The organism is Isoptericola chiayiensis (genome assembly GCF_013149805.1).
GTDB lineage: Bacteria > Actinomycetota > Actinomycetes > Actinomycetales > Cellulomonadaceae > Isoptericola > Isoptericola chiayiensis.
In genome coordinates this window covers 403,701-519,043 of sequence record NZ_JABEZT010000001.1, presented here as the reverse complement: position 1 = coordinate 519,043, position 115,343 = coordinate 403,701, and the positions used below count along the sequence as shown (strand labels likewise).

Annotated in this window: 93 protein-coding genes, 2 tRNA genes and 2 riboswitches (2 of these 97 cut by a window edge); of the genes, 58 read left to right on the top strand and 37 right to left on the bottom strand. The window is 71.3% G+C overall.

Annotated features, from left to right (window positions below; all coding sequences use genetic code 11):
• The 4 genes from HDG68_RS02165 to HDG68_RS02150 form a co-directional block, all read right to left on the bottom strand.
• Positions 1-913, bottom strand: partial view of an AI-2E family transporter gene (locus tag HDG68_RS02165; RefSeq protein WP_246253426.1) — the 5' portion only. 332 nt of this gene lie to the left of the window's left edge; the window shows 913 of its 1,245 coding nt (coding positions 1-913); it begins with the start codon at positions 911-913; its stop codon lies beyond the left edge, outside the window.
• Between the two features lie 146 nt (positions 914-1,059).
• Complete coding sequence (locus tag HDG68_RS02160; RefSeq protein ID WP_172148790.1) at positions 1,060-2,739, bottom strand: DNA repair helicase XPB; 1,680 nt, start codon at positions 2,737-2,739, stop codon at positions 1,060-1,062.
• A gap of 188 nt (positions 2,740-2,927) precedes the next feature.
• Positions 2,928-5,204 (bottom strand): helicase-associated domain-containing protein, encoded by a 2,277-nt coding sequence (locus HDG68_RS02155; protein ID WP_172148789.1) that lies wholly within the window; start codon positions 5,202-5,204, stop codon positions 2,928-2,930.
• 36 nt (positions 5,205-5,240) lie between these two features.
• A complete protein-coding gene (locus tag HDG68_RS02150) occupies positions 5,241-6,158 on the bottom strand; it encodes an NAD-dependent epimerase/dehydratase family protein (protein ID WP_216647876.1) in 918 nt (305 codons plus the stop codon).
• Between the two features lie 287 nt (positions 6,159-6,445).
• On the opposite strand from HDG68_RS02150, the gene HDG68_RS02145 reads away from it, so the two are divergent.
• The 5 genes from HDG68_RS02145 (at position 6,446) to HDG68_RS02125 (ending at position 13,259) form a co-directional block, all read left to right on the top strand.
• The gene (locus HDG68_RS02145) at positions 6,446-7,945 is read left to right on the top strand and encodes a sugar transferase (protein ID WP_343037386.1); all 1,500 of its coding nucleotides are present in this window, start codon (positions 6,446-6,448) and stop codon (positions 7,943-7,945) included.
• Positions 7,946-8,049: 104 nt separating this feature from the next.
• Positions 8,050-8,748, top strand: a complete 699-nt coding sequence (locus HDG68_RS02140; RefSeq protein WP_172148788.1) for a TetR/AcrR family transcriptional regulator — start codon at positions 8,050-8,052, stop codon at positions 8,746-8,748.
• A gap of 106 nt (positions 8,749-8,854) precedes the next feature.
• The gene (locus HDG68_RS02135; RefSeq protein ID WP_172148787.1) at positions 8,855-9,238 is read left to right on the top strand and encodes a cold shock domain-containing protein; all 384 of its coding nucleotides are present in this window, start codon (positions 8,855-8,857) and stop codon (positions 9,236-9,238) included.
• Between the two features lie 14 nt (positions 9,239-9,252).
• On the top strand, positions 9,253-10,077 hold the full coding sequence (locus HDG68_RS02130; protein WP_172148786.1) for a DUF3027 domain-containing protein: 825 nt from the start codon (positions 9,253-9,255) through the stop codon (positions 10,075-10,077).
• Entirely contained in the window at positions 10,074-13,259 is a 3,186-nt protein-coding gene (locus HDG68_RS02125; protein ID WP_172148785.1) for a sacsin N-terminal ATP-binding-like domain-containing protein, read from the top strand. The genes HDG68_RS02130 and HDG68_RS02125 overlap by 4 nt, the downstream gene beginning before the upstream one ends.
• An 8-nt stretch (positions 13,260-13,267) precedes the next feature.
• Here the strand turns inward: HDG68_RS02125 and HDG68_RS17300 are convergent, their stop codons facing one another.
• Positions 13,268-13,510: a DUF2530 domain-containing protein gene (locus HDG68_RS17300; RefSeq protein ID WP_172148783.1), complete on the bottom strand. Its 243-nt coding sequence runs from the start codon at positions 13,508-13,510 to the stop codon at positions 13,268-13,270.
• A gap of 121 nt (positions 13,511-13,631) precedes the next feature.
• On the opposite strand from HDG68_RS17300, the gene HDG68_RS02115 reads away from it, so the two are divergent.
• The 6 genes from HDG68_RS02115 (at position 13,632) to HDG68_RS02090 (ending at position 24,628) form a co-directional block, all read left to right on the top strand.
• The gene (locus HDG68_RS02115; protein WP_216647875.1) at positions 13,632-14,396 is read left to right on the top strand and encodes a DUF3800 domain-containing protein; all 765 of its coding nucleotides are present in this window, start codon (positions 13,632-13,634) and stop codon (positions 14,394-14,396) included.
• 255 nt (positions 14,397-14,651) lie between these two features.
• Positions 14,652-16,112 carry an NCS2 family permease gene (locus HDG68_RS02110; RefSeq protein ID WP_172148779.1) on the top strand — a complete coding sequence of 487 codons (1,461 nt, stop codon included), beginning with the start codon at positions 14,652-14,654 and terminating at the stop codon, positions 16,110-16,112.
• A gap of 221 nt (positions 16,113-16,333) precedes the next feature.
• Complete coding sequence (locus HDG68_RS02105; RefSeq protein WP_343037385.1) at positions 16,334-18,145, top strand: glycosyltransferase family protein; 1,812 nt, start codon at positions 16,334-16,336, stop codon at positions 18,143-18,145.
• A gap of 13 nt (positions 18,146-18,158) precedes the next feature.
• Complete coding sequence (wecC, locus tag HDG68_RS02100; RefSeq protein ID WP_172148775.1) at positions 18,159-19,403, top strand: UDP-N-acetyl-D-mannosamine dehydrogenase; 1,245 nt, start codon at positions 18,159-18,161, stop codon at positions 19,401-19,403.
• Positions 19,404-20,239: 836 nt separating this feature from the next.
• On the top strand, positions 20,240-21,769 hold the full coding sequence (locus tag HDG68_RS02095; RefSeq protein ID WP_172148773.1) for a glycosyltransferase: 1,530 nt from the start codon (positions 20,240-20,242) through the stop codon (positions 21,767-21,769).
• Between the two features lie 96 nt (positions 21,770-21,865).
• Positions 21,866-24,628 carry a heparinase II/III domain-containing protein gene (locus tag HDG68_RS02090; protein ID WP_172148771.1) on the top strand — a complete coding sequence of 921 codons (2,763 nt, stop codon included), beginning with the start codon at positions 21,866-21,868 and terminating at the stop codon, positions 24,626-24,628.
• A gap of 109 nt (positions 24,629-24,737) precedes the next feature.
• Here HDG68_RS02090 and HDG68_RS02085 read toward each other — a convergent pair.
• Positions 24,738-26,026 (bottom strand): IS3 family transposase gene (locus tag HDG68_RS02085; RefSeq protein ID WP_172148769.1). Its coding sequence is split into 2 segments (ribosomal slippage): positions 24,738-25,753 and positions 25,753-26,026, totalling 1,290 coding nucleotides; the frame shifts between segments, so codons are not numbered across the junction.
• A gap of 411 nt (positions 26,027-26,437) precedes the next feature.
• On the opposite strand from HDG68_RS02085, the gene HDG68_RS02080 reads away from it, so the two are divergent.
• Entirely contained in the window at positions 26,438-27,757 is a 1,320-nt protein-coding gene (locus HDG68_RS02080) for an ISL3 family transposase (RefSeq protein ID WP_172148768.1), read from the top strand.
• Between the two features lie 1,190 nt (positions 27,758-28,947).
• Here HDG68_RS02080 and HDG68_RS02075 read toward each other — a convergent pair.
• Genes HDG68_RS02075 through HDG68_RS02060 form a run of 4 tightly spaced genes read right to left on the bottom strand, consistent with a single transcriptional unit; the run spans position 28,948 to position 33,643 of the window.
• Entirely contained in the window at positions 28,948-30,609 is a 1,662-nt protein-coding gene (locus HDG68_RS02075) for a DUF6270 domain-containing protein (RefSeq protein ID WP_172148766.1), read from the bottom strand.
• Positions 30,606-31,772 (bottom strand): non-hydrolyzing UDP-N-acetylglucosamine 2-epimerase, encoded by a 1,167-nt coding sequence (gene wecB, locus HDG68_RS02070; RefSeq protein ID WP_246253423.1) that lies wholly within the window; start codon positions 31,770-31,772, stop codon positions 30,606-30,608. Before wecB ends, HDG68_RS02075 begins: the two co-directional genes overlap by 4 nt.
• A gap of 4 nt (positions 31,773-31,776) precedes the next feature.
• Complete coding sequence (locus HDG68_RS02065) at positions 31,777-32,715, bottom strand: ABC transporter ATP-binding protein (RefSeq protein ID WP_172148764.1); 939 nt, start codon at positions 32,713-32,715, stop codon at positions 31,777-31,779.
• Positions 32,702-33,643 (bottom strand): ABC transporter permease, encoded by a 942-nt coding sequence (locus HDG68_RS02060; RefSeq protein WP_172148762.1) that lies wholly within the window; start codon positions 33,641-33,643, stop codon positions 32,702-32,704. The genes HDG68_RS02065 and HDG68_RS02060 overlap by 14 nt, the downstream gene beginning before the upstream one ends.
• A gap of 144 nt (positions 33,644-33,787) precedes the next feature.
• Here HDG68_RS02060 and rfbB point away from each other — a divergent pair, with 144 nt between their 5' ends.
• On the top strand, positions 33,788-34,783 hold the full coding sequence (gene rfbB / locus HDG68_RS02055) for a dTDP-glucose 4,6-dehydratase (RefSeq protein ID WP_172148760.1): 996 nt from the start codon (positions 33,788-33,790) through the stop codon (positions 34,781-34,783).
• 47 nt (positions 34,784-34,830) lie between these two features.
• Here rfbB and HDG68_RS02050 read toward each other — a convergent pair whose 3' ends face one another.
• Positions 34,831-35,448: a dTDP-4-dehydrorhamnose 3,5-epimerase family protein gene (locus HDG68_RS02050; RefSeq protein ID WP_172148758.1), complete on the bottom strand. Its 618-nt coding sequence runs from the start codon at positions 35,446-35,448 to the stop codon at positions 34,831-34,833.
• Positions 35,449-35,496: 48 nt separating this feature from the next.
• On the opposite strand from HDG68_RS02050, the gene rfbD reads away from it, so the two are divergent.
• Positions 35,497-36,369, top strand: coding sequence for a dTDP-4-dehydrorhamnose reductase (gene rfbD, locus HDG68_RS02045; RefSeq protein ID WP_343037384.1), 873 nt, complete (start codon positions 35,497-35,499; stop codon positions 36,367-36,369).
• 40 nt (positions 36,370-36,409) lie between these two features.
• On the opposite strand, the gene rfbA is transcribed toward rfbD, so the two are convergent.
• Both rfbA and HDG68_RS02035 read right to left on the bottom strand, forming a co-directional pair.
• A complete protein-coding gene (gene rfbA / locus HDG68_RS02040; RefSeq protein ID WP_172148756.1) occupies positions 36,410-37,273 on the bottom strand; it encodes a glucose-1-phosphate thymidylyltransferase RfbA in 864 nt (287 codons plus the stop codon).
• 50 nt (positions 37,274-37,323) lie between these two features.
• Entirely contained in the window at positions 37,324-37,950 is a 627-nt protein-coding gene (locus HDG68_RS02035; protein WP_172148754.1) for a sulfotransferase family 2 domain-containing protein, read from the bottom strand.
• 217 nt (positions 37,951-38,167) lie between these two features.
• Between HDG68_RS02035 and HDG68_RS02030 the strand changes: the two genes are divergently transcribed.
• Positions 38,168-38,848, top strand: a complete 681-nt coding sequence (locus HDG68_RS02030; protein WP_172148752.1) for a hypothetical protein — start codon at positions 38,168-38,170, stop codon at positions 38,846-38,848.
• Positions 38,849-39,024: 176 nt separating this feature from the next.
• Here HDG68_RS02030 and HDG68_RS02025 read toward each other — a convergent pair whose 3' ends face one another.
• Positions 39,025-40,350: a glycoside hydrolase family 27 protein gene (locus HDG68_RS02025; protein WP_216647874.1), complete on the bottom strand. Its 1,326-nt coding sequence runs from the start codon at positions 40,348-40,350 to the stop codon at positions 39,025-39,027.
• Between the two features lie 80 nt (positions 40,351-40,430).
• Here HDG68_RS02025 and HDG68_RS02020 point away from each other — a divergent pair, with 80 nt between their 5' ends.
• The 6 genes from HDG68_RS02020 (at position 40,431) to HDG68_RS01995 (ending at position 48,276) form a co-directional block, all read left to right on the top strand.
• Positions 40,431-42,059 carry a DUF2142 domain-containing protein gene (locus HDG68_RS02020; RefSeq protein WP_172148750.1) on the top strand — a complete coding sequence of 543 codons (1,629 nt, stop codon included), beginning with the start codon at positions 40,431-40,433 and terminating at the stop codon, positions 42,057-42,059.
• A gap of 63 nt (positions 42,060-42,122) precedes the next feature.
• Positions 42,123-43,382, top strand: coding sequence for a Fic family protein (locus HDG68_RS02015; protein ID WP_172148748.1), 1,260 nt, complete (start codon positions 42,123-42,125; stop codon positions 43,380-43,382).
• A gap of 94 nt (positions 43,383-43,476) precedes the next feature.
• A complete protein-coding gene (locus tag HDG68_RS02010) occupies positions 43,477-44,424 on the top strand; it encodes a glycosyltransferase family 2 protein (RefSeq protein ID WP_172148746.1) in 948 nt (315 codons plus the stop codon).
• Positions 44,421-45,683, top strand: a complete 1,263-nt coding sequence (locus tag HDG68_RS02005; RefSeq protein ID WP_343037383.1) for a glycosyltransferase — start codon at positions 44,421-44,423, stop codon at positions 45,681-45,683. Before HDG68_RS02010 ends, HDG68_RS02005 begins: the two co-directional genes overlap by 4 nt.
• Positions 45,680-47,533: a methyltransferase domain-containing protein gene (locus HDG68_RS16870; protein ID WP_343037382.1), complete on the top strand. Its 1,854-nt coding sequence runs from the start codon at positions 45,680-45,682 to the stop codon at positions 47,531-47,533. The genes HDG68_RS02005 and HDG68_RS16870 overlap by 4 nt, the downstream gene beginning before the upstream one ends.
• Positions 47,530-48,276 carry a class I SAM-dependent methyltransferase gene (locus tag HDG68_RS01995; RefSeq protein WP_343037381.1) on the top strand — a complete coding sequence of 249 codons (747 nt, stop codon included), beginning with the start codon at positions 47,530-47,532 and terminating at the stop codon, positions 48,274-48,276. The genes HDG68_RS16870 and HDG68_RS01995 overlap by 4 nt, the downstream gene beginning before the upstream one ends.
• Positions 48,277-48,525: 249 nt before the next feature.
• On the opposite strand, the gene HDG68_RS01990 is transcribed toward HDG68_RS01995, so the two are convergent.
• The 3 genes from HDG68_RS01990 to HDG68_RS01980 are packed head-to-tail and all read right to left on the bottom strand — an operon-like array spanning position 48,526 to position 52,549.
• Positions 48,526-49,524, bottom strand: a complete 999-nt coding sequence (locus tag HDG68_RS01990) for an LCP family protein (protein ID WP_172148744.1) — start codon at positions 49,522-49,524, stop codon at positions 48,526-48,528.
• The gene (locus HDG68_RS01985) at positions 49,521-51,158 is read right to left on the bottom strand and encodes a glycosyltransferase (RefSeq protein ID WP_172148742.1); all 1,638 of its coding nucleotides are present in this window, start codon (positions 51,156-51,158) and stop codon (positions 49,521-49,523) included. Before HDG68_RS01985 ends, HDG68_RS01990 begins: the two co-directional genes overlap by 4 nt.
• The gene (locus tag HDG68_RS01980; RefSeq protein ID WP_172148741.1) at positions 51,155-52,549 is read right to left on the bottom strand and encodes a glycosyltransferase family 4 protein; all 1,395 of its coding nucleotides are present in this window, start codon (positions 52,547-52,549) and stop codon (positions 51,155-51,157) included. Before HDG68_RS01980 ends, HDG68_RS01985 begins: the two co-directional genes overlap by 4 nt.
• Before the next feature lie 152 nt (positions 52,550-52,701).
• On the opposite strand from HDG68_RS01980, the gene HDG68_RS01975 reads away from it, so the two are divergent.
• Positions 52,702-53,805, top strand: a complete 1,104-nt coding sequence (locus tag HDG68_RS01975; protein WP_343037380.1) for an LCP family protein — start codon at positions 52,702-52,704, stop codon at positions 53,803-53,805.
• Positions 53,806-53,965: 160 nt separating this feature from the next.
• Here HDG68_RS01975 and HDG68_RS01970 read toward each other — a convergent pair whose 3' ends face one another.
• Complete coding sequence (locus HDG68_RS01970) at positions 53,966-54,433, bottom strand: hypothetical protein (RefSeq protein ID WP_172148739.1); 468 nt, start codon at positions 54,431-54,433, stop codon at positions 53,966-53,968.
• 128 nt (positions 54,434-54,561) lie between these two features.
• Between HDG68_RS01970 and HDG68_RS01965 the strand changes: the two genes are divergently transcribed.
• On the top strand, positions 54,562-55,851 hold the full coding sequence (locus HDG68_RS01965; RefSeq protein ID WP_172148737.1) for an MFS transporter: 1,290 nt from the start codon (positions 54,562-54,564) through the stop codon (positions 55,849-55,851).
• A 57-nt stretch (positions 55,852-55,908) separates the two neighbouring features.
• Here HDG68_RS01965 and serC read toward each other — a convergent pair whose 3' ends face one another.
• Positions 55,909-57,036, bottom strand: coding sequence for a phosphoserine transaminase (gene serC, locus HDG68_RS01960; protein ID WP_172148735.1), 1,128 nt, complete (start codon positions 57,034-57,036; stop codon positions 55,909-55,911).
• A gap of 115 nt (positions 57,037-57,151) precedes the next feature.
• Here serC and HDG68_RS01955 point away from each other — a divergent pair, with 115 nt between their 5' ends.
• The 5 genes from HDG68_RS01955 (at position 57,152) to HDG68_RS01935 (ending at position 62,584) form a co-directional block, all read left to right on the top strand.
• Positions 57,152-57,853, top strand: a complete 702-nt coding sequence (locus tag HDG68_RS01955; protein WP_172148733.1) for an iron-dependent transcriptional repressor DtxR — start codon at positions 57,152-57,154, stop codon at positions 57,851-57,853.
• Between the two features lie 174 nt (positions 57,854-58,027).
• A riboswitch (cyclic di-AMP (ydaO/yuaA leader) is annotated at positions 58,028-58,185 on the top strand.
• Positions 58,186-58,187: 2 nt separating this feature from the next.
• The gene (locus HDG68_RS01950) at positions 58,188-58,982 is read left to right on the top strand and encodes a C40 family peptidase (protein WP_343037379.1); all 795 of its coding nucleotides are present in this window, start codon (positions 58,188-58,190) and stop codon (positions 58,980-58,982) included.
• 230 nt (positions 58,983-59,212) lie between these two features.
• Positions 59,213-59,397: riboswitch (cyclic di-AMP (ydaO/yuaA leader) on the top strand.
• Positions 59,398-59,399: 2 nt separating this feature from the next.
• On the top strand, positions 59,400-60,236 hold the full coding sequence (locus tag HDG68_RS17295) for a C40 family peptidase (RefSeq protein WP_343037378.1): 837 nt from the start codon (positions 59,400-59,402) through the stop codon (positions 60,234-60,236).
• A 317-nt stretch (positions 60,237-60,553) separates the two neighbouring features.
• A complete protein-coding gene (locus tag HDG68_RS01940; protein ID WP_172148731.1) occupies positions 60,554-61,504 on the top strand; it encodes a universal stress protein in 951 nt (316 codons plus the stop codon).
• 201 nt (positions 61,505-61,705) lie between these two features.
• Positions 61,706-62,584, top strand: coding sequence for a DUF559 domain-containing protein (locus HDG68_RS01935; protein WP_172148729.1), 879 nt, complete (start codon positions 61,706-61,708; stop codon positions 62,582-62,584).
• 129 nt (positions 62,585-62,713) lie between these two features.
• Here the strand turns inward: HDG68_RS01935 and HDG68_RS01930 are convergent, their stop codons facing one another.
• Positions 62,714-63,538 carry an ABC transporter permease gene (locus HDG68_RS01930; protein WP_172148727.1) on the bottom strand — a complete coding sequence of 275 codons (825 nt, stop codon included), beginning with the start codon at positions 63,536-63,538 and terminating at the stop codon, positions 62,714-62,716.
• Positions 63,535-64,551, bottom strand: coding sequence for an ATP-binding cassette domain-containing protein (locus tag HDG68_RS01925; RefSeq protein WP_172148725.1), 1,017 nt, complete (start codon positions 64,549-64,551; stop codon positions 63,535-63,537). The genes HDG68_RS01930 and HDG68_RS01925 overlap by 4 nt, the downstream gene beginning before the upstream one ends.
• Positions 64,552-64,667: 116 nt before the next feature.
• Between HDG68_RS01925 and HDG68_RS01920 the strand changes: the two genes are divergently transcribed.
• Positions 64,668-66,176: a serine hydrolase domain-containing protein gene (locus tag HDG68_RS01920; protein WP_172148723.1), complete on the top strand. Its 1,509-nt coding sequence runs from the start codon at positions 64,668-64,670 to the stop codon at positions 66,174-66,176.
• Between the two features lie 164 nt (positions 66,177-66,340).
• Here HDG68_RS01920 and HDG68_RS01915 read toward each other — a convergent pair whose 3' ends face one another.
• On the bottom strand, positions 66,341-67,096 hold the full coding sequence (locus HDG68_RS01915) for a GntR family transcriptional regulator (RefSeq protein ID WP_172148721.1): 756 nt from the start codon (positions 67,094-67,096) through the stop codon (positions 66,341-66,343).
• A gap of 242 nt (positions 67,097-67,338) precedes the next feature.
• On the opposite strand from HDG68_RS01915, the gene ehuB reads away from it, so the two are divergent.
• From ehuB to ehuA, 4 genes are read left to right on the top strand one after another with little or no spacing between them, the layout of a single operon-like run.
• Positions 67,339-68,301 (top strand): ectoine/hydroxyectoine ABC transporter substrate-binding protein EhuB, encoded by a 963-nt coding sequence (gene ehuB / locus HDG68_RS01910; RefSeq protein WP_343037377.1) that lies wholly within the window; start codon positions 67,339-67,341, stop codon positions 68,299-68,301.
• Between the two features lie 4 nt (positions 68,302-68,305).
• Positions 68,306-69,064, top strand: a complete 759-nt coding sequence (locus tag HDG68_RS01905) for an amino acid ABC transporter permease (RefSeq protein WP_172148719.1) — start codon at positions 68,306-68,308, stop codon at positions 69,062-69,064.
• A complete protein-coding gene (gene ehuD, locus HDG68_RS01900; RefSeq protein WP_172148717.1) occupies positions 69,061-69,708 on the top strand; it encodes an ectoine/hydroxyectoine ABC transporter permease subunit EhuD in 648 nt (215 codons plus the stop codon). Before HDG68_RS01905 ends, ehuD begins: the two co-directional genes overlap by 4 nt.
• Positions 69,709-69,736: 28 nt before the next feature.
• Entirely contained in the window at positions 69,737-70,525 is a 789-nt protein-coding gene (gene ehuA, locus HDG68_RS01895; RefSeq protein WP_172148715.1) for an ectoine/hydroxyectoine ABC transporter ATP-binding protein EhuA, read from the top strand.
• 121 nt (positions 70,526-70,646) lie between these two features.
• Here ehuA and HDG68_RS01890 read toward each other — a convergent pair whose 3' ends face one another.
• The 5 genes from HDG68_RS01890 to HDG68_RS01870 form a co-directional block, all read right to left on the bottom strand.
• On the bottom strand, positions 70,647-71,696 hold the full coding sequence (locus HDG68_RS01890) for a hypothetical protein (RefSeq protein WP_172148713.1): 1,050 nt from the start codon (positions 71,694-71,696) through the stop codon (positions 70,647-70,649).
• Positions 71,697-71,954: 258 nt separating this feature from the next.
• Complete coding sequence (locus HDG68_RS01885; RefSeq protein ID WP_172148711.1) at positions 71,955-73,235, bottom strand: aspartate aminotransferase type Ic; 1,281 nt, start codon at positions 73,233-73,235, stop codon at positions 71,955-71,957.
• 10 nt (positions 73,236-73,245) lie between these two features.
• The gene (locus tag HDG68_RS01880; RefSeq protein ID WP_343037376.1) at positions 73,246-74,100 is read right to left on the bottom strand and encodes a hypothetical protein; all 855 of its coding nucleotides are present in this window, start codon (positions 74,098-74,100) and stop codon (positions 73,246-73,248) included.
• A 10-nt stretch (positions 74,101-74,110) separates the two neighbouring features.
• On the bottom strand, positions 74,111-74,587 hold the full coding sequence (locus HDG68_RS01875) for an SRPBCC family protein (protein ID WP_172148709.1): 477 nt from the start codon (positions 74,585-74,587) through the stop codon (positions 74,111-74,113).
• A 3-nt stretch (positions 74,588-74,590) separates the two neighbouring features.
• On the bottom strand, positions 74,591-75,061 hold the full coding sequence (locus HDG68_RS01870; RefSeq protein ID WP_172148707.1) for an OsmC family protein: 471 nt from the start codon (positions 75,059-75,061) through the stop codon (positions 74,591-74,593).
• Between the two features lie 136 nt (positions 75,062-75,197).
• Between HDG68_RS01870 and HDG68_RS01865 the strand changes: the two genes are divergently transcribed.
• Positions 75,198-75,512, top strand: a complete 315-nt coding sequence (locus HDG68_RS01865) for a hypothetical protein (protein WP_172148705.1) — start codon at positions 75,198-75,200, stop codon at positions 75,510-75,512.
• 4 nt (positions 75,513-75,516) lie between these two features.
• Here the strand turns inward: HDG68_RS01865 and HDG68_RS01860 are convergent, their stop codons facing one another.
• Complete coding sequence (locus tag HDG68_RS01860; RefSeq protein ID WP_172148703.1) at positions 75,517-76,119, bottom strand: hypothetical protein; 603 nt, start codon at positions 76,117-76,119, stop codon at positions 75,517-75,519.
• A 43-nt stretch (positions 76,120-76,162) separates the two neighbouring features.
• Between HDG68_RS01860 and HDG68_RS01855 the strand changes: the two genes are divergently transcribed.
• The 3 genes from HDG68_RS01855 to HDG68_RS01845 all read left to right on the top strand — a co-directional run bounded on the left by HDG68_RS01855 (position 76,163) and on the right by HDG68_RS01845 (position 79,099).
• Positions 76,163-76,978: a thymidylate synthase gene (locus HDG68_RS01855; RefSeq protein ID WP_172148701.1), complete on the top strand. Its 816-nt coding sequence runs from the start codon at positions 76,163-76,165 to the stop codon at positions 76,976-76,978.
• Positions 76,979-76,980: 2 nt separating this feature from the next.
• Positions 76,981-77,580 (top strand): dihydrofolate reductase, encoded by a 600-nt coding sequence (locus HDG68_RS01850; RefSeq protein ID WP_172148699.1) that lies wholly within the window; start codon positions 76,981-76,983, stop codon positions 77,578-77,580.
• A 214-nt stretch (positions 77,581-77,794) separates the two neighbouring features.
• Positions 77,795-79,099, top strand: a complete 1,305-nt coding sequence (locus HDG68_RS01845; protein ID WP_343037375.1) for a glycoside hydrolase family 28 protein — start codon at positions 77,795-77,797, stop codon at positions 79,097-79,099.
• An 11-nt stretch (positions 79,100-79,110) separates the two neighbouring features.
• Here the strand turns inward: HDG68_RS01845 and HDG68_RS01840 are convergent, their stop codons facing one another.
• Positions 79,111-80,601, bottom strand: coding sequence for a xylulokinase (locus tag HDG68_RS01840; protein WP_172148697.1), 1,491 nt, complete (start codon positions 80,599-80,601; stop codon positions 79,111-79,113).
• A 123-nt stretch (positions 80,602-80,724) separates the two neighbouring features.
• Positions 80,725-81,888: a xylose isomerase gene (gene xylA, locus HDG68_RS01835; RefSeq protein WP_172148695.1), complete on the bottom strand. Its 1,164-nt coding sequence runs from the start codon at positions 81,886-81,888 to the stop codon at positions 80,725-80,727.
• 91 nt (positions 81,889-81,979) lie between these two features.
• On the opposite strand from xylA, the gene HDG68_RS01830 reads away from it, so the two are divergent.
• The 3 genes from HDG68_RS01830 (at position 81,980) to HDG68_RS01820 (ending at position 84,011) form a co-directional block, all read left to right on the top strand.
• On the top strand, positions 81,980-83,305 hold the full coding sequence (locus HDG68_RS01830; protein ID WP_343037374.1) for an ROK family transcriptional regulator: 1,326 nt from the start codon (positions 81,980-81,982) through the stop codon (positions 83,303-83,305).
• 63 nt (positions 83,306-83,368) lie between these two features.
• Positions 83,369-83,441, top strand: a tRNA-Arg gene (locus tag HDG68_RS01825).
• A gap of 51 nt (positions 83,442-83,492) precedes the next feature.
• Positions 83,493-84,011 carry a DinB family protein gene (locus HDG68_RS01820; protein WP_172148691.1) on the top strand — a complete coding sequence of 173 codons (519 nt, stop codon included), beginning with the start codon at positions 83,493-83,495 and terminating at the stop codon, positions 84,009-84,011.
• A 49-nt stretch (positions 84,012-84,060) separates the two neighbouring features.
• Here HDG68_RS01820 and HDG68_RS01815 read toward each other — a convergent pair whose 3' ends face one another.
• Positions 84,061-85,275 carry an MFS transporter gene (locus HDG68_RS01815; RefSeq protein ID WP_246253508.1) on the bottom strand — a complete coding sequence of 405 codons (1,215 nt, stop codon included), beginning with the start codon at positions 85,273-85,275 and terminating at the stop codon, positions 84,061-84,063.
• A gap of 336 nt (positions 85,276-85,611) precedes the next feature.
• On the opposite strand from HDG68_RS01815, the gene HDG68_RS01810 reads away from it, so the two are divergent.
• Positions 85,612-89,871: a hypothetical protein gene (locus tag HDG68_RS01810; protein ID WP_343037373.1), complete on the top strand. Its 4,260-nt coding sequence runs from the start codon at positions 85,612-85,614 to the stop codon at positions 89,869-89,871.
• A 21-nt stretch (positions 89,872-89,892) separates the two neighbouring features.
• Positions 89,893-90,072, top strand: coding sequence for a hypothetical protein (locus tag HDG68_RS01805; protein WP_172148116.1), 180 nt, complete (start codon positions 89,893-89,895; stop codon positions 90,070-90,072).
• Positions 90,073-90,097: 25 nt separating this feature from the next.
• On the opposite strand, the gene mscL is transcribed toward HDG68_RS01805, so the two are convergent.
• The 3 genes from mscL to HDG68_RS01790 form a co-directional block, all read right to left on the bottom strand.
• Positions 90,098-90,502 carry a large conductance mechanosensitive channel protein MscL gene (gene mscL, locus HDG68_RS01800; protein WP_172148689.1) on the bottom strand — a complete coding sequence of 135 codons (405 nt, stop codon included), beginning with the start codon at positions 90,500-90,502 and terminating at the stop codon, positions 90,098-90,100.
• 125 nt (positions 90,503-90,627) lie between these two features.
• Positions 90,628-91,272 (bottom strand): SAF domain-containing protein, encoded by a 645-nt coding sequence (locus HDG68_RS01795; protein ID WP_172148687.1) that lies wholly within the window; start codon positions 91,270-91,272, stop codon positions 90,628-90,630.
• Positions 91,273-91,378: 106 nt separating this feature from the next.
• The gene (locus tag HDG68_RS01790; protein WP_172148685.1) at positions 91,379-91,717 is read right to left on the bottom strand and encodes an FmdB family zinc ribbon protein; all 339 of its coding nucleotides are present in this window, start codon (positions 91,715-91,717) and stop codon (positions 91,379-91,381) included.
• A 70-nt stretch (positions 91,718-91,787) separates the two neighbouring features.
• Here HDG68_RS01790 and HDG68_RS01785 point away from each other — a divergent pair, with 70 nt between their 5' ends.
• Positions 91,788-94,457 (top strand): penicillin acylase family protein, encoded by a 2,670-nt coding sequence (locus tag HDG68_RS01785; protein WP_172148683.1) that lies wholly within the window; start codon positions 91,788-91,790, stop codon positions 94,455-94,457.
• Between the two features lie 18 nt (positions 94,458-94,475).
• Here the strand turns inward: HDG68_RS01785 and HDG68_RS01780 are convergent, their stop codons facing one another.
• Positions 94,476-95,129, bottom strand: a complete 654-nt coding sequence (locus tag HDG68_RS01780; protein ID WP_172148681.1) for a 5-formyltetrahydrofolate cyclo-ligase — start codon at positions 95,127-95,129, stop codon at positions 94,476-94,478.
• Positions 95,130-95,193: 64 nt separating this feature from the next.
• Between HDG68_RS01780 and HDG68_RS01775 the strand changes: the two genes are divergently transcribed.
• The 7 genes from HDG68_RS01775 (at position 95,194) to HDG68_RS01745 (ending at position 102,773) form a co-directional block, all read left to right on the top strand.
• On the top strand, positions 95,194-95,829 hold the full coding sequence (locus HDG68_RS01775) for a GNAT family N-acetyltransferase (protein ID WP_172148679.1): 636 nt from the start codon (positions 95,194-95,196) through the stop codon (positions 95,827-95,829).
• A gap of 70 nt (positions 95,830-95,899) precedes the next feature.
• A complete protein-coding gene (locus HDG68_RS01770; protein ID WP_172148677.1) occupies positions 95,900-97,042 on the top strand; it encodes a hypothetical protein in 1,143 nt (380 codons plus the stop codon).
• A gap of 102 nt (positions 97,043-97,144) precedes the next feature.
• Positions 97,145-97,217: transfer RNA gene (locus HDG68_RS01765), tRNA-Ala, on the top strand.
• Positions 97,218-97,400: 183 nt separating this feature from the next.
• Positions 97,401-98,255, top strand: coding sequence for an aldo/keto reductase (locus HDG68_RS01760; RefSeq protein WP_216647870.1), 855 nt, complete (start codon positions 97,401-97,403; stop codon positions 98,253-98,255).
• A 282-nt stretch (positions 98,256-98,537) separates the two neighbouring features.
• Positions 98,538-99,512: a diguanylate cyclase domain-containing protein gene (locus HDG68_RS17510; RefSeq protein WP_343037372.1), complete on the top strand. Its 975-nt coding sequence runs from the start codon at positions 98,538-98,540 to the stop codon at positions 99,510-99,512.
• A gap of 79 nt (positions 99,513-99,591) precedes the next feature.
• Entirely contained in the window at positions 99,592-101,232 is a 1,641-nt protein-coding gene (locus HDG68_RS01750; protein ID WP_172148675.1) for a hypothetical protein, read from the top strand.
• An 11-nt stretch (positions 101,233-101,243) separates the two neighbouring features.
• Positions 101,244-102,773: a family 20 glycosylhydrolase gene (locus HDG68_RS01745; RefSeq protein WP_172148673.1), complete on the top strand. Its 1,530-nt coding sequence runs from the start codon at positions 101,244-101,246 to the stop codon at positions 102,771-102,773.
• Between the two features lie 93 nt (positions 102,774-102,866).
• Here the strand turns inward: HDG68_RS01745 and HDG68_RS01740 are convergent, their stop codons facing one another.
• Complete coding sequence (locus HDG68_RS01740) at positions 102,867-104,864, bottom strand: phospholipid carrier-dependent glycosyltransferase (protein WP_343037371.1); 1,998 nt, start codon at positions 104,862-104,864, stop codon at positions 102,867-102,869.
• Positions 104,865-104,911: 47 nt separating this feature from the next.
• Between HDG68_RS01740 and rsmI the strand changes: the two genes are divergently transcribed.
• Positions 104,912-105,793, top strand: a complete 882-nt coding sequence (gene rsmI, locus HDG68_RS01735) for a 16S rRNA (cytidine(1402)-2'-O)-methyltransferase (protein WP_172148671.1) — start codon at positions 104,912-104,914, stop codon at positions 105,791-105,793.
• A 177-nt stretch (positions 105,794-105,970) separates the two neighbouring features.
• Here rsmI and HDG68_RS01730 read toward each other — a convergent pair whose 3' ends face one another.
• Positions 105,971-106,546 carry an isochorismatase family protein gene (locus HDG68_RS01730; RefSeq protein WP_172148669.1) on the bottom strand — a complete coding sequence of 192 codons (576 nt, stop codon included), beginning with the start codon at positions 106,544-106,546 and terminating at the stop codon, positions 105,971-105,973.
• Positions 106,547-106,719: 173 nt separating this feature from the next.
• Here HDG68_RS01730 and metG point away from each other — a divergent pair, with 173 nt between their 5' ends.
• The 7 genes from metG to HDG68_RS01695 all read left to right on the top strand — a co-directional run.
• On the top strand, positions 106,720-108,516 hold the full coding sequence (gene metG, locus HDG68_RS01725; protein WP_172148667.1) for a methionine--tRNA ligase: 1,797 nt from the start codon (positions 106,720-106,722) through the stop codon (positions 108,514-108,516).
• The gene (locus HDG68_RS01720) at positions 108,516-109,451 is read left to right on the top strand and encodes a TatD family hydrolase (RefSeq protein WP_172148665.1); all 936 of its coding nucleotides are present in this window, start codon (positions 108,516-108,518) and stop codon (positions 109,449-109,451) included. Before metG ends, HDG68_RS01720 begins: the two co-directional genes overlap by 1 nt.
• Positions 109,452-109,494: 43 nt before the next feature.
• Positions 109,495-110,721, top strand: a complete 1,227-nt coding sequence (locus HDG68_RS01715; RefSeq protein ID WP_343037370.1) for a resuscitation-promoting factor — start codon at positions 109,495-109,497, stop codon at positions 110,719-110,721.
• A 214-nt stretch (positions 110,722-110,935) separates the two neighbouring features.
• Positions 110,936-112,246, top strand: coding sequence for a resuscitation-promoting factor (locus HDG68_RS17290; protein WP_343037369.1), 1,311 nt, complete (start codon positions 110,936-110,938; stop codon positions 112,244-112,246).
• 354 nt (positions 112,247-112,600) lie between these two features.
• Complete coding sequence (locus tag HDG68_RS01705; RefSeq protein ID WP_172148661.1) at positions 112,601-113,932, top strand: resuscitation-promoting factor; 1,332 nt, start codon at positions 112,601-112,603, stop codon at positions 113,930-113,932.
• Positions 113,933-113,999: 67 nt separating this feature from the next.
• Entirely contained in the window at positions 114,000-114,872 is an 873-nt protein-coding gene (gene rsmA, locus HDG68_RS01700; protein ID WP_172148659.1) for a 16S rRNA (adenine(1518)-N(6)/adenine(1519)-N(6))-dimethyltransferase RsmA, read from the top strand.
• Positions 114,869-115,343, top strand: the 5' portion of a protein-coding gene (locus HDG68_RS01695; RefSeq protein WP_172148657.1) for a 4-(cytidine 5'-diphospho)-2-C-methyl-D-erythritol kinase. Its footprint extends 461 nt past the window's final position; 475 of the gene's 936 nt are visible here — the first part of the coding sequence; the start codon lies at positions 114,869-114,871; its stop codon lies beyond the right edge, outside the window. Before rsmA ends, HDG68_RS01695 begins: the two co-directional genes overlap by 4 nt.

The window sequence follows — 115,343 nt, the reverse complement described above, 5'->3', positions numbered from 1 at the left end:
ACGCCAGCACGGCGACCGCCTGCGGCACCCCCTGGGACGTGAGCGCGACGGCGACGGGCAGGGCACCGCCGATGTAGGTGCCGATCGTGGGGATGAACTGCGAGACGATGCCGGTGAACAGCGCCAGCGGCAGCGCGTACGGCGTGCCCACGATCACCAGGAACACCGCCGTGAAGGCCGCGGACAGCGCCGCGAGCACCACGCGCGAGCTGATGAAGTCCGACACCTTCACCTGCGTGATCTCCCACAGGCGCAGCACCTCGGTCTGGCGGCTGGGGCTCAGCCACCGGCACACGGCGGCCCGGAACTGCGGGCCGGCAGCCATCAGGTAGTAGGTGACCAGCCCGATCGTCAGCGAGGCGAACACGGCGCCGACCACCGTGGTCCCGATCGCCAGGGTGCCCGTGGCGACGTCGGTGCCGTACTCGGCGAGGAGCTGTTCGAGCAGGTCGTCGGACGCCGGCAGGTCGACGTCGAAGCTCGCCTCGATGCTCTCGCTGATGCGCACGTACAGGCCGGGCAGGTTCCCCACGAGCTGCACGAGCTGCTGGACGAACAGGTTGCCGAACATCGCCAGCACCACGATCGCGACGATCACCGACCCGAAGAACGCCGTGCCCGCGGCGACGCCGCGGCGCCAGCCGTGCCGCACCAGCCAGACGACGATCGGTTCCAGGGCCAGCGCGATGAAGAACGCGATGAGCAGGTAGACGAAGACGGTGTTGAGCTGCTGGATCGCGCCCCACACCCAGGCGGCCGCGAAGACGGCGACAGCGCCCATGACGAGCACGCGCGGAACCCAGCGCGGGGGCCGCTTGGAGTCGTGCAGCACCGGGCGTCCGCCGTCGTCGCCGGCCGGGGGCGGGCTGGTCGCCGTGGCGCCGTCGTCGAGGTCGCCGTCGTGATCGGCCATGACCGCACCGTATTGCGCGGCCGTGCCACTGTCGCGTCGCCGCACCCCGGCGAGCCTCCCGCGGCGCTGTGGGCGCACTTCGCGCGCTCCGAGATCACCTCAAAAGGTGCACAGCGGGCCAAGAACTGCGCCCACAGCGGGGTGGGCTACGGCACGGCGTCCAGGTCCTCCGCGTCGACGATGCGGTAGGCGTACCCCTGTTCGGCCAGGAACCGCTGACGGTGCGCCGCGAAGTCCTGGTCCACGGTGTCCCGCGCGACGACGGCGTAGAAGTGCGCCGTCCGCCCGTCCTGCTTGGGGCGCATCACCCGACCCAGGCGCTGCGCCTCCTCCTGCCGGGACCCGAACGACCCCGAGACCTGCACCGCCACCGACGCCTCGGGCAGGTCGATCGAGAAGTTCGCGACCTTGGAGACCACGAGCCGCGAGATCTCCCCGGAACGGAACGCCGAGAACAGCCGCTGGCGCTCGCGGACCGTCGTCGACCCGGTGATCAGCGGCGCGTCGAGGTGCGCGGCGAGCTCCTCGAGCTGGTCGATGTACTGGCCGATCACCAGCACCTGGTCGTCGGTGTGGTCGGCGACGATCCGCTCCACGACCCGGTTCTTGCCCGGCGCGCAGGCGGCGAGCCGGTACTTGTCCTCCGGCTCGGCGGTCGCGTAGACCATGCGCTCGTGCTCGGGCAGGGTGAGGCGCACCTCGACGCAGTCGGCGGGCGCGATGTAGCCCTGCGCCTCGATGTCCTTCCACGGCGCGTCGTACCGCTTGGGCCCGATCAGCGAGAACACCTCGTCCTCGCGGCCGTCCTCGCGCACCAGCGTGGCCGTCAGGCCGAGCCGACGGCGCGCCTGCAGGTCCGCCGTCATGCGGAAGATCGGGGCGGGCAGCAGGTGGACCTCGTCGTAGACGATGAGGCCCCAGTCGCGGGCGTCGAGCAGCTCCAGGTGGGAGTAGACGCCCTTCCGCTTGGTGGTCAGCACCTGGTACGTCGCGATGGTGACGGGGCGGATCTCCTTGCGGGAACCCGAGTACTCGCCGATCTCGTCCTCCGTCAGGGAGGTGCGGCGCACCAGCTCGTCGCGCCACTGGCGGGCGCTGACCGTGTTGGTGACCAGGATGAGCGTGGTGGTCTTGGACTCGGCCATCGCGCCCGCACCGACGATCGTCTTGCCGGCACCGCAGGGCAGCACCACGACGCCGGATCCGCCGTGGAAGAACCCGTCCACGGCCTGCTGCTGGTAGGGCCGCGGCGTCCAGTCGGCGGCCTCCTCGCCCGGGTAGACGGGGTTCGTGGTGGGGCGCAGGTCGATGGCGTGCGCCTCGCCGTCGACGTACCCGGCGAGGTCCTCGGCCGGCCACCCCAGCTTGACCAGGGCCTGCTTGAGGTTGCCGCGCTCGGACGGGTGCACGACGACGGAGCTGTCGTCGATCCGGTCGCCCACCAGGCCCTTGGTCCGCTTGGACTTGAGCACCTCGGCCAGCACGGCGGCGTCGGTGGACTCCAGCACCAGCCCGTGGGTGGGGTGCGAGTGCAGGGTGAGTCGGCCGTAGCGGCCCATCGTCTCGGCGACGTCGACCAGCAGCGCGTGCGGCACCGGGTAGCGCGAGTGCTCGATGAGGGTGTCCACGACCTGCTCGGCGTCGTGCCCGGCCGCGCGGGCGTTCCACAGGCCGAGGTTCGTCAGCCGGTAGGTGTGGATGTGCTCGGGGGCGCGCTCGAGCTCGGCGAACGACGCGATCGCGCGCCGCGCCTCCTCGGCACGGGGGTGGTCGACCTCCAGCAGGATCGACTTGTCGCTCTGGACGATGAGGGAGCCGTCGGGCATGCGTGTCCTTCCGCGGGGCGGACGCCGGGCAGACGTCCAGGATGCCAACGCCGCGGACCCCTGTCGTGTTCCGCGCGGACGCGCATGCCCTCCCTCGACCGTTGTGGGCGCACGTCGTGTGGTCCTCGACCAGGAGGAAAGCCGCATATCGGGCCACGAAGTGCGCCCACAACGGTCGAGGGAGGGGGTCAGTCGGTGGGTTCCACCGCCGCGATGCGGTGCACCGCGATGGTCAGCTCCGCCTCCCGGTCGGCGTCCAGCGCGCGCAGCCGCCCGCCGTCGAGCTTGAGCGGCTTGAGCTCGCGCCGCTCCAGCGCCCCGGCGCCGCCGACCATCTCCACCCAGACCGATCTCCCGTCGCGCAGCGCCTCGGTCAGCTCGGCCAGCGCGTCGCCGGGCTCCGGCCGCACGACGGCGGCACCCGCCGTGCCCGGCCCCGAGCGTCCCGCAGCGCCCCGGCCGTCCGGGGTGCCGTCGTCGGACGCGCCGCCCCCCGAGCCCCCCGTGCCGCCCCGCATTCGGGCGACCAGCTCGGCGCGCGCCTCGTCCGTCGTCGTCCGCACGGCACCGGACCCGCTGCGCCGCGACCACCGGCCGCGGTCCAACCGGTCCGGCCGCCGCAACCGACCGAGCGCCCGCCCGTCCGGACCCTCGAGCGCGGACAGCAGACCCCGTTCACGCAGCAGCTGGTGGAGCTCCGACGCCGGCACGGCCGCCGCCAGGACCGTCGGGGTCAGCCGCACCAGCCCCCACGACGCCAGCGCCGGGTCCTCGGCCAGTCCCGCCAGCACCGTCGGGTCGGCCGCCCGCACGTACGACTGCGCGGCCCCCACTCGCAGTGCCTCGTGCCGGCGCGCGGTGTCCTTGACCAGGTACTCCAGCGGCTGCGGCACGGGCACGGGGGAGCGGGACGCCAGCTCGGACAGCAGGTCCTCGCCGGCGCGGCCGTGGTCCAGCGCACGGGTGACCGAGGCGGTCGTGAACCGCACCGTCGTCGCCGCACCCCGCGACTCCACGTCCGCGGCCTGGTCGATGAGTCGCGCCAGCTCCCGCGACGGCCGGCCCGGGACGATCCCCGTCAGGTCGCCCTGGAGCAGGATCTCCGGCACCTCGGCGGGCAGCACCTGCCGCAGGGCGTCTGCGAGCGCCTCCGGGTCGGGGTCCGCGGTGAGCGCCCGTCCCGGCGCCGACAGCGCCCCCGCACCGGTGACCCCGAGCAGCGCCGCCTCGCGCAGCAGCCCGGCGACGGCGGCGTCCGGGGGCACCGCGCGCGGTGAGTGCCAGCGCAGCACCGTGGCCACGTCGTCGACCCCGAGCGCGGCGCCCGGCTGCGCGGCCAGGGTCTCGAGCACCTGGTCGCGCAGCCGCGGCACCCACGGCTTGTTGAGGTCGGGCGCCAGCGGTGCGCGCACGGCGCCCTTCTCGTCGCGGGACCCCACCTGCCAGGCGGTCCGCCGCGACGTCGACCACGCGAGGGCCAGGGCGGCCCAGCGGTCTGCGTCGTCCGAACCCTCCCAGACGTCCGCCGCGACCGTGGGCCGGTAGGTGGCGGGGCTGTCGCCGTCGTCGGCGACGAGGCCGGCGCTCGCGGCGATCTCGAGGACGACGGCCGCGGTGGGTTCGTCGCACTCGAGGAGCTGGGCGGTGCGTCGCAGGTCGCGCACCCCGAGGCCGCCGGCGCGCAGCACGGCCGGCGGGGTGTCGTCCCAGGCGGTGATCAGGCGGGCGACGCGGCGGACCAGGTCGAGCGCGGCGGCCGCGGCCTCGGCGTCGGTGCTGGGGTCGGGGACCTCGCGGGCGTCGGGCCGCGGTGGGTCGAGGTCGGGTGCCTGGTGGGTGCGGCCTTCGCGCAGCGCGAGGCCGACGGGGCGGGGGAGCAGCACGTGCCGTGATCCGGAGCGGTGCAGGAGCCCGTCGTCGACGAGCGCGTCGACGGCGCGGCGGGCGTCCGTGCCGGCGGCGGGGACGACGCCGACGGGCGGGCCCCAGGTGAGCGCGTCGAGGACGTGGCGTGCGGCGGGTCCGAGGTGGTCGAGACGGGTGAGGTCCGGGCCGTCGGCGACCGCCGGTCCGAGCCCGGCGGGGTAGGGCCCGAGCACCTCGTCGAGCCCGGGGGCGGGGTGGATGCCGGTCTCGTCGTCCCACACGAGCGCTGCGGCGCGCAGCCGGTCCAGGACTTGCGCGATGGCGGACCCCGACTCGGGCGCGCCGATCGCGGCGGCGAGCCGTTCGAGCGTGACCGGGGGGCCGCCGTCGGACAGCGCGAGGAGCGACTCGAGGATCTGCAGCCGCCCGGCGTCGAGGTGGGCGACGGCCCGGTCGAGGCTGGTGCGGCTGCCGGCGCGCGCGGCGAAGGAGCGCAGGGTGGAGGGCGCGGGGGTGCCGAGGTCGGGGCGGGCGCGCAGCAGCGTCACGAGCTCGTCGTCGGAGCGCGAACGTACCCACTCGGTGAACGTGGCGGCCATCGGATCGATGCTACGCCCCGGCGCTGACCCGGGGGCTCAGCCGGCGGCGGTGGCGCGGCAGACCTCCGCCCACGGCGTCGGCGTGATGCCGAAGCGCTCCCGCGCTGCGGCGTCGTCGAGCACGTAGGGCCGCTTGAACTGGTAGATGAGCTGACGCAGCTCGCGCAGCAGCGGGGAGAAGGCCGCGACGGCGGCCAGGGCGGGTCCGCGCAGCCCGACGGTGCGCACGGGTGGGTGTCCGATGGCGGCGAGCACGTCCGCGAGGCCGCGTGCCTGGGTGACCGGCGGGTTCGACGGCACGTGCCAGGTGCGGCCGTGCGCGCCCGGGTCGGCGGCGGCCGCGACGAGGGTGCGGGCGACGTCGCGCACGTCGGTGAACGTGTGCGGCTGGTCGGTGCGGCCCATCATCACGGCGGTTCGGCCCCGCAGCGCGGCCGGGATTACGCGGGACAGGTGCCCGTTCTGCCCGACGCCGGGGCCGACGTAGTCCGAGCCGCGCACCTCGACGGCCCGCACCCGGCCCTCGCGGTGCGCGGCGAGCGCGTCGGCCCACATCCGGGCGCGCAGCCTCCCCTTGTGGTCGGTGGCGGCGTCGGGCAGGTCCTCGGTCATGGGCCGGTCGACGGGGCCGTAGGGGTAGAGGTTGCCGGTGATGGCGTAGACGGCGCCGAGGCGTTCGGCGGTGGTGAGCAGCGAGGCGGCGAGCGGCGGCCAGACGGTGTCCCAGCGGGTGTAGTCGGTGGGGTTGGCGCAGTTGTAGAGCACGTCGGCGGGAGGGACGACGGCGCTCAGCACGTCGGGGTCGGAGGCGTCGGCGGCGACGTGGCGGACGCCGGGGACGCCGGTGTCGCGGCCGGAGCGGGTCACGACGGTGACGTCGTGGCCGTCGGCGGCGAGGAGGTCTGTGACGGCACGCCCGACGGGTCCGGCGCCGACGACGAGGTGATGGGCCATGATCGATGCTCCTTTCAGAGAGCGGTGCTCTCAGTATCGGTGTGCCCACTCTGGCACCAGACGCGGTGCAGCACAAGAGCGGTGCTCTCGAAACATCGGCGCGAGCCATGCACAGCGCGACGTCGCACGCAACGATCCCCGGGGTGAATCAGGGGGTGAAAACCGCGAGATCTCGCGGCTGAGAGCACGGGTGAAAGCGCGGGTGAAAGGCGTGCCGAAGGTACTGTCGAAGCGATTCGGCACTCCTAACATCGGGAAGGTCAACCGACTCACGAGGGAGTCCGAACGTGTCGATCGCCGAGGTGCGGGCCCAGACCCGCAGCGCGCTGGCAGCAGTACGTGCCCAGCGCCTGCGCGAGGTCCGCGACACCTTCGGAGCGGGTCGGTGGCAGACCTCCTACCGCCGTCGGCTCATGGCCACCGACGCCGCCGTCGCGCTCCTCGCCGTCCTCGTGGCCGCGGTGCTGCGGGACGGCCCCTACGTGCTGACGGCGTCCGGCGTCCAGGTCCACCAGCTCGCGATCCTCGTGCTCGTCGTCGCGGCATGGCCGGTCTCCGTCGCGCTCAGCCGCGGCTACGACCCCCGCGTGTTCGCCTCCGGCCCCCAGGAGTTCCAGCGCGTCTTCGACGCCACCTGGCGACTCTTCGCCGCCCTGGCCCTCGTCTCGTTCCTGTTCGCCTGGCCCGGCCTGCGCGAGATCCTCCTGATCGCGTTCCCCGTGGGACTCGTGCTGCTCCTGGTCGGGCGGTGGTCGTGGCGCCGGTTCCTCATCCGGCGGCGCGGGCAGGGCGACTGCACGACGTCGGTGCTCGCCATCGGGCTGCGCGACCAGGCCGAACGACTCATCCACGAGCTCAACGACCGCCCCTCCGGCTACCGCGTCGTCGGCGTCTGCGTGCCCACGGGCACCATCCACCCCGGCGAGACGATCCTGGGCGTGCCCGTCCTCGGCGACCTCGACGGCGCGGCCACGATCGCGAGCCAGACCCGCGCCCAGTGCGTGGCGGTCTCCGGGTCGGACTGCATCACCGCCGACGTCGTGCGCCGCCTGGGCTGGGAGCTCGAGCCCATCGGGGTGGACCTGATGCTGACGGCCGAGCTCGCCGACGTCGCCGGCCCCCGCATCACCATCACCCCCGAGCAGTCGGTGTCGCTGCTGCACGTCGACGCCCCGCGGTTCGCCGGCCCCAAGTACGTGGCCAAGACCGCCATGGACTGGACGCTGACGGTGCTGGTGACGCTCGCCGTGCTGCCGGTCATGGTGGTCACCGCCCTGCTGGTGGGTCTGACGAGCACCGGTCCGGTGTTCTACACCCAGCACCGGGTCGGCCGCGGCGGGCGCACGTTCCCCATGCTGAAGTTCCGCACCATGCGGGTCGGCGCGGACCGTGAGCAGGAGGTGCTGGCCGGCCAGAACGACGGCGACGGCGTCCTGTTCAAGCGCCGCGACGACCCGCGCGTCACGGCGGTCGGCAAGCACCTGCGCCGCTACTCCCTGGACGAGCTGCCCCAGCTGTTCAACGTGCTCGCCGGGCAGATGTCGCTCGTCGGTCCGCGCCCGCCGCTGCCGCAGGAGGTCTCCCGCTACGAGGCGCGGATGCGGCGCCGGCTCCTGGTCAAGCCCGGGATCACCGGGCTGTGGCAGGTGGGTGGCCGTTCCGACCTGCCGTGGGAGGAGGCCGTGCGGCTCGACGTGTACTACGCGGAGAACTGGACGCCGTTCGGCGACGTGCTGATCCTGGCCCGCACCGCCCAGGCGGTGCTCCGGGGCAGCGGCGCCTACTAGCGGGCGTCCGCCCAGCGGGCCCCGGGCTGACAGGTGTCCGGCGCTCACCGCGGCGAGCGCCGACCCGTTTCGCGATCACCGCTCTGCCGTGCAAGGGTGTCCGAATGACCGCCCGCACCGCCCGTGAACGCGCCCGCGAGAGCATCACCCGCGAGATCCTCGACGCCGCCCGCGCCCGGCTGGCCGCCGACGGTCCGGCCGCGTTGTCGCTGCGGGCGGTCGCCCGGGACGTGGGCATGGTCTCCTCGGCGGTCTACCGGTACTTCCCGAGCCGCGACGCGCTCCTGACCCGGCTGCTGGTGGAGTGCTACGACGAGCTGGGCGACGTCGTCGAGCACGCCGAGACCGAGGCGCCGCGTGCCGATCACGCCGCCCGCTGGCTCGCGACGTGCCGGGCGGCCCGGCAGTGGTGCGTCACGCATCCCGGGGAGTTCGCCCTGCTGTACGGCACGCCGGTGCCGGGGTACGCGGCCCCGCAGGACACGATCGAGCCGGCGATCCGCGTGGTGCTGCTGCTGGCCCGCATCGCCGCCGAGGCGCAGGGGGAGGCCGCACCGGTGGTCTCGGAGGTGGCGCCGCTCGTCGCCGGGGCGCGGGACGTCGTCGTGCAGCGCGGGTGGCCCGAACCGCCGCCGGAGGTGGTGGCGCGGGTGCTGATGGCGTGGACGGGGCTGTTCGGCACGGTCTCGTTCGAGCTGTTCGGGCACCTGAACAACGCGGTGAGCGACCCCGCGGACTGGTTCGACGCCGTCGTCGCCCGTCTCGGCGCCGACGCCGGCATCCGGCCCGCCGCCACCCCCTGACGGCGAGACGGATGCGACGCCGGGGCCCGCGCCCCGGTACTCTGGGTCACTGCCCCGATCACCCCGATCGAGCGGCCGAGAGAACGACGAGCACGAAGAGGTTCAGGTGCCCACCGGCAAGGTCAAGTGGTACGACGCCGATCGCGGCTTCGGATTCATCGCCGACGACGACGGCGGTGAGGTCTTCCTGCACGCCTCCGCGCTGCCGACCGACGAGCAGGCCCCCAAGCCGGGCGCGCGCGTCGAGTTCGGTGTGGCCGACGGACGGCGTGGCCCGTCGGCGCTCTCGGTGCGGCTGCTCGACCCCAAGCCGTCGGTCGTCCGTGCCAAGCGGAAGGCGCCGTCGGAGATGGCGGGGATCGTCGAGGACCTGATCCGTGTCCTCGACCGCACGGGCGACCAGCTCAAGCGCGGCAAGTATCCGGAGGGCGACGCCGGCCGGCGGATCGCCACGATGCTGCGCGCGGTCGCCGACAACCTCGATTCCTGATTGCGAGAGTGCACATGGCTTCGGCACCTGCCAAGGCGCGCCGCGTGAGCTCGCGCGCCCGCAACGACGCCGTCCTGCTGGGCGCCGTCGAGCTGGCGCGCGCCGCGGCGCAGGACGTCGCCGGGTCGCCGGACGACGTCGGTGAGCACCTGGGCACGCTGGCGGAGGGTGAGCGGCTGATGTCGCACCGCTTCGCCGCGGCGATGAAGGGCTATCACGGCTGGCACTGGACGGTGACGCTGGCCCGGGTGCCGCGCGGCCGGACGGCGACGGTGTGCGAGGTCGAGCTGCTGCCCGGGGACGACGCGATCCTGGCGCCGGAGTGGGTGCCGTGGTCGGAGCGGCTGCGTCCGGGGGACGTGCGCCCGGGGGACACGTTGCCGTTCCGCCCGGACGACCCGCGCCTGGAGCCGGGCTGGACGCCGTCGGGCGACGAGGAGCAGGACGAGGTCGCGATCGACGAGCTGGCGCTGGCCCGCCAGCGGGTGCTGTCCCCGCAGGGCCGCGACGAGGCCGCCGAGCGCTGGTACCGCGGCTCGCAGGGGCCGACGTCGCGCGGGGCGGTCGCCTCGGACTCCGAGTGCTCGACGTGCGGGTTCCTGGTGCCGTTGCAGGGGCCGCTGGGTCAGCTGTTCGCGGTGTGCGCCAACGAGTGGTCGCCCGACGACGGCAAGGTGGTGTCGCTGGACCACGGCTGCGGGGCGCACTCGGAGACGGACGTGCGCCGTCGGCGCAGCGAGTGGCCGGCGAACGACCCGCTGATCGACGAGTCGACGATCGAGCCGGTGGATCTGCCGGCGGGTCGTCCTGAGCAGACGGACGGTGACCCGGACGAGTGACGGACGACGTCTTCGGGACCGCCGCGCTGCGGCAGGGGGTTGCGGAGGCGTGGCTCGGGTCCGCCACACGCTTCCGTGAGGATGCGAACTCCGAGGAGGATCACGCCCGCGGCCACTACCGCGACCGCGTGGTGGTCGAGCTGTTGCAGAACGCCTCGGACGCCGCGGTGCGCGCCGCCGCCCCGGGTTCCGCTCCTGAGGGGCGCGTGCACCTGACGCTCGATGCCGCGCGGCGGGTGCTGCGCGTGTCGAACACGGGCGCGTCGCTGGACGCGGACGGGGTGGCGTCGTTGGCGTCGTTGCGCGCCTCGGCGAAGGACGACGAGGGCCAGGTGGGCCGGTTCGGCGTGGGGTTCGCGGCGGTGCGCGCGGTGTCCGACGACGTCACGGTGCGTTCGCGCACGGGTGGCGTGCGGTTCTCGCTGGACCAGACGCGCGACCTGGTGGACGGGTTGACGGCGCGGCCGGACGCGGTGCGGCTGGCGGGTGACGTCGTCGGGCGCGGCGACGACCTGCCGGTGCTGCGGCTGCCGTTCGCGGTGCCGCCGCTGGACGCCGAGGGCCCGTGGGACACGGTGGTGGAGCTGGTGCTGCGCGACGACGCGGCGGTGCGGGCGGTGGACGCGCAGGTGGCGCAGGTGGACGAGGTGCTGCTGCTGGCGTTCCCGGGGATCGCGGACCTGTCGTTGTCCGTGGCCCCGTCCGACGCCCTCCCTGACGCTGTGGGCGCAGAACGTGGGGTCGAGAACCGGGACGAAAGGCTCATCTCGGGCCAGAAGTCGCGCCCGCAACGGACGGTGGGGGGCCGGTTCACGGACGCCGAGCTCGCCGACCTGCCGCGGGAGCACCGCCGCGCCGGGTGGTCGCTCACGTGGGCGTTGGTGCCCGACGGCGGCACCCCGGAGGGCGCGCCCCGCCTGCGCCGGGTGCTGCACGCCCCGACCCCGACCGACATCCGCGTCGACCTGCCCGCGGCGCTGATCGCGACGTTCCCGGTGGAGGCCGGTCGTCGGCACGTGCTGCCCGGCCCGGCGACCGACCGGCTCGCCGCCGAGGCCGGCCGCGCGTACGCCGAGCTCGTGGGTGATGTCGCCGCGCAGCGCTACCGCTCGGGCGGCACCACCGGCACCACCGGCTCCACCGGCGCCAGCGACACCACCGGCGCCACCAGCACCACCGACCGAGCCCCCGGGCACGCCACCGGGATCGAACCGCTGGACCTGGTCCCGACCGGGCTGCCGGCGTCGGACCTGGACGCCGCGATCCGCGGGGCCGCCGTCGAGGCCCTGCGCGCCACGCCGGTGCTCCCGGCCCCCGGCGAGTCCGACACCCACCTGACGGCTCCGGCGGACGCGCTGGTGATCGCCGGGTCGGCGGGGGAGGACCGCGAGCTGGTCGCCGCGCTGGCCACGGTGCTCCCGGGGCTGGTCGCGGTGCCGGTCCGCCACCAGGCCACGGTCCGGACGCTGGGTGCCACCGTGGCGCCGCTCGCGGACCTGGTCGACGACCTGCCGGCCGGTGTGCCCACCGACCGCTGGCACGGCGTCCTGAGCGCCCTGGCACCGCACGCCGACGAGCCGGGGGTGCTCGAGGCGCTCTCGGGCGTCCGGGTGCCGCTGGCCGACGGTCGGATGGCCGGGGTGCGGGGCGCCGTCGTGCTGCCGGAGGGGTCGGTGGACGACGGCGACGAGGCGTCCCTGGCGGCCACGGCCCGCGTGCTGGGGCTGCGGGTGGTGCACCCGGACGTGGCGCACCCGCTGCTGGTGCGCGCGGGTGCCGTGGTCACCGACGCCCAGCGCATGCTGCACGACCCGGAGGTCCGGCGCGCCGCCCTCGAGGCCGCCGAGGCGGTGCTGGACGGCGACGCGGACGACGGCGAGCAGGAGATCGTGGACTCGGCGCTCGCGCTGGTGCGCCTCACCGGGGGTGTGGACGCCCCGTTCTGGACGGGCGAGCTGCCGGTGCCGACGGCGTCGGGGGAGATGGCGGCGCTGCGCGAGGCGACGCTGCCCGGCACGTGGGCGGCGGAGGTGCTCGACGGCCTGGACCCTGTCGACGTGGAGTACGTGGCCCGGTACGGGGCGCCGGTGCTGGCCTCGGCGGGCGCCCGCACGGATCCGGACGTGTACACGGTGCGCGACGTCGTCACCCCGGAGGCGGACGAGTCGGACGCCGGTCTGGACGGCGGCGGCCCGGACGACCCGGCGGGCTGGCTCTCGGGCTGGTCGGACTACCTGCGGCTGCTGGCGGTCCGGTTCGGTGCGGGGGTCGCGCTCGGTGACCTGGAGGCCGTGGCCGACCTGGACGCGGTGGGTGACGCGGCATGGGACGATGTGCTCGCCCACCTCGCGGTGGACCCGGTGATCCGCCAGGCGCTGCTCACGCCGGTGCGGCGCGGACGCGTTAGCGCGCCGTCGTACACGGCGTGGTGGCTGCGCGAGCGGCTCGGCGCCCCCTTCGCCCTGCACGACGGCGTCCCCCTGCTGCCGCCGGCACCGCGTGCGGTGGCGGGGCTCGACGCCGCGACCCGGCGGGCGCTCGGCGGCGCGGACTCGCTCGGCGACCTGGACGCCACGGACTGGCCGGCGGCGCTGGACCGGCTGCCGGACGTGGGCTCGGCGCTGCCGCTGCGGGACGCGCTCGTGGTGTGGCGGGGACTGGCGAACCTGGCGAGCCGGCTCGACTCGGCGGACCGCTCGGCGGCGCTGGACCCGCTGCCCGACCGGTTGCCCGCGCTGGACGCGAGCTCCGTCGTCGTGCAGCGCGCCGACGACGTCGAGGTGGCCGGCACGGCACGCTGGGCGGCGCTCGGTGCGGTCATCCCGGCGCCCGCCGGGGATGCGGAGGCGCTGGCCGAGCTGCTGGATCTTCCTCTGGCCGGCCAGGACGGGCTGCCCGCCCCGGACCTGCTGGGTGACGAGCGCGAGCTCGAGCCGCGGGTGGCCGGGCTCGACCACCGGCTGCCGCGCGTCTGGTACTTCCACGAGCGGTTGTCCGTGGCCGGACGGCCGGTGCCGTGGTGGGTGGACTCGGCGGGGCGCGTGCACGCGACGTCTTCGGCGGGCCTGGCCTCCGGGTTGGCGGACCGTCTCGGGCGTCCGGACCGGGTGGCGCTGCTGGCGGCGGTGCTCGCGGAGCCGGAGCGGGCGGTCGCGCTGTGGGCGACGACGGCGTGGGGCTGAGCGGCTGATCAGTCGTCGCGGTGGCGCCGGGCCCAGGGGAGCCCCAGCAGCCCGAGGGCGATGCCGGCCCCGCAGGTCGCCACGAACTCCACGGACCCGCTCGCGAACAGCAGCAGCGAGGTCGCGACCAGCAGGGCGACGACCCAGACGGCGATCCCGAGCCAGATGACGCGCGTCAGGTCGGCGTGCGGCGGCGGAGGCGCCGGTCGGCGCTGCTCGGGGTGGAGCAGCAGCGTGAGCACGGAGGGCACAGGACGATCGTACGGTTCGTCGACCGCATCGGCTGACTGCTGCGAGTGGAGGACCGCAGCGTCGGCTAACTCTCCGAAGGCAACGGCTGGCCACCTACGTCCTGCTGCCATACTCCGTGACGTGCACCTTTGCTACGTCGATGACTCTGGGGACTCCAAGAACGGCACAACTCTCAGCGCGTTGATGGTGCCGGTGGAACGGTGGAGCGGTTTGCTGGAGTCGTGGTTGCAGGGACGCCGGGACATCCATCGCCAGTTCGGCGTCGGCAAGAACACGGAGCTGCACGCCAACCTGTTGTACAAGGGGCGGGGTCGCTTCTGCGAGTCGAGCACGGAGGAGCGACGCTTCGGCACGCGTCAGCGCGCCGCGACCGGGCGAATCATGCTGAACAGTCTCGCTCGCGTTCCAGGGTGGCAGGCCGTCACGATCGCGAGCCCGGAAGTCCGCAAGCCTCGTCTGTACGCCCAGTTCGTCGCCTGGCTCGAGGACTGGGCCGAGGCGTGTGACGACCACCTGTTGGTCTTCTACGACGGGAAGCAGGGTGCGCACGCGGGACAGGGGGAGCCGGATGCGACCGAGCTCTCAGAGATGTGGGAGTCCGCGGTGCGGAACGCGGCGCCGTTTCGGCGCGCTCACCGAGATCTGGACATCGCGACACGGCGGGTCGTCGAGGACGTCGTCATGCAGGACAGCAGGTACAGCCAGTTCATCCAGGCGGCCGACCTCATCGCATATGGCGCGTACCACCGTCACCGACAGGAGCGGCCCGACATCTGGGGCGAGGGAAAGGTCGTGGCCGACGCGATACGCGCGTACATGCGGCTGAAGAACCACTGGTACCGCGGTGACGACGCCCGGGACGGCATCGTCTGGCTGCCTGAGTAACGCAAGAACCCCCGGCCGTGGCCGGGGGTCCGCGAGGTGCAGGACCCCGTGGATGGACTCGCAGCCCATATGGGGCCCTGCCAATGCCAGATTAACACGATGCAGCCGCGTCGTACCGGGGTCGGCTGTACTCAGCAACGACGACGGCGGGACGTCCGGGCGTGGCCACCGTCACGGCCCCGCCGGGAGGACGAACTGGACCAAAACGTCCGCCCGTCTCCCGAGTTCCTTCACACCTCTGGCACGATTGCTGCCATGGCGAACCAGACCACCGTGCCCTCGTCCGGGCAGAGCGGCCTCGACCGCTTCTTCAAGATCACCGAACGAGGCTCGACCGTGGGGCGCGAGATCCGTGGCGGCATCGTCACGTTCTTCGCGATGAGCTACATCATCGTCCTGAACCCGCTGATCATCGGCACGGTGCCGGACGGCACCGGCCAGGTGCTGGGTGGTGGCGCGGAGGCGACGCCGGACTCGCTGGGCATGGTCGCTGCGGCGACGGCCCTGGTGGCGGGTGTGGTCACGATCCTCATGGGCGTGTTCGCGAACTTCCCGATCGCGTTGGCGGCGGGTCTGGGTCTGAACGCGGTGGTGGCGTACTCGATCGCGGGGCTGCCGGACGTGACGTGGGCCGACGCGATGGGTCTGGTGGTCATCGAGGGCCTGATCATCCTGGTGCTGGTGCTGACCGGGTTCCGCGAGGCGGTGTTCAACGCGGTGCCGCTGGAGCTGAAGACGGCGATCAGCGTGGGTATCGGCATGTTCATCGCGCTGATCGGGTTCGTGAACGCCGGGTTCGTGGTGCAGGGCGAGGGCACGGCGTTGGCTCTCGGCAACCTGGGCACGTGGCCGATCCTGGTGTTCGTCGTCGGGCTGCTGCTGGTGATCGCGTTGTTCGTGCGCAAGGTGCGCGGGGCGATGCTGATCGGCATCCTGACCGCGACGATCCTGGCGGTGGTCCTCGAGAACACGCTGAGCATCGGCAGCAAGGCGGGTGGCAACCCGAACGGCTTCAACCTGAACGCCCCCACGTGGGACGGCGTCGTGCAGATCCCGGACCTGGGCCTGCTGGGTCAGTTCTCGCTGCTGGGCTCGTTCGAGAGCATCGCGGCGGTCACAGTGCTGCTGCTGGTGTTCTCGCTGCTCATCGCGGACTTCTTCGACACGATGGGCACGATGGTGGCCGTGGGTGCCGAGGCGAACCTGCTGGACGAGAAGGGCAATCCGCCGAAGACGCGCGCGATCCTGGTGGTGGACTCGTTGGCCGCGATGTTCGGCGGCATGGGGTCGGTGTCCTCGAACACGGCGTTCGTGGAGTCGACGTCGGGTGTGGGCGACGGCGCGCGCACGGGTCTGGCGTCGGTGACGACGGGTGTGGCGTTCCTGCTGGCGACGTTCCTGTCCCCGCTGGTGGCGCTGGTGCCGTACGAGGCGGCCGCGCCGGCGCTGGTGTTCGTGGGCTACCTGATGATGATGCAGGTCGCGAACATCTCGTGGAAGAACGTGGAGATCGCGATCCCGGCGTTCCTGACGATCGTGATCATGCCGTTCACGTACTCGATCGCGGACGGCATCGGTGCGGGCTTCCTGGCGTTCGTGGTCATCAAGCTGGCCCTGGGCAAGGTGCGGCAGATCCACCCGCTGATGTGGATCGCGTCGCTGCTGTTCGTCGTCTACTTCCTCCTGGAGCCGATCGAGCAGGCGTTCGGCCTCTGAATCGCGCCAGCGGGTCGGGAATCTGTCCGGAAGGTCAACTTTTCACCCGGAATAGCCGTTCAACTGTTGGTCGGTGGGTGCTTCGGGCACCAAGGACGTCGTAGACTCCGCTGCGGCTGACGCGCCACTGGAAGGGGGATTCCATGGGCTCGCGACCGGACGGGTATGTCCGTACTGCCCGCACCGCGTTGTGGCACTTTCGCGACGGCGGAATCGCCCAGGTGCGCGAGTTCCTCCGGCGCCGTTCGGCACTGGGTCCGCAGCGGCGCGGTGGCGCCCGGCTCACCACGCAGGGTGGCCTGGTCTACGACGCGTGGACGACGGCGGAGCGCCCGCCCGCACGGGACCTGCGGGTCGGGGTGGTGCTGGACGACTTCTCCCGCATGGCGTTCGGGCCGGAGTGGCAGCAGGTGCTGCTGAAGCCGTCGTCGTGGGTGGAGCAGCTCGACGGCCTGGACCTGGTGTTCGTGGAGTCGGCGTGGGCCGGTAACGGCGGTGCCTGGCGGTACCACCTGACTGGTCCGACGGCGCCGCGCCCGGCCGTGACGGAGATGTTGGCCGCGTGCCATGAGCGGGGGATCCCGACGGTCTTCTGGAACAAGGAGGATCCGGTCCACTTCGACGACTTCGTGGACACCGCGCGGCTCTTCGACCGCGTGTACACCACGGACGTCAACCGGCTGCGCGCCTACCGCGAGGCTCTCGGCCACGACCGGGTGGGGGTGCTGGAGTTCGCCGCGCAGCCCGCGATCCACAACCCGGTGCGCGCCGACGGCGCCGGCCCGGAGCGTGACGTCGCGTTCGCGGGCACCTGGTTCGCCCACAAGTACCCCGAGCGCCGCGAACAGATGCACACGCTGCTCGGTGGCGCCCTGGACGCCTCGCCGAAGATGGCCCTGGGGCTGGAGATCTTCAGCCGGTTCGCCGGGCAGGACGAGCGGTACGAGTTCCCGGAGCCGTACGCCTCCCGTGTGGTGGGGTCGCTGCCGTACGAGCAGATGCTCACCGCGTACCGCGACTACAAGGTGTTCCTCAACGTGAACTCGGTGGTGGACTCGCCGAGCATGTGCGCGCGGCGCATCTTCGAGATCACCGCCTGTGGCACGCCCGTGGTCACCACGCCGAGCGCCGCGACCGGGGAGTTCTTCCCTGGTGACGAGGTCTTCTCCGTCTCGACGCGGGACGAGGCCACCAACACTGTCCGCGCGCTGGTGCGCTCACCCGAGCTGCGCGACCGTGCCGTGCACCTCGGCCAGCGCCGCATCTGGCGCGAGCACACGTACGGCGCCCGGGCGCAGCGCGTGCTGCACGACGCCGGACTGGCGAGTTCCGCCGTCGTCCCGCGGCCGAGCGTCACCACCCTGGTGTCCACGAACCGTCCGCACCAGCTCGACCACGTGCTGGCGTCCGTGGGCTCGCAGGAGGGCGTGGACGTCCAGCTCGCGCTGCTGACCCACGGGTTCACGGTGGACGACGAGGAGCTGCGGCTGCGGGCCAAGCGCGCCGGCATCGACGACGTGGTGCTGCTGACCGCAGACGCCGACGTGCCGCTGGGTGCCTGTCTGAACCGGCTGGTTGACGTCGCCGAGGGGGACGTGGTCGCCAAGATGGACGACGACGACCTGTACGGGGCGCAGTACCTCAGTGACCAGCTGGACGCGCTCGCCTTCTCGGGTGCCGACGTCGTGGGCAAGCAGGCCCACTACATGCATGTCGAGTCGCAGGACGCGACGCTGCTGCGGTTCGCCGACCGGGAGCACCGGTTCACGGACTTCGTCATGGGGCCCACGATCGTGGCGCGCCGCGACCTGGCGCACCGGGTGCGGTTCACCGCGACGTCGACGGGGGAGGACACCGGGTTCCTGCGTGCCGCCGTCGACGCGGGTGCCCGCGTGTACTCCGCCGACCGCTTCAACTTCATCCAGGTGCGCTCCGGACAGGGGCGGCACACCTGGACCATTTCCGATGCCGAGCTGCTCGCCACGGGCGACGTGGCGTTCTACGGGCGTGCCGAGTCGCACGCGATGATCTGAGAAGGAAGAACACATGGAGATCAGCACCGTCGGTGTGGTCGGCCTGGGCTACATCGGCCTGCCGACCGCTGCCATCCTCGCGTCCAAGGACGTCAAGGTGACGGGGGTCGACGTCAACCCCCTCACTGTCGAGGCGATCAACCGGGGCGACGTACCGTTCGTCGAGCCGGACCTGGCCACCTACGTCGGTGGAGCGGTCCAGCATGGAACGCTGCGTGCGACCGCGACCCCCGAGCCAGCGGACGCGTTCATCATCGCAGTGCCGACGCCGTTCCAGGATGGCTACGAGCCCGACCTGTCGTACATCCAGGCGGCTGCCGAAGCAGTCGCCCCTCAGCTCAGTGGTGGCGAGCTGCTGATTCTCGAGTCGACGTCGCCTCCCGGTGCGACGCAGAAGATGGCTGACTGGATTCTGGCGGCACGTCCGGACCTGAGCCTCGACGGATCGGAAGGCCGCCCTGTCATCCACGTGGCGCACTGCCCGGAGCGAGTGCTCCCGGGGCGCGTCATGATCGAACTGGTCACGAACGACCGTATCGTCGGTGGGCTCACGCCGGATGCTGCGCAGTACGCCAAGGACCTCTACGCCGTCTTCTGCCAGGGCGAGATCCTCCTGACCGACGCGGTCACGGCGGAGATGGCCAAGCTGGTCGAGAACTCGTTCCGTGACGTGAACATTGCCTTCGCCAACGAGCTGTCGCTGATCTCGGACAAGCTCGGGATCGACGTCTGGGAGCTCATCCGACTCGCGAACCACCACCCGCGAGTGAACATCCTGCAGCCCGGGCCGGGTGTGGGCGGCCACTGCATCGCCGTGGATCCGTGGTTCATCGTGAACGCCGACCCCGAGCAGGCGCGCCTCATCCGGACCGCGCGCGAGGTCAACGACAGCAAGCCCCAGCGGGTCATCGAGCAAGTCGAGAAGGCCGTGGATGGTATCGAGGCGCCAAAGATCGCCGCTCTCGGACTGGCGTTCAAGGCCGACATCGATGACCTGCGTGAGTCGCCTGCGCGGCGGATCGTCGCCGACCTCGCGAACCGGCTGTCGCACGCCGAAGTTGTCGTCGTCGAGCCGCACATTGACAAACTGCCATCCGAAATGGTTTCTGTTCCGAACTTGAGTCTCGGCAGCCTTGAATCCGCGATCGACGCGGCCGACGTTGTCGTAGTTCTAGTAGACCACAGCGATTTCAAGAAGGTGACGTTCAATCACCTGAAAGGGAAGGTCGTAGTCGACACGAAGGGTCTCTGGCAGTAATCCGCTGAAGAACGATGTCGCTTGAGGCGTGATCGTGTACGGGCGAAGTAGGGAGAACGGACCAAATGACTGGCTATCGGAAGCAAATAATACTAGCCCTGCTCGCCGCACTCATGTGCATAGTTCTGAACGTGGTGAGCGTTGTCGCGGGATACTCTGAGACGAACGCGGCCTTGGCCGCTAACCTGACGGTAGCGGGTACAACGCTCGTACTTCTAGTAGCAGGCTTATCCGCAATGTTGAAGTTCCGAAGTGACTCGAGAATCCGTGCAACCCGGATTTCGAACATAGAACGCCGAGTAGCGGCCCTGGCCGACGCTACCTCTGCCCACAAGGGCGCGCTGGACAAAGTCACCGGTGTAACGGCTGAACTGAAATCCCAGGAGAGCAGGATTGCACAGGGCGGACGAACCAATCGGACTCCTCAGGCGAGCCCGACAAGTGGTTCACATGAAATCACTGACTCGTTAGTCTTGTTGGGCCGCAGACAAGGGCTGGATATCCCTAGTTTCCTATCTATAAACCAGGCAGCCGAGCGCGTACAGGTAGCCGTCGATTCGGGCAAAGTTTTCGACGCGGTGCCGTTCTTGGAATCCTATCCAGGGCTAGCCAGGAAGCTGGGCCTCACTACGCAACGGAACCTATTAAAGGGCTTGCGGCGGTTGGGCTACCTCGAGCATTCCGTCTCAGTAATTAGGGAGATTGCAGCGAACTCTGGTAAGCCAAGCGACGAACGTGCGTTAGCAATATACACCTCAGAACTAGCCCTGTACCGTGGCGAGGTAGACCTCGATCTAGAACTACCCTCTCTGGACTACCAGCCTAGAGGTGGAGTGGTGCTTCACTTCGTCGGTAAGGCGCTGCCCGAGACTCAATCGGGATACACGCTACGTACGCAATACACTGTCGAAGCGCAGCGCCGCGTGGGTATGGAACCTGTTGTAGTTGCGCAAGCTGGAGCTAGTGACCGACCCCATCTACACACTGAAACGTATGAGCACAACGGGATTCGTCACTACCTCCTCGGAGGACCTCAACGAGGCGCGGGACCCTGGGATACATGGATACGTGAAAACGTGGAGCGCTTGGCAGAGGTAGTTCGACTTGTACAACCATCACTGATTCACGCACATTCTGACTTCATTAATGCCATGATCGCATTGCCTGTCGCGCGGGCCTACAATATCCCATTAGTAAACGAGACACGGGGATTCTGGGAAGAAAGCTGGCTATCGCGCGTTACCGCAGCGGAAAATTGGAACTCGGACGAGAGTGGCTGGAGGGGAACCACGTTGCCGGATATGTACCGGCTTCGTGTTGAGCGTGAAGCAAAGATGCGCAATGCTGCCGACGGAGTGGTAACTCTCGCTAGTGTAATGCGCGACCACATCGAGCGCGTTGGAGAGAATCTTGGTTATCCGGTACCCAAGATTTCTATCGCTCCCAACGCCGTTGAGGCAGAACAGTTCCCGGTGCTGGGCCCCAATGCCGATTTGCGTCAAGACCTGTCTATACCGCGCGACGCAACCGTAATTGGATACATTTCGTCTATAGTTGAGTATGAGGGGATCGACACGCTTATCCGCGCTATGCACGAACTAGAACTGGCGGTGGAAGCAGTAGCGCGAAGCTCAACACATGCGTACAAGGGTGCAGTGCTAGAAGGAACCGAGAGCCCGCTCCTGGAGACGTCGTCTTCGGATCGCGCCACCGGCGGAATCGAAGGCGCAGCGCGGCAGAGAGGCGATAGCACCGTTGACTCCAAGCAAATCGCGATAATGGATCTGCTTGATAAGCTATCGGAATTCAACGGCGATAGGGATATCGGCAGTCTGACTCAGCACTCGACGTCGCTCGTCAATTCCGTTTCCTCGCTCACCGGCCCAATAGTCCTAGTTATTGTAGGCGACGGGGCGCAACTTGCCAGTCTCAAGGCGCTCGCCACGCAGCTGGGAGTAAAAGGCGTAAAGTTTACGGGCCGCGTAGCTCACGATAGAGTACTTGAGTACTATGGACTGATTGATTTATTTGTGGTGCCGCGTAAGAAGGCGGCAGTCACGGAGCTAGTAACACCGCTGAAACCTTTTGAAGCGATGTCGACGGGACGCCCTTGTATATTCTCGGACGTGGGCGCTCTCGCAGAAATTGCGCGCGACTCCGGTGCAGTCCAGTTGTTTATGGCGGATGACCATTGCGACCTTTCGGCAACGATGGCGCAACTAATTGCGGATCCCGACCAGATGGCAATCATGGCGCGCAAGGGTGCGGACTGGGTGCGCCGGGAACGTAGATGGGATGGTAACGCGCTAACTTATCTAGAGTTCTATAGTTCTATAGGGGTGAATCTTGGCACGTCTGCTGCGTGAGGAATATGACGGCTCTTGACTTTTAGTCGGATCTAGGCAGTCGACTCCAGCCTTAGACCACAATATGTAGTTGCGCACTCGATAGATGGGGCACCGATGCAAAATCCCGACGAATCGATGGCAGGTTGTAAGAGGCGGCTGGCTGCGTATGTTCAGGAGCGACTCGACCAGCAACTGGCCGCTCCATTATTCGAGGAGATCCAGCAGTTCGAGCATATGGGACGAATCTCTTCGATCCATCTGAAAGAACTCTTCGCACTACTCTATGACCAGGGCTATGTGGAGCGAGCGTTGGTGGTGGCTGAAGAACTGGATGGGCGACCCGACATACCGCGCTCGAATTATGCTGCGCCACTTAGGTCGAAGTTGGCCCTCCTCAACGACGAGTCTGTCGATAGCACTAATATCGAATCGTCCGTTCTTCAGTCATCGCCCGCGCGATTGTTGATTGTAGCGCCGCCCTCGACATTCGTAGAGGACAAACGCAGTGCGGAGGCGTTGCTCCGTATCTCCGACCACCTCGGGCTCTACGCATCGGTCGCGTATAGGATGGGCTCCGTCGAAGCCGATGGTTACGATGTTCATGATGTTGATGGCGTGAAACACTACGCAATCCCAGGGCCTCCGTCCGAGGACATACCTACCGTCGAGTGGATGAAGCTCTACCAAAAGAGGTTGGATGCCGTTGTACGTAAGGTCCGTCCTTCAGCAATTCTGGCAATCTCGACCTATGTCGATGGGTTAGCAGCCGCGAGCGTTTGCCGAAGGCACGGGATCCCATTCCTATACAAGACCGATCACAGTTTCGATAGTCCGCGGCCGGCTTCAACCAGTTCAGCCGACGGTGCATATAGGTACCATGATCCCTTTGGGTCGGGAACTCCAGACCGCGATGTACTTGAATCGCGTTGCGAAGCGCGAGTTGCTGCCTCGGCAAGTGCAGCCTTGGTTCGCCGGGCACAGAAGGAAGCGTTATACAGGCATGGATTGTCGGGCGCACAGGTTGTTGGCTTCGCGAGTCGAGACGTGAGTACGCTCGAATGGTTGTCCCTCTTAGAGATAGGCGTGCAAATCTCAGACAGAGATGTCGCGCTCGCGCGCGCGATGTCACCCCCTTCTGTCTTGGCCGTCCGGTCCCGTGTCGTAGACTCACCACGGCTACCATTGGATCGAATTTCTGATGCGGGCGGAGCCGGCACTGTTGAGGATATTCGGCACATCGGCTGGAAGTTTGGGAACCTCGCACCGTTAAGGATTCTGCCAGACATCAATTGGTTCGAAGCAGGTGCTGATAACCGGTCCCAAGCCTATAGCCTTCACGCATGGGACTTTATGGTCCCGTTCTTGAGAAGTTGGAGTGCATCCGGAGATCGCGAATCCCTCGATTGGTGCATCGATCGTGCTCGTAGTTGGTGTGAGGCTCTTTCAGAAACGTCTGGCAGCGGCACCATGGCTTGGTACGATATGGCCATCGCTAAACGTGCGCCGAGACTTGCATATTTGCTGCAGGAGGCCATACACGAGGGTGAGCCTGATTCAGTTATTGATACTTTGTTGCGATCGACTGTGCGGCATCAGCGCGAAATCTGTAGACCCACTGCCTTCAACGCCGCGACAAACCATGGATTCTACACGGCCATCGGACAGTTGAGTTTCGCCCGTCGATTGGCGACGTTGCCAGCTATGGAGTATGTGCATCATCAGGGCGTGGACCGTCTTGAGGCGGTGGCTTCGAAGCAATTTGCTTACGATGGTGGACACCTGGAGCATTCACCTGACTATCATCGCTTGCTTCTTGGGTCGTTCCTCGATGCAATGGACGATGGCTTGCTCGATTCGGCGGACGCAAGGGAGCGGATCGTTCGTGCGGCCGAGGTCATGGGATGGTTCATTAGGCCCGACCGTAGAACGGTCGAGATTGGGGACTCCCCGGCGCGTCGGGTTCCACCGCGTGGGCGTACCTTCTCGACGCCTCATACGCAGTTCCTGGCGAGCTCGGGGCGGGCTGGGATTCCGAACCCTGAGGAGATGCTGATCCTCAAAGAGTCGGGGTATGGTTTTGTTCGTTCTCCGCAGCCAAAGGGAACTGATGACCACCTAGGTGCAGGTTACTTGTCTTTTATGGCGGGTTTTCACTCGCGCACCCACAAGCATTGCGATGACTTGTCGGTCACATGGTTTGATCGTGAGCAGGAGATTCTGATCGATAGTGGCCGTTTCGGATACCTGGATCCTCTGCCGCGTGACTCTCCCGACCGCTTGAAGGGCTTCTACTATGGTCGTCCGGAGCGGCAGTATGTCGAGAGCGTTGTGGCCCACAACACCGTTCAGTTCGACCGGCAGGACCATGACCGAAGAAATCGCGCACCGTATGGCTCAGCACTGTCATTTGGGCAGAAAAGAGATGGCCAGTTTCGGATTGTTGGTCGCGTCGATCATGGCGACTGGGTGCACCATCGTACTGTTACCCTGTGTCCAGGGGAATGGCTACTGGTAGATGATTTTGTCCAGGTCACCTCTTCGAGCAAACATTCATTTGTTGTTTGGTGGAACCTTGCGGAAGCGTTCGACCGGCCGACCATTTCGAACGATCGGGTTGAGTTTTCGATGGGGAGAAAGTCCGGCACCTTGTCTGTCATTTCGCTGTCGGGCGATGAATTGGTAGAACCAGTGAGGGGGCAGAGTGTTCCCCTGAGGGGCTGGCGGTCCGCTTCGGACTACGAGTTCACGCCGTCCTGGTCCATGGGGCATCGCGTGACTGCGTCGAGTGAGCATCGTTTCGAAACTCTTCTGGCGTTTGACGAGGATGCCTGGCGGAGGCCGTCGACAGCCTTTGACGATGATTCGCCCTCCGTTTGATGGTGGCGTTGGTCGTTTGATTCTGACCAGGGCTTCGTGGCCCTGCTGCGGAGCGTAGAGCCTCGCTCCCAACCCGACGGACCGCTGAACCGGCCCGGGTTCTCTGCCGCTACTTTGCGGGTTCGGGCTCTCGGGTGAGGGCCGCGTAGTGGAGCGTCTCGAACTCTATCGGGGTGAGCATCCCGAGAGAGCCGTGGAGACGGCGGTTGTTGTACCAGTCGACCCATCCGGCGGTCGCGTACTCGACGTCGGCGAGGGTGCGGTAGGGGCCGGGATGGAAGACGGTGGTGCGGATGCACTCGGTCTTGAACAGACCGTTGATCGTCTCCATGAGGGCGTTGTCGTAGGCATCGCCGACAGTCCCGATCGAAGGCGCGATGCCTTCGAGGGCGAGGTGCTCGGTCAGGCGAATCGCCGTGTACTGCGACCCGGCGTCGCTGTGGTGGATCAAATCCCCTGGTGAGACAGGGTTTCCGTCGCGCTCGCGTTGCCAGAGCGCGATCCGCAGTGGGGTCATGACCAGGTCGACCTTCTTGCTGGAGCTGGCGTGCCAGCCGATGATCCGCTGGGCGAAGACGTCCACGATGAACGCGACGTAGACGAACCCCGCCCAGGTGCGCACGTAGGTGAAGTCGGTGACCCACGTCAGGTTCGGGGCCGGTGCTGTGAAGTCACGGTTCAGCAGGTCACCGGCTCGTTTCCCGCTCGGGTCGGCAATGGTGGTGCGCAGATTCTTCGCCCGCCGCACACCCTCGAGCCCGAGGCTTCGCATCGCCCGGTCCACCGCGCCGCGAGACGTGCCGGCCAGGTCGTGCTGGCGGCGGAGCAGGGCGACCCACTTGCGCCGTCCGTACAGGCCCTCAGGCGTCATCTGCATCCGTCCGGTGACCTCGTTGAAAGTCCAGGCCAGGGCGCGGACCTTGTCCTCGACCAGGGCGTCGGTGACGGTGCGGGCCGCGATCGGGGCGGGGCGCTTCCACGCCCGGTAGGTCCGTGCAGCGATCTGCAGGCCCTGTTGACGCAGGACGCGAACGATCGACTCGACTGCATAGCCCTCGGCCCTCATCTCGTCGACGAACGCCAGGATCAGCGGTTTCGGGGGTCGAGCTCCCCCGCGAAGAAAATCGACGCCCGGCGCAGGATCTCGTTGTCCTCCCGCAGGCGCCTGTTCTCGGCCTTGAGGCGCTTGACCTCGGCAGACTCCTCGCTCGTCACGCCCGGCCGGGTGCCGTCGTCGACCTCGGCCTGGGCCAGCCAGCGCCGCACCGACTCGCGCGATACACCCTCCTGGCGCGCCACCGCCGTGACGGCCGCTGTCAGCGTGGGGTACTCCTGCAGGTGCTCGCGCACCAACCGCACGCACCTCGCGCGCAGCTCGGGATCGATCTTCTTCGGCATGCTGTCCATCCTTCCGGACTCAAACAGCAGCGGCATCAAACCTGGGACGCTTCACCGCAGGTCTCCGAGATCGGTGTGCAGCCGTTGGGAGTTGTGCCAGTCGACCCACCCGAGTGTCGCGAGCTCGGCGTCCACCACGGTTTGCCAGGCGGAGTTCGACCGCCGACACCGGAAGTGATCGCGTTCATCGACACGAACCACGGTGACGTCGCCAGCGACGTCACGCTCACAGTCGAGTTTATGTGTGCCGTGCCACGTGCGGCAGGGGTGCAGGTGTGTCTGTCTGATTCATGGGTCTTCGCCGATCTGGTGGGGAGTGGCCCTGGCGGGGTGACGGGCTGGGCGTGGGGGTCGAGGTCCCCGATGATCAGGAGCCACCAAGCAACCTGATCGATCTCGAGGACCTCGACGTTGTCCAACGCTACGGGGTGCGCTTGCGCGCCCACCACTACTGACCCCTGCTCGCGATGTGACGTCCTGCTGGGCCTGCCCGTAGTTCACGTCGAGACGGTCGAGCGGACCGAGACGACGATGACGGTCACGGTCTCGTCGTCGTGGCAGTTGCAGGGCTGTGCGGACTGTGGGGTCGTGGCCCCGAGCCGCGGTCGCCGGCGGCGGGTCCTGCACGACGTGTCCCACGGCGAGGTCCCGGTTCGGCTCGTGTGGCGCCAACGGATGTGGCGCTGCCCAGAGGCGGCGTGCCCTCGGGGGGCGTTCGTCGAGCAGATCCCAGTTCGCGTGGCGCCGCGTGGCTCGATCACCGGCCGCGCGATGGGGTGGGCGATCGGGCAGCTGCGCCGAGAACATGCCACGATCGCTGGCCTGGCGCGCCGCCTGGATGTCTCCTGGTGGGCGCTGTGGCGGGCCGTGAAGCCCGAGCTCGAACGCCGTGCCACCGACGAGTCCCGCTTCGCGGGCGTAACAAGCCTCGGCGTTGATGAGCACGTCTGGCACCATGCCAACCCGAAGACGCGTGGACCGAAGGAACTGACCGGGATGGTCGATCTCACCCGCGATGACCAGGGCAGAGTGCACGCACGACTGCTCGACCTGGTCCCGGGCCGGTCGAAGAAGGCCTACGCCGACTGGCTGACCGCCCGCGGCCAGGAGTTCCGCACAGGCGTGCAGGTCGCAGCGCTGGATCCGTTCGGCGGCTACAAGTCCGCCATCGTCGACCAGCTCGAAGACGCGACCGCGGTGCTCGACGCGTTCCACGTGGTCAAGCTCGGCACCCAGGTCGTGGACGAGGTCCGCCGCAGGGTCCAGCAGGACACCACCGGCCATCGTGGCCGTAAGGGTGATCCACTGCTGGGGATCCAGACCATCCTGCGGGCCGGAGCGGAGAACCTCGCCGACAAACAGCAGGCTCGTCTGGCCCGCGCGATCGAGGCCGACGAACGACACGAGGAAGTGTTCGTCGCCTGGCAGTGCGCCCAGCAGCTGCGAGCCGCCTACCGGCAACAAGACCTGACCGACGGCCGTCACCTGGCCGAGAAGATCCTGGCGTCGTTCCGCCGCTGCCCGATCCCGGAAGTCGCGCGCCTCGGGCGGACCCTGCGCCGCTGGCGCGAGGCGTTCCTGGCCTACTTCGCCACCGGCCGAGCGAACAACGGCCCTACCGAGGCCATGAACGGCATCATCGAGCTCCACCGCCGTCTCGCCCGCGACTACCGCAACCGCGAGAACTACCGACTACGGATGCTCCTCGCCGCAAGAGGACTCACACCCTGATCCCCACCAGATCGGCGAAGAGCCGGCAAACAACTGCAGCTCCACTCTGGATACGCACTCCGAAGCGTCGATCGACACGTCGCCGCTCTACTCAAGCAGTACCGCTAGGAGCTTTCGGTTCGCGCTCAACTCGATTCGGTACTCACGCCTGACGTAAACCGGTCGGCTCCTCGCCTCCGGAGAACTTACGCCCTCCACCGGATCGGCGAAGTGCCCGCGATGGCGGTACCGACTCGCGCTGGTTCTAGTACTCATAACCGAAACTTCGTGGCGAATCGTTCAGCTCAGACGCGACTTGTGATCGCACCCAATCTGGGATGTCAACCGTAGGGCCCGAATAGATGTTGGTTCTTGCGACCAGTGCCCCATCCTTTGCAAAATCACGGAGCACGCCCGCAAGATCGGAAACTTGCCGAGGGTCATTCAACACTCTCATGAGGAAGTCAAGCGCTCTGACTCCGTCGGCACGAACGTCCTCATACCTCACGAAGCCATCCAAACCTGTCTGGAGTGCTTGGGTGTAGAACCGGTTCACCAAATTGGTATTGCGACGAACATACTCTCGATCGCCCATCTCCGGGGCGATAAACCGCCTATACGAAGACTTGCGGAAACTACGAGATACGACAATATCGATCGGATTGCGGGCGATAAATACTGTTCTGGCGGGCGCATGGAAAAGCTGGGGTGTCTCCCAGTTGTGCGCGGTGTTAACGAATCGAGTATGTACGAGTTGCCTGGGATCGCGGCGCCCGTGAGCAATGTGAACTGCGTCTAGAAAACTTGTCCTCTGCGCAGGCGATAGGAGAGATATGCTCTCACGAATCCGATGGCTCAAATAGATTTCACCGCACGCTTGATAGCCGCCGAGCTCCTGGAGCATAGGCTCAATCCAGTGGGAGCCCGAACTGCCGCAGTTTGGCATAAAAACAGTCAAGGGGGTAGTGTCTGACCTAAATTGCGCTACGCCGACCACAGCGTCTATTAGATCATGCTGAGTATAGTTAAGTTTACGGCGAATGGCTGACATTCGATTAGTCATCTTATCAGCCTGACGCTGCGACTTCTCGGGCCACCACGCGCGAATATCACTCGCATAGTCCCGGAAAAGCGTTTTCCAGTCTCTCATCGGAGTTTGCTCACCCAATCGCTAAAACAAATTCGAAGCAGTGACGCCACGGTGCTATTCATCATACGTCCTGACGCCCTATGTTCGCACGGCCGAGGTTCATGCGCATTACCCTCGATCGAACTCGCCAATTATCGAGCTTTCGACCCGTTGCTTGTTCCACTGCCTTGACGTCTGGGCGATACAGTTGGAACAAAGCCGCTAGCTCTTGCTCGCTATACGACTGCCTGTCTTGAAACCTCTGCACCCAAGGCGGAGTAGCATCATCTGGTGCAGCAATCGGCTCAAACCAATTGTTGGTTGGGGGCTCCAGTGACAATATTTCAAGCGCCCGCCTTATCGACCCCTCGGGATTGGTCACTAGGTCGTCGTAGAGGAAAATATGAATGCGTGACTCATTGAAAACTGTCGACCAGTGATCATGATGCTTCTTGTAGAAGCCTTGGCCAATGATCCCGGCCTCACGGGGCAACCCGAACAGACTCTGAGGTAGGTCAAAGTGCGCCATCGAGAAATAGTGCCAATAGGCGGCGATCGCGCGAGTTACGGGCTCCCTTAGAACTACGAAGACTTGGGCTTCATCACCGGTATACTTGCTAATGCTGCTCGCAGCATCAGTTCTCTTCGGGGAGAATGGTGACCCGGTTGATTGCCAGAAGTACGTGGGCGTACAGTCTATTCGCCATTCATGGTCGGCGCCGGACATGAATGACTGGCGGTATGCTTCATCTCCCTTATCAGAGTTGAAGCGTATGGGATCATCGAAGTATCTCCGTCCAGCAGCTCCTGGTAAGTATACTTCTGGATGCCGCGCGATATTCTCTGAGAGCCATTCACATCCGCTTTGTTCAGCTCCAATGATGAACAGGTTTGGCTTGACAGAATCTCTGTTGCTAGAGTCTGCCGTGCGCGGGCCAGTCCTTCGCAGCTGATCAGGTCCTGAAGCTCGCTTGCTCGTGTCGTCCGCGTTTTGTTCGCGGATAGTCGTTTGCCCACTATCGCCGGTTATTAGACGCGAAGCCTTCATGTAGACCTCGCTGCTGTAGTGGAACGGCGCTTCTCCCCAAGGGTGGTTTGGGCTCGAAGAGACTTCATGCTCGTTAAGCCTGATTACCTTTGCATTCAATGCTTGTGCGGCAATGTCCGAGTAGAGCTCGAAGACTGGGTTTGCTTCCGAGGCGCTCACGCCGAAACTAGGCACAGCCGGGCCTCCAGATTCTGAGTAAGCAGCCCACGGGATGTCCAGCAGAATTATCGCCGCACGGGGCATATGTTGGCGAAAGAGGCTGCCTACCGCTGTGATTCCTTGGGTCCAGTACTCAAGGTGGCGGTCTGATCCGAACGCCAAGTGCTGTGTCCCAGGTGGAAGTAGAGACTCCACATCGGAGTCGATTAATTCGTGCGTGCGGGTAATGACAGATCCGTCCGGGAGTACGTATACTCCAAGCCTTTCGTCTGTTAGATCAATAAGAGCAAGATCGGTATGTTCGCCGTATTCGGGGATTAGCGACTGGATGTTGGAGGCGTAGTCGCCCGACACCATTCGCTGCTGGAACGGAGAGGCGAGGATGGGCGGCGCGACCATCGATACCGGCCGCGTGTATGCGCTGAGAGCGGATTGCCTGGCAACGTACTGAACGAGTTCGAACTGGCCAGGATCTAGGTGCTCAAATGTGTCTCGAGAGACGCATGAACCGTAGATGAAAACTCTGTGCCTGGTCATTGATCGGACTCCGCGTTCCAGTGGGCAACTTTACTCTGGACTCCGAGCAGGTGGCCGATCGATCCGGTAGAGCGTCGGGCGGCCGAGCCGTCGCCGTAGGGGTTTGTGGCCCGGGCCATCGCTTCGTAGGCGTCAGGGTCAGAGAGCAGGGTGGAGACGTCGTCGACTATCCGGTTCTCGTCGGTGCCGATGAGCTTGACCGTTCCTGCGTGGACGGCCTCCGGCCGCTCGGTGTTCTCGCGCATGACGAGTACCGGCTTGCCGAGGCTCGGCGCTTCTTCCTGCACGCCACCGGAGTCGGTGAGTACGACCGTGGCGAGCGAGAGCATCCGTGTGAACTCACCGTAGGCGAGCGGTTCTGTCACGGTGACGTTGCTTAGCCCCTCGAGCTGGGGGAGCACGGCCTCTCGCACTACCGGGTTGCGGTGGGCGGGCAGTACGATCTGAACGTCGGGGAATGACTGAGCGAGACGCGCAAGTGCCCGGCCGACGCCCTCCATCGCTCCTCCCCAGTTCTCGCGTCGATGCGTGGTCACGAGCAGCACCCGCCGCCCAGAGTCGGCGAGGTCCTCAAGCTCAGGGTCCGAGAAGGTGGTCTTCTTCTCCACCGTCATGAGTAGGGCATCAATCACCGTGTTGCCGGTGACGACGATGTCGTCTGGTGAGACGCCTTCGCTCAGGAGGTTCTCCTTGCTGGTGGCGGTGGGTGCGAGGTGGAGAGCAGCGATCTGCGAGGTGATCTTGCGATTAGCCTCCTCCGGGAACGGTGAGAGGATATTCCCCGACCGGAGGCCAGCCTCGACGTGCACCACGGGGATCTGACGGTGGAACGCTGCAAGCGCCGCCGCAGTCGAGGTGGACGTATCGCCTTGCACGACGACGGCGGCCGGGCGCTGTTCTTCGAGTACCGGATCCAGGCGCTCAAGTACCCGAGCCACGATGGTAGACAGCGTGGCGCCGTGCTGGAAGATGTCGAGGTCGTAGTCCGGCGTGATCCCGAAGATCTCGTTGACTTGATCGAGCATTTCTCGGTGCTGACCGGTCACGACAGTGATCGAATCGAGCTGGTCGCTTGCTTCGATAGCCTTGATGACGGGTGCCACCTTGATCGCCTCGGGACGGGTCCCGTAGACGGTCATGATGCGCGGTCGCGTCGCTTCCATGGAACTACTTCTTCCTATCGGTTGACCGCACACCTGATGGTCGTACGTGTCGAGCGTTGTACTGGCGGGGCGCCTGGGACTCTTCGACCTGGACGTGAGTCTGCTCTCGCTCGGCGAAGGCCTTCTCGATGATCGTTCGGGCCTCGTCCGGTTTGTCCTTGGCAACGGCCCACGCCCACTTCCGGTACCGGAGGGCTACGTCCTGTGCAGGGCCGTCGAGAACAAGGCGACCGTGATTGAGCCAGATCGCCCGCGTGCAGGTCTCTTCGATGGTCTGGGCGGCGTGACTGACGAGGAAGACGGTGCCCGCACCGTCTCTCAGCCCCTGCATCCGTGCCTCGCTCCGCTCACGGAACGCAGCGTCACCCGTGGCTAGCGCCTCATCGATCAGCAGAATGTGGGGGTTGGCGGCGGTAGCAATGGCGAACCGAAGCCGCGCACCCATGCCGGAGGAGTATGTCTTCATCGGTAGGTAGATCGACTTGCCGAGTCCTGCGAGCTGCTTGACCTCCGGCACCGCGGCGTCGGCCTGGTCCGGGGTCAGACCCATCGCGAGGCAACCGAGGCGAATATTCTGTTCACCCGAGAGATCGGGGACCAGGGCTGCGTTGACTCCGATCAGCACAGGAGTGCTCTCGGCGAGCACCCGTCCCTTCGCAGGGTTCTCCAGGCCCGCGATGATGCGGAGGAGCGTGCTCTTGCCGGAACCGTTCTGGCCAACTAGGCCGATCTGCTCCCCAGACTTGGCGACGAACGAGATGCCGGAGAGCGCGCGAACCAGCACCTTCGGGTCGTTGCCGAGCACCGTGCGCGCGGCTCGCTTGACGAAGTTTGCGCCACGACGACGTTCGGCTGCGTCGGTCGACGGCACGCGATAGCGCACGTGGACGTTCTGGACCGCGACGGTGGCTTGTGCGAAGGGATCGACGTCATGCTCGCCCATAGGACTCCTCCCCCTGCCAGAAGAAGAGGAAGCCCACGAGCAGGGCGCCGACCGACCAGGTAGACAGACCGATCCAAGTCGACGCGTCCGGCACCGTGGCATAGAGCAGGCAGTCGCGTGCGGCGTCGAGGACCATGTACATCGGGTTGGCCTCCATCAGCCCGACGATCGAGGGGTACTCGGCGAAGCGATCGATGGAGAAGAAGACAGCGGAGGCGTACAGCCAGATCCGCATGGCCACGCTGATCAGCTGCGTGAGGTCGGGCACGATCGTCGTCAAGCGCGCGAATAGCAGAGCGAGGCCTGTGGCCAGGAAGACTTGAAGGACGAGCACGACCGGGAAGAGCAGCGCCGCCATCGTCCAGGTCTCGTGGTCCGGGAGGAGGACGATGAGCAGGAACATCGCACCAATCGTGGGCACCAGATTCAGAATGCTGCGCAGTACCACGGAGATGGGCAGTGACGCGCGAGGGAACGTGAAAGCCCTGATGAGATTGCGGCCCGACTGGATGGACTTGGCTCCGCTGGAGACACACTGCGTGGTGAACTGGAAGAGGAACACGCCGATGATGAGGTAGCCCAGGAAGTTAGGGATGCCGTCACGGGTGTCGAGGATCAGCCCGAAGATCAGGTAGTAGGCCAGGCCGTTGAGGATCGGGTTGATGACCAGCCAGGCCTGTCCGAGCAGCGTCTCGCGGGTTCCGCTGGTCACCTTTGCGCGAGCCTCGGCCCACAGGAAGTAGCGGCGTCCCCAGAGCTGGCGAATGTAGTCGCGGATCGGGGGACGAGCTCCGACCTGCTTCAGCCGGCCGGTCGAGACGATCTCGAGCGAGGCCGGCTGCTTCTTGAAGACCTCCGCGTACAGGTCCGACACGTCGGCCGGCGTCGGTGAAGACGTCGGCTGCAACGGTGGGACCGGGGCACTCATCGCGTGCATCTTAGATGCTGTGGCGGGCGAACCGTTCGCCTCGTGTCACAGAACGGTCAAGTCGGGCGGCAGCATGCGGACATCGTTGCCCGGTACGCTCATCCCGTCAGCCACGCCAGGACACGGGAGCAAGGACGCACGAGCATGCGTGTACTCATCACCGGTGGCGCCGGATTCATCGGTGCGAACTTCACCCACCAGACCGTCCGGGAGCGTCCCGACGTCCGCGTCACCGTGTTGGACGCGCTGACCTATGCGGGGGACGTCAAGTCGCTGGTCCCGGTGGCCGATCACGTGACCCTGGTCCGTGGGTCGATCGCCGACGAGCCGCTGGTCGACCGCTTGGTGGGGGAGTCGGACGTCGTCGTCCACTTCGCCGCCGAGTCGCACAACGACAACTCGCTGAACGACCCGTCGCCGTTCGTGCAGACCAACTTGGTGGGCACGTTCACCCTTCTCGAGGCCGTGCGGAAGCACGGCGTGCGGTTCCACCACATCTCGACCGACGAGGTCTACGGGGACCTGGAGCTAAACGATCCGGCGAAGTTCACCCCCGAGACGCCGTACAACCCGTCGAGCCCCTACTCGTCGACGAAGGCCGGCTCGGACCTGCTGGTCCGGGCGTGGGTGCGCTCGTTCGGTGTGCAGGCCACCATCTCGAACTGCTCGAACAACTACGGGCCCTATCAGCACGTCGAGAAGTTCATTCCGCGCCAGATCACCAACCTCATCGACGGGGTGCGGCCCAAGTTGTACGGCGCCGGACTGAACGTGCGTGACTGGATTCACGTCGAGGACCACAACACGGCGGTCTGGGCGATCATCGACAAGGGCCGGATCGGCGAGACCTACCTGATCGGTGCCGACGGCGAGAAGAACAACCTCGAGGTCGTCCAGACCCTGCTCGAGGTCTTCGGCCGGGACGCCGACGATTTCGACCACGTGGCCGACCGCCCGGGGCACGACATGCGCTACGCCATCGATGCCTCGCGGCTGCGCGACGAGCTCGGCTGGGAGCCGCGGTTCACCGACTTCCGCAGCGGCCTCGAAGCGACGGTCGACTGGTACCGCGAGCACGAATCCTGGTGGCGGCCCCGCAAGGCAGCCGTCGAGGCCAAGTACGCCAAGACCGGCCAGTGACAGCACGAGGGCCGGGACCGCTCTACGGTCCCGGCCCTCGTCATCTCTCAGCCCTTCAGTGAAGCCACGTACGCCTCGACGCTTTCGAGCGTCGGCAGCAGACCCTGCTCCCGAGCATCCGCCAGGGTCGGTGCGGCAGCGTCCTTCTCGGAGAGCTGCGGAGTGATCGGGGAACCGTCCCGCGCTGCCGTCGGCCACTCGATGCCGACCGCCGGGTCCAGCGGGTGGACGCCGTGCTCGGCCGTCGGGTTGTAGCCCGTCGAGCAGAGATACATGACCGTCGAGTCGTCCTCGAGCGACATGAAGGCGTGCCCGAGGCCCTCGCCCAGGTAGATCGCGCGGCGGTCGACGTCGTCGAGGAGCACGGAGTCCCACTGCCCGAAAGTCGGCGACCCGACGCGGATGTCGACGACGACGTCCAGGACGGCACCCTTCGGGCACGTCACGTACTTGGCCTGCCCCGGGGGGACGTCGGCGAAGTGGATCCCACGCAGTACGCCGGCTGCGGACACCGAGAGGTTGGCCTGCTGCAGGTCCAGGTCGTGGCCCAGGTGCTCGGAGAACGTCGACGCCTTGAACCACTCCAGGAACACACCACGAGGGTCCCCGAACTGCTTGGGAGTGATCTCGTAGGCGCCAGGGACGGCCAGCTCGCGGAACTGCACGTGGTGCTCCTTCAGATTCGGTGGTGACGGCCCTTTAGGATCCTACGGGTGACGACACCGACTCCTCAGAACACCGCTCCTCGCTGGCTCGTCCTCGGAGCTCGCGGCATGCTCGGCCACGACCTCCTCGACGTCCTGACTGCCACGGGGCCCGACGTGACCGGCCTGGGCCGGGCCGACGTCGACGTGACCGATGCGCAGGCCGTCCGTGCCGCCGTCGTCGGCTACGACGTCGTCGTCAACGCCGCCGCCTGGACTGCCGTGGACGATGCGGAGGAGCGCGAAGCGCAGGCCTTCGATGTCAACGCCACCGCGGCTGCCCACGTCGCTCGTGCGGCGGCCGAGGCCGGAGCCCGACTGGTCCACGTGTCCACCGACTACGTGTTCGACGGCGCTGCCACCGAGCCGTACACCGAGGACGCGCCGATCGCCCCGCGATCCGCCTACGGCCGCACCAAGGGGGCGGGGGAGTGGGCCGTGCGCGCCGAGGCGCCGGACCACCTGATCGTCCGCACCGCCTGGCTCTACGGCGCCCACGGCGGCTGCTTCCCGAAGACCATGGCGCGCCTCGGTGCGGAGAAGGACCAGCTCGCCGTCGTCGACGACCAGGTCGGGCAGCCCACGTGGACGCGGGACCTCGCCGAGCTGATCGTGCGTCTCGTCGACGCCGAGGCGCCCACCGGGACGTACCACGGCACGTCGTCGGGCCAGACGTCCTGGTTCGGGTTCACGCAGCGCATCCTGGCCTCGGCCGGTCTGGCAACCCCGCTGGAGCCGACCACGAGCGCGGCGTTCGTGCGCCCGGCGCCGCGGCCCGCCTACTCGGTGCTGGGGCACGACGCCCTGCGAGCGGCCGGTGTGGAGCCGATCGGTGACTGGGCCGAGCGCTGGGAGGCCGCGGCACCGACCGTGCTCGCATGAGCGGAAGCGAGGACACGACGTCATGTCCCCGCCGCAGTGATCACTCGTCGAGCAGGCCCAGCAGGTAGCTGCCGTAGCCGGACTTGACCAGCTTCTCCGCGCGGACGCGCAGCTCGTCGTCGGTGAGGAACCCGCGCCGCCAGGCGACCTCCTCCGGCGAACCGATCTTGAGGCCCTGGCGCTGCTCGATCGTGCGCACGAAGTCGCTCGCCTCGATGAGCGAGTCGAACGTGCCGGTGTCCAGCCAGGCCGTGCCACGGGGGAGCACCTCGACCTGCAGCGAGCCGCGGCTCAGGTACTCGGCGTTGACGTCGGTGATCTCGTACTCGCCGCGCGCCGAGGGCTGGATGTTCTTGGCGATCTCGACCACGTCGTTGTCGTAGAAGTACAGGCCGGGCACCGCGTACTTCGACTTGGGCCGCGCCGGCTTCTCCTCCAGGGAGATCGCGCGGCCGGCATCGTCGAACTCCACCACGCCGTAGGCCGTCGGGTCCGCGACTCGGTAGGCGAACACCGCGCCACCGGTGATCGAGTCGAACCGTTGGAGCTGGTCGCCCAGGCCCTGGCCGTAGAAGATGTTGTCGCCCAGCACCAGTGCCGCGGCGTCGTCGCCGATGAACTCCTCACCCAGCACGAACGCCTGGGCCAGCCCGTTCGGCTGCTCCTGCACCGTGTACTCGATGTTCACGCCGAACTGCGAGCCGTCGCCCAGCAGGCGGTGGAACTGCTCGGCGTCGTGCGGGGTGGTGATCACCAGGATGTCCCGGATGCCCGCCAGCATCAGCGTCGAGAGCGGGTAGTAGATCATCGGCTTGTCGTACACCGGCACGAGCTGCTTGCTCACGCCCTGGGTGATCGGGTGCAGTCGGGTGCCGGAACCGCCGGCCAGGATGATGCCGCGCATACGGCGGATGATCTCACGGGGCCGTCGCGGGAATCACGCTGTCGGCCGGTTCAGTAGCCGAAGGCCTCGAAGTCCTCGCGGTAGAACTCCCGCAGCAGGGCCTCGGTGCCACGGGAGATCGGCACGTCGCTGCTGCTGAACCCGGGCCTGCGCTCGCCGGAGTTGAGGCGGTGCGGTACCTCGGTGTCGATGGCGAGGTCAAAGCGCTTGTCGAGGTCGGCGAGGGCTGCGGACAGCCCGTCCTCGTACCGGTAGACCTGCGCCTTGCGCAGCACGAACTCCGACTGCGGGCGCAGATGGTTGTCGAGCACGTACGGGTCCTTCTGGTACTTCGCGAACATGGTGCGCGTCCACGACTCGACGGACTCGTCGGTGAACCGGATCCTGTGCTTGCGGGCCCGGTGCGCCACCTCGGACCGGAACCGGGCGATCGGGTCCCGAACGACGAGGAACACCGCCGTGAACCGCTTGATGCGGTACGTCTCCCGGAGGCGCTCCGCGTGGATGTGCTGCGGTGAACACCGCCGGAACCAGTTGGGCTGGTCGGTACCGGTCGCGGAGTCCCGGTCGTACTGGTTGAAGTCCGACCGGCGAAGGGCGGTCTCGATCGACGAACCGCCCGTCTTGGGCACGTGGACGAACAGGACGCTCTTGTCGTCCCGCAGATAGATCGGCATCGACGGCTCCTTCGAGTGAGGGTCGGACCGAGCGAATCTACCGATGATGCGGTGCCTGCGCCTCGCGGACGGAGCCGTCGTCGCCGTTCGCGCCGACCCCCTTGCCGGACCACCGGCGTCGTGCGCTAGTGTGACCGCCACCACAACCGAAAACGGCCCGTGCCAGAGGCGGCAACCTCTGACCGGGCCTGACCAACGAGAGTCTGGAGCACTCCCGATGGCTACGCCTGACGATATCAGCGCGCCCCCACCACCCCCGGTGCGCCTCAACGCCCACGCGCCCCTGTGGCGCCTCGTCGACGCCCTCGCCGCCGCCGGCTGGGGCGACCTGCGCGACGCACCCCAGAGCGTGCGCAGCTACCTCCACGCGCTGGCCCGCCTCGCCGACCCGCGCACCGCCGTCGTCGAGACCACCGACGCCCAGGCCGCCGAACGCGCCGGCCTCTCCCCGCGCACCATCGCCCGAGCCCGCACCTGGCTGCAGCGCCACGGCGTCGTCACCATGCTCCGCCGAGGCGCCCGGCAGGGCCTGCGGGGCGTGCCGTCGCTGCTGCGCGTGACCAAACGTGCCCTCGTCTCGCTGCTGCCCGCCGCCCGTCGCGCCAAGGACGCCCGCGCCCGCCGTCGTGCCGCCCGGCCCGGCGGAGCCGCCCGCCTGCCCGATCCCAACCGGACACAACGGCAGCCCTTCCCCTCCTGGCGGAGGAAGACGGCGCCGCCCGCCGCGCCGCCGTCGTCGCGCCCCACAGAGGTACGACGACGGCCCTCACCCGTCCAGGAACGTCTGCGCGCCGAGGCCGCGGACGCCGCCGCGACACCTCCGCAGGCCGCCACCATCGCGGCGGTCCGGGCCGCGCTGCGCCCGCTGTCGGTGGGTGCCGGGAGGGTGGGCGCGTGACCAGGACCGCGCCGGCCGAGACCGAATTTGTGCACCAGGTGGGTGCACGATTGCCCGCAACATCGCCTCGATGCACGACAGCCCCCGCCGGACGGCGGGGGCTGAAGGCAGGGCGCTCAGGATCGTCTCCCTATCGCGCAGCCTCAGTCCACGACGCCACTGTTGACGCGCTCCGTTCAGCGAGCGGCCGCCGGCCCGCTCAGCAGCACCGCGCCGTGCGGGGCCAGCTCCAGGTCCAGCGCCGCGCTGCCCGGCGCCACACCGCGGGCCGCGTCGCTCTGCACTGTCACCTCCCGGCGCGGCACCCTCGCCCCGGTCCACAACTCGCGCACCTCGGGGCCGCCGCGGACGGCGAACCCGACCCGCGCCACGTCCTGGGCCAGCGACAGCGGCTCGTCGCCCAGGTTGAACAGCGCCGCGAACGCCGTGCCGTCCGGACTGTCGGCGGCCCACATCACCAGCGGACCCTCGCGGAACACCTCGCGCTGGGTCCGTCCGTCGCTGTGCACGGCCAGGGCGTCGGCGTTGCGGAACAGGGCCACGGTGTCCGGGTCCGACGACGGCAGGTCCCCGCCGATCATCAGCGGCGAGCGGGCGATCATCCACAGCGTCAGCAGGCTGACCCGCTCGTCGTGCGTCAGACCGTCGTCGCGCGGCTCACCCCGCTCCGCACGCAAGCCGATGCGCCCCAACGGCAGCATGTCGGCGTCGGCCCACCCGCCGTCACCCGAGAACGGCGCCCACCGCGCCAGCCGCGCGAAGTTCGCCTCGACGTCCTCCCACCGGTCCCACAGGTCGTCGCTGATGCGCCACATCGTGGCGTGCTCGCGCAGATGCGCGGCGTGCGTCGTCGACAGGTCCCGACCGGGGGAGAGGCTCAGCTCGATCGGCCGGCCCGTGCGCTCGATCGCCCGGGCGTACGCCTCGATGTCCGCGGCCTGGTACGGCCAGAGCATGTCGTCCGTCTTGAGGAAGTCGACGCCCCACTCCGCGTACAGCTCGAGCGTCGAGTCGTAGTAGGCCTGCGCCCCCGGGTGCGAGTGGTCCAGACCCACCATGTCCGGGTTCCACTCGCAGGCGTTGCCCGGATCCGCGACGTCCGCGGCCGTCGCGTCGCTGCCCAGGACCGGCGTCGCACGCTCCACCGCCCGCCGCGGGATCCCGCGCATCGTGTGGATGCCGAACCGCAGACCCAGCGCACGCACCTGCTCGGCCAGCGGACCGAACCCGCGCCCGCCCGCAGCGCTCGGGAACCGGCCCGGATCCGGCAGCAGCCGGCCGCGGGTGTCCATCGCCAGCGGGGCGTCCGCGTTGTAGCCGTGCGAGCGAGCCGTCGGATCCGACCAGTCGATGTCGACCACCACCGTGTCCCAGCCGAACGGCAGCAGGTGCTCGGCCAGGAACCGCGCGTTGGCCAGCACCTCCGCCTCCGTCACCGTGGTGCCGTAGCAGTCCCAGGAGTTCCAGCCCATCGGAGGGCGGGCCGTTCGCGTGCTGCGCATCGTGTCCTCGCTCGTCGGCGTGCGTCGTCACCGGTGACCGTACCGACACCGTGATCGCCGTCGCCTGCCACAATGGCCGGGTGACGCGAGACACGCCGTCGTGCGAGCGTGCCTACCGCCGCACCCTCGCCCTTCTCACCCTGGCCGTCGCCCTCTGGTCGGTGGCGTGGGCGGTGCTGACCCCGGGGTTCCGGGCGCCCGACGAGCAGAACCACCTCAACAGCGCCATCCGTCTCGCGTACGGGGGCGGGTGGCCGGCACCCGGCGACGCCCACTTCGCACCCGTCATCGACCAGGCCGTCGCGGAGTCCACCTACCCGAGCGACCTGCCCGGACGGTTCAACGACCGCCCGCAGTGGCCCCAGTTCGTCGAGCTCACGCCGGTGCCCACCGCGGACCGCATCCACATCGACGTCGGCAACGCGCTGCCCGCACCCGGCACCAGCGCCACCGTCGACCAGATGACCCAGCATCCGCCCGCCTATTACGCCCTCGGCGCCGCCGCCCTGCGCGCCACCGGCACCGCTGATGCGCAGTGGGACGTCGCCCTGCTCGCGTTGCGGCTGCTCGACGTGGCCCTTTTCGCCGCGACCGTCCCGCTCGCCGCCTCCACCACCCGACGTCTGACAGGGTCCCGGTCCGCCGCCCTGCTCGCCGCCCCCTTCCCGATGCTGATCCCGCAGGTCGGCCACATCATGGGCGCCGCCAACAACGACGCCCTCGTGGTCCTCACCGGCGCCGGCGTCACCTACCTCGCCGCGCGCGTCGTCACCGGCGACCTGCGCTGGCGGGTCGTGGTCGGCCTCGGGCTGGTGCTCGGCGTCGGGCTGCTGACCAAGGTGATGCTCGCGTTCGCCATCCCGGTGGTGGTCGCCGCCTACCTGCTGGCGCCTCCCGGTCCGACGGCGGTCCAGCGGGCCTGGCGTGCGTTCGTCGCGCTGGCCGTGGCGTTCGTCGTCGGCGGCTGGTGGTGGGCCCGCAACTGGCTCGTCGACGGTGCCGTGCAGCCCGTCGGCCTGCCGCGCGACTACGCCAGCATGGCCCAGGTGCCCGGCTCCGAGGTGCTGCCCGAGTCGATCGGCCGCACCGCCCAGGCGTTCTTCGGCAACCTCGGCTGGCTCGAGATCCGCATGCACGGCACGCTCGTCGCGCTCGCCTCGACGCTGCTCGTGGTCGCCGTGCTCGCCGCCGTCGTCCTGCCCGGTGCTCGTCGCGGCGCGTTCACGATCGCGCTGCTGCCGCTCGCGCTCGCCGCGGGAGTGGTCGCCAACGCCGTGAGCCGCTGGGCCGAGACCGGCGTGCTCGTCGCCCTGCAGGGCCGCTACATCTTCGGCGGTCTGACCGCGCTGGCCGCGCTGTTCGCGATCGCCCTGTGGCAGGCCGCACGACGGCGGGAGCACCGGACCGCCGTCGTCGTCCCGGTGCTCACGGCGCTGGCCGGGGCGGCCGCCGTCGCCGGGCTCGCATGGGGGTTCGCCGCCTTCTACCGGGCGCCGGGGGACTCGGCGGCGCAGGCGTGGGAGCGCTGGGTCGCGTGGAGCCCGCTCGACGAGGCCGTGATCGCCGCGGTGCTCGTGGTCGTGGCCCTGGGGCTGCTCGCCGGGGTCGTGGCCGCGTGGCGGTGGGCGGCGCTGACGCGCGGGTTGTCGCGGCCGTCGTCGCAGCGGACCTGGCGTGCGGAGCAGATCCCGCACGAAACCTCCTTCTGAGTTAAGGCTCTTTTGCTAGCCTTAACTCAAGAGCGGGGAGGGACGCCGATGTCGTCGCCGATGATGCCTGACGTCGAAGGCCTGTGGATGCGCGAGGAGCAGGCTCCCGACCTGACCGCCCACCGGGCGTCCGACCGGCGCGGGGGCAGCTTTCTGAGATATCACCCCAGGCGCCTCGCCGAACGTATGGTCCCTCTGATCGACGCCGACACGATGGAGAAGGTCGCCGACGCATCCGTCGCTGTCGCACGGACGGCCCACCAGCTCCGGCAGCGACCCGTGGCGATCCTGCACGCGACGCTGCTGCGGAGCGAGTCCATCTCGTCGAGCTGGGTCGAGGGACTGCGCGAGACCCCCCGAAACATCATGGTGGCGCAGCTGCGAGAGCGGGATCCGGGTCTCGCCGGGCACCAGTTCGACCGGCTGCGGACCGCGTCCTCGATCCTGGCGAACCTGAACTCGGTGCGCGACGGGGTCGAGCTGCTCCGTGCGCCCTGGACGCACGACGCGATCCACGCGATCCACCGCACGATCGCTCCCGCCGTCCACGACGACGGATACCGGGTGCAGGACGTGCAGATCGGCGGCTCGTCCAAGCTGACCGCCTCGTACGCCGCGCCGCCGGCGGCCGAGGTGCCCTGGTTGATGGACGACCTGCTCACCTATGCCAACGTCAGCCCCGACGCCCCGCTGGTCAAGTCGGCGATCATCCATGCGCAGTTCGAGACCGTCCACCCCTACGAGGACGGCAACGGTCGAGCCGGTCGCGTCCTCGTGCACGGATACCTGGCCCGTGCCGGCGTGCTCGATCACGGCGTGCTGCCGTTGTCCGTCGTGCTGCGGCGGGACGTCGACGAATACGTGCGCCGATTGATGGCGTACCGGCACGCCTCCGACGACGATCGACCCGGCGCCGTCGCCCAGTTCGTCGACTACTTCGCCGACTGCCTCGTGGACTCCTGCGAGGAGACCGACCGCGTGATGGCCGAGTCGGAGGAGGTGCGTGCCGACTGGGCCGATCGTGTCTCCGGGTACCGGTCCGACTCGGCCGTCCACCGTGCCCTCCCCGTCGTCGCCGACCAACCGGTCCTGACGGCGCGCTACCTCGCGTCCGCGCTGGGCGTGTCGACGGTGACCGGCCGGCGGGTCGTCGACCAGCTGCTCGACGCCGGGATCGTCGAACCTTCAGGCGGTCGATTCAATCGGTCGGAGGTGTACCAGGCCTCGGCGCTGCTGCGGATGATGGACCGGCTCGTTCCTGGCATCCAACCCACCGCACTGCCGAGGCCCCGACCTGTCCGCCCGGACGAGGCCGGCTCGTGACGGTCGGCCCGCCCGGACGGCCCGGCGTGGCTAGACTCGCGCCGGGCGCCCCCACGCCGCTCAGCAGCACCGTCGTCGGACCGGAGAGGGCTCGATGAAGCTCGTCGTGCAGATCCCGTGCCTCAACGAGGCCGAGACGCTCCCCCTCGTGCTCGCCACCCTGCCGCGCGAGGTTCCCGGGTTCGACGAGGTCGAGTGGCTCGTCATCGACGACGGCTCCACCGACGGCACCGGCGACGTCGCCCGCAACCTCGGCGTCGACCACGTGCTGCGGCACACCCGGACCATGGGGCTCGCCCGCTCGTTCCGCGACGGCGTCGACCACGCCCTCGCTCACGGCGCCGACGTCGTCGTCAACACCGACGGCGACAACCAGTACCCCTCCGAACGCGTCGGGGACCTGTGCGCGCCGATCCTCGCCGGCGAGGCCGACATCGTCGTCGCCGACCGCCAGACCGCCACCATCGAGCACTTCAGCCCGTTCAAGAAGCGCATGCAGCGCCTCGGCTCCCGCGTGGTCAGCGCCGCCGCCAACACGCCCCTGCCCGACGCCGCCAGCGGATTCCGCGCCTACTCGCGGTCCGCGCTGCTGCGGCTCAACGTCGTCACCCAGTTCAGCTACACCATGGAGACGATCATCCAGGCGGGCAACAAGCACCTGCGGATCGTGTCCGTGCCCGTGGTCACCAACCCCAAGACGCGCGAGTCGCGGCTGTTCCGCAACATCTGGCAGCACATGGGACGCTCCGGGCGGGCCATCGTGCGCTCGTGGATCATGTTCCGCCCCCACCTGGTGTTCCTGTCCCTCGCGGCACTGTTCTTCCTGGCCTCCGCGGTGCCCGCCGTGCGGTTCCTTGTGTTCTTCGCCCAGGGCGAGGGCGGCGGGCACGTGCAGTCGCTCGTGTTCGCCGCCGCCATGCTGGTGGGGTCGCTGCTGTGCCTCGCGCTGCTGGTCATCGCCGACCTGCAGCGCACCAACCGGACGCTGATCGAGGACACCCTCGAACGGGTCAAGCAGGTCCAGTACGGGCGGGACGAGTGATCGTCGCGTTCGGCACCTACGACGCCGCCCGGCATCCCCGCGTCGGCATCCTGGTCGCCGGGCTGCGCGCCCACGGCTACCGCGTCGACGAGCTGAACCGGCCCCTCGGGTTCTCCACCGCCGAGCGGGTGCAGATGCTGCGCCGGCCGTGGCGGCTCCCGCTGCTGGTGCTGCGGCTGCTGACCTGCTGGCTCGCCCTGATCCGGGACGACGTCGGACACCGCCGTGCGCACGGGGCTCCGGACGCGCTGCTGGTCGGCTACCTCGGTCACTTCGACGTGGTGCTCGCCCGGCTGCTGCACCCCCGCACCCCCGTGATCCTCGACCACCTCGTCTTCGCGGCCGACACCGCCACCGACCGGGGCGCCCGCGGGCTGCGGGTCCGGTTGCTGCACGGGCTGGACCGGCTCGCGCTCGCCAGTGCCGACGTCGTCGTGCTGGACACCGACGAGCACCGGGAGCTGCTGCCTCCGTCCTCCCGCCGTCGTCGAGCGTCTCTGAATGCATCCCGTCAGCCCCCGATCAGCGGCATCCAGAGACGCTCGACGGCCAGAAGGGCCGTGGTCGTGCCCGTCGGGGCCCCGGAAACCTGGTTCCCCCCTCCTCGCCGAGATACCGATCGGTCGGTGAGATACCGGGGCGTCGAGTCGACGGAGCGGTATCTCGGCGACGAGCCGGTATCTCGGCACGGGGGAGACCCCGAGCCGCTGCGCGTGGTGTTCTTCGGCCTCTTCACCCCGCTGCAGGGTGCGGTCACCATCGCCCGGGCGTTCGCCGACGCCCTGCCTCGGGCCGCCGCGCAGGGCCGGCCGATCACCGCGACCCTCGCCGGCACCGGCCAGGACCACGCCGCCGCCCGAGCCGCGCTCGCCGACACCCCCGGGATCACCTGGCACGACTGGGTCGAACCCGACGAGCTCCCCGGACTCGTCGCCGAGCACGACGTCTGCCTCGGCATCCTCGGCACCACCGCAAAGGCGCTGCGCGTGATCCCCAACAAGGTGTTCCAGGGGCTGGCCGCCGGCTGCGTCGTCGTCACCTCCGACACCCCGCCCCAGTGCCGGCTGCTCGGCGATCACCTCGAGCTCGTGCCACCCGGCGACGCCGCAGCCCTCGCCGACCGGCTCCTCACCCTCACCGACCCGGCAGCACTCGCCGCCGCCCGGACCCGAGCGCACGCCGGCCGCGACGCCGTCCGCCCGGCCGCCGTCGTCGGACCCCTGCTCGACGCCCTCGCCGCCCGCGGGATCCACCCGTGACCGGCACCCCACCCGTCAGCACCGCACCCCGGCCCGGCGCCACCGCCCGCGTCCTCACCGTGCTGCGCTCACCGTGGGTGCGCTGGGGGTTCCTCGTCCTCGCGCTGGCGCTCGCGGTCTACGCCGTCGTCGCCGTGCGCGAGGACCTCGCCGACGCCGCCGCAGCGCTCTCCGGCGTCCGCATCGCCGGAGCGGCACTCCTCGCCGTCGCGTTCGTCGGCTGCACGCTGCTGTCGTGGCGGGCCGTGCTCACCGACCTCGGCTCCCGGCTCGACCGCCGGGCCGCCGTCACCGTGTTCGGGATCAGCCAGCTCGGCAAGTACGTGCCCGGCGGGGTGTGGAACGTGGTGGCCGCCGCCGAGGTCGGCGCCGACCACGGCGTCCCGCGCCGCCGCACCGCCACCGCCACCGCCGTCGCGACCGGCGTCGGCGTCGTCTCCGGGGCCGTCGTCGGCGTCCTCGCGCTGCCGTTCGTCGCCGCCGGAGCACTCGACGACTGGGCCTGGGCGCTCTGGCTGCTGCCCGCCGTCGTCGTGCTGCTCCTGCCGCCCGTGCTCAACCGGCTGCTCGCCGCCGCGCTGCGCCTCGCCCGGCGACCCGCGCTCGAGCACCCCCTGTCGTGGGGCGGCCTCGGCGCCGCCGCCGGGTGGGCCGCCGCCGGCTGGATGCTCGCCGGCGTGCAGGTGTGGCTGCTCGCCACCGGTCTCGGCATGGCCGGCGACGTGCGCACCCTCGCGCTCGCCGTCGGCGGGTACGCGCTGGCCTGGATGGTCGGATTCCTCGTCGTCGTGGTCCCCGCCGGCGCCGGCGCCCGCGAGCTCGTGCTCCTCGCCGTCCTCACCGGCGCCCTGCCGCACGCCGAGGTGCTGCTCGTCGTGCTGGTCAGCCGGGTCCTCGTCACGCTCGCCGACCTGTTCCTCGCCGGGCTCGGGGCGCTGCTGCGGCGTCCGGCCGGCGTCCGGTTCGCGCCGCTCGCCCCCCGAGCCTGGCTGCGCTGGGACACGGTGCGCCGGACCCTGCCCGCCCGGCGCTCCACGGTGCTCGAGATCGGGTGCGGGCAGGGCGCCGTCGGCATGCGGATCGCCGCCCGGCACGACTACACGGCCGTCGAGCTCGACGTCGACTCCTGGGCGCTCGCCGCGCCGCGGGTGGCCATGGTGTCGGCCGAGGCCCGGGTGCTGCACGGCGACCTGTCGGCGCTCCCGGCCGCGGAACGGTTCGACGTCGTGTGCGCGTTCGAGGTCATCGAGCACCTGGACGACGACGCCGGCGCGCTGCGCTCGTGGGCTGCGCGGGTACGACCCGGCGGCGAGCTGGTGCTGTCCACGCCGGCCGACCCCGAGAGGTTCGGACCGTGGGACACCCTCGCCGGGCACTACCGGCGCTACGAGCCGGCGCGACTCGCCGCGCTCCTGGAGGACGCCGGCCTGGTCGATGTCCGGGTGCGCCGCTACGACGCACCCCTCGGGTTCCTGCTCGAAGCGGTCCGCGACCGGGTCGCCCGCCGGCAGGTGCCGGCGTCGGGCACCGTGCCGCCGTCGGGCCAGGTGCCGGCGTCGGACCCCGGGGCCGCTCTCTCGGGCGAGCGGACCGAGGTCGACGACGCGCTCGCCACCGCCACGGCCGGGTCGGGGCGGCGGCTGCAACCGCGCTCGCGGCTCGTCGGCAGCGCGATCGCCGTCGGCATCTGGCCGTTCCTGCTGCTGCAGCGGGCCCTGCCCCGGCACGGCACGGGACTCGTCGCGCGGGGACGACGGCCCGCGTCGGTGGACGCCGGTGACATGCCCGACGGCGCGCCCGGCGCGGGGTCTGGCGCCGCGCCGCCCGACCAGGGATCCTCGGGACCGTGAGCCTGCCACCGCTGACCCTGTTCGGTGCCCTGCGCTGGGACGTCGTGCGGCGACGCCTGGACGACCTGGCCCTCCCGCCCGGTGCGAGCGTGCTCGAGGTCGGGTGCGGGCAGGGGGCCGTCGGGGTGCGACTGGCCGCCGCCGGGTACGAGTACACGGGTGTCGAGCTCGACGCCGCCAGCGCCGAGGTGGCCTCCGACCGGCTCGCCGGCGCGGAGCTGCCGGGGCGGGTGGTCTGCGGGTCCGTCGAGTCCTCGAGGCTGGACGCCGGGTTCGACCTGCTGTGCGCGTTCGAGGTGCTCGAGCACCTCGAGGACGACGCCGGAGCGCTCGCCGCGTGGCTGCCGTTGCTGCGACCGGGTGGGTCGGTGCTCGTCTCGACCCCCGCGTGGCAGCGCCGGTTCGGTCCGATGGACTCCGCCGTCGGGCACCACCGCCGCTACGACCCGCCGCGGATGCGCGCCCTGCTGGACGGCGCCGGGCTGACCGACGTCGGGGGCCGGCTGTACGGGATGCCGCTCGGGTACGCGTTGGAGGCGGTGCGCAACCGGGTGGCGCGGCGGCGGCTGGACTCCGACGGGACGACGACGGCGGAGCGCACCGCGCGCTCGGGGCGGCTGTTCCAGCCGTCGTCGCGGGCCGTCGGCGCCGCCGTGGAGGTCGGGACGTGGCCGTTCCGGGTCGCGCAGCGGGCGTTCCCCGCGACCGGGCCGGCGCTGATCGCCTGGGGCACCTGGCCCTGACGTCCGGATCCCGGTCCTCGGCGCGCGCTCATCGCCCCGTCGGTCCGTTCCGGGGGCCTTCCGCGAGATACCGGTCCGTCGCCGAGATACCGATCCGTCGACGACTGTGAGCTCGATGAGCCGGTATCTCGGCGACCGACCGGTATCTCGGCGCGCGGGCGGGCGAGCGTGCGAGCGTGCGGGTGCGACGGACCGGTATCTCGGCGCGCGGGAGGGGGAGAGGAAAGCCCCGACAGCGCACCGGCCGGATCAGGGCGCGTAGTCGGTGCCGTACTCCGCGACGTAGTCGTCCATCGTGTCGGTCCGGATCGCCTCGCCGAGCGCCGCCGTCTGCGCCTCGTCGACGAGGTTCACCGACGCCCCGTTCACGGTCCCGAACCCGGTGATCGGCACCATGAGGCTCACCACGTCGTCGCGGGTCAGCTCCCCGGCCAGCGGCACCAGGTCGACGAAGTCCTCGACGTCCAGGTCCCCGGTGACCTTGACGTTGTTGTACAGCAGCCCGACCAGCTCGGCGAGGAACACCGGGTCGTCCGCCTGCTCCGCGATCCGGTCCATCATCCCGATCACCGCGGCGCGCTGCCGCTCGGTCCGGTCCAGGTCACCCAGGGGCAGCCGCTTGCGCTCGCGCACGTAGATCAGACCGTCGGTGTTCTCCAGGGTGATTCGGCCCTCGGGGAAGTCCACGACCCGCCCGGTGGAGATCACCTCGACCGTCGAGTGGTGCTTGTTGTCCACCTCGAACCCCTCGAGGGCCCGCGTCAGGTTGATGAACCCGTTGAAGTTCGACTGCATCGCGTAGTCGAACTCGATCCCGCCGCCCAGCAGCTCCGCGGCGGTGTCCATCAGCGTCTGCGTCCCCCCGCGGGCGAACGCCGAGTTCATCTTCCCCTCGCCGATGCCCGGGATGTCCACCCACATGTCCCGCGTGAACGACACCAGGTACAGCGCCGACCGGTCGGCCGGCACGTGCATCAGCATCATCGTGTCGGCGTTGCCGGACAGCGACGCGTCGTCGCGCGAGTCCGTGCCGATCAGCATCACGTTGCGCGCGCCCTCGCCCAGCGGGTCCGACGCCTCCGGCGACGGTGACGGCGACGGCACCGCCTGCTTCTCGGCCGGTTCCGCCGACTCCGAGACCGTCGTGGTCGGCGCCGCCTCCGGCTCCGGCGTCGGCGAGCAGCCCGCGAGCAGCAGCACGCCGCCCAGGACCGCAGCGGTCAGTCGCGCCCCGAGGGTGCGGGTCATCGTGCAACGTCCTTCCCGTTCGACGGCGCGGCGCAGGCCGCCGCGTAGGCCGACCCGTAGCGTGCCACGAGCCGGGTCCAGGTCCTCTCGGCGGCCACCGCGCGACCGGCAGCGACCTGCGCGGCCCGCGCTCCGCCGTCGTGCAGCAGCCGCCCGACGGCGGACGCCCACGCCGCGTCGTCGTCCGGCGCGACCAGCAGCGCGGCCGGGGCCCCGCCGTCGACCGGCGAGCACACCTCGCGCAGCGCGGGCAGGTCGCTGGCGACGACCGGACGGCCGAGCGCCATCGCCTCCACCGGCTTCAGCGGCGTCACCAGCCGCGTCACGCGGTCCGGGCGGCGCGGCACCAGCACGACGTCGAGGGCCGCGAGATACGTGCGGGCCACGTCCCGCGGCACCCGCCCCGGCATGACCACCTGCTCGGCGATCCCCAGGTCGGCCGCGAGCCGCAGCAGCCCCGGCCGGGCCACGCCGTCACCCACCACGAGCGCCCCGACGTCGACGCCCTCGCCGCGCAGCCGCGCCACCGTGCGCAGGATCGTGTCGATGCCCTCGTAGCCCACCACCGAGGTCACCGTGCCGAGCAGCGGCCGCGCGGGCAGCCCCAGGCGCTCGCGGGCCTCGGCCGGGTCCGGGACGTCGGTGTCGAGGAGGGCCGCGTCGACGGCGTTCGGCACCACGGTGATCCGGTCGGCGGGCACGCCGCGGTCGGTCAGCTCGTCGGCCATGGTGGCGCTGAGGGTGACCACGTGGTCCGCGGCCCGGGCCAGCTCGGTCTCCTTGGCGCGGATCAGGGCGTACCGCTCGGAGCGGGTCGCGGCCTCGCGGGCCTCGGCGGTCGCGTGCGAGGCGGCCCACGTCTCCTCGGGCAGGCCACGCACCTCGTACACCCACGGCAGCCCGAGCGTGCGCGCCGCGTGGCGGGCCGCGGCACCGGTGGTCCACGGCGTGGTCGCGTGCACGACGTCGGGGCGCGCGTCCCGCACGGCGTCGACCAGCAGCGCGTCGGCGTCGGCGGCGCGTCGGGCGTGGTCGGCGGGCAGCGAGCGCGGGATCAGCCGGGTGTACGGCACGCCGTCGACGACGTCGGTGCCGCGGGCGGTCACCGCGCCGATGGTCAGCGGGTAGCCCGCGCGCGTGGTCGCGGTGACATGGTGCCCGGTGGCGTGCTGGGCGGTGAGGATCGCGTGCGTGCGCAGCGTGTAGCCGCTCTGCGTGTGCGGCAGCGAGTTGGTCAGGTGGTGGTGCACGGTGACCGGCGCGGCGGGCGCCTCGCCGGTGCCGCGCGGCGGCGTACCGGTGCCGCCCGCCGGGGTGCCGCCGTCGGACGGCGCGAGCGAGGCCACCTGACCCAGCAGCGACGCCCGCACCCGGCGTCCCGTGCGGCCGGTCGGTGTCGCCGCGCGGATCGCGGCCACGTCCCCGGCGGCCCACGCCGCACGCAACCGACCGGCCGGCCCCGACGTGCCGTCCCCGAGCAGACGTTCCACCCGCGGGACGACGACGGCGCTCGCCCGGGCGGGCAGCCGGCGGCTCGCCTGCAGCACCAGCCACGCCGGGTCGGTCGCCAGGGCGCCGAGGGCGAACGAGGCCGTGAACCGCAGGTTGCGGGCCAGCTCGGCCGCACGGCTCACCGCCGGGCCCCGGAGTCGCCGAGCAGCGTGTCGACGAGCTGGACGTAGTGCTCGCCGAGCACGTCGTCCTCGGCGTTCTCCGCCACCCACGCGGCCGCCGCGGGGGAGACCTCGGGCACGGAGCCGTCGGTCACCCACCCGCTCCACAGCTCGGCCAGGGCGGCGGCGTCCCCCGGGAGCACGACGCTGCCCGCCCCGTTCTTCGCGACGATGTCCGCGGCCTCACCGGCCACGCAGGCGGTGACCGGGCGCCCTGTGGCCATCACCTCGTACAGCTTCGAGGGCACCGTCCACTCCAGCGGCTCCCAGTCGCGCAGGGAGACGATCACCGTGTCCGCCCAGTCGTACAGCAGGTGCACCTCGGCGTGGCCGACCGGACCGCCCAGCCGCACCGGGGCGTCGAGCTGGTCGATCAGGCGCTCCAGCCCCGGCGACTCCGAACCGCTGCCGACGATCCGGACCTCCACGTCGCGGCCGCGGCGGCGCAGCTCGGCGGCGGCACGCACCACCATGTCGAGGTCCTGGGCGCGGCCGATCGTGCCGGCGTACACGGCGCGCAGCGGGCGGTGGTGCAGGGGGTGGTCGTCGGTCTCGGTCGCACCGGGCTCGGTGGCCTCGGGTTCGGTGGCGGTTCCCGCGGGCTCGGTCGCACCGGGCTCGGTTCCCGCGGGCTCGGCCGCGGCCGCCTGCTCGTCCGGGGCGACGCCGTCGGACAGCGACGTACCGTTGCGCACGACGGCGACGCGGCGTACTCCGCGGCCGCGCAGCACGTCGGCGAACGTCTCGGTGGTGGTGACCACCAAGTCGGCGCGCGCCTGCAGGCGTGTGACGGCACGGTGGACCAGCGTGCGGGCCGTGCCGAGCACGCGGCCCTTCATGGTCCGCTGGGACAGGAAGAGGCCGGCGGGCTCGATGAGGTCGGGCCAGGCGTCGCGCATCTCGACGACGAACCGGGCGCCCAGCAGCCGGGCCAGGGCCCAGGCGGCGAACATCGACGGGATGCCGGGCACGGTGCCCACCACGACGCCGGGACGGCGCTTCGCGTGGCCGAACACGCGCAACCCCAGGCGGACAGCGCTTGCCGCCGCCACGGCCTGATCCACCGACCGGGAACGCAGCCGGGGCGTGTGCTCCCGGAACCGGGTGCGCACCACGTGCTCACCGTGCCGACCACGGCTCACGGCGCCCGGCCGGTACTCGGCGGAGTCCTCGGTCAACCGGCCCGACGGGTAGTGCGGCGGCGGCGCCAGCACCGAGACCTCCACGCCGGCGTCGATCAGGCGCGGCGCCAGCGCGTCCCAACGGCGCTGCGGTGCGCAGCGCTCCGGGGTGTAGTGGTGCGTGACCAGGAGGAGATGGCGCCGCGCCGCCCTCGGCGTGGTGCTGCGCATGGGGACCTCTCGGTCGGGGTCTGGCGTCGGAGGCGTGTCACGACGGAGCACGCACTGGCATAGATGGTAAGGGCAACTGACCACCGTTTCGCCACGTTCTCTTCGCAAATCGGCGGAACGGTGCCCGCGACCAGGGCCTAAGATCACCCCCTGTGAGTTCTTCCCACGGCGACGGGCCCCTGGTGACCGGCATCCCCGACGACCCGCCCCCGCAGCGCCACGCCCGACGGCGACGTCGGCTCGGCACCACCGCCACCGCACTCATCGTGGTGGCGTGCCTGGTGGCCGTCCTCGGCGGAGCGGCATTCGGCGGCATCTGGTGGTTCCAGCAGCGTCTGGACGACAACGTCGAGAAGCTCGGCGACCCGTTCGCCGAGCTCACCGACCGCCCCGAGCCCGCGCAGTCGCCCACCTCCGAGGACGAGCTCACCGACCTGAACTTCCTGGTGCTGGGGTCGGACTCGCGGGGCTCCGGGGACGGCACCGCGTCGCTGACCGACACCGGGCAGCGCCCTGACGCGATCATGCTGGTGCACCTGCCGGCCGACCGGGAGTCCGCCGTCGTGGTCTCCATCCCGCGCGACTCGTGGGTGGAGGTCCCCGGGCACGGGCACGCCAAGATCAACGCCGCCTACGCGTACGGCGGGCCCAGCCTGATGATCCAGACCGTCGAGAACCTCACCGACGTGCACATCGACCACTTCGTGGTCACCGGGTTCGACCAGTTCGTCGGGCTCACCGACGCCCTGGACGGCGTGCGCATCCGCGTGCCGCAGGACATCGGCGACGGCGACGACGTGTTCTTCGAGGCCGGCGAGCACATGATGAGCGGCGAGGAGGCGCTGGCCTACACCCGGCAGCGCTACGGCCTGTCCAACGGCGACTTCGGCCGCGTGCAGCGTCAGCAGAACTGGATGCGCGCCATCCTCGGCAAGATCAACAACAACCGCCGCGACCCGATCATGATGACCAACTTCTTCGAGGAGGTCAGCAAGGCGGTCGCCACCGACGACGGGCTGGACATCACCCGGATGCGGGAGATCTTCGACGAGGCGCGCGAGATCTCCACCAACGACGTCGCCTTCATGACCGCTCCGTACGAGGGGACCGGCCGGTCCGCCGACGGGCAGTCGATCGTGGTGCTCGACGAGGACCCGTTCGGTCAGCTCATGACCGCCATCGCCGACGGCGAGGCGGCCGAGTTCCTCGAGGAGCACGGCGAGGAGCTGGAGCTGCTCCCCGCGACCGTCCAGTAACCCGGTCGGCCGCCCCGCCCGTCGTCGCGATGGGCGCGAACCCTCGTCGCGAGCGCGAACCCCGTCGTTGTGGGCGCACGTCGTGGCCCGTTTCGCCCCTTTTATCGGGCAAAACGGGCCACGACGTGCGCCCACAACGACGAGGGGGCGACGGCGTCGGTCAGGCCGCGGTGTCGAAGGCGACCTTGCCGTCGGCGAACGCCATGTTCTGCACCACGGTGCCGGGGTGACGGGCCTCGACCAGCCGCTGCACGTCGAGCGCGATGCGGGCGTCGGGGCGGATCTGCACCGACCCGGCCGGCAGCCCCTTCGACTCCAGCACGGACTCGATGCGGCTCTTCGCCAGGCCCAGCAGCTTGTGGGCGGGCAGCCCGCCGGCGGAGGCGTCCACGCTCAGCACGGCCACGCCGCCGTCGAACTCCTCGACCCGCAGCTTCGACCGGACGGCCGGGACCAGGCGGGTGGCCATCTTGAGCGGTCCGGGCAGGCTCTTGACGGACCGGGCGTCGGCGACGACGTCCAGGACGTCGCCCTGGCCACCGACCTCGGTGACGAAACGGGGGAGGGTCGACCCGCCGAGCAGGCCGAGCGTGTTCAGGGTGTCTGCAAGTGTCATTTCGGTGCGCACGGCGGCCAGGGTAATAGAGGGACGAACCGGACTGAACCCCGCTCCCGTCGGGGCGACGCCGGTGACCGGGCCCACCGCCGTCGTCGCCCGGGAATACCAACCGCCCTCGAAACGTTACGAGACGACGTATGAGTGCGACCTTCACCTCCCTGCAGTACCCGAACTACCGGCTGTGGTTCGGCGCTGCCCTGGTCGCCAACGTCGGCACCTGGATGCAACGCATCGCCCAGGACTGGCTCGTGCTCACCGTCCTGACCGACGACTCCGGCGTCGCGGTCGGCATCACCACCGCGCTGCAGTTCCTCCCGTTCCTGCTCATCGGACCCTGGACCGGGCTGCTCGCCGACCGCCTGCCGCGCCGCCGGCTGCTCATGGCGACCCAGGGGGCGATGGGCCTCCTCGCGCTCGGCCTCGGCGCTCTCGTCCTGTCCGGGAACGCCGAGCTGTGGCACGTCTACGCGTTCGCCCTCGGCCTCGGGTTCGCCACCGCGTTCGACAACCCGGTGCGCCAGACGTTCGTCGCCGAACTCGTCCCGCCCGAGCGCCTCGCCAACGCCGTCGGTCTCAACAGCGCCTCCTTCAACGCCGCACGCCTCGTCGGACCGGGCGTCGCCGGGCTGCTGATCGCCGCCGTCGGGCCCGGCTGGGTGTTCGTCGTCAACGGGCTGACGTTCGCCGCCACCATCGCCGCCGTCGCACTGATGAAGCCCGCCGCGATGTGGGCCAAGGACCGCGCACCCCGGGCCAAGGGACAGATCCGCGAGGGCCTGCGCTACGTGCGGGGACGCTCCGACATCGTCGTGATCATGGTCGTGATGGCCGTCGTGTCCACGTTCGGGCTCAACTTCCAGCTGACGTCCGCGATGATGGCGCGCGTCGAGTTCGGGCGCGGCGCGAGCGAGTTCGGGCTGCTCGGCTCGGTCCTCGCGATCGGGTCGCTCACCGGCGCCCTGCTCGCCGCCCGGCGCGAACGCCCGCGCGTCCGGCTCGTCATCGGGGCGGCGTTCGCGTTCGCCGTCGCCACCGCCGTCGGCGCGCTGATGCCGACCTACTGGGGCTACGTGCTCATGTGCATCCCCGTCGGGCTGGCGTCGCTGACCATGCTGACCGCCGCGAACTCCGCGATCCAGACGTCCGTCGACCCCGTCATGCGCGGGCGCGTCATGGCGCTGTACATGATGGTGCTGCTCGGCTCGACGCCGATCGGCTCGCCGATCGTCGGCTGGATCGGGGAGGCGATCGGGCCGCGGTGGGCGATCCTGGTCGGCTCGATCACGACGCTCCTCGTCGCCGTGGCCGCCACGCTCTGGGCCCGCCGCTCCTGGAACGTCACCGTGCGCTACTCGATCCGTCGACGGCCGCACCTCGAGGTGGTCTACCTCGACGGCCCCGCGCCGGAGCACGTCCGCGCGGCCTGACGTTCGCCGTCCGACGGTGCGGCACCGGACGATCGCCGTCCGACGCCCCGCCTCCGGTCAGGCGATCCGCTCGACGACGTGGTCAACGCACGCCGTCAGCGCCGCGACGTCGTCCGGCTCCACCGCCGGGAACATCCCCACCCGGATCTGGTTGCGCCCGAGCTTGCGGTACGGGAACACGTCCAGCACCCCGTGGTCGCGCAGGTGCCCGACGACGGCGCTCGCGTCGATCGAGTCGTCCAGGTCGACGGTGCCCACCACGGTGGAGCGCTCCGCCACCTCGGCGACGAACGGTGTCGCCCACTCGCGGGACTCGGCCCAGCCGTACAGGTGGGCGGCCGAGGCGGCGCAGCGGCCCGCCGACCACTCCAGGCCGCCGTTCTCCAGCAGCCACTCGACCTGGTCGGCGAGCATCACCAGCGTGGCCACGGCGGGCGTGTTCAGCGTCTGGTCCTTGCGGGAGTTGTCCAGCGCCGTCGTCAGCGACAGGAACTCCGGCACCCACCGGTCGCCGCCCGAGGCCTCGACCTCCTGCGCACGGGCCACCGCCGCCGGGGAGCACAGCGCCAGCCACAGACCGCCGTCGGACGCGAACGCCTTCTGCGGCCCGAAGTAGTACACGTCGGTCTCGGCCACGTCCACGGGCAGCGCGCCGGCACCCGACGTCGCGTCCGTCAGCACGAGCTGGTCGCCGGATCCCACGCGGCGCACCGGCGCCATCGCGCCCGTCGAGGTCTCGTTGTGGGGCGTCGCATAGACGTCCACGGCGTCCGACGGCGTCACGTACGCCACGCCGCCCGGTGCGGCGTCGACCACCTCCGGTTCCGCGAGGAACGGTGCCCGCCGCGTGGCCGCCGCGAACTTCGCGCCGAACTCGCCGAACGTCGCGTGCTGCGCCCGCTCCCGCACGAGAGACGCGGTCGCCACCTCCCAGAACGCCGTCGACCCGCCGTTGCCGAGCGCCACCTCGTACCCGTCCGGCAGCGCGAAGAGCTCCGCGAGGCCCGAACGCACCCGGCGGACGAGGTCCTTCACGGGCGCCTGGCGGTGCGAGGTCCCCAGCACCGGCCGGGCCGGCGCGCCCGCCGCGACCACGGCGTCGACCTGCGCCGGCCGCACCTTGGACGGACCGGAGCCGAACCGGCCGTCGGCGGGCAGCAGCGAGGCGGGGATCTGCAAGGACATGGCGGCTCCGGTCTCGACGAGGGCTCGACGCGGTGGCGTGCGCCTCGCGGCGCCCGGCACGGTGAGCAGGGTGTGTGCGAATAGACTAGGCCCGGGCCTCAAGACGGGAGTGGACGTGACGGACCTGATCGACACCACAGAGATGTACCTCAAGACGATCTACGAGCTCGGGGAGGAAGGCATCACGCCCCTGCGCGCTCGGATCGCGGAGCGTCTGGGGCACTCGGGACCCACGGTGTCGCAGACCGTCGCACGCATGGAGCGCGACGGGCTCGTCGTCGTCACCGGCGACCGCCACCTCGAGCTCACCGACGCCGGCCAGGAGAAGGCCGTGCGCGTCATGCGCAAGCACCGGCTCGCCGAGCGGCTGCTCACCGACGTCATCAAGCTCGACTGGGAGCACGTGCACAACGAGGCGTGCCGCTGGGAGCACGTCATGAGCGACCTCGTGGAGCGTCGGCTCGTGACCCTGCTCGACCACCCGCACCAGGACCCGTACGGCAACCCCATCCCGGGTCTGTCCGAGCTGGGCGAGCAGTACGAGGAGGTGCCGTTCCTCGACGGCGTCCAGTCGCTGCCGCTCTACCTGCAGTCCAGGGCCGACGACGACGCCCCGCTGGTGCTGCAGCGCATCGCCGAGCCCGTCCAGGTCGACGACGAGTTCCTGGCGCGCCTGCAGTCCGTCGGGCTCACGCCCGGCGCCAGCATCGCCGCCGAGCGGATCGGCGGGGCGTTCGTGGTGCGTGCCGAGGGCGGCGACGACGCGCTCGAGCTGCCCGAGGACCTCGCCAAGCACCTCTTCGTCGCGGCGCGCTGAGGCGCGGCCGGCGGGCCGCGCTCGCGGCACGCCGAGCGGGCGTGCGCTGGCGGGGCGGCGTGGCGTCGTGACCGGAGCGTGACATCCCTGCGGCGTTCGGGTACGGTCGGACTCGCTCACCGGATTGACTCCGGCGAGTACCGGGACGGACGCCGAACCCTGCCACCGCCCCGGTCACCACGGACGACCGTACGGCAGGGGCGGGGGACCCATTTCTGGGCATCGCAGCTCGATGTCCTCGGGGTGAAGCCGCACGGCCTCCGGGCCGCGTGGCCGGGTGATTCTCCCACCCGAACCCGACAGCTGACCTCGTAGGCGACCGGAGAGGTTGAACGTGACTGCTCGCACCACGCGTGGCAAGCACCGTGCCGCACGCCGCCCGATGATCGCAGCGCCGTCCGCTGCCGCGGGTCGCCGTGCCGCCGTCGTCGCCACCGCCGGTGGCCTGCTGGTCTCCACCATCGGTGGCGCCACGGCCGCACACGCCGCCCCGGTGGACTCCGACGCCGCGAAGAAGCTCAGCACCGTCGACCTGGGCGCGCTGACCGACCAGGCCCGCCAGGCCCTGGAGTCCGCTCCGGTCGTGACCGTCGACGCGAAGTCGGAGATCACGGTCGAGAAGGTCACCTCGAAGGTCGTCAAGAAGGCCGACATCAAGGCCGCTCCTGAGCCCGAGCCGGAGCCCGTGCGTGAGGTCGCACCGTCGCGCTCCGGCGAGCGCGAGGCGATCTCGACCTCCTCGGAGTCGAGCACCTCGTCCTCGACCGAGGCCACGACGGCGGTGCCGGACTCCGCGGTCGGCTCCTCGGTGATCTCCGTCGCGTCGCGCTACGTCGGTGTGCCGTACGTCTCCGGCGGCAGCAGCCCGTCCGGGTTCGACTGCTCCGGGTTCACCCAGTACGTCTTCGCCCAGGTCGGCATCTCGCTCCCGCGCGCCTCGTCCGCGCAGCGGTACGCCGGCACCGTGGTCTCGCGGTCGGCCGCCCAGCCGGGCGACCTGATCTGGTCCCCGGGTCACATCGCGATCTACGCCGGCGGCAACACGCAGATCGACGCGCCGCGCCCCGGCAAGACGATCCAGTTCCGCAGCATCTGGCAGTCCAACCCGACGTTCATCCGGGTCGGCTGAGAACTTCCGCAGAGGGCCCCTGGACGCTGACGGCGTCCAGGGGCCCTCTGGCGTCTCCGGGGCCGTTCGCGGGCGTACGGTCCGACGGGTGCCGTGGGGCGTTCTGAAGGCCCTCCCGCGGGCTCTCGTCGGCCCCGCGGGACACGCCGTGACCGGCGTCGTGATCGAAACGTGACATGGACGCCGCGATCGGATACGGTTCACTCGTTCGTTGGAGCATTCCATCGAATCTCGACCGGACGCCGAGTCCCGCCACCGGTCGAGGATCCGAGACCTTGGCGGGAGCGGGGGACCCACTTCCGGGCATCGGACACGATGTCCTCGGGGTGAAGTCTCGTGGCCCTCGGGCCGCGCGGCCGGGTGATTCTCCCACCCGAACCCGACAGCTGACTTCGTAGGCGGATGGAGAGGAAAGACGTGAACGCACGCACCACGACGCGAGGACGGCACCGCGCCGCTCGTCGTCCCCTGATGGCGGCACCGTCCGCCGCTGCGGGTCGCCGCGCCGCCGTCGTCGCGACCGCCGGTGGCCTGCTGGTGTCGACCATCGGTGGCGCCACGGCGGCACAGGCGGCTCCGGTCGAGTCGGACGCCGCGAAGAAGCTCAGCACCGTCGACCTCGGTGCGCTGACCGACCAGGCCCGTCAGGCCCTGGAGTCGGCTCCGGTCGTCACCGTGGACGCCAAGTCCGAGGTCACGGTCGAGAAGGTCACCTCGAAGGTCGTCAAGAAGGCCGGCATCAAGGCCGCGCCGGAACCCGAGCCGGAGCCCGTGCGCGAGGTCGCACCGTCCCGCTCGTCCGAGCGGACCTCGCTCGAGTCGACCTCGACGTCGTCCTCGTCCTCGTCGAGCTCCGAGTCCAGCTCGAGCAGCAGCTCCGCGAGCACCACGACCGCGACCTCCAGTGGTTCCTACTCGTCGGCGGTGTCCATCGCGGCCCGGTACATCGGCACCCCCTACGTCGTGGGCGGCTCCTCGCCGTCCGGCTTCGACTGCTCGGGCCTGGTGACCTACGTCTACGCCCAGCTCGGCGTCTCGCTGCCGCACTCGTCCAGCGCGATCCGCAACGCGTCGAACACCACGGTGATCTCGAGCTCCGAAGCGCAGCCGGGCGACCTCATCTGGTCCCCGGGGCACATCTCGATCTACATCGGCAACGGCCAGCAGATCGAAGCGACCCGCCCGGGTGGCTGGACCGTGCGTCAGGCCAGCCTCTGGCAGTCCAGCCCGACGTTCCTGCGCGTCACGGGCTGACCGCACCCGTTCGACCGAAGGCCCCGGCACTCCTCGCGAGTGCCGGGGCCTTCGTCGTCCCGCCGCTCGGTCGTCCCCCCGGCGCCCCGCACCGCCCCGCCCTGTCGCCCCGCCCGTGCCGCTGTGGGCGCACTCCGTGGCCTGAAATGACCGTTGAGAACGGTTCACCTGCCCAGGTGGTGCGCCCACAGCGGGAGACGGGCGCGAATCGGGCTGGACGGGCCGACCGCTTTGCTGCACCTTGCGGCTGCCTTTCGCTAGGCTTGAACCACGAAGCCAGTCGGACGTCGAGGTCCGGTCAGAACGGGAGGCGCGAGATGACACGTCCAGAGGTTGTCCTGGTAGGGGTGGACGGATCCGCGGCCAGCCTGCACGCCCTGGACTGGGCCGCTGCGTACGCCGAGCGGGTCGGATGGTCGCTGCACATCGTGTGCAGCTACTCGCTGCCGTCGTTCACCGCCGCCTCGCTCGACGGCGGGTACGCCGCCCTGGACGACACGGCGATCGCCGAGGGCGCCAAGGCGGTCCTGTCCGAGGCGCGGGCTCGTGTCGCCGGCTTCTCGGGGCGGGTCGAGGGGTCGGTCGTCACCGGCGACGCCGCCGGGGTGCTCGTGGAGCTGTCCACGGAGCACAGCCTCGCCGTGGTCGGCACCCGTGGCCGCGGCGGGTTCACCGAGCGGCTGCTCGGTACCGTGTCCTCGGCGCTTCCGGCGCACGCCCACTGTCCTACCGTCGTCGTGCCCTACCGGGAGGCTGCCGTGGATGCCGCCGATCCCGAACGACGGGACGGGGACCGGGTCCACGAGGTCCGCCGGATCGTCGTCGGCGTCGACGGATCGCCGTCGGCCGAGGTCGCTCTGCGCCACGCCGTCGAGCAGGCTCTCGCCTGGGACGCCGAGCTCGTCGCGGTCGCCGGCGTGCCCCTCGGCAGCGGGGCCGGGGTGCTCGCCTGGTTGCCGTCGCAGATCGACCACGAGCAGGTGCTCGAGGATGTCCGGGCGGGCCTGGACGTGATCGTCGACCGTGTCCAGGCGGAGAACCCGGGCCTGGAGATCAAGCGGCACGTGCTCGACGGTTCGGGTGCCGAGCTGCTGACCGAGTTCTCGGGGGCGTCGGACCTCGTGGTCGTGGGATCGCGGGGCCGCGGCGGGTTCCGCGGGCTGCTGCTGGGGTCGACCAGCCAGGCTGTGCTGCACCACTCGAAGTGCCCGGTGCTCGTGGTGACGCGCAAGTGCGACGAGGAGATGCAGGCCGAGTCGGCCGCCTGACCCGCTCGAGAGCTCACGGGCTGTGGGCGCACTTCTTGGCCCGAAATTACCGGTTTAGCCTGTTGTGGGACCTCAAGATGTGCGCCCACAACAGGGGAGGGTGTGCTGCGGCACGGTGGTGGTGGTTCGCCACCCGGACGGTTTTCCACAGGCTGTTGATGTGAGTGCCTGCGAGTGTCGTCGGTCTGGCACGTTCGAGCCATGCGTCAGCGAATTCGCGCCTTCTCCGTCGGCGCCGCGCGAGCGCAGGGCGTCGGTGCCGAGGCCCTGCGGGCCGGCGGCCAGTACGCCGTGCCGTTCCGCGGGGTCCGGACGACCGGCGAGCCCCGCGACCTGTTCGAGCGCTGCGTCGCTTTGAGCACAGTGCTGCACGACGACGTCGTCTTCAGTCACGTGACCGCGCTGCGACTCCTCGGTGTCGACGTGCCCTGGACCGTCGAGGACGACCGGCGACTGCATGTCGTGACTCCCTCCGCGAGTCATAGGGTCCGTCGCCCCGGCGTCGTGGCCCACCGCAGTCGCCAGAACGCGATCTCGGCAGTCGATCTCGACGGGTTGCTCGTGACCGCACCGGCGCAGACCTTCGTCCAGGTCGGGGTGGGGTTGCGCCTTCCGGACGACGTCGTCGTCCTCGGCGACGCGTTCCTGCGCCGCAAGCGCATGCTGACGAGCATCTCGGAACTGCAGCGGACCGCTGCCGCGACGACGAAGGTGAAGGGGATCGCGCAGGTGCGGGACCAGCTCGCGCGAGTCCGGCCGGGGACGGACTCGCCGATGGAGACGCGGACACGCCTGTTGCTGACGAGCGCCGGACTGCCCTGTCCGCTGGTCAACGAGGTGGTGCGGCTCGACGACGGGACCTACGTGAAGCGCTGCGACATGTACTACCCGGGGGCGCGGGTGGCGATCGAGTACGACGGCGACCAGCACCGGACCGACAAGGCGCAATGGCGCGACGACGTCCGGCGTCGGCGCTGGCTGGAGGAGATCGGTGTCACCGTGATCGTGGTCGTGGCCGACGATGTCATCGGGGACGGGACCCGGCTCGTCGCTCGTGTCCGTCAGGCGCTCGCCCGATGAGGGATGAGGTCGCTGTGGGCGCACTGCTCGAGCCGAAAGTCCGTACATCACGTGCATATCGGGCCAGGAAGTGCGCCCACAGCGTGGGGGTGCGTAGCGAGGGAGGACAGGCCGGCGGCGCGAGCCCGGTCAGTGGCGGGTGCGGTACAGGTACATCGTGATCGGCGCGAACACGGCGGTCATGACCACCGCGGAGATCAGCACCGTCACGACGTCGCCGGTGTCCGCCACCCCGCCCATGAGCCCGCGAACGGCGGTCACCAGGTGGGACACCGGGTTGATGTCCACGAAGGCCTGCAGCCCGGACGGCATGGTCGACGGGTCGACGAAGATGTTCGACGCGAACGTCAGCGGCATCAGCACCATCATCGACACGCCCATCACGGCGTTCGGGGTGCGCAGCAGCAGCCCCAGGATGGTGAAGATCCAGCTCAGCGCGAACGCGAACACCAGCAGCAGCGCGACGCCTCCGACCACGCCGAGGACCCCGCCGTCGGGCCGGAACCCGATGAGCAGCCCCAGCCCGATGCACATGATCGACGCGATCGTGTAGCGCACGGTGTCGCCCAGCAGCGCGCCCACGATCGGCGCCGGACGCCAGATCGGCAGCGAGCGGAACCGGTCGAACACCCCCTTGGTGATGTCCGTGTTGAGGGTGTAGCCGGTGTAGACGGTCACGATGATGATCGTCTGCACCAGGATCCCCGGGAGCAGGAACTGGATATAGGCGTCCGTCGACCCGGCCAGCGCCCCGCCGAACAGGTACGTGAACATCAGCGTGAAGATCACGGGGGAGACCAGCACGTCGAACAGCTGCTCCGGGACGTGCTTGATCTTCAGCAGAGCCCGCCAGGCGAACGTCAAGGACGTGGACACGGCGGACGGTCGGGTGGGCCGCGTCTCGAGCGCGACGGCGTCGCGCAGGGTGGTCGTGCTGATGTCGACGGCGCTCATCGGGACACCTCCGGGGCAGGGGCGGGCTCCTCGGAGCCCTGCTCGTCCGGCAACGGCTGGCCGGTCAGCGTCAGGAAGACCTCGTCCAGGCTGGGCTGGCCGAGGGAGAACTCCGGCACGGCGATCCCGGCCTCGCCCAGCGCGGGCAGCACCTGCGCGACCAGGTGCGCTCCGTCGTCGGGCACCCGCGCGGACAGGGCGTACGGGTCGGTGGGCAGCGTCGGCTCCGTACCGAGCACCCGTTGCACGACGTCGGCCGCCTCGCCGCGCCGGGAGGCGTCGGCCAGGCGCAGGTCCACCGCACCCTGGCCGACCGACCGCTTCAGCTCGCTGGAGGTGCCCTCCGCGATGAGCCTGCCGTGGTCGATCACGGCGATGCGGTCGGCGAGCTGGTCCGCCTCCTCGAGGTACTGCGTGGTCAGCAGCACGGTGGCGCCGTCGTCGACGAGCACCCGCACGATGTCCCACACCTGGTTGCGCGAGCGAGGGTCCAAACCCGTGGTCGGCTCGTCGAGGAACAGCACCCGCGGGGACAGCACCAGCGAGGCGGCCAGGTCGATCCGCCGTCGCATACCGCCCGAGTACGTCTTGACCTGCCGTGACCCGGCGTCGGTCAGGCTGAACGCCTCCAGCAGGTCGCTCACGCGCGTCCTGGCCGCGGTGCCGCGGAACCCGTACAGCCGCGCGAGCATGAGGAGGTTCTCGGTGCCGGTGAGGTCCTCGTCCACGGACGCGTACTGGCCGGTGAGCCCGACGGCGCCGCGCACGGCGTCGGCGTCCTGCACGACGTCGTGCCCCAGCACCCGTGCCGTGCCCGCGTCGGGGCGCAACAGCGTGGCGAGCATCCGCACCACCGTGGTCTTGCCCGCACCGTTGGGCCCCAGCAGGCCGAACACGGTGCCGGCGGGGATCGACAGGTCGACGCCGTCGACCGCCTTGGTCGTCTTCTTGCCGGACGTGAAGTGCTTGACGAGGCCGGCTGCCTCGACAGCCGGACCGGACGCGTCGCGCATGGGGGTCTCCTCGATGGGTGTGCTTCCAACCTAGAACCTAGGACGGGCCACCGACAGCGAATTCATCGGATCCTGAGCACCGGTCCCGAACCGGACGCGCGGCTAGGGTTGGCGGCATGACCCTCCCCGGAACCGCGCCGGACCCTGCCCGCGCCACCGCACCGACGTCGGGTGGGCTGAACTACCTGCACGACTGGGTCGCGACCCAGGCCGGGCTGGCCCGCGTCCCCGGTGTGCAGTACGCGGTGCTGGTCGACGACGACGTCGTGGCCGACGGCGCCTGGGGCGTCACCGACATCACCTCCGGCACGCCACTGCGCGGCGACCACGTCTTCCGCGTCGCGTCGCACTCCAAGACGTTCACCGCCACGGCGATCGCCCGCCTGGTCGACGCCGGCCACCTGCGCTGGGACGACCCCCTCGGCGACCACGTGCTCGAGCTCGACGGCTCCGACGCCGGGCAGGTCACCGTCCGGGAGGCGCTCGGTCACACCGGCGGCCTGCTGCGCGACGGACGCGACGCCGACTTCTGGCAGCTCGCCACCCCGTTCCCCGACCGGGCGGTCCTCCTCGACTCCGTGCTGCACGGCGGCGACGTCTACGGCCGCGGCGAGCACTTCAAGTACTCCAACCTCGCCTACGGACTGCTCGGCCTGGTGATCGAGGCCGTCACCGGCCGCCCCTACGACGAGCACCTGCGCGCCGACCTGCTCGAGCCCCTCGGGCTGGCCGACACACTGCCCGAGCTGGACGACGACGTCGCCCGACGTGCCGTCGTCGGACACTCCGCACGCGCCCTGGCCACCCCCGGGCTGGCCACGACGTTCGCCGACGGTCGCCTGCCCGTCGCGGGCGTGACCACGGGGGCGCTCGCGGCGGCCACGGGGTTCTGCTCGACGGCGCGCGACCTGGTGCGCTGGGTGGCGGCGCACTTCGACGGCGCGGGTCTGGTGCGCCCCGAGACGCTGCGGCTGCTGCAGCGCGACGAGTCCGTCATCGACCGGCCGCACGCGCCGCGTCGGACCTACGGTCTGGGGTTCGAGTCGCGCACGGTGGCCGGGCGGCGGCTGCTGGGCCACTCGGGCGGGTTCCCGGGGCAGATCACGCGCACGTGGTTCGACCCGTCCGCGCGCATCGCGGTCTCGGTGCTGACCAACGCGGTCGACGGACCCGCGGACCAGATCGCGCAGGGCCTGTTCGCGCTGGTCACCACGGCTCTGGAGGGTTCCGGGACGTCGGTGCACGACGGCGGTGCGGACACAGGTGCGCCGGTGGCGGAGGGTGCGGCACCGGCGTCGGACCCGGTAACCACGGCGGGGCACCCGCTGGACCGGTGGACCGGGCGGTTCGCGAACCTGTGGGGCATGACGGATCTGGTGCGTCTGGGTGATGCGCTGTGGCTGGTGGACCCGCGGCGCGCCGACCCGTTGGAGGGCGCCGAGCGGTTGTCCGTGGACGGCGAGGTGCTGCGACCTGAGGCTCATGCCGGGTTCGGTCCGGTGGGGGAGTCGATCCACGTCCTGCGCGACGGGGCGGGCGAGCCGAGTGCCGTCGTCGTCGGCGGGATGACGTCCTGGCGGGCGGACGAGTTCGAGCGGGCGCGCCGGGAGCAGACCGCCCGCTGACCGCCCTGCTCTCGCTGTGGGCGCACTTTCTGTGCTGTGGAACGCCTACATACCGCGCGTTTCGGGCCACGAAGTGCGCCCACAACGGGACGCGTAGTGCGTCCGCAAGGGGACCCGGAGGGCGCCCGCAACGGGACGTGCAAGGCGCCCGCAGGGGCGGGGCATCAGAGGTCGAGCGGGTCCAGGCGCGGGGCCGGCAGCGGGCGCGGCTCCTCGAGCATGGGCACCCCGGTCGCCTCCGGCGCCAGGAGCCGCGCGACGGCGTCGTCCAGGTTGGCGCGGATCGCGGCGTCGAGGGCGTCGGCGTCCCGCGCCTCGAGCAGCTCGACGATCGGCGCGTGCGACGGCCCCGCGTCGCGTCGGACCGCGTACTCCTCGCTGACCGTGAAGCTGGCGATGCGCACCTCGACGATGAGGGTGCTCATCCAGCTCAGCAGCCAGGGATTGCCGCCCGCGGCGACGAGCTCCCAGTGCACGTTGAGGTCGGCGGCGCCGATCTGCAGGGCGTCGTGGGTCGCGTCGGCGCGGACGAGCGCGTCGTGCGCCCGCCGCACGACGGCGACCTGCTCGTCCGTGGCGTGCTCGACGGCGAGACGTGCCGCCGTCGTCTCCACCATCGTGCGCGCGGTGTACAGCGCCGGGATGCGATCGCGGTCGATGCGGCGCACCGAGAGGCCACGCCCCGGGGTGGCCACCACGAGGCCCTCGGCGACGAGGCGCTGGGCCGCCTCGCGGAACGGGCCCCGGCTGACCCCGAGCTGGCCGGCCATCTCGACCTCGCGGATCGGGGAGCCGACGCGCAGCGCCCCGGTGTAGATGGCGTTGCGCAGCTCGACGGTGATCAGGTCCACCGTGGAGGGGCGGGTCACCGGGGACAGGGTCGGGGCGGCACCGGGGGCCGGGCGGTGCGAGGGGGGCATCGAGGCTCCTTCCGAGGTCACGACCTGACAACGATCGCCGACGAGGAATGTTGCAGGCGCGTGTCGCGGGGTGAATTCTGCCGCGTCGAACTGCGGGTTCACGCCGATTCCTCGATTGTAGACAATCAGACACGACGACACGCCCATTGTCGGAGCGTCCGGAACACCGCTAACGTAACGGATCGTCCGCACATCCAGCCCCGCGGCCTCTCAGTCGTCCGGGGCGACGGAAGGGAGACCCCGTGCAGTCCATCCGGACCACGAATCGCCGCCGCGCACTGGCCGCGGCCGGCTCTGTACTTGCTCTGACCGCCCTGACCGCCTGCTCGAGCGTCGACGACGGCGGTTCGAGCGACGGCGACAGCGGCGACAGCGGCGACAGCGAGTCCATGTCGACCCTGGCCGACCTGCAGGACGCCGGCTCGATCAACGTCGGCTTCTTCGGTGAGGTGCCCTACTCCTACGAGGAGGACGGCGAGCTGACCGGTGCGACCATCGAGCTGGGCCGCGCCATCTACGGCGAGCTCGGCATCGGCGAGGTCACCGGTACCCAGGTCGAGTGGGGTGCTCTCATCCCCGGCGTCAACGCCGACCGGTTCGACGCCGTGAGCGCCGGCATGTCGATCCTGCCGGAGCGCTGCGAAGAGGTCGCCTTCGCCGACCCGACCATCATGTACACCACCGCCTTCCTCGTCCCCGAGGGCAACCCCGAGGGCCTGACCGACTGGCAGTCGGTCGAGGGCAGCGGCCTGACGCTGGCCGTCACCTCCGGTGCCATCGAGGCCGGCTACGCCGAGGAGACCGACGTCGACGCCATGGAGGTCCCGGACCGCCAGGCGGGCCTGGACGCCGTGGTGTCCGGCCGTGCCGACGCCTACGCGCTGACCGGCATCTCCCTGCGCGCCCTGGCCGAGGAGACCGACCAGCCCGTCGAGGCGACCGAGGCCTTCACCGCCACCATCAACGGTGAGCCGCAGATCGGTGCCGGCGCCGAGGTCTTCCGCCAGGACGACACCGAGCTGCTCGACGCCTACAACGAGCAGCTCGCCACCTACCTGGAGGACGAGGCCGCCTGGCTCGAGATCATGGAGCCGTTCGGCTTCAGCGCCGCCGAGTTCCCGCCCAGCGGCCTGACCGCCGAGCAGCTGTGCGACCCGGACCAGGACCTGTCCGACCTCGCCGACGAGCTGGGCATGGACTACTGAACGCATGACGGATGACATCCAGGAGCTCATCGACAGGCTTCCAGCCCTCGGCGATGCAGTTCTGGTCACCCTGGAGATGACACTCGGCGGGGCTCTCCTCGCCATCGTCATCGCCGTCGTGCTCGGGTTCGGCTCGCGCACCCAGTCCCTCTGGGTGCGCGGGCCGTCCCGCGTGATCGTGGAGTTCTTCCGCGGCACGTCGCTGGTGGTCCAGCTCTTCTGGCTCTTCTACGTGCTGCCGGTCTTCGGCTTCAAGATGGAAGCGCTCGCCGTGGCGATCGTGGCCCTCGGTCTCAACTACGGCGCCTACGCGTCCGAGGTGGTCCGCGGTTCGATCGCCTCCGTGCCGCAAGGCCAGTGGGAGGCCGCGACGGCGTTGAACATGACCTGGTTCCACAAGGTGCGCCGGGTCATCTTCCCGCAGGCCTGGGCACTGATGATCCCGATGCTGGCGAACCTGCTGATCCAGCTCGTCAAGGGTTCGGCGCTGGCCTACTACATCACCCTGCAGGACGTGAACTTCTGGACCGTCGAGCTGCGGCGGGCCACGGCGGACACGTTCTTCAGCTACACCGCCGGCCTGATCGTCTACTTCATCATCGCCTACCTGCTGACCTGGGGGATGAACATTCTCGAGGAGCGTGCCAAGCGGCGCCTGGGTCGCGGAACCCGGCCGACGTTGCGTGAGACGTTCAGCCTCAAGCCGCCGACCAACCCGCGGCTGGCGAACACGCAGATGCCCGCGGGGGGTGGTGCTGCGTGAACGACGACAGCATCTGGGACTGGGAACGCGCCTGGGAGGTGCTTCCCGACCTGCTCGCGGGTCTCTGGGTCACGATCCAGATCACCGTGCTCGGCATGATCATCGCCTCGGTCCTCGGTCTCTTCATCGCCCTGGCGATGCGGACGCCGAGCAAGTGGCTGACCACGCCCCTGAAGTTCCTCGTGGACTTCATCCGGATGACTCCGGTGCTGGTCCAGCTCGTGTTCGTCTACCTGCTGCTGACGGCCGTGCCCGGCTACGTGGTCGGGTTCGTCGTGCTCGGCGTGCACTACGCGACGTACATGTCCGAGGTGTACCGCGCCGGCATCGAGGCGGTCCCGAAGGGACAGTGGGAGGCCGCCACGGCCCTGAACATGTCGAAGGGCCGGACCTGGCGCGCGGTGATCCTGCCGCAGGCCATCCGCAACACGTTGCCCGGCCTGGGGAACTACGCGATCTCCATGTTCAAGGAGACGCCGTTCCTCTTCGCCATCTCCGTGACGGAGATGTACAAGGCGGGCCAGGACTACGGTGCCAACACGTTCTCGTACATCGAGGCGCTGACGATGGTCGGTCTGCTCTTCCTCGCGGTGAGCTACCCAACCTCGTTGCTGGTGCGCAGGATGGAGATCCGCCTTGCCTGACCCGACCCACTCCGCAGAGAGCCAGACCATGACCAACACCTCGGGCGACGTGCCCGCCATCGAGTTCCGGGACGTCACCAAGCGTTTCGGCGACAACGTCGTGCTGGACGGGCTGAACTTCTCCGTCCCGCAGGGCCAGCGGATCACGCTCATCGGTCCGTCGGGATCGGGCAAGACCACGATCCTCCGGCTGCTGATGACGCTCGAGGAGCTCAGCGGCGGTCTCATCCTCATCGACGGCGACCCGTACACCCACGAGTACAAGGGTGAGAAGTGGGTCGCCGTCCCGGAGAAGCGCCGCCGTGTGGTGCGCAACCGCGTGGGGATGGTCTTCCAGCAGTTCAACCTCTTCCCGAACATGACGGTGCTCGAGAACATCATCGAGTCGCCGGTGCACGTCCTGGGCAAGTCCAAGGCCGAAGCGATCGCGGACGCCGAACGGCTGCTCGAGAAGGTCGGCATGTCCGAGAAGCGGGACTTCAACACCAACCAGCTCTCCGGTGGTCAGCAGCAGCGCGTGGCGATCGCCCGCGCGCTGGCGATGGACCCGGAGATCCTGCTGCTGGACGAGGTCACCTCGGCGCTCGACCCCGAGATCGTCGCGGACGTCCTCGACGTGCTCCGCGAGATCGCCGAGACCACCGACATCACGATGCTCCTGGTCACGCACGAGATGCAGTTCGCCCGCGAGGTGTCGGACCGTGTGCTCATGTTCGACAAGGGGCAGATCGTCGAGGAGGCTGACCCCGAGACGATGTTCACCAACCCCTCCCACGAGCGGACCAAGGAGTTCCTCAAGGCCGTCCTCGGCGGCTGACGGACTCCGTCCTCGCCCGCCACGCCCCTGCAGGCGTGGAGGGCACGAAAAATGGCCCGTGACGTCCGGTCTTCCGGACGTCACGGGCCATCTTTCACACCCACATCGGGGAGGGGTGCGATCAGTCGGTGCTCGACGAGCTCTCGCCCGACGAGGACTCCGTGCCGCCGACCGTGCCGGTCGACCCGGATCCCGAGCCGGGGCTCGTGACGCCGCCGGACCCCTCCGTCGAACCGTCCGACCCGCCCGTCTCGGGAGTCTCGGGAGCGGTGGGCTCCGTGGGCTCCGTCGGTGACGTCGGCTCAGAAGGATCGGTGGGCTCGGTCGGCTCCGGCGTCGGGTCCGTCGTGGGCTCGGAGGTCTCGGAGTCGTCCGAGCTCTCGGAGCCGTCGGTCCCAGTCCCGGTGCTGCCGGCCTGCTCGCCGTCCGAGGCACCCTGGTCCTCGTCCGTGCCGGTGGAGCTCCGACCGGCCCGGTCGACCCCGTCGCCGTCGTCCGTGCTGCTGGACGATGCCGAACGGTCCGATCCGACGGTCCGGCTGATGCTGGTCCCCGAACCGTCCTGACCCTGGACCGCATCCGCCAGCGGCTTGCCGATCAGCAGCTCGACGGCCAGCACCACGCCCATCACGGCCACGAACACGACCGCCGCGGAGGCCGCCAGCACCCGCACCTTGCCGTGCCGGCGGATCATCCGCAGCCAGCGGTTGTGCGGCAGTGCCTCGGAATCGTCCACGCCGTCCGCCGCCGTGCCCGGGTCACCTGCGGCCTCGCCGGGGGAGTTCTCCCCGGCGCCCGCCTCGACGCGGGTGCCGCCGCGGGTGGTCTCGAGCGCCGCCGTCGCCCCGCCGTCGAGCGGCACCGACGTGCCGCCGTCGGGCCCCGCCTGTGCTGAGCGCGGTCGCTTGATCTGCCCGACGACGGGCTTGAGCTGGGCGTGCGTCTTCTCGATCGAGCGGGTGTAGAGGAAGTTCGCGACGACGGTCAGGACGCTGGCCACGCCGGCGCCGATGATCGTCCCGGCGATGCCGAAGAACGACAGCGCGACGGTGGTGGAGACAGCCGCGAGCGCGCTGGCGACGATCTGGGTGATCGAGAGCCGGGTGGGCTCGGGTTCCTGGGCGGGCGCGCCGTCGCGCTGCTCGGTCGGGGGAGGGCTGGTCGCGGTCACGGGCGCCTCCGTGGTGCGTAGGGTCAGGACGCGCCCGCGTCACCCGTCGGCTGTCGCTGCCGTGCTGCTGCGGTTCCGGCGTCGGCCGCGGGCGAAGCCTTCATCGTAGGAGGGCGACCGTGCAGCCCTGGGAGAGGCTCGGGGAAGGTTCTGTGCTGTGGCCGACGCCACCCCGGATGCTGTGGGCGCACTTCCTGGGGCTAGAAAAGCCGCAGAAACGACAAATCGGGCCACGAAGTGCGCCCACAGCGTTGGGAGTCAGGCGGACTCGGCGGCCGCCAGCAGGATGCAGGTCGCCACGGCGTCCATCGCGACCTCGACCTCGTCCAGCGGGGGCATCGACGGCGCCAGGCGGATGTTGGCGTTCCGCGGGTCCTCGCCGTACGGGAACGTCGCCCCGGCGGGCGTCAGCTTGATGCCCGCCTCACCGGCCAGCTCCACGACGCGCGAGGCGGTGCCCGGCACCACGTCGACGGACACGAAGTACCCGCCGTCCGGGTCGGTCCACGTCGCCACGCCGAGGTCGCCGAGCCGCTCCGCGAGGATCCGGGTCACCGCCGCGAACTTCGGTGCCAGGATCGCCCGGTGCTTCGCCATGTGGGCCCGCACCCCGGCGGCGTCGCCGAAGAACAGCGCGTGCCGGAGCTGGTTGACCTTGTCCGGCCCGATCGACCGGAACGACAGGTGCTCGGAGAACCAGGCGATGTTCGCCGGCGACGACGCCAGGAACGACACCCCGGCGCCGGCGAAGGTCACCTTGGACGTCGAGGCGAACATCAGCACCCGGTCGGGGTTGCCCGCCTCGTCGGCGAGGTCGATCGCGTTCGCCGACTTGGTCTCGTGCTCGGTCAGGTGGTGCACGGCGTAGGCGTTGTCCCAGAAGATCCGGAAGTCCGGCGCCGCCGTCGGCATCGACACCAGACGCCGCGCGACGGCCTCGGACACCACCGAGCCGTCCGGGTTGGCGTACGTCGGCACGCACCAGATGCCCTTGACCGACGGGTCCTCGGCGACGAGCTCGGCCACGGCCTCCGCGTCGGGACCGTCGGGCGTCATCGGCACCGTGACCATCCGGATGCCCAGCTCCTCGCAGATCGCGAAGTGCCGGTCGTACCCGGGCACCGGGCACAGGAACGTGATCGGCCCGTCCGTGGCGGACCACGGCTCACCGCCGGGCACGCCGAACAGCATCGCCTGGACCACGCAGTCGTACATCAGCCGCAGCGAGGCGTTGTCCTGGGCGAGGAGCTGCTCGACGGGCACACCGAGCAGCTCGGCGAAGATCTCGCGCAGCTCCGGCAGCCCGGTCAGCCCGCCGTAGTTGCGCACGTCCGTCCCGGCGGCGGAGGTATGGTTGCCCTCGCCGGGCAGCGACAGCAGCGGTTCGGACAGGTCGAGCTGCTCGGCCGACGGCTTGCCGCGGGTCAGATCGAGAGACAGTCCACGGGCCTGGAGCGCGGCGTACTGCTCGCGCAGCTCGGGCAGGCGGGTGGCGAGCTCGGGGTCGACGACGGTGGCTTGTTCCGGTGAGGTACTCACGGCTTAGAGACTACGCGTCCGCCGTACCGCCGTCGTCGTGCGGGACCGCAGAACCTCGGCGCCGGAACCGACCGACCCGCACAGAACGCTTCGCCGGTTCCTCGAGTGCCGCAGGCGGCTGCTCGATCACCCGCGGGAAGTGATCCGGGGGTGCCCCGAACGCCGACCGGGACTGCCCGACGACGCCGTGCCCCAGCGCCCGGCCGCCGGCGAAACCGACCACGGCACCGACGCCGAACGGGATCATCCGGCCGAGCGCGAGCGTGCCCTGCTTGGCGAGCTGCTTCTTCAGGAACTGGTGGGTCAACACCTTGTTGACCCGCTTGAGCGTGGTCTGCGGCATCGACGTCAGCAGCACCTTGCCCCAGGCGAGCTGCGACCCGGCGGCGGCCTTCTCGACGTCGCGCGCCCCGGACTCGCCGAGCACGGACGCCAGCAGCAGGGCGCGACGGCGCTGCACGTCGTCGATGGGGACGCCGTGCACGTCCGCGACGGCCAGCGAGAACGCGGCCGACGACGCGAAGAACGTCGCGATGTCGCTGGTGGTCAGCGCTGCGGCGGCACCCGTGCCCACGGCCGGAGCCGCGGCGGCCGCGCCGACCGCCCCGCCGGCCGTCGCCACGAGCGTCAGGTACTCCTTCTCCAGGATGCGGATGACGCCCGCCGGGTCGGCCTCGGGGTTGCGGCGGCGCACCGAGTCGACGTGCCGGTGGATCGCCGCCGACGGGATGGTCACGGCCTTCGTGAGCAGGGCGTCGAGCACGGGCGTGGGGCGGTAGCGGGTCCAGGACTCGAGCTCCTGCCTCGCGTCCGCAGGGCCGGCACCGGTGCGCCCGCCGGGCGGGCCGTCGTCGTGCAGCGTCACGTCCGCGACTCTACCGATGCCGCCGCAGGAGGCGAGCCAGACGGTGCAGCGACAGGTGCATCATGCCGCGCAGGAACAGCCCGACGGCGCGCTCGTTGAGGCGGCGCGGCCACGGACCGGCGAACCGGGCCTCCTCCCACCACACGACGCGCGAGCGGTGCTCGTCGACCGCGACGACGTCGAACCCCGCCTCCCCGACCAGGTACGGGCCCACCTTGCGCACCGCGCTGCGCCCGACCCGTCCGGCCGTCGGTGGCTCCTCGGTCGTGATCACCATGGTGTCCGCGAACCCGGGCAGCCCGCGGCGCACACCGGGGCCGCTGACCATGGTGAACTCGTCGCCCGGCCCGAGGGGCGCCGTCGGCTCCGGCACGAGGTGCGTCAGCGGGATGAACCGGGGATGCGTGCGCGGGTCGGCGACCCACGCGAAGGCGACGCTCGCCGGCACGGACACGACCCGTGCGACCTCGACCCGGTAGGCGGCCACCGGTCAGGACTCCGGCTGGTGGAACTCCGCGGGCGGCACCTCGGCGCCGGCCTTGAGCGTGCGTCCGACGGTGCAGGCGCGGTCGATCGACCGCTGGGCCAGCAGCAGCGTCTTCTCGCGGGTCTTGTCGTCCAGGCCGGACAGGTCGATCTCGAACTTCTCGGTGAGCACCGGGTACAGGTCCTCGGCCATGTCCTTGGGGTCCTCGACCCGGATGGTGGTCTCGTAGTCGTCGCCGAGCACGCGCGCGAACTTGGTGTCGCTGGACATGCCCGCGCACGCGGCCAGCGCGATCTTCAGCAGCTCGCCCGGGGTGAAGACGGCGCCCGCCGAGGCCGGCCCGATCTCGACGCTCGCGCCCCGGGCCGTGTACCCGCGGTAGGTGCGGGTGCCGGTGCGCTCCACCCACAGCGGGTCGGTGGGCGTCGGGGTGACGGCGGCGGGGGCTTCCTCGGTGAGGTTCTGGTCGGTCATGCCCCCGATCCTCCCACCGACCGGCCCGCACCATGAGCGCGAGGGGTGGCGGGCGGCGCGCGGCTGCAGGTCCGACGGCGGGCCCGCGGGCCGCGCACGCCGCGCGAGCGGGCCTCGACGGTGCCACGATCAGGGGATGAGCACACGGGACAAGTCCGACTTCGGCTCCGGCAAGATCCTGCCCGAGGAGCTGGACGACGGCGCCGTGCCGGCGGCCGAGGGCGACGGCGACCCGCACCCCGACCGCGACTGGGCCACCGGTCCGGACGTCGCGGCCGCCGAGGACGCTCCCGACAGCGGCTCGGACGACGACGGCGACGCTCCCGACAGCGGCACCGAGGCGGGCCACCGCCCCGTCGAGCAGGGCGCCCACTTCCGCGACGACCCGCTCACCCGGTCGGACGAGCCCGTCGAGCTCGACCATCGCCCCCGGCACGGCGCCGACGACTAGGGCCTCACCGCACCAGCAGCTCCTGCGCACGCACGACGGCGGCCTCCCGGTGCGCCGCCGACGGCCAGGCGCGCGCCTCGTGCGACGTCGGCACGAGCTGCAGCCGCGCCGCCGCGTCGCGGATGGTCAGGGCGGTCAGCTCCCGGCTCCCGGGGCGGGCGGTGCCCGTGGCGACCGGCGCCGGCAGCGTCACCCACCAGCGCGGAGAGTCGTCCCCGCGCACCCACAGCTCGACGCGGTCCGGGCCGAACGCGTACACCACGTGCTCCCGGTCGGGACAGTCCGGGGGCAGGCCGCGCGTCCCGGCACGCAACGACCGCGCCTCGGCCGTCAGTGCCGTCGTCGGACGCCCGACCACCAGCGGCACCCCCGGCCGGTACCGCTCGACGCGCCGGACCTGGCCGCGGACCCTGGCGCTGGTGAAGCCGAACCAGCCCAGCACCGCGAGGACCGCCACCGTCACCAGCACGGCGATCCCCACCCACACGCCCGGTTCGTCGAGCCGACGTCCGATCCGCGCCGCCACCAGCAGCACGACCAGCACCGAGACCAGCCCGGCCAGCCCACCCGTGGCGAACCCGCGTCCAGGCATCGCACGTCGCGGCACGGCGGCTCCTTCCGACGGGGACGAGGTCCGTAGACTCTCGCACATGAGCGCAGCAGCGGCGTCGATCCCCACCCCGTACGAGGACCTCCTGCGCGACGTCGTCGCCACCGGCACCCCCAAGGGTGACCGCACCGGGACCGGCACCCGCAGCGTGTTCGGGCGCCAGATCCGCTACGACCTGTCCGCCGGGTTCCCCCTGATCACGACCAAGCGGGTGCACCTGAAGTCCGTGCTCTACGAGCTGCTGTGGTTCCTGCGGGGCGAGAGCAACGTGCGCTGGCTGCAGGAACGCGGCGTGACCATCTGGGACGAGTGGGCCGACGACGACGGCGAGCTCGGTCCTGTCTACGGCGTCCAGTGGCGCTCCTGGCCGATGCCGGACGGCCGCCACCTCGACCAGATCGCGGCCGTCGTCGAGCAGATCCGCACCAACCCGGACTCGCGCCGGCACGTCGTCACCGCCTGGAACCCGGCGGAGGTCGACCAGATGGCGCTGCCGCCCTGCCACGTGATGTTCCAGTTCTACGTCGCCGACGGCAAGCTGAGCTGCCAGCTCTACCAGCGCTCCGCCGACCTGTTCCTCGGCGTGCCGTTCAACATCGCCTCCTACGCGCTGCTGACCCACATGGTCGCCGCGCAGACCGGACTCGAGGTCGGCGACTTCGTGTGGACCGGCGGCGACTGCCACATCTACGACAACCACGTCGAGCAGGTCGAACGCCAGCTCGCCCGCGACCCCTACCCCTACCCAACCCTGCGGCTCGCACCCCGGGACTCGATCTTCGACTACGAGTTCGACGACATCGAGGTCCTCGGCTACCAGCACCACCCCGGCATCAAGGCACCGGTCGCCGTCTGAGCATGATCGGACTCATCTGGGCCCAGGCCCGCGACGCCGCCGGCCGTGCCGTCATCGGGGTCGACGGCGGCATCCCCTGGCACGTCCCCGAGGACTTCGCGCACTTCCAACGCACGACGGCGGGACACCCCGTGGTCATGGGACGGCTCACCTGGGCCTCGCTCCCGGACCGGGCGCGACCCCTGCCGCGGCGGACCAACGTCGTCGTCACGCGCGGTGCTGCCGAGGACGTCCTGGCGCTCGCCGTGGCTGCCCGGCGCGACGACGTCCGGGTGGCGGCGTCGCTCGAGTCGGCGCTGGGGCTCGCCGCCGAAGCACCCGGCGGCGACGAGGTCTGGGTCATGGGCGGGTCGCGCGTCTACGCCGAGGCGCTGGCGCTCGCGGACCGGCTCGTCGTCACCGAGATCGACCTCGAGGTGGCCGGTGACGTGTACGCGCCCGACGTCGACCCCGCGGAGTGGTGGCTCGACGGTGCGGACACCGACGATGCGGTCGAGGCCGGCGCTGCCGGGGCCGACGACGGCGGGTGGGTGCCGTCGTCGGGCCCGGACGGCCTGCGCTACCGCATCCGCACGTACCGCCGTCGTCCCGCGGCGAGATAGGCAAACTCCCCGCCAGGTAGGCAATCGTCTCGCGAGGTAGGCAACTTCGCGCCCATGTAGGCAATTTTCTCGTGAGGTAGGCGATCCGCCCTACCTCGCGCCGCGCTCGCCTCCCTCGACGAGATGTTGCCTACCTCGCGGCAGGGCGGATAGCGTGCCAGAAACCGGTTCCCCAGACCGCGAGCCGGACGCGACACCACCGAGAGGCGAGTCAGTGCTGACCGACCCCACGACCGACCGCACGACCGACGGCCGCACCCCCGACGCCGGCGCGCTCGAGACCGACACCTGGCAGGCTGCGATCGACGCGGCGGCCGCTGCCGGCGGCGGGACCGTCGTCGTCCCCGCCGGTGTGCACCCCACCGGGTCGCTGCGCCTGCGCTCGCACGTCGAGCTGCACCTGGAGGCCGGCGCGGTCCTGCGGTTCGTGCCCGACCCGTCCCTCTACCCGCCGGTCGAGGGACGGTGGGAGGGTGCGCCCGAGACGATCCACCAGCCGTGCCTGTACGCGCGCGGCGAGACGAACGTGTCGATCACCGGCTTCGGCACCATCGACGGCCAGGGCGCCCCGTGGTGGGACACGTTCCGCCACCGCCGAGACGAGCTCGCCCACCCGCGTCCCACCCTGCTCGGCCTGCACGAGTGCCGGCGCGTCACCGTCCGCGACGTGACCCTGCGCGACTCGCCGTCGTGGACCGTCCACCCGCTGCTGTGCGACGGCGTGACGCTGACCAACCTGCAGATCGTCAACCCGCCCGACTCGCCCAACACCGACGGCATCGACCCGGAGTCGAGCCGCAACGTGCGTATCAGCGACTGCCACATCGACGTCGGCGACGACTGCATCGCGATCAAGGCCGGCACCGAGCGTTCCCCGGAACGGGTGCCCTGCGAGAACATCACGATCACGAACTGCACGATGGTGCACGGGCACGGCGGTGTCGTCCTCGGCTCGGAGATGTCCGGCGGCGTGCGGGGCGTCGTGATCAGCAACTGCGTGTTCGAGGGGACCGACCGGGGCATCCGCTTCAAGTCCCGGCGCGGGCGCGGCGGCGTGGTTGAGGACGTCCGCGTGGTCAACGTGATCATGCGCGGGGTGATGTGCCCGTTCGTGGTCAACCCGTTCTACTTCTGCGGTCCGGGCGGTGACGACCCGTCCGTCGCCGACCGCGCACAGCACCCGGTCGACGGCACGACGCCGGTCTTCCGCCGCATCCACGTCGCCCATGTCTCCGCCCGCGACGTCCACGCCGCCGCCGGGTACCTGTACGGGCTGCCGGAGCAGCCGCTCGACGACGTGACGTTCGACGACGTCTCGATCTCGTTCGCCGCGGACGCCGAGCCGGGTGTCCCCGCGATGGCCGACGGCGTCGACGCCGTGGTGCGCGCCGGCTTCCGGGTCGGGTTCCTGACTGGCGCGCACTTCTCCCGGGTGCGGGTCGCGGGCGTCGAGGGGCCGGCCGTGGTGGCCGAGCAGGCGCCCTACCTCCCGGTCGAGGTCACGAGCCCCGCGAGGTAGGGCGTGGCACGTCAGACCAGGTCGCGCACCGCCGCGTACTGCTCGCGCACCACGGGGCGGGGGTCGGCGTCGAGCGTCCGGGCGACGGCGGCGGACCACTCGGGCGCGCCGGCGCCCGGGGATCCGGCAGTCGCGAGGACCCACGCCGCCTGCCGGGCCGCGCCGTCGGCCACGTACTCGCCGGGCTCGGGGACGGAGATCGGCAGCCCGAACACCTGGGTGGCGACCTCCTGGACGGCGGGGGACTGGGCGGCCCCGCCGATGAGGAGCACCCGCTCGACGGGCACGTCCTGGGCGCGCAGGGCGTCGAGGCCGTCCGCCAGCCCGCACAGCATGCCCTCGACGTAGGCGCGGGCGAGGTGCTCCCGCGTGGACGTGGCCAGCCGGACGCCGTGCAGCGTGCCGGTGGCGTCCGGGCGGTTGGGGGTGCGCTCGCCCTCGAGGTAGGGCACGAGCACCAGCCCGTCCGACCCGGCCGGCGCGGCGAGGGCCAGGTCGGAGAGCTCGTCGAAGCTCGCGCCGAGCACGCTGCGGGCGGCGTCGAGCACGCGGGCTGCGTTGAGCGTGACGGCGAGCATGAGGGCGTTGCCGGTGGCGTCGGCGAACCCGTTGATCGCGCCGGAGCCGTCCGCGGTGCGGCGCGGGGCGACGGCGGAGACGACGCCGGAGGTGCCGAGGGAGATCGCGATGTCGCCCGGCTGCATGCCCAGGCCCAGGGCGGCGCCGGCGTTGTCGCCGGTGCCGGGCCCGATGAGCGCGCCGCCGTCGACGGCACCGCCGGCGATCGACGGGTGGGCGACGCCGCCCGGCTCCGACGGGGCGAGGACGCGGGGGAGCGCGACGTCGTCGCGGCCGAGCCCGAGGCGCAGCAGGTCGCGGCGGTACGCCCCGGTGGTCCCGCCGTCGGACGCCTGCGCGTCGTAGTACCCGGTGCCGGACGCGTCGGAGCGGTCGGTGCACAGCGCGTCGAGGTCGGGGCCGAGCGGGGAGGAGTCGGCCGGGCCGTAGCCGGCGATGCGCCAGCTCAGCCAGTCGTGGGGGAGCGCGACGGCGGCGACGCGGGCGGCGTTGTCGGGCTCGGCGTCGCGCAGCCAGCGCAGCTTGGTGATGGTCAGGGAGGCGACGAGGACGGAGCCGGTGACGTCGGCCCAGCGCTGGGCGCCGGTGGTCCGGTCGCCGTCGCCCAGCTCGTGAATCAGGTCCTCGGCGGCGGGTGCGGAGCGGGTGTCGTTCCACAGCAGGGCGTCGCGGATGACGCGGCCGTCGGCGTCGAGGGCGACCATGCCGTGCTGCTGGCCGCCGACGGCGATCGCGGCGACGTCGTCGAGCCCGCCGGCCTCGCGTGCGGCCTCGCGGAAGGCGTCCCACCAGTGGTCGGGGTGGATCTCGGTGCCGTCGGGGTGCTTGGCGGAGCCGCTGCGCACCAGGGCGCCGGTCTCGGCGTCGCGCACGACGATCTTGCAGGACTGCGTGGAGGTGTCCACGCCGGCCACGAGGGGCATCTTCGCTCCGGGAGTGTCTGGGTCCCGCCGGGCCGACGGCTACGAAGTGTTGCAGTCAGCGCCGCATACTGCAGCACTTCGTAGCCGTCGGCACCCCGGGGGGAGGGTGTGCGGACGGTGGGGTCAGCCGATGAGGTGCTTCAGCGCGAGCTGGTGCAGCTTGACCAGCCCGTAGTCGCGCTCGGCGGCGGCGTCGACGTCGATGCCCTCGACCGAGGTGTCGGCCATGAAGGCGTCGAACGACTCGCCCTCGGCCAGCGTCGACTGCCCGAGCTCGAAGATCCCGGCGTGCTCGAACGCGGCCTGGACCTCCGGGTCCTGCCGGTACGCGGCCGCCTTGGCGGCGAGCATGTCGTAGGTCTCCATGTTGGCCTTGGCCGACTCCCACACGCCGTCGAGGTACTCGGTGCGCGAGGGCTTGTAGTCGAAGTGGCGCGGCCCTTCGTAGCGCGGACCGCCGTTCGGGAACCCGTTCTCCAGCAGGTCGACGGTGAAGAACGCGTTGAGCAGGTCGCCGTGGCCGAACACGAGGTCCTGGTCGTACTTGGGCCCGTGCTGACCGTTGAGGTCGATGTGGAACAGCTTGCCGCAGTACAGCGCCAGGGCGAGGCCGTGGGTGTAGTTGAGGCCGGCCATCTGCTCGTGCCCGGTCTCGGGGTTGAGGCCCACGATGTCGCCGTTGTCGAGCGTGTCGATCAGGGCGATGGCGTGGCCGATGGTGGGCAGGAAGATGTCGCCGCGGGGCTCGTTCGGCTTCGGCTCGAGGCCGATGCGCAGGTCGTAGCCCTTGGACTTGATGTAGGCGGCGACGGTGTCGATGCCCTCGGCGTACCGGGCGTGCGCGGCGTGCAGGTCCTTGGAGTTGTCGTACTCGGTGCCCTCGCGGCCGCCCCACATGACGAACGTGGATGCGCCCATCTCGGCGGCGTTGTCGACGCTGCGCAGCACCTTCTTCAGGCCGAAGCGGCGCACGTCGCGGTTGTTCGACGTGAACGCGCCGTCCTTGAAGATCGGGTGGCTGAACGTGTTGGTGGTGACCATCTCGCAGACGAGGCCCGACTCCTGGGCGGCCTTCTTGACGGCGTCGATGCCGGCCTGGCGCTCGGACTCCGAGGCGCCGAAGGGGAACACGTCGTTGTCGTGGTACGTGAAGCCCCAGGCGCCCAGGTCGGCGAGCTTGCGCACGGACTCGGCCGGGTCGAGGTCCGGCCGAGTGGCGGAGCCGAAGGGGTCGTTGGCCGGCCAGCCGACGGTCCACAGGCCGAACGAGTACTTGATGTCGCTCACGGGTTCTCCTCGTCGAGTCGGTCGCCGGGCGACGGCCGCGGCGTTTGTTGTACGGCTGAACTATTGCGCGTCGGTGGGCTACAGTCAAGGCGTGACCGCACAGCCGACGACGACGCAGCGCACCGCGGGTGCGTCCGCCGGCTCCGGCGAGCGGGCCTCGCGCCAGCACACCCTGCGCGAACGCAACCTGCGCCTCGTCGCACGGGCCGTCTACGACGCCGCGGCCGCCACCTCGCCCGGCGAGCCGGCCATCGTCCCACCGTCCCGCGCCGACGTCGCCGCCGCCACCGGGCTCACCCGAGCGACCGTCTCCACCCTCGTCGACCGCCTCGTCGCCGCCCGCCTCGTCGTCGAGCTCCCACCCGTGGCCACCCAGCGCGCCGGCCGCCCCGCCGTGCCACTGGTCCCCGCGCCACGGACAGTCGTCGGCCTCGGGCTCGAGGTGAACGTCGACTACCTCGGCGTGCGTGCCCTCGACCTCGCCGGCGACACCGTCGCCGAGCACGTCGAACCCGGCGCCTTCCACGACTCCGACCCCACCGCGGTCCTGGCTCGCCTCGGCGCCCTCGCGTCCGATGCCGTCAGCCGCCTCGAGGCCGACGGCATGCGCGTCGCCGGCGCCCGCCTCGCCCTGCCCGGCCTCGTCGACGCCCGTACCGGCGAGCTCGAGGTCGCCCCCAACCTCGGCTGGTCCTCCCTCGACCCCGTGCCGCTGCTCGGACTGCCCGACGTCGCGGTCCAGGTCGCCAACGAGGCCAAGCTCGCCGCCCTGGCCGAGCTCGCCGGCGACGCCCCCGACTCCTTTCTCTACGTCTCCGGGGACGTCGGCATCGGCGCCGGCATCGTCGTCGACCGCGCCCTGTTCCTCGCCGAACGCGGGTGGAACGGCGAGGTCGGACACGTCGTCGTCGACCCCGCCGGGCCGCGCTGCACCTGCGGCGCGCACGGCTGCCTCGAGCAGTACGCCGGCAAGGAGGCGATCCTGCGGGCCGCCGGGCTGCCCGGGGACGCGCCGCTCGGCGAGCTCGTCGGACTGCTGCGGTCCGACGGCGGTCCCCGGGCGGGCGGCGACGGCCCCGGCGTCGTCGATGGTCCCGGCGCTCTGCCGTCCGACGACGCCACCCCGGCCGCGCAGGTACGTGCCGCCGTCGGGCGGGCCGGGCAGGCGCTCGGCTCGGCGCTCGCGGACTTCGTGAACCTCACGGGCGTCTCGACCGTCGTGCTCGGCGGGGTGTACACGGCCCTGGGGTCCTGGCTGCGGGAGCCGGTCGAGGCAGGGCTGGCCGAGCGGGTGCTCGCGGCGCCGTTCGCGCCGGTGGCGGTCCGGTCCGCGCGGGCCGGCGTCCACGCGGCGCTCAGCGGGGGAGCACGCGAGGTGCTGCGCGAGGTCGTGGCCGACCCGGCCGCGTGGGGCTGATTCCTGCTCTCGCGGGCTTGGGCGCTAGGCTGTGGGGCGTCGCCGCGGTCATCGGGGCGACGAGCGCCTGTAGCTCAGGGGATAGAGCACCGCTCTCCTAAAGCGGGTGTCGTTGGTTCGAATCCAATCAGGCGCACTTTGGTCAACAGGTCGTCAATTCGGTCCGGGCGCGTCGTACGTTGCGAGCATGCCGCTCTCCGACGTCGAACCCCGCCTCGACTCCGCCGACCCGGCCGCCCAGTTCGCGGCCTACCTCGACTACTACCGGGCCGCCGTCGCGCGGAAGCTCGAAGGGCTCACCGACGCCCAGCTCACGACCAGCGTGCTGCCGTCCGGGTGGACACCCGCCGAGCTGCTGGTCCACCTGGTCCACGTGGAGCGACGCTGGTTCGTGTGGGGGTTCCTCGGTGAGCAGGTCGACGATCCGTGGGGCGACCACGCCGATAACGACCCCGAGGGTCCCTGGCAGGTGCCCGACGGCGTCACCGCGGCCGCCCTGGTCGACGCCCTGCAGGCTGGGGGCGAGCGCACCCGCGCGGTGCTGGTCGGGCACGACCTCGCCGACCGTGCCGCCGTCGGCGGGCGCTTCACCGCCGACCCGCCGACCCTGCTGTGGATCTGCTTCCACGTGCTCCAGGAGTACGCCCGCCACACCGGGCACCTCGACGTCGCCCGCGAGCTGGCCGACGGAGCGACCGGGGAGTAGCCGTACCTCGTCGTGCGGGGATCCCGTCGCGCCGCCCCACAACGCCGGGTCAGGGGGCCTCGGCGTGCGCGATGTGCGCGAGCTGGCGCCACACCAGCGCGAGCGTGATCCCGGCGCCGACGAACGCGAACCAGAACGGCGCCGTCAACCCCCACCACTCGGCCAGCACGCCCCCGAGGGCGTTGCCGACCACGATGCCGCCGAACAGTCCGATGAGGTACACCGATCCGACCCGCCCCTGGTAGGCGGTGGGCACGGCCCGCTGACGCACCGTGTTGGAGACCGTGCCCCACACGAACGTGTACGCGCCGAACATGAACAGGCACACCATCGCCACCCAGCCGGTCGTGGTCAGGGCGAGCACCAGGTGGAACACGACCTCCAGCGACAGGCAGACCTTCATGAGGTTCGCGAGGGAGAACCGACGCTCCAGCCGCCCGTACAGCAGCGTGCCGAGGATCCCGCCGACGGCCGAGGACGTGATGAGCAGCCCGTAGCCGACGGGGCCCATCTGCACCCGCTCCAGCGAGTACAGCACCAGCACGCCCCACGGCGCCGCCCAGGTGAGGTTGAACGAGAAGATCACCAGCGCGAGCGTGCGCACCGGCGGGTGGTGCCACAGCCAGCGCAGCCCGTCACGGATCTCGCGGCGGGTCCCGGACGACGACGGCGGGGGCACCGCCGGCAGCGCCATCCGGCTGACCAGCACCACGGCGAGCGTCACGCACACCACCTGCACGACGAAGGGCCAGGCGGTGCCGGCGGCGAAGAGTGCGGCGCCGACGGGTGGGCCGACGAGCTGGTTGCCGGTGAGGAACCCGGCCTGGAGGCGGGCGTTGCCGGTGCCGAGGTCGCGGGGTGCGACGACCATGGGCAGCAGGGTCTGGGCGGTGGTGTCGGCGAAGACCTCGGCGACGCCCATGAGCAGCATGGCGACGAGGACGACGGTGACGTCCACGTGGTCGGTGGCGATGAAGGCGCAGAGCACGGCGACGACGACGGCGCGCAGGGCGTTGGCGACGATGACGAGCCGGCGGCGGTCGAGCCGGTCGGCGAGCGCCCCCGCCCAGAGTCCGAGGACCACCCAGGGGAGGCGTTGCAGCAGGGCGGCGAGGGCGACGAGGAACGCGGAGTCGGTGAGGGAGGCGATGAGCAGGGGGCCGGCGGCCAGGGCGATGCCGTCGCCGATGTTGCTGGTCCAGCTGGAGGCGAGCAGCCAGCGGAAGGGGGTCCCCATCCGGGCGGGGGTGATCGCCTCGAGCATGCGCCGCACCTCGGGAGGGTACGGCGACGACGGCGGTGCTCGCCAACGGTCTGCCCGGCCCGGGTCGGCCGTGCGGAGACGGTGAGTCGACGGGTTGGCGAAAGGTATACCGATCCAGGACAAAATGCCTGTTGACGCCGCACGTTTCACCCGCCAGACTGCCGGAGGCAGCGCGTGCCGTTCACCCCCTGCACGGTGCGCGCTGCTTCGCACCCGACGTCGGTGTCGGCTGACGCCTCCGCGGATCCCCCCCCGACCCGTGGGGGCGTCGGTGTATTCGTGGCTCCGTCGGCGTGCCACGACGGCCGCCCGCCCCGGCGGGAATACCGTGCACGGGTGAGAGTGCTGCGCCGATCCTCCGCCGTGGCCGCGGCCGAACCCGTGGCCGAGCCGCAGGACGCCCCGGTCGACCGGGACGTCCCCGCCGCGCCGTCCGGGCCCGCCGTCGGGCAGCCCGAGCACCGTGCAGGCGCCGCAGGCGCCGGGTCGGCGCCCGCCGGACCGACCACCTCCAGCCCGATGGTCGACGCCGTGCGGCAGTGGCGCGCCGGCCTGGTGGAGATGGTCGGGGGGCAGAGCCTGGCCGACGTCGGTCTGCTGGGCGAGGCGGTGGTCGACCTGTCGGCCGCGCACCCGTCCGGCGTGGCCCAGCTCTTCGCCGGACGGCCCACGCGCCTGTCCAACCTGGTCCGTGAGCCGGCGACGTTCCCGCGGGCGCGACGGCGCGCGCGTACCGTCGTCGTGCGGTCCGCGGAGTACGCGGCGCGCTACGGCATGGCTCCCACCTATCTGGCGCTCGGCGTCGCGACGTGGCAGGAGCCCGTGGACGCCGCCGGCGAGCCCACGGGGGACCGTCGTGCGGACCTGACGGCGCTCGCGGACGCCACGTCGGGGGACAGCGCGGCGGAGGCGGGGACGGACTCCCCGTCCGGCGCCCGCCGGCCCGACGAGTCGGCAGGGATCCGGGCCGCCGGGACGGACGACGGTGCGGAGCAGCCGGACGGCAGCGCGCGGCCGGACGGCACCGACCGTCCGGACAGCGCCGGGCAGCCCGACGGGGACGACGCCGCACCCCCGGTGACGACGTCGATCCCGGTGGTGAGCGTCGCGGCGCGCGAGGAGTGGGTGCGACGCCAGGTGCCGCCGTCGGACGCCGGGGCGGGACCGGTGCGGACCCGGACCGTGCACGCGCCGATGCTGCTGCGTCCGGTGACGCTGACGCCGCGCGGCGAGGGGGAGTCGGACTACGAGCTGACGCTGGAGCCGTCGGTCGAGGTGAACCCGGTGCTCGTGCGCACGCTGGCCGCGCGAGGGGTCGGCGTGGACGCGCAGGCGCTCGCACAGGCGGCGTTCACGGCCGCCGGGTTCGACCCGGACGACGTGCTGTCGCGGGTGGCGGGGCTGGCCTCGGAGCACCTGGAGGACTTCCGCTGGGAGGACCGCACCCTGGTGGGCACGTTCGTGCACCCCGGCCAGGCGCTGGTCGACGACCTGGACGAGCTCGCTCCCGGCCTCGGCCGCCACGAGCTGGTGGCGGCGCTGGCGGGTGCCGAGCAGGCCCGCGACCGGGTCGCGCGCGTCGAGCTGCCGGAGCTGCGTCGCGGCGACGCCGACCCGGCGCGGGAGCGCGGCGTGGGTGACCTGGACCCGCAGCAGCGGCACGTGGTCGACGTGCTGTCCACCGGCAACCACGTGTTCGTCGACGCGCCGGTCGGTGCCGACGTGGCCGGCACGCTGGCCGCCGTCGTCGCCGAGGCGGCGGCCGCGGGACGCTCGGTGCTGTACGTGACGGGGCACCGGCGGGCCGCGGACCGGCTGGCCCAGCAGCTCGACGAGCTCGGCCTCGGCAACCTCTCGCTCGACGTGACGCCCCGGCCCACCTGGCGCGAGGACATGGCGCAACGCCTCGCGGGTGCGATGGCCACCGAGCCGGAGCAGGTGGACGCCGCCGGACCGGCGCAGGTGCGCGACGCCCTCATCGGGGCGCGGGCCCAGCTCACGGGGTACATCGACGCGCTGCACCAGCGCCGGGCGCCGTGGGGCGTGTCCGCCTACGACGCCCTGCAGGAGCTCGCGCGGCTGACGTCGGAGCGTCCGACGCCGTCGACGGCGGTCCGGCTGGACCGTGCCACGGTCCTCGCGACGGACGCCGACCGACGACGGCGCGTCACGGGCGACCTGGAGCGTGCGGCCGAGCTCGGCGCGTTCACGCTGCGCCCCTCGGGCACGCCGTGGTTCGGCGCCCACCTGCTCACGGCGACCGAGGCGCGGGACGCGCTGGCCCGCGTGCGGCGCCTCAAGGAGACGACGTTCCCGCAGCTGCGCCGCCAGATCGCCTACGCCGGCGAGGTCACGGGCCTGGACCGGCCCCGGACCGTGCGCTCGTGGGGCACCCAGCTCGAGATGCTCGCCGGGATGCGCAGCACCCTGGACGTCTTCCACCCGATGGTGTTCGAGCGCACGGCGACGGACCTGGTCCAGGCGACGGCGTCGCGTGCGTGGCGGCGTGAGCACGACGTCGAGATGGGCTGGTTCACGCGCCGCCGCCTGCGCAAGCGGGCCCGCGACATGGTGCGTCCGGGGGTCCGCGTGCCGGACCTGCACGCGGCGCTGACCCAGGTCGCCGAGCAGCGCGACGTGTGGGCCGAGCACTCCTCGCGGGGCGGCTGGCCGACGCTGCCGGAGGGACTGGCGACCATCGAGGACACGTACGAGGCGGTGCGGATCGACCTGGTCGAGCTGGAGCCGGTGCTCGCCCCGACCACGCACGGCGGACGGCTGCTCGACCTCGACCTGGACGCGCTGGCCGAGCGCCTGCACCAGCTCGCCGGGGACCCGGAGGCGCTGGAGACGCTGCCCGAACGTACCGCGCTGCTGCGCCGGGCCCGCGAGGCGGGCCTCGGCGCGCTGGTCGACGACCTGACCACCCGCCGGGTGGACGCCTCCCGGGTGGGCCCGGAGGTCGACCTGGCCTGGTGGTCGAGCGTGTTCGAGCAGATCCTCGCCGAGGACCCGGCGCTGGCCGGTCAGGACGGCGCCGGTCTGGACGCCCTGGCGCACCGGTTCCGCGACCTGGACGTGCGGCACCTGGCCGCCCTGTCCCAGCCGGCCCGGGTCGCGGCGCGCGCCCACCTGGGCAGCGCCATGCGGGAGGACCGCGACGGCGCCGAGGCGCTGTTCGCCGAGCTCATCGAGGGCCGCATGACCTCCCTGCGCGACCTGGTGGAGCGGTACGGCGACGTGGCCCGCCGGCTGCGGCCGGTGGTGCTGGCCACCCCGACCCTCGTGCCGCACCTGATGCCGGCGCATCGCACCGTCGACCTCGTCGTGCTGGACGCCGTCCAGCACGTGCCGACCGAGGTCGTCGTGCCGGCCCTGGCGCGGGGCCGCCAGGTCGTCGTCGTCGGCGACCCGCGCTCGGCGTCGGGCTCGAGCGTCGCCGAGCTGGGCGAGCTGCTCCCGCGCGTGACCCTGGCGCCGCAGGAGAACCGCCGCGACCCCGCGATCACCCGGCTGCTCGCCGCCCACGGGTACGCCGACCTGCTGCGGCCGGCACCCCTGCCGCGGTCCGAGGAGCTGGTGCGCCTGGACGTCGTGGACGGCACGGGCATGCCCGACCCGTCGTCCGGGTCCGTGGAGTCGACCCGCGCCGAGGTGGACCGGGTCATCGAGGTCTGCATCGACCATGCGCTGACCCGGCCCGAGGAGACCCTGGGGATCGTCACCATCACCGCGGCGCACGCCGACCGGATCCGTGAGGCGCTGCTCTCGGAGGTGCGTGCCAACCCGGCGCTGGCCTCGTTCTTCTCCGGACGCCGGCCCGAGCCGGTCGTCGTCGCCGACATCACCGGCGTGGCCGGGCTGTCGCGGGACACGATCCTGCTGTCGGTCGGGTTCGGGCGCACCCCGCACGGGCGGGTGCTGCACCGGTTCGGCGCGCTCGGGTCCGACGGCGGCGCGGCGATGCTGCTCGGCGCGATCGGTGCCACCCGGCGCCGGCTGCACGTGGTCTCCTGCTTCGACGCCGACGCGCTGGACCCGGAACGGCTGCGCGCCGGAGGGCCGCGCCTGCTGCGCGAGCTGCTCGAGGTCACGGCCGAGCGCAGCGGCGTCGCCGACCAGGTCGAGCTCGGCAACGGCGTGGACGTCGGCCGGGTGCCGGACCGGTTGCTCACCGACCTGGGCGAGCGGCTGTGGCGCCTGGGCTACCTGGTCGAGACGGACTACGGCACCGACGACGGCGAGCACGTCCCGCTGGCCGTCGGTCACCCCGACCTGCCGGGCGAGCTGCTGGTCGCGGTGCTCACCGACGACGCCGACTACGTGGCCGAGCCGTCGGTGCGCGTCCGTGACCGCCAGCTCGCCCAGCGGCTCGAACGGCTCGGCTGGACCGTCGCGCAGGTGTGGTCGGCGGCGGCGTTCCTCGACCCGGACGGTGAGGCGGACCGGGTGCGCCGGCTGGTCCAGCAGGTCCGCGACGAGCGGATCGGCACCCCGGGCGGCGTCCCGGTGCCGCCCGAGGTCGTGGTGCCCGTGCTGCCCGACGACGGCGAGCCGACGCCGGCGGCGGAGCGGTCGGCGTCCACGGCGGACTGAGACCCGGGGGACAATGGGGCGGTGAGCGACGACCCCGCACCGCAGGACCGGCCCGACGAGGCCGCGGTCCGCCGTCGCCCCCGCCGTGCCGTGCGCCGGGGCACCGAGCGCGAGACCGTCTGGGGCGCGACGTCGGACGACGAGGCCGCGCACGACTCCAACGACGAGCGGCTGCGTCGCGACGTCCCGCCCCACTGGTGACCGCGTGGACGCTTGAGGGAAGGGGTCAGTGGCGGCGCTGCGGACCGCCGCCCGCCAGCAGGTCGCGGATCTCGGTGAGCAGCACCACGTCGGGCTCGGGGACCGGCTCCGGCTCGGGCTCCTGGCCGCGGGCACGCCGCTCGGCCAGGTGGTTCATCGGCATCACCACGAAGAAGTACAGCGCGGCGGCCACGATGAGGAACTTCAGCAGCGCGTCGAGCACCAGGCCGATGCTGAACTCCGCGCCGTTGAGCTCGAAGTTGCCGACGGCGGTCAGGTCCGGCTGGCCGAACACGGCCGCGATCAGCGGGGTCAGCAGCCCGTCGACGAAGGCGGTGATCACGGTGGCGAAGGCGCCGCCGATGACGATGCCGACCGCCAGGTCGACCACGTTCCCGCGCATGATGAACTGCTTGAATCCGGCCAGCATGTGAGTTCCTCTCCTCCCGACGGCGCGTCGACGGCCGCGCGCCGGGACGATTGTTTCCGCAGGCACGCCACGGCGCAACGCGGAGCGGCGCGACACAGGCGGCCGTCCGGCTGCCGCGGCGCGCGTCAGGGCACCAGCACCGCGACGACGGTGCGTCCGCCGGACGCCGCGGAGACGGCGGCGGCCTCGTCGGGATCCACGGCGACCAGCGTCGGCGGCGCGTCCGCGGCCGGACCGGTGCCCTGCAGGAGACCGCCGCTCGACCCGCCGGACCCCGGGCCCTCCTGGGGCGGCAGGACCAGGGCGCGGCGCGCCAGCCGGCTCCCGCCGTCGTCGCCCTGGCCGGCGAGCAGGTCGACCCGGTCTCCCGGGCGCAGCCAGCCCGGCTCGGTGACACGGACGGCGACCACCACGCGTCCGGCCGGGGCTCGGACGGCGTCGGCGGGGACCAGGCCACGGTGCAGGGGGACCCCGGCCGGCAGCGCCACCGCGGCCGTGCGGCCGACCAGCTCGTCGACGTCGGTGACCAGCCCCGCGGGCATCAGGTCGGTGGCCACGGCCGTGGTGGCGACGTCGGAGGCGGTGATCGACGCGCCCGCAGGCACCTCCCGCGCGGTGACCACGACGTGCGCGACCGGGGGCGGGGGCGGTCGCAGGGCGTCGACGGCGACGGCCGCCGCGAGCCCGCAGCAGCCGGCGGCCACGACGAACCGAGCCCGCCAGATCAGCGTCCGGATGCGGTGCAGCGCACGTGCGAGATCACGTTCCATGCCCGCGACGGTAGGGCCGGCGGGCGCCGGGCCCACCGTCGCCGGACACCCGTCTGTGGACGGTCCGGCGCACGGTGCGACCGGGGGTGGGCCGCGGCCCGCGGGATCAGGCGGAGGCGGCCTTCGACGCCGAACCCGACGAGCTGCCCGAACCCGACGAGGACGACCCCGACGAGCTGCCGCCGCCGGACGAGGACGAGCCCTTGGCCGAGGAGGACTCCTTGCTCGACGAGGACGACCCGCCCGCGGAGCTCTTCGACGACGACCCGGCGCGCGAGTCGGTCCGGTAGAACCCGGACCCCTTAAACGTCACACCGACCGACCCGTACTGCTTGCGCAGGGTGCCCGAGCACTCCGGGCAGACGGTCAGCGCGTCGTCGGTGAACGCCTGACGGATGTCGAAGGCGTGGCCGCAGTCGGCGCACCGGTAGGCGTAGGTGGGCACGAGAACTCCTCGGGGCTGGCACTCGGTTGGCGTGAGTGCCAATCATACGCCGGGCGGTAGTCTCGCCTGCGTGTCAGAGCGCGCCACCTCCGAACCGACCGGACCCGACGAGCCGCAGACGGCCGACGACGACCGCCCCGACGACCGCCCCGACGCCGGACCGAGGCCCGGCTCCCGCCTGCGCCGGGCCGCCGTCGGCCTGAGCGTGCTGATCGTGCTCGCCGTCGTGGCCTCGGTGTCGTTCACGGTGGTCACCGTGCGCGCCCCGCTGCCCGAGGTCAGCGGGACCCAGACCGTCCCGGGGCTCGAGGGTGAGGTGACGGTGCAGCGCGACGCCCAGGGCGTGCCCCACGTGACCGCCTCGAACGCGCAGGACCTGTTCGTCGCGCAGGGCTACCTGCACGCCCAGGACCGGTTCTTCCAGATGGACTACCGCCGCCACGTCACCGCGGGCCGGCTCGCCGAGCTCGTCGGCGACGTGCCCGAAGCGGTGCAGGCGGACCAGGTGATCCGCACGTTCGGCTGGCGCGAGGTCGCCGAGGCCGAGTGGGACCTGGTCTCGCCCGAGACGCGCGCCGCCCTGCAGGCCTACGCCCAGGGCGTCAACGCCTACCTCGCCGACCGCGGCCCCGACGACCTCGGCGTCGAGTACACGGTGCTCGGCACCCGGGTGGACCTGTCCGCCCCCGACCCGTGGGACCCCGTCGACTCGCTGGCCTGGCTCAAGGCGATGGCGTGGGACCTGCGCGGCAACTACGACGACGAGCTCGACCGGGCGCTCGCGTTCAGCACCGTCGAGGACGTCGAGCTCGTCGACGAGCTCTTCCCGAGCTTCGCCGCGGGCGGCAACACGCCGATCCTGCAGCAGAGCGACCTCGCCACGGGCGACGGCTCGCGCGCCGAGCAGGCCTCGACGTCCTCGGCCTCCTTCGGTTCGGCACTGCTCGACGAGGCGGTCGCCTCCGCCCGCGACGCCGTGTCCGCGGTGCCGGTGATGGTCGGTCGGGGCGAGGGCACCGGGTCGAACTCGTGGGTCGTCTCCGGCGAGCACACGGCCTCCGGCGCGCCCCTGCTGGCCAACGACCCGCACCTGTCCCTCGAGATCCCGGGCGTGTGGTCGCAGGTCGGCCTGCACTGCGAGCAGGTGGGCGACGAGTGCCCGTACGACGTCGCCGGGTTCGGGTTCGCCGGGTTCCCCGGGGTGATCATCGGTCACAACGCCGACCTGGCCTGGGGCCTGACGAACATGAACGCCGACGTCACCGACTTCTACATCGAACGGGTCCGCGACGACACGTGGCTGCGCGACGCCGAGTCCGAGGAGTGGGTGCCCATGGAGACCCGCACCGAGACGATCCGGGTCAACGGCGGGGACCCGATCGAGCTGCAGGTGCGGTCCACCGACCACGGGCCGGTGCTGTCGTCGGCGCTCGACGTCGACGAGGTCGTCGGCGCGCCCACCGAGACCGGGACCGGGTTCGGAGAGTACGCGGTGTCTCTCGCCTGGACGGCGCTGGAGCCGGGGCGGACGGCGGACGCCGTGCTCGCCATGATGACGGCGGCCGGCGCCCAGGACGTGCAGGACGCGGCCGCCCTGTTCGACGTGCCGGCCCAGAACATCGTGTTCGCCACCGCCGACGGGCACATCGGCTACCAGGCGCCGGGCAGGATCCCCGTGCGGGACCGCGTCCGGGGACCCGTCCCCTCCGACGGCACGTGGCCCCGGCCCGGCTGGGAGCCCGCCTACGACTGGCAGGGGTACGTGGACCCGGCCGACATGCCGCGCTCCCTGGACCCGGAGTCCGGGTTCGTCGTCGCTGCCAACCAGGCCGTGCTGCCGGCGGGCACGCGACCGTACCTGTCGAGCGACTGGGACCCCGGGTTCCGGTCCGAGCGCATCCGTTCCCTGCTGACGGAGCAGATCGACGCCGGGCGACCGTTCACGGTCGAGGACATGGAGCGCATCCAGCAGGACGACTGGTCACCCTTCGCGGACGCGCTGGTGCCCGTGCTGCTCGACGTCGACATCCCCGACTCCTACGACGCCGCCGGCCAGGAGCTCCTGGCCGGCTGGGACTACTCGACGGGAACGGACTCGGCGGCCGCCGCCTACTTCAACGCCGTGTGGCGCAACCTGCTCGCCGCGACCTTCGAGGACGACCTGCCCCCGCAGATGGCGCCGACCGGTGGCGCCCGCTGGCTGGTGGTGGTCCGCGACATGCTGGAGCGGCCCGACGACCCGTTCTGGGACGACCGCTCCACCGTCGGCGTGGTCGAGACCCGCGACGAGGCGCTCCTGCGAGCCCTCGTCACGGCCCGACGGGACCTCACCGTCGAGCTGTCCAAGGACCCGGCCGACTGGGACTGGGGCTCCGTGCACGAGCTGTCCCTGCAGCACCCCGTCCTGGGCGGCGACGACGTGCCGGCGCTGGTGCGCGACTACGTCAACCCGCGCCCGGTGCAGCTGCCCGGCGGCAGCTCCATCGTCAACGCCACCGCCTGGGACGCCTCGACCGGCAGCTTCGCCGTCACGACGGGTCCGTCGATGCGCATGGTCGTGGACCTGGGCGACCTGGACTCCTCGACGTGGGTCGAGGTCACCGGGGTGTCGGGCCACCCGGCCTCGCGGCACTACGGCGACCAGCTCGACGCGTGGGCGGCGGGGGAGTCGTTCCCGTTCCCGTTCTCCCGCGAGGCGGTGTCGGGCGCCGCGGAGGAGACCGCCACGCTGCAGCCCTGAGCCGCGCCCGGCTCCTGCTCAGGCCGGCAGCGGCCACCAGCCCTCGGGGGTGGCTACGGCGTGCACACGCACGTCGTGGCTCTCGAACGGCAGGGGGCGCTCGGCGGCGTCGTACAGCTCCTCGGGGAACACCACCGCGACCGCCCGGACCTCGGGGCGTGCCTGCTTGAGCACGCGGTCGTACCAGCCGCCGCCCTGACCGAGGCGGGTGCCCGAGGTGTCCACGGCCAGCGCGGGGGAGATGACGACGTCGGCCTCGAGGATGGCGTCCGCCCCGAGGTTCTGGCCGCCCGGCTCGGGCGGGCGACCCGGTGCACGCTCCAGCAGGTCGTCGGGGCCGGTGTACTCGGCCCAGTCGCGGGCCAGGCCGGCACCGAGGACCGGCAGCAGGATGCGGGTGCCGCGGGCGGCGAGCCGCTCCAGCAGGGCACCGGTGCCGGGTTCGGTGGGGCGTGCCGCGTAGGTGGCCACGACGTCGGCCTCCTGGACGGCGGGCACGGTGGCGAGCACCTCGGCGAACGCGGAGGCGGCCTCCTCGCGCAGTCGCGGCGACCTGCCCTCGCGCTGGTGCCGGATGGCGCGCCGCAGCTCGTCCTTGGCGTCCTCGGGCTCCATCCCGGGGGCGACCGGGTAGGGCTGGTGGACGCTGGAGGGCTTGAGGTCGCCGTGCATGGTGACATTGTGGCAGTCTCCGGAGCACGGTGGACCCGGCGCGCCGGGACGGACGAGGGATGCGATGAGCGACGCCAAGAGGTGGGCCGTGACCAGGCCGTGGCCCGTGACGCTGCGTGAGGACACGCCGTCGGGCGCCGTGGTGCTGCGCCCGCTGCGCCGCCGCGACGGCGGTGAGTGGATGCGGCTGCGGCGCGTGAACGCCGACTGGCTGGAGCCCTGGGAGGCGACGACGCCGGGGGAGCGGCCGGGCGCGACGACGTTCGGCGAGTACGTGCGTGCGCTGACGTCGCAGGCGCGTGCCGGCACGGCGCTGCCGTTCGTCATCGAGCTGGACGGGGCGCTGGCCGGGCAGCTCACCGTGTCGGCGATCCAGCTCGGGTCGCTGTGCTCGGCGAGCATCGGCTACTGGGTCGCCCGCGAGCACGCCGGACGCGGCGTCGTGCCGACCGCGGTGGCGATGGCCACCGACTACTGCTTCCAGATCGTCGGGCTGCACCGCATCGAGATCAACATCCGCCCGGAGAACGCGGCGAGCCTGCGGGTGGTCGAGAAGCTCGGCTTCCGCGACGAGGGGATCCGCGAGCGGTACCTGCACATCCAGGGTGCCTGGCGCGACCACCGCTCCTTCGCGCTGACCGCGGAGGAGGTGCCGCAGGGCCTGCTGGCCCGGTGGCAGCAGGTGCGCGACGGCGCGTAGCCGCGTCCAGGTCGCGGACACGCCGCGTGGTGTGCGGTCCCGGCCGCCCCGGCTCGCCTACCGTCATGGGGTGGACACCTCGCCGGCAGGACTCGCAGCCCTCGCGCTGATCGTCCTGCTGCTCGGGTTCTGGGTCCCGCAGCAGGTGCACCGGCGTCAGCTGCTCGCCGACGCCCGCACGGGCGACCGGTTCTCCGGCGGGCTGCGGGTCCTGACGGTGGCCGACGGAGCAGGGAAGGGGCGGCCGATGCGTCCGACTCGCACGACCGGCGGGACCGGTGGGAGCGTCCCCCTCGTGGGCCCGCCGCCGGCACGGTCCTCCTCGGCGACTCCCGGTCCCGGCCGGTTCGCCGTCCTGGAGCGGCGCGCCGCCCGCGCGCGGCGCCGGCTGGTGATGACGCTGGCGCTCGTCCTGCTCACGGCGGGCGCCTGGACCGCCGTCGGCCTCGGCTACCTGGTCTGGCAGGCGGCCGTGGTGCCCTCGGCGCTGCTCCTCGTCGTGCTCGTCCTGGGGCGGTTGGCGGTGCTGTCCGCCCGGCGGTCCGACGCGCGCTGGCGTGCCGAGCGCCGGGCCCAGCAGCAGCGCGCCACTCAGCGCCGCACCCTGGCGCACGGCGGTCCGTACGCGCCGCGCAACCGGGCCCGCGTCACGGGACGGGCCGTGCACCCCTCGGACACGAGCACCCAGATGATCCCGCGGGTGCAGACCGACGGCACGCCGTCAGCACGCGCACGTGCGGCGTCGTCCCCGGCCGGCAACGACGCGGGCGCCGAGCGCGCGGACGACGCCGACCCCGAGCGAGGCGCGGCCGGCTCCGGGCGCGTGACCGACTCCGGTCACGAGCGGGTCGATTCCGGCCCGACGGCGGGCGTCGGCCCGGTCCTCGGCGCCTCCGGCGGGACGCCGTGGCGCGTCGGGGGAGAGCCGTGGGAGCCGGTCCCCGTCCCGCTGCCGACCTACGTGACCAAGGCGCAGGCGCCGCGGCGTGAGCAGGAGACGACCGTGCCGGTGCACGCCCCGCGTCCGACGACGGCGGCACCGTCGGGGAGCGACGCCCCGTCCGTCGGTCCCGACCACGGGACGCACGAGGACTCGGCCGCACCGCCGTCGGGCGACTCGGCGCAGCCCGCCGGCGACGAGCCGCGGCCGAGGACCGAGACCCTCGGTCTGCCGCTGGAGCAGATCCTCGCGCGTCGCCGCGCTGCGGGCTGACGGCCGCCGTCGCCCGCGCGGCTGCGACGTACGTCACGCGGTGACCTGCGGGTCGATTTGGCCGGAGGCGGTGGCAGGGTGCTAATCTTGCTACCGCTTCACGGGGCTATGGCGCAGTTGGTAGCGCGTCTCGTTCGCAATGAGAAGGTCGGGGGTTCGAATCCCCCTAGCTCCACCCGCAGAAGGCCCGGAACCGCACGGTTCCGGGCCTTCGTCGTTCTCCGGGTGCCACGCCGCGCCCCGCCGGAGGGTGTACCGCCAGTGTCTCCCTCGTCCGGCCCGGCCGTCCTAGCGTGGAGACAGAGGACGCGCCCGCCGCAGCAGCAGCGAGCGCGTCGCACCGAGAGGAAGGCAGATCATGATGCTGAACGAGACCTACACGCTCTCGAACGACGTGACGATCCCGAAGCTGGGTCTGGGGACCTGGTTCATCGACGACGACGTGGTCGCGCAGGCTGTCCGCGACGCCGTCGAGATCGGGTACCGCAACATCGACACCGCCCAGGCGTACGGCAACGAGCGCGGTGTCGGCGAGGGCGTGCGTACCAGCGGCGTCCCGCGCGAGGAGATCTTCGTGTCGACCAAGCTGGCCGCCGAGGTCAAGACCTACGACGACGCCGTGGCGGCGATCGACGGGTCCCTGGAGACCATGGGGCTGGACTACGTGGACCTGATGCTGATCCACAGCCCGCAGCCCTGGGACGACTTCCGGGGTGGCGACTACGCCGACGGCAACCGTGAGGCCTGGCGTGCTCTCGAGGAGGCGTACGAGGCGGGCAAGCTGCGGTCGATCGGGGTGTCCAACTTCGAGCAGAAGGACCTGGAGAACCTGCTCGCCGGCGCCACGGTGAAGCCCCACGTCAACCAGCTGCTGGTCCACGTGGGCAACACGCCCTTCGAGCTCCTCGAGTTCTGCGAGAGCCAGGGCGTCCTCGTCGAGGCGTACTCGCCCATCGCGCACGGGGAGATCCTCGAGAACGCGCACGTGGCCGAGATGGCCGCGAAGTACGGCGTGACGGTGCCGCAGCTGTGCATCCGCTACACGCTGCAGCTCGGCACCGTGCCGGTGCCGAAGACGGCCAACCCCGCGCACATGCGCAGCAATGCCGAGGTCGACTTCGAGATCTCGGACGAGGACATGGAGGTCTTGCGCGGCGTGCATTTCCGCGACTACGGCGACAGCGGCGTCTTCCCCGTCTACGCCGGCGGCTGATCTCCTCGATCGGAACGGCGGACGAGGGGCCCCTCCGGGTATCCGGAGGGGCCCCTCGGCGCCGCCTGGTGCCGACGAGCAGCTCGCCGTCTACGCGGACCCGGCGGGGTACCCGTTCTGCCTGTGCCGGGCGGCGGCCGACCGCGGCTGAGCCCCGGCGCCCGGTCACGACCACGGCCGACCGTGTCCGGGCGGTGAACGGTGGTGAACACTCCCGGAACACTCGGCATCGGTGTCCGTTTGGTCCGTCATGACCGTTCGGTCCGAGCCCATACTGCACGCGTGCACGACGAGATCACCCAGGTCGCCCGCCACCGCCAGGTCCGCGGAGGAGCCCGTCTGGCGGGCGTGGTGTCGGACCTCGCCCGTCCCGTCACCGTGGTCGACTCCTCGATGCCGGTGGGCCAGCTCGAGGTGATGTTCCGCAACCCCGAGGTGACCTGCGTCGTCGTGCAGGAGTCCGGGGGCGAGCGCACCGGCATGATCATGCGGACCGGGCTGACCGCGGCGCTGACGGGCCGGCTCGGCTACGGACGGGCCGTCCTCGAGCGCAAGCCGGTCGCGAGCGTCACCGACTGGACGCCCATGGTGGTACGCCCGGACGACGCCGTCTCCACGGTCGCCACCCAGGCCATGGAACGCCCCGAGGAGCACCGGTACGACGACGTCCTGGTCGCCGGGCGCACCTGGGGCAGCGCCGGGACGGCCGACCTCATGCGGTCGCTGGTCGCCGCCCTGGCCGAGCGGTCCTCCCAGGACCCCCAGACCCGCCTGCCGACGCGTGCCGCGACCTGGCACTCCCTCTCACGGCGCTGCGACCTGGTGCGCACCTCCGGCACCCGGGTCGTCGTCGTGCTGCTGGACGTGCGGGGCATGGCGCGGCTCAACGCGCGCCACGGGCTGGCCGTCGGGGACACGGTCCTGGTCGAGCTGGCCCACCGGCTCCGCACCGGGCTGCCCCGCGGTTGCGAGGCCGGACGGGTCGACGGCGACCGGTTCGCGGTCCTGGCGACGCTGCCCCCGATGGACGACATCCACGCGGCCGCCTCGGCGGACCAGCTGCGCCGGCACGTGCTCGCCCAGCTGGTGGAACCCTCCGGCGGCGTGGACGCGCCGGCCTGGCCCGAGCTGCGGTCCGCCGTCGTCTGGTCGGTGGCCGGTGCCGCCGTCGCCGAGGAGCTGGTGCGCGAGGCCGAGTCACGGCTCGCGCGGACGGCCCTGCCCGTCGAGACCGCCGACCGGGTCCCGCAGAGCTGACCGTCCGTCCCGGCCGGCCGGCCCCCTAGCCTGCTGCGGGACATCGACGCAGCGGCGAGGATGCGCCAAGATGGAGTACGTGCCTGCGCGAAACGTCCGATTCGTCCTCGTGGTGCTCGGCCTCGTCGCCCTCGTCGGCTGCGGTCCGGCCTCGCCCGAGCCCGTCCCGGAACCCGACGGCCCCGCGGTGCACCGCGTCGTCGACGCACCCGACGCGCACACGGTGCTCCTGGACGCCGCGGAGCCGGCCGAGCTCGCCCTCACCGCGAGCCAGCAGGTCTACCGCCGGGCGCCCGTCGTCGTGCTCGCGGCGGAGACCCGCGACGACGACGGCGCCCACCTGCGTGCGGTCCACGCCGCGGCCGCGGAGGAGCTCGAGGCGCCGGCCCTGCTGGTCGGCGGCTCGGTGTCGGAGCACGGCGTGACCGACGAGCTCGAACGGCTCGGTGCGCGGGTGGCGGTCGTCGTCGTCCCCGACCCGTCATCCGCTGCCGACGGCTCCGACGACGGCTCGGGAGCAGCGCCCTCGGCGTCCGCGACGCCGGCCCCGGCGTCGGCGGAGAGCGCGGCGGAGGCGGCCGGCGTGGAGACGGTCCGGCTCGAGGTGTCCGACCCTCTGCCGAGCGTCGAGACCGAGCACTCGCTGCCCGACGACGACGCCGAGCGGCTGCGGGCGGACGTCGACGCCGCGCTCGCCGGGGCGCCGACCGGTGCGGCACCCGCCGAGTCGTCGACGTTGCGCGAGGTCCTGGCGCTCACCGACCCGCAGCCCGGCCACGAGGCGGCGGTCGCGACGCTGCGCGCCGCAGGAGCGGTGGACCATGCCGTGCCCGGCGGTGACATCGCCGGCTCGCCGGAGTCGATCGAGCGGATCGACGCGGCACAGGCGCTCGCGGTGATCGGCGTCGGCCCGTCCTTCGGGACGCCCGCGGAGTTCGCGTGGCGGGTCGCGACGGCCGAGCGGGGCGACCTGCTGCCGACCGGCACCCAGCACCTGCTGCCCGCACGGTACGTGTCGGTCGCCGGCGATCGACGCTCCGACCCCGCCGACGTGGTGGCCGAGGCCGCCGGGACGGCCGAGGCCTACGCCGGGCTCGACGGAGGGCCGGTCGTGCCGACCGTCGTCGTGCAGGCGAGCGCGGCGGCCGGGCACCCCACCGAGGACGGCGACTGGGTCGCGGAGGAGCCCGCCGCCGAGCTCGAACCGCTGATCGACGCCGCGCGGGAGGCTGGCCAGTACGTGCTGCTCGACGTCGGTGCGGGGACGGGCGCGCTGGTCGAGGAGATCGAGCCCTACGAGGACCTGCTGGCCCGTCCCGGCGTGGGTGTCGCGCTGCACCCCGAGGACCGGCGGTCGGACGGCGTCAACCCGCCCGGGCAGGTCTCGATGGCGGAGCTGCGGGACGCCATCGCCTATATTGAAGGAGTGGTAACGAATCACGGTCTGCCCCCAGCGATGGTCGTCGTGCACCAGACACGACCCGAGTCCGTCGTCGACCGTGCCCAGCTCGGCAGGGCGGCGGCCGGCGCCGCCGTCGAGGTCGTGGTCACCGCGGACCGCACCGGTGCCATGACCGCCACCGACTGGGTGTGGGGGCGAGTGACCGACGACCTTCCCGACGGGGTCCACCCCGGCTGGTCCGGACCATCGCTGGTCCCGTACCAGACGCCCGACCTCGTCCCGACGGACCCGGCGCCGCTGCTCGTCGCCGGGTCCTGACCAGGAGACCCATGCTTCCGCTCATCCCGTGGCCCACCCAGGTCACCGAGGCCGACGCCCCCGCCGTCGACCTGCCCGCCGTCCGCGTCGACGCACCCGAGCCGGCGCTCGCCGCCGTCGTCGCCGAACAGCTGACCGCCGCCGGCGTCCCGATCTCCCAGGCTGCCGACGTCGGCAGCACGCCGCGAGATCGGCAGTCCGAAGTGCCGACCTCGCCGCAGAGTGCCGACGTCGTCACTCCGGGCGGGGTCGTGACGTTCACCCTGCGGATCGACCCGGCCGCCGGACCCGACGGCTCCGACAGCCCCGAGCGATACACCCTGCGCGTCGGCGACGGCGAGATCCGGGCCACCGCCGCCGAACCCGTCGGGCTCCTGCACGCCGCGCGCACCCTGCGCCAGCTCGTGGTCCCGGCCGCCACCGACGGCGCCGGCGACGGCGCTGCCCGGGTGCCCGCCGTCGTCGTGCACGACGCCCCGCGCTACACCTGGCGCGGGCTGAGCTTCGACGTCGTGCGGCACTGGTTCGGCCCGGAGGACATCCGTGCGGTCGTGGACCTCGTCGCCGCGTTCAAGCTGCGGGTGCTGCACCTGCACCTGACCGACGACCAGGGCTGGCGCATCGAGATCCCCTCCCGCCCGGAGCTCGAGAAGGCCTCCGACAACCAGGTCGGCGGCGGCACGGCCGGCTACCTCACCGTCGACGACTACGCCGCGTTGCAGGAGTACGCCGCCGCGCGCTACGTCACGATCGTGCCGGAGTTCGACATGCCCGGGCACGTCAACGCCGCCACCCACGTCTACGGGGCGCTGACCTCGGACGGGCTCGCCACCGACGCCTACGACGGCATCGAGGTCGGGTTCTCGCGCCTGTGGTTCGACAACCCGGCCACCGAGCCGTTCCTGCGTGACGTGATCGGCGACCTGGCGCGCATGACCCACGGCGAGTGGGTGCACGTCGGCGGCGACGAGGTGCTCACCATGGACCACGGCGAGTTCGCGCAGTTCGTCGAGCTCGCCGCCCGGATCGTGCGCGAGCACGGCAAGACGCCGATCTTCTGGCAGGAGGGCGCCCGCGGCCCCGTCGAGCCCGGCACCCTGCTGCAGTACTGGGAGCCCAAGGGCGAGGAGTTCGAGCGGTTCGTCGCCGCGGCCGACGCCGGGGCACGGTTCGTCATGTCGCCCGGCAACCACGCCTACCTCGACATGAAGTACACGTCCGAGCACCCGCTCGGGCTGGAGTGGGCCGGCACCGTCGAGCTGCGCGACTCCTACGAGTGGGAGCCCACGGCCGTCATCGACGGGCTGCCGGCGTCCGCGGTCGAGGGCGTGAGCGCCGCCGTCTGGACCGAGACCCTGACGACGCGCGACGAGCTGTTCTCGATGCTGCTGCCGCGCCTCGGCGCCGTGGCGGAGGTCGCCTGGGCGGCGCCGGACGCGAAGGACTGGGAGTCGTTCCGCGGCCGCACCGCCGCCGCGGCGCCGGCCTGGAGCACCGCCGGCTGGGCGTTCCACCCCACGCCGCAGGTCGACTGGCGGTAGTCCGCCACCGCTGTGGGCGCACTCCCTGGGGTCGCAAATGCCGTTTAAACGGTCAATTCGGGCCAGGAAGTGCGCCCACAACAGGTGGGGGCGTCAGATCCAGTTCTGGAAGCGGATGACCTCGCGCCAGTAGTCGTACGGCACCTGCATCGCCGACCAGAACGGGTAGAACGCCACCGACACCAGTGCGATGGCGAGCACGATCCCCGCGATCACCGCGAGAGTGCCGCCGCGGCCCTGCCGCCAGCGCGAACGCTCGAGGGCCACCACCATCGGGTAGCACAGCGTGAGCACCACGAACGGCAGGAACACGATCGAGTAGAACGTGAAGATCGTCCGGTCGGTGTACAGGAACCAGGGCGCCCAGCCCGCGACGACGCCGGACAGCACCGCCAGAGCCCTCCAGTCGCGCAGCCAGATCCCCAGCAGGATCGTCACCACGATCGCCAGCGCCCCCAGGAACCACAGCAGCGGGTTGCCGAGCGCCGTCACCGCGACCGCACAGGCGCCGTCCGCGTCCGCCGGGCACGACCCCTCACCGGGCGAAGTGCGCTCCCAGTAGAACGAGGTCGGTCGCCACTGCACGATCCAGCCCCACGGGCTCGCCGCATAGGCGTGCTCCGAGCTCAACCCGGTGTGGAAGCTGAACATCTGCTGGTGGTAGTACCACAGCGACTCCATCCAGTCCGGGATCCACGACACCGTCTCGTCGGGGTTGTCCGCCGCCCAGTCGCGGTAGTACCCGGCCGGGTTCGACGACACGATCCACGACCACCACGACGCGACGTACGTGACCAGCGCGACCGGCACGATCTGCAGGAACGCCGGTACGCCGTCGGCCAGCACCCCGTCCTCCAGCCAGCGCCCGATCCCGGCCCGACGCCGGGCCGTCACGTCCCACAGCACCGTCAGCAGTCCGAACACGGCCACGAACCACAGGCCCGACCACTTCACGCCGCACGCCAGCCCCAGCGAGACACCGGCCGCGAGACGCCACCACCGGAAGCCCAGCCGGGGCCCGTACCGGGCGACGGAACCCCCGGCGTCCAGCACCGCACCCACGCGGGCCGCGAGGCGACGTCGGGCTTGCTCCCGGTCCAGCACCAGGCAGCCGAACGCCACCACCACCCAGAACATGAGGAACTGGTCCAGCAACGCCGTGCGCGAGTGCACGATCGCCTGCCCGTCGATCGCCAGCAGGAAGCCCGCGACCAGACCCATCGTCGTCGAGGCGAACAGCCGCCGGGCGATCCGGACCAGCAGCAGCACCGCCAGGATGCCGACGACGGCGCTCGCCAGGCGCCACGCGAACGGGTTCGTCGCACCGCCCCCGGCCTCCATGCCGAGCCAGATCATCCACTTGCCCACCGGGGGGTGCACCACGTAGGCGGCCTGGTCCAGGTAGCTGGAGACGTCGCCGGCCTCGAACGCCGCGTTCGGGTCGTCGGGCCACTGCAGCTCCACCCCCTCGGAGCCGAGGGTGTGGGCGTCCTTGACGTAGTAGGTCTCGTCGAAGACGAGCGTCTCCGGGCGGCCGAGCTGCCACAGCCGCGCCACCGCAGCCACCGCCGTCACCACCAGCGTGCCCAGCCAGCCGATCAGCCGGGCGCGGCGGCTGTCCGCCAGCGCCAGGCGGCGCTCACCCAGCAGCGCCACGAGCAGCCGCCGCTCGTGGGAGACCTCCGGCTCGTCCGGCGACCCGGTCCTCTCCGCCGGGGACGTCGCCGAGCCGCCGTCGTCGCCGTCCGACGGCGCAGCGGGCGACGCCGTCGTCGCCACCGGTGACGCCGGGCTCGCCTCGGGCGCGGTGCGGCCTGAGGACGTGTGGCCCGATGTCCCGGGTGCCGGAGACGGGACGGCCGCCGTCGTGCCCGTCGACGGACCGCCCGCACCCTCCGACCGCTTCCCCACGGCAGGGATCGAACCCGTCAGCGCCTTGATCGCACCCGTGACCACCGGGATGCCGCGCGTGTCCGTGCGCCGGTGCCCGTGGATCTCCCGCCGGGACGGGAGCTCCTGCCGAGGCCGTGGCGCGTCGGCGGTCACCTCGGGCTGATCTCCGGTGGACGTACCGTCGTCGTGGGCGCTCACGCCGGTCACTCTAAGGGGTGGGCACCGCCCGTGGGACAGTTGTCCCCATGAGTCGTGTCGCCGAGTCCGGGTCCGTCGTCCTGGCCGCCACCCCCATCGGCAACGTCGAGGACGCCTCTGCGCGGCTGCTGCGACTGCTGGCCGACGCCGACGTCGTCGCCGCCGAGGACACCCGCCGGCTGCACGCCCTCGCCGCGCGGCTCGACGTCCGCATCGGCGGACGCGTCGTGTCCTACCACGAGCACAACGAACGGGACCGCGCCGACGACCTGCTCGACGTCGTCGACGACGGCGGCACAGTCCTGGTCGTCACCGACGCCGGCATGCCCGCCGTCTCCGACCCGGGGTACCGGCTCGTCTCACGTGCCGTCGAGCGCGGCCTCCCCGTCACGAGCGCACCCGGCGCCTCGGCCGTGCTCACCGCGCTGGCGCTGTCCGGGCTGCCCACCGACCGGTTCACCTTCGACGGGTTCGTGCCCCGCAAGGCGGGCGACCGCACGCGGTGGCTGGAGGCGCTCACGGACGAGCCCCGCACGATGGTCTTCTTCGAGGCGCCGCACCGCGTCGTCGAGACCCTCGCCGCCATGGCGCAGGCGTTCGGGCCGGAGCGACCCGCCGCCGTCTGCCGCGAGCTGACCAAGCTCTACGAGGAGGTCCTGCGCGGGACCCTGGGCGAGCTGGCGGAATGGGCCGCCGAGCGGGCGGACGCCGGGGAGCCGCTGCGCGGCGAGATCTGCGTCGTCGTCGGCGGGGCGTCCGCACCCGCGGCACCGGGCGTCGAGGAGCTGGTGCCGCAGGTCCAGGAACGGGTCGCGGCGGGGGAGCGGCTCAAGACCGTCGCCGGCGAGATCGCCACCGCCACCGGGGTGTCCAAGCGCGAGCTGTACGAAGCCGTGCTGGCGGCCCGACCGACCCCTCCCGCGAGGTAGGCCACTTCTCCCCCGAGGTAGGCGAACTTTCCGCGAGGTAGGCGACGTCGGTGTCTCCGGTTCGACCTACCGGTACGTCGCGCCGCAGGTGTGCCCGGGTACCGAGGAGGCCCCGGCCTACCTCGCCGCAAGGTCGCCTACGTCGCGGACGAGTTGCCTACCTCGCCAGAAGTTTGCCTACCTCGCGGTGGAGGGGGTCAGCTCGACGCCGGCCTCGGTCAGCTCGCGGTGGGCCTGCTCGCCCTGCTCGGCCGACACGGGGGCGGTGAGGTCGGTGAGCACCCGGGTCTCGAACCCGTGCCGCTCGGCGTCGAGGGCCGTGAACTTCACGCAGTGCGACTCGGCGAGCCCGACCACGTCGACCTCGCGGACGTCCGCCTCGCGCAGCACCTGGTCGAGGGAGCGCCCGACCTCGTCCGCGCCGTCGAACCCGGAGTACCCGTGGTCGTACTGCCCCTTGCGGACGGCGACGTCGGCGGCCAGGTCGGCCAGCGCCGGGTGCAGCGCGGCGTTGGGGGACTCCGCGACGCCGTGCACCGGCCAGGAGTTCACGAAGTCGGGTTCGGAGCTGAAGTGCTCACCCGGGTCGATGTGCCAGTCCTGGGTCGTGACGACCAGCCCGTAGCGGTCGCGGTGCGCGGCGACGTACGCGGCCACGTCCTGGGCCACGCGGTTGCCGCCGTCGACCGGTAGCTCGCCGCCCTCGCAGAAGGTCGGCTGGACGTCGACGACGAGGAGTGCTCGCGTACTCATGCTTCCACTGTGCCACCAACCGCCCCCCCCAGGTGTCGATCTCGATGTACCCGTACCGAGATCGACGGACGGTAGGTCGATCTCGGTACGGGTAGGTCGATCTCGGCGGAAGAGGCAGCGGAGGGGCGAGACGCCCCGACGGCGTCACGGCCCGGACCAGTAGGATTCGGGCCATGACCCACATCCTCTCGGCCGTGGCATGGCCCTATGCCAACGGCCCGCGGCACATCGGCCACGTCGCCGGCTTCGGCGTTCCCTCCGACGTCTTCAGCCGGCACATGCGGATGGCGGGTCACGACGTGCTGATGGTCTCCGGCACGGACGAGCACGGCACCCCGATCCTGGTGCAGGCGGAGCAGGAGGGCGTCACCCCGCAGGAGCTCGCCGACCGGTACAACCGCGTCATCGTCGAGGACCTGCAGTCCCTGGGCCTGAGCTACGACCTGTTCACGCGCACCACGACGCGTAACCACTACGCCGTCGTGCAGGAGATGTTCCGCACGGTCCACCAGAACGGCTACATGGTCGAGAAGTCGACGATGGGCGCCATCTCGCCGTCCACGGGCCGCACGCTGCCCGACCGCTTCATCGAGGGCACCTGCCCCATCTGCGGCTACGACGGCGCTCGCGGCGACCAGTGCGACAACTGCGGCAACCAGCTCGACCCGATCGACCTGAAGAACCCGCGCAGCCGCATCAACGGCGAGACGCCGAAGTTCGTCGAGTCGAACCACTTCTTCCTCGACCTGCCGGCCTTCGTGGACGCGCTCGCCTCCTGGCTCGAGACCCGTCAGGGCTGGCGGCAGAACGTGCTGAACTTCAGCCGCAACCTGCTCGACGACGTCCGCCCGCGCGCCATGACGCGCGACATCGACTGGGGCATCCCCGTCCCGCTGGACGGCTGGTCCGACAACCCGAACAAGCGGCTCTACGTCTGGTTCGACGCCGTCATCGGCTACCTGTCCAGCTCGATCGAGTGGGCGCGTCGCCGCGACACCCCCGAGGCGTGGCGCGACTGGTGGACCAACCCGGACGCCCGCTCGTTCTACTTCATGGGCAAGGACAACATCACGTTCCACTCCCAGATCTGGCCGGCGGAGCTGCTCGGGTACGACGGCGGAGGTGCGCACGGGGGCGAGCCCGGCCCGTACGGCTCGCTCCAGCTCCCCACCGAGGTGGTCTCCAGCGAGTTCCTCAACGTCGAGGGGCAGAAGTTCTCCTCCTCGCGCGGCGTGGTCATCTACGTGCGCGACATGCTGGCCCGCTACCAGCCGGACGCGTTCCGCTACTACGTGGCCGCCGCCGGACCGGAGAACCAGGACGTCGACTTCACCTGGGAGAGCTTCCTGCGGCGCACCAACGACGAGCTGGTCGCCGGCTGGGGCAACCTGGTCAACCGCACGGCCTCGATGGTGCACAAGAACTTCGGCGAGATCCCCACCGCGGGCGAGCAAGCCGACGTCGACCGCGCGGTGCTCGCCACCACGGGTGAGGCGTTCGCCAAGGTCGGCTCGCTGATCGAGTCCAACCGGCAGCGGGCCGCCGTCGCCGAGGCGATGCGGGTGGTCGGCGAGGTCAACCGGTACGTCTCCGAGACCCAGCCGTGGAAGCTCAAGACCGACCCGGACCGGCTCGCCACCGTGCTGCACACCACCACCCAGGCCGTCAGCGACTGCAACACGCTGCTCGCTCCGTTCCTGCCGCACTCGGCCCAGTCGGTGCACGAGGTGCTCGGCGGCACGGGCGAGTTCGCGCCGCAGCCGGTGATCGAGGAGGTCACCGACCTCGACGACGACTCGCGCCACTACCCGGTCATCACCGGCAACCGCGACGGCGGCTACGAGTTCCCGTCGTGGGAGTCCCGCGCGGTGACCCCCGGAACCCCGATCGCCAAGCCCACGCCGGTGTTCACCAAGCTCGACGACTCGATCGTCGACGAGGAGCTGGAACGCCTGCGCGAGAAGGCCTGATGGGTCGCAGCAAGCGGGAGCGGGGTTTCCCGCCGGACCCGGAGCCCCTGCCCGTCCCGGTCGTCGACAACCACACCCACCTGGACGTCATCGACGCGGTGCTGGACGAGCGTGCCCTGCAGGGCGCACCCGTCCCGACGGTGGCGGACCACCTGGAGAGGGCTGCCGCCGTCGGTGTCGACCGGCTGGTGCAGGTCGGTTGCGAGCTGCCGACGATCGCGTGGACGGACGCCCTGCTGCGCGACCCGGCGTACGGGTCGAGCCTGCTCGGCGCCGTCGCGATCCACCCGAACGAGGCCGTGCTGCACGCGGGTGTCCGTGAGGTCGGGCCCGACGGCCTCGAGCCGGACCCGCAGCCGCACCACGCGACGTCGCTCGACGACGCGGTCGCCCGGGTGGCCGCCGTCGCCCGGGACAACCCGCGCATCCGTGCGATCGGGGAGACGGGCATGGACCTGTTCCGCACCGGACCGCGGGGCGAGGCCGCCCAGCGGGAGTCGTTCCGCGCCCATGTGGCGCTGGCCAAGGAGCTGGGGCTGGCGCTGCAGATCCACGATCGCGACGCCCACGAGCAGGTGATCGACGTCCTGCTCGGCGACGGCGCGCCGGAGCGCACGATCTTCCACTGCTACTCCGGCGACGAGCAGATGGCGGCCCTGGCGGCGGAGCACGGCTGGTACCTGTCGTTCGCCGGGCCGGTCACCTACCCGAAGAACGACCACCTGCGTGCCGCGCTGCGCACGATCCCGCTGGACCACGTGCTCGTGGAGACCGACGCGCCGTTCCTGCCGCCCCACCCGTACCGGGGCCGACCGATCGGCCCGTACGTCGTCGGGCACACCGTCCGGGCGATGGCCGAGATCCTCGACCGGCCGCTCGAGGAGGTCTGCGACACGGTGTCTGCGACGTCCGTGGAGGTCTACGGAGCGTGGTGAGCGTCTTCCGTCCGGGCCCGACCTCCACTACGGTCTGGTGACCGTGGCGACCTCTCATCGGGCACGACGGCGGGACCTGCGGCGACACCGCGCTCCGGCGTCGTACGTGGGACGGCGCGGCGCGTTGCCGCGTGCTGCGCGGATCGGCGTGCAGGGCGCGGTGGTCGGCGTGCTGGCCCTGGGCGCCGTGGGCGTCGTGGACGCCCACTCGCAGGTGACGGTGGACGTGGACGGCCAGGTCCGCACCCTCGACGGGTACGGGGACACGGTCGGTGAGGTGCTGGCGCTGCACGGCATCCACCCCGGCCCGGACGACCTCGTCCAGCCGGCGGTCGACGCCACCGCCCCGGACGACGGCGAGGTCGTGGTCCGCACCAGCAAGGACGTCACGCTCGAGATCGACGGGGAGACCGTCACCTTCCCGACGACGGCACACACGGTCGGTGAGCTGCTCGCGGCGATCGGCCCCCGCGGCGAGGGGGCCGTGACGACGTCGTCGCGCTCCGCGCCGCTCGGACGGGAACCCGTCCGCGTGTCGACGCTCAAGACGGTGCGGGTCGCCGTGGACGACGCGGTGGTGCCGCTGCGCACCACGCGGTCGACGGTCCGCGAGGTGCTGTCCGAGGTCGGCATCACCCTCGGTGCGCAGGACACGACGTCGGTGCCGCTGGGTGCGGCGGCGGTGGACGGCATGCTCGTGGTGGTCAACCGGGGGCGGACCGGGTCGGACATCGTCACCGAGGTCATGCCGTTCAAGACGGAGCGGGTCGAGTCCGACTCCCTGCCCCAGGGTCACGAGGTGGTCCAGACGCGCGGCGTGCCGGGGGAGCGGGTGACGACCTACGAGGTCCGCACGCTCGACGGTGCCGAGGTGGAGCGTGCCGTGGTGGACCGGCGTGTCACGCAGGAGCCGGTGACGGAGGTCGTGCTGGTGGGCACCCTCGACGTGTCGGACATCCAGGTCGACCCCGGCTCGGCGAAGGCGGTCGCGCGCTCGCTCGCCGCCGAACGGGGCTGGGGTGACGACCAGTTCGTGTGCCTCGACAAGCTCTGGACCAAGGAGTCGAACTGGCGCTGGAACGCCGAGAACCCGTCCTCGGGGGCGTACGGCATCCCGCAGGCGTTGCCGGGCTCCAAGATGGCGTCGGCCGGGTCCGACTGGCGGACCAACCCCACGACGCAGATCACGTGGGGTCTGGGCTACATCTCCGGGCGGTACGGCAGCCCGTGCGCCGCGTGGAATCACTCGATGTCGGTCGGCTGGTACTGAGCTCCCGACCGGGTGATCCGGTGTGACGTGCCCCTCAGAAACTGCGGGAACTTTTCTCGCATCGAGCCACTAAAGCGGACATACATACCACAACACCGCTTGGTCGAAGGTCACGATGCGGTTACGGTCGTCGGAGCCGCCGGATCGGCCGCGGCCCGACCACCCCGTCGAGGCCCGCCGTCGTGCCCGGATCTGCCGAACGACTGGACCACCCGTGAACGACTGGCCCGCCGACTCCGTCACGCCGCCCACCGCCCCCGTCCCCGTGACGGTGTCGGGCGCCACCGCGAGCGCCACGGACCCCGCCGAGGCCGCGCCGAGGCGCCGCCGCCGGTGGCCGCTCATCACGATCGCGACCGTCCTGGGCGTCGCCGTCGCCGGCGGCGTGGCCGCCGCCGTCGTGGAGCAGCTCCGCAAGGACGTCACCCTCGACGTCGACGGTGAGATGAGCACCGTGTCCACGTACGCGAGCACCGTGGACGACCTGCTGGCCGAGGAAGGGGTGCGCGTCGACGACAACGACGCCGTCACCCCGGTCGGCACGGACGAGCTGCGCGACGGTGCCGTCGTCGAGGTCCGCTACGGGCACCAGATCACCGTGGAGACCGACGGCGACTCCCGCGACGTGTGGGTCGCCGCCCTCGACGCCGACGAGGTCCTCGACCGCTTCGCCGACCGGGCCGACCAGGTGCGCCTGCTGCCGTCGCGGTCCGCGGACCGCGCCAGCCTGCCGATCCGGCTCGACGCCGAGCAGTCGGTCGTCCTCGTCGTCGGCGGCGAGCGGACGGTCGTCGACGACGGCGCCGTCTCCCTCGACGCCCTCCTCGAGGCCGAGGGCGTGACCCTCGACGAGGACGACATCGTCCACGTCGACCAGATCACGCCGGAGAACCCGGGCGACCCGACCGTCCGCGTCGTCATCCAGGTCGTCGACGTCGAGAAGGTCACCAAGACCAAGAAGGTCGGCTACGACACCGTCACCAGGACCGACCCCGACCGGTACGCCGACCAGGGCTCCTACGTGGCGACCGAGGGCAAGAAGGGCGAGCGCACCATCGTCCACCGCGTGACCCGCACCGACGGCGAGGTCACCGACCGCGAGAAGCTCTCGAACAAGGTCACGACCAAGCCCGTCGACGAGGTGATCGTCAAGGGCACCAAGGAGCGCCCGGAGCCGGAGCCGGAGCCCGAGCCGGAGAGCTCCTCGTCGTCCGGCAGCTCGTCCTCGAGCAGCTCGTCGTCCTCCTCGAGCTCGTCCTCGTCGAGCTCGGGCGGCAGCGCGCCGTCCGGCAGCGTGTGGGCCGCGCTCGCGCAGTGCGAGTCCGGCGGGAACCCGAGCACCAACACCGGGAACGGCTACTACGGGATGTACCAGTTCTCGCTGTCGACCTGGCAGTCGGTCGGCGGCAGCGGGCTGCCGTCGGACGCCTCGGCCGCCGAGCAGACCAAGCGGGCGCAGATCCTGCAGTCCCGTGCGGGATGGGGTCAGTGGCCCCACTGCGCGTCCAAGCTGGGCCTGCTCTGATCCGCCGCGGTCGCCCGGCACGTCCCGCGAGGTAGGCGACATTCCCGCGAGGTAGGCGACGCCGTTGCCTACCTCGCGGCATGTTGGTCTGCCTCGCGGTGCGCTGGTCTACCTCGCGGTGCGCCGGCCTACCTCGCGACGGCGGGGATCCGGAGCCCGGTGCGACCGAGCAGCAACCGCGGCGTGAAAGGGCTGTGAAAGCCCGGTACCGGCCGGACAGGTGTGACGTAGATCGTCTTGCACGCGATAACAGAACGGTTACGGTCGGGTGTCCTCGTCGCTCTCCCGCGGTCTGCAGGTGTAGGGCGACCCCCCTTCCGGGACCGAAGAACCCCACACGACCACAGGAGCACCATGACTTCCGAGACCCACGAGTCACGGCCGACCACGGCCGAGACCCGCGCCGTCACTCGGACGCGCCGCACCCGCCGTCGTCGCGCGGTCCTCGCCGCGTCCACGGCCGGTGCGCTGGTCCTCGGCGCCGGTTCCGCCGTCGCCGTCTCGAACGCCTACAAGACCGTCACGCTCGACATCGACGGCGAGACCCGCGACGTCGGCACGTTCGCCGGCGACGTCGAGGGTCTGCTCGCCGAGGAGGGCATCGACGTCACCGACCGTGACGTGGTGGCCCCCGCGACCGCGTCCGCACTGAACTCCGGCAGCGACGTCGTCGTGCGCACCGCCAAGCAGCTCGACATCCAGGTCGACGGCGAGGACCACTCCACGTGGGTCGCCGCCGCCGACGCCCAGGAGGCCCTGAACCTCCTCAGCCAGCGCGGCTCCGACGTCGCCCTGGTCGCCTCGCGGTCCGCCGAGCGTGCCGAGATCCCGCTCGAGCTGCACCAGGGCGAGCAGGTCGCCGTCGTGCACGACGGCGAGACCGACGTCGTCGACGGCTCCGAGGAGGTCGACGACGTCCTCGAGGCCGCCGACGTCGAGATCGACGGCGACGACCTCGTCTCCGTCACCGACGCGGCCACCGCCGGCGTGAAGGCCGAGGACCTGCCCGACGGCACCGAGGTGCCGCAGGTCGCCGCCGTCGTCGAGCGCGTCGAGGTCGAGCAGGTCACGAAGGTCAAGACCATCGAGCGCGACGTCAAGGTCAAGCAGAGCGACGACCGCTACGAGGACCTCGACCCCAAGGTCAAGAAGAAGGGCCGCGACGGCTCGCGCACCGTGGTCCGCGAGATCACCACGATCGACGGCGAGGAGGTCTCGAACGAGAAGATCACCTCGATGGTGACCACCGAGCCCCGTACCCGCGTGCTCGTCGAGGGCACCAAGGAGCGCCCCGAGCCCGAGCCCGAGCCGGAGCCCGCCACCAGCTCCTCGTCGAGCAGCAGCTCCTCGTCCGGATCCTCCGGCTCGTCCGGCACCACCTACTCCGGCTCCAACCGCTCGATCGGTCAGCAGATGGCCGCCGCCCGCGGCTGGACCGGGTCGCAGTGGACCTGCCTCGAGTCGCTGTGGACCAAGGAGTCCAACTGGTCGCACACCGTCGCCAACCCGTCCTCGGGCGCCTACGGCATCCCGCAGTCGCTGCCGGGCTCCAAGATGGCCTCGCACGGCTCGGACTGGCAGACCAACCCGGCCACGCAGATCGCCTGGGGCCTGGACTACATCGCCGGGCGCTACGGCACCCCGTGCGGCGCCTGGAGCCACTCGCAGGCGAACAACTGGTACTGAGCCGACCGGCACCGGGCCGCACGGCCCGACTGGTCCCGACACCACCGGTCGGGCGATACTGCAGCCCATGACCACCACCCCTGGCGCCCTGCTCGGCCCTGCGGAGATCCGCGAGCTGGCAGGGCGCCTCGGCGTCCGGCCCACCAAGACGCTCGGGCAGAACTTCGTGCACGACGGCGGTACGGTGCGCAAGATCGTCCGTGCGGCCGGGGTGCAGCCCGGCGACCGGGTCGTCGAGGTCGGCCCCGGGCTCGGGTCGCTGACCCTCGGGCTCCTCGAGGCCGGCGCGTCGGTGGTGGCCGTCGAGATCGACCCCGTGCTGGCCGGTCAGATCGCTGAGACCGTGCACCGGCACCTGCCGGACGCCGACTTCGAGGTGGTGACCGCCGACGCGCTGGACGTCACCGACCTGCCGGGCGCACCGCCGTCGGCCCTCGTCGCGAACCTGCCGTACAACGTGGCCGTCCCGGTGCTGCTGACCTTCCTGGAACGGTTCGACTCCCTGGAGTCGGTGCTCGTGATGGTGCAGGCCGAGGTCGCCGACCGGCTCGCGGCGCCGCCCGGGTCACGCACGTACGGCGTGCCGTCCGCCAAGGCCGCCTGGTACGGCGCCGCCCGGCGGTCGCTCAACGTGTCCCGGCACGTGTTCTGGCCCGAGCCCAACGTGGACTCGGCCCTGGTGGCGATCCGACGTCACGAGCCCCCGGCGACCACGGCGCCGCGCGAGCAGGTGTTCGCCGTCGTCGACGCCGCGTTCGCGCAGCGCCGCAAGACGCTGCGCGCCGCGCTGTCGGGCACGTTCGGCTCCGGCGCCGCCGCCGAGCAGGCCCTGGTCGCCGCGGGCGTCGACCCGCGGCTGCGTGGCGAACGTCTCTCGATCGCCGACTTCGCCCGGATCGCCGAGCACCTTCCGCCCGCTGCTGGCACGGTGGACGGGTGAGTCTCGCCGCCGCCCCCACCCCGTCCGTCCGCGTCCGCGCCCCGGGGAAGGTCAACCTGTCCCTGCACGTGGGACCGTTGGACGACGACGGCTACCACCCGCTGGTCTCCGTGTTCCAGGCCGTCTCGCTCGCCGAGGAGGTCACCGCGACCCAGGTCGGCGACGGGGCCGGGATCTCGCTGACCGTGGACGGACCGCAGGCCGACCGGGTGCCGCTGGACGCGACCAACCTCGCCTGGCGGGCCGCGGAGCTGCTCGCACGGCACGTGGGCCTGGCCCCCGACGTCGCCCTGCACCTCGCCAAGGGCGTGCCCGTCGCGGGCGGGATGGCCGGCGGCTCGGCCGACGCAGCCGCCACCCTGGTCGCCTGCGACGCCCTGTGGGGCACCGGGCTGTCCCGCCAGGACCTCGTGGCACTCGGCGGCGAGCTCGGTTCCGACGTGCCCTTCGCGCTGCACGGCCACACCGCCG

What these genes read in the sequence shown, in the direction of transcription:
- HDG68_RS02160 (WP_172148790.1), bottom strand. Translation starts at nt 2,739, where the DNA reads ATGCCCGACGGCTCCCTCATCGTCCAGAGCGACAAGTCGATCCTGCTG.
- HDG68_RS02155 (WP_172148789.1), bottom strand. Translation starts at nt 5,204, where the DNA reads ATGGCCGCCACGTTCACCGAGTGGGTACGTTCGCGCTCCGACGACGAG.
- HDG68_RS02150 (WP_216647876.1), bottom strand. Translation starts at nt 6,158, where the DNA reads ATGGCCCATCACCTCGTCGTCGGCGCCGGACCCGTCGGGCGTGCCGTC.
- HDG68_RS02140 (WP_172148788.1), top strand. Translation starts at nt 8,050, where the DNA reads ATGACCGCCCGCACCGCCCGTGAACGCGCCCGCGAGAGCATCACCCGC.
- HDG68_RS02130 (WP_172148786.1), top strand. Translation starts at nt 9,253, where the DNA reads ATGGCTTCGGCACCTGCCAAGGCGCGCCGCGTGAGCTCGCGCGCCCGC.
- HDG68_RS02110 (WP_172148779.1), top strand. Translation starts at nt 14,652, where the DNA reads ATGGCGAACCAGACCACCGTGCCCTCGTCCGGGCAGAGCGGCCTCGAC.
- wecC (WP_172148775.1), top strand. Translation starts at nt 18,159, where the DNA reads ATGGAGATCAGCACCGTCGGTGTGGTCGGCCTGGGCTACATCGGCCTG.
- HDG68_RS02090 (WP_172148771.1), top strand. Translation starts at nt 21,866, where the DNA reads ATGCAAAATCCCGACGAATCGATGGCAGGTTGTAAGAGGCGGCTGGCT.
- HDG68_RS02075 (WP_172148766.1), bottom strand. Translation starts at nt 30,609, where the DNA reads ATGACCAGGCACAGAGTTTTCATCTACGGTTCATGCGTCTCTCGAGAC.
- wecB (WP_246253423.1), bottom strand. Translation starts at nt 31,772, where the DNA reads ATGGAAGCGACGCGACCGCGCATCATGACCGTCTACGGGACCCGTCCC.
- HDG68_RS02065 (WP_172148764.1), bottom strand. Translation starts at nt 32,715, where the DNA reads ATGGGCGAGCATGACGTCGATCCCTTCGCACAAGCCACCGTCGCGGTC.
- HDG68_RS02060 (WP_172148762.1), bottom strand. Translation starts at nt 33,643, where the DNA reads ATGAGTGCCCCGGTCCCACCGTTGCAGCCGACGTCTTCACCGACGCCG.
- rfbB (WP_172148760.1), top strand. Translation starts at nt 33,788, where the DNA reads ATGCGTGTACTCATCACCGGTGGCGCCGGATTCATCGGTGCGAACTTC.
- rfbA (WP_172148756.1), bottom strand. Translation starts at nt 37,273, where the DNA reads ATGCGCGGCATCATCCTGGCCGGCGGTTCCGGCACCCGACTGCACCCG.
- HDG68_RS02035 (WP_172148754.1), bottom strand. Translation starts at nt 37,950, where the DNA reads ATGCCGATCTATCTGCGGGACGACAAGAGCGTCCTGTTCGTCCACGTG.
- HDG68_RS02030 (WP_172148752.1), top strand. Translation starts at nt 38,168, where the DNA reads ATGGCTACGCCTGACGATATCAGCGCGCCCCCACCACCCCCGGTGCGC.
- HDG68_RS02025 (WP_216647874.1), bottom strand. Translation starts at nt 40,350, where the DNA reads ATGCGCAGCACGCGAACGGCCCGCCCTCCGATGGGCTGGAACTCCTGG.
- HDG68_RS02015 (WP_172148748.1), top strand. Translation starts at nt 42,123, where the DNA reads ATGCCTGACGTCGAAGGCCTGTGGATGCGCGAGGAGCAGGCTCCCGAC.
- HDG68_RS02010 (WP_172148746.1), top strand. Translation starts at nt 43,477, where the DNA reads ATGAAGCTCGTCGTGCAGATCCCGTGCCTCAACGAGGCCGAGACGCTC.
- HDG68_RS01990 (WP_172148744.1), bottom strand. Translation starts at nt 49,524, where the DNA reads ATGACCCGCACCCTCGGGGCGCGACTGACCGCTGCGGTCCTGGGCGGC.
- HDG68_RS01980 (WP_172148741.1), bottom strand. Translation starts at nt 52,549, where the DNA reads ATGCGCAGCACCACGCCGAGGGCGGCGCGGCGCCATCTCCTCCTGGTC.
- HDG68_RS01965 (WP_172148737.1), top strand. Translation starts at nt 54,562, where the DNA reads ATGAGTGCGACCTTCACCTCCCTGCAGTACCCGAACTACCGGCTGTGG.
- serC (WP_172148735.1), bottom strand. Translation starts at nt 57,036, where the DNA reads ATGTCCTTGCAGATCCCCGCCTCGCTGCTGCCCGCCGACGGCCGGTTC.
- HDG68_RS01940 (WP_172148731.1), top strand. Translation starts at nt 60,554, where the DNA reads ATGACACGTCCAGAGGTTGTCCTGGTAGGGGTGGACGGATCCGCGGCC.
- HDG68_RS01935 (WP_172148729.1), top strand. Translation starts at nt 61,706, where the DNA reads ATGCGTCAGCGAATTCGCGCCTTCTCCGTCGGCGCCGCGCGAGCGCAG.
- HDG68_RS01930 (WP_172148727.1), bottom strand. Translation starts at nt 63,538, where the DNA reads ATGAGCGCCGTCGACATCAGCACGACCACCCTGCGCGACGCCGTCGCG.
- HDG68_RS01925 (WP_172148725.1), bottom strand. Translation starts at nt 64,551, where the DNA reads ATGCGCGACGCGTCCGGTCCGGCTGTCGAGGCAGCCGGCCTCGTCAAG.
- HDG68_RS01920 (WP_172148723.1), top strand. Translation starts at nt 64,668, where the DNA reads ATGACCCTCCCCGGAACCGCGCCGGACCCTGCCCGCGCCACCGCACCG.
- HDG68_RS01915 (WP_172148721.1), bottom strand. Translation starts at nt 67,096, where the DNA reads ATGCCCCCCTCGCACCGCCCGGCCCCCGGTGCCGCCCCGACCCTGTCC.
- HDG68_RS01905 (WP_172148719.1), top strand. Translation starts at nt 68,306, where the DNA reads ATGACGGATGACATCCAGGAGCTCATCGACAGGCTTCCAGCCCTCGGC.
- ehuA (WP_172148715.1), top strand. Translation starts at nt 69,737, where the DNA reads ATGACCAACACCTCGGGCGACGTGCCCGCCATCGAGTTCCGGGACGTC.
- HDG68_RS01870 (WP_172148707.1), bottom strand. Translation starts at nt 75,061, where the DNA reads ATGACCGACCAGAACCTCACCGAGGAAGCCCCCGCCGCCGTCACCCCG.
- HDG68_RS01865 (WP_172148705.1), top strand. Translation starts at nt 75,198, where the DNA reads ATGAGCACACGGGACAAGTCCGACTTCGGCTCCGGCAAGATCCTGCCC.
- HDG68_RS01855 (WP_172148701.1), top strand. Translation starts at nt 76,163, where the DNA reads ATGAGCGCAGCAGCGGCGTCGATCCCCACCCCGTACGAGGACCTCCTG.
- HDG68_RS01850 (WP_172148699.1), top strand. Translation starts at nt 76,981, where the DNA reads ATGATCGGACTCATCTGGGCCCAGGCCCGCGACGCCGCCGGCCGTGCC.
- HDG68_RS01840 (WP_172148697.1), bottom strand. Translation starts at nt 80,601, where the DNA reads ATGCCCCTCGTGGCCGGCGTGGACACCTCCACGCAGTCCTGCAAGATC.
- HDG68_RS01820 (WP_172148691.1), top strand. Translation starts at nt 83,493, where the DNA reads ATGCCGCTCTCCGACGTCGAACCCCGCCTCGACTCCGCCGACCCGGCC.
- HDG68_RS01815 (WP_246253508.1), bottom strand. Translation starts at nt 85,275, where the DNA reads ATGCTCGAGGCGATCACCCCCGCCCGGATGGGGACCCCCTTCCGCTGG.
- mscL (WP_172148689.1), bottom strand. Translation starts at nt 90,502, where the DNA reads ATGCTGGCCGGATTCAAGCAGTTCATCATGCGCGGGAACGTGGTCGAC.
- HDG68_RS01795 (WP_172148687.1), bottom strand. Translation starts at nt 91,272, where the DNA reads ATGGAACGTGATCTCGCACGTGCGCTGCACCGCATCCGGACGCTGATC.
- HDG68_RS01780 (WP_172148681.1), bottom strand. Translation starts at nt 95,129, where the DNA reads ATGCACGGCGACCTCAAGCCCTCCAGCGTCCACCAGCCCTACCCGGTC.
- HDG68_RS01775 (WP_172148679.1), top strand. Translation starts at nt 95,194, where the DNA reads ATGAGCGACGCCAAGAGGTGGGCCGTGACCAGGCCGTGGCCCGTGACG.
- HDG68_RS01760 (WP_216647870.1), top strand. Translation starts at nt 97,401, where the DNA reads ATGATGCTGAACGAGACCTACACGCTCTCGAACGACGTGACGATCCCG.
- HDG68_RS01745 (WP_172148673.1), top strand. Translation starts at nt 101,244, where the DNA reads ATGCTTCCGCTCATCCCGTGGCCCACCCAGGTCACCGAGGCCGACGCC.
- rsmI (WP_172148671.1), top strand. Translation starts at nt 104,912, where the DNA reads ATGAGTCGTGTCGCCGAGTCCGGGTCCGTCGTCCTGGCCGCCACCCCC.
- HDG68_RS01730 (WP_172148669.1), bottom strand. Translation starts at nt 106,546, where the DNA reads ATGAGTACGCGAGCACTCCTCGTCGTCGACGTCCAGCCGACCTTCTGC.
- metG (WP_172148667.1), top strand. Translation starts at nt 106,720, where the DNA reads ATGACCCACATCCTCTCGGCCGTGGCATGGCCCTATGCCAACGGCCCG.
- HDG68_RS01720 (WP_172148665.1), top strand. Translation starts at nt 108,516, where the DNA reads ATGGGTCGCAGCAAGCGGGAGCGGGGTTTCCCGCCGGACCCGGAGCCC.
- HDG68_RS01705 (WP_172148661.1), top strand. Translation starts at nt 112,601, where the DNA reads ATGACTTCCGAGACCCACGAGTCACGGCCGACCACGGCCGAGACCCGC.
- rsmA (WP_172148659.1), top strand. Translation starts at nt 114,000, where the DNA reads ATGACCACCACCCCTGGCGCCCTGCTCGGCCCTGCGGAGATCCGCGAG.